The sequence below is a fragment of the Ktedonobacter sp. SOSP1-85 genome (assembly GCF_016587415.1).
Taxonomy (GTDB): domain Bacteria; phylum Chloroflexota; class Ktedonobacteria; order Ktedonobacterales; family Ktedonobacteraceae; genus Ktedonobacter.
Genome location: NZ_BNJI01000003.1, coordinates 1,780,348 through 1,895,690, shown reverse-complemented (window position 1 = coordinate 1,895,690; position 115,343 = coordinate 1,780,348). Strand labels below are relative to the sequence as shown.

Annotated in this window: 101 protein-coding genes, 5 pseudogenes and 1 riboswitch (2 of these 107 only partly in view); of the genes and pseudogenes, 46 read left to right on the top strand and 60 right to left on the bottom strand. The window is 53.6% G+C overall.

Annotated elements, in window-relative coordinates; translation table 11 throughout:
• A protein-coding gene (locus KTE_RS46225) for a homogentisate 1,2-dioxygenase (RefSeq protein ID WP_201394220.1) crosses the window boundary here: on the top strand, positions 1 to 354 show its final stretch. 804 nt of this gene lie to the left of the window's left edge; the window shows 354 of its 1,158 coding nt (coding positions 805–1,158); its start codon lies off the left edge, out of view; the stop codon is at positions 352 to 354.
• 113 nt (positions 355 to 467) lie between these two features.
• On the opposite strand, the gene KTE_RS46220 is transcribed toward KTE_RS46225, so the two are convergent.
• Positions 468 to 851 (bottom strand): hypothetical protein, encoded by a 384-nt coding sequence (locus KTE_RS46220; RefSeq protein WP_201394219.1) that lies wholly within the window; start codon positions 849 to 851, stop codon positions 468 to 470.
• A gap of 232 nt (positions 852 to 1,083) precedes the next feature.
• Here KTE_RS46220 and KTE_RS46215 point away from each other — a divergent pair, with 232 nt between their 5' ends.
• Entirely contained in the window at positions 1,084 to 2,670 is a 1,587-nt protein-coding gene (locus KTE_RS46215) for a trehalase family glycosidase (RefSeq protein WP_201394218.1), read from the top strand.
• A 152-nt stretch (positions 2,671 to 2,822) separates the two neighbouring features.
• Here KTE_RS46215 and KTE_RS46210 read toward each other — a convergent pair whose 3' ends face one another.
• From KTE_RS46210 to KTE_RS46200, 3 genes are all read right to left on the bottom strand, one after another.
• Positions 2,823 to 3,212, bottom strand: coding sequence for a response regulator (locus tag KTE_RS46210; protein WP_201394217.1), 390 nt, complete (start codon positions 3,210 to 3,212; stop codon positions 2,823 to 2,825).
• Between the two features lie 144 nt (positions 3,213 to 3,356).
• Positions 3,357 to 4,004 (bottom strand): DUF4291 domain-containing protein, encoded by a 648-nt coding sequence (locus KTE_RS46205; protein ID WP_201394215.1) that lies wholly within the window; start codon positions 4,002 to 4,004, stop codon positions 3,357 to 3,359.
• A gap of 151 nt (positions 4,005 to 4,155) precedes the next feature.
• Complete coding sequence (locus tag KTE_RS46200; protein WP_201394213.1) at positions 4,156 to 4,728, bottom strand: hypothetical protein; 573 nt, start codon at positions 4,726 to 4,728, stop codon at positions 4,156 to 4,158.
• A 341-nt stretch (positions 4,729 to 5,069) separates the two neighbouring features.
• Between KTE_RS46200 and KTE_RS46195 the strand changes: the two genes are divergently transcribed.
• Positions 5,070 to 5,942 (top strand): cytochrome c oxidase assembly protein, encoded by an 873-nt coding sequence (locus KTE_RS46195; RefSeq protein WP_201394211.1) that lies wholly within the window; start codon positions 5,070 to 5,072, stop codon positions 5,940 to 5,942.
• 72 nt (positions 5,943 to 6,014) lie between these two features.
• Here the strand turns inward: KTE_RS46195 and KTE_RS46190 are convergent, their stop codons facing one another.
• From KTE_RS46190 to KTE_RS46180, 3 genes are all read right to left on the bottom strand, one after another.
• A complete protein-coding gene (locus KTE_RS46190; RefSeq protein WP_201393322.1) occupies positions 6,015 to 6,911 on the bottom strand; it encodes a carbohydrate ABC transporter permease in 897 nt (298 codons plus the stop codon).
• 61 nt (positions 6,912 to 6,972) lie between these two features.
• Positions 6,973 to 7,941 carry a carbohydrate ABC transporter permease gene (locus tag KTE_RS46185; protein ID WP_201394209.1) on the bottom strand — a complete coding sequence of 323 codons (969 nt, stop codon included), beginning with the start codon at positions 7,939 to 7,941 and terminating at the stop codon, positions 6,973 to 6,975.
• 273 nt (positions 7,942 to 8,214) lie between these two features.
• Positions 8,215 to 9,510: an ABC transporter substrate-binding protein gene (locus KTE_RS46180; RefSeq protein ID WP_201394207.1), complete on the bottom strand. Its 1,296-nt coding sequence runs from the start codon at positions 9,508 to 9,510 to the stop codon at positions 8,215 to 8,217.
• A gap of 605 nt (positions 9,511 to 10,115) precedes the next feature.
• On the opposite strand from KTE_RS46180, the gene KTE_RS46175 reads away from it, so the two are divergent.
• The 6 genes from KTE_RS46175 (at position 10,116) to KTE_RS46150 (ending at position 16,155) form a co-directional block, all read left to right on the top strand.
• Complete coding sequence (locus tag KTE_RS46175) at positions 10,116 to 10,397, top strand: hypothetical protein (RefSeq protein WP_201394205.1); 282 nt, start codon at positions 10,116 to 10,118, stop codon at positions 10,395 to 10,397.
• The gene (locus KTE_RS46170) at positions 10,382 to 11,332 is read left to right on the top strand and encodes an ROK family protein (protein WP_201394203.1); all 951 of its coding nucleotides are present in this window, start codon (positions 10,382 to 10,384) and stop codon (positions 11,330 to 11,332) included. The genes KTE_RS46175 and KTE_RS46170 overlap by 16 nt, the downstream gene beginning before the upstream one ends.
• Before the next feature lie 174 nt (positions 11,333 to 11,506).
• Positions 11,507 to 12,610 carry an extracellular solute-binding protein gene (locus KTE_RS46165; protein ID WP_201394201.1) on the top strand — a complete coding sequence of 368 codons (1,104 nt, stop codon included), beginning with the start codon at positions 11,507 to 11,509 and terminating at the stop codon, positions 12,608 to 12,610.
• A complete protein-coding gene (locus KTE_RS46160; protein ID WP_201394199.1) occupies positions 12,580 to 14,472 on the top strand; it encodes an iron ABC transporter permease in 1,893 nt (630 codons plus the stop codon). The genes KTE_RS46165 and KTE_RS46160 overlap by 31 nt, the downstream gene beginning before the upstream one ends.
• Complete coding sequence (locus tag KTE_RS46155; RefSeq protein WP_201394197.1) at positions 14,414 to 15,511, top strand: ABC transporter ATP-binding protein; 1,098 nt, start codon at positions 14,414 to 14,416, stop codon at positions 15,509 to 15,511. Before KTE_RS46160 ends, KTE_RS46155 begins: the two co-directional genes overlap by 59 nt.
• A gap of 296 nt (positions 15,512 to 15,807) precedes the next feature.
• The gene (locus tag KTE_RS46150; protein ID WP_007920962.1) at positions 15,808 to 16,155 is read left to right on the top strand and encodes a hypothetical protein; all 348 of its coding nucleotides are present in this window, start codon (positions 15,808 to 15,810) and stop codon (positions 16,153 to 16,155) included.
• A 248-nt stretch (positions 16,156 to 16,403) separates the two neighbouring features.
• Here the strand turns inward: KTE_RS46150 and KTE_RS46145 are convergent, their stop codons facing one another.
• The 4 genes and pseudogenes from KTE_RS46145 to KTE_RS46130 all read right to left on the bottom strand — a co-directional run.
• Positions 16,404 to 16,838, bottom strand: a complete 435-nt coding sequence (locus KTE_RS46145; RefSeq protein WP_201394195.1) for a VOC family protein — start codon at positions 16,836 to 16,838, stop codon at positions 16,404 to 16,406.
• Between the two features lie 140 nt (positions 16,839 to 16,978).
• The gene (locus tag KTE_RS46140; RefSeq protein ID WP_201394193.1) at positions 16,979 to 17,911 is read right to left on the bottom strand and encodes an AraC family transcriptional regulator; all 933 of its coding nucleotides are present in this window, start codon (positions 17,909 to 17,911) and stop codon (positions 16,979 to 16,981) included.
• A gap of 172 nt (positions 17,912 to 18,083) precedes the next feature.
• Positions 18,084 to 18,308, bottom strand: coding sequence for a GH36 C-terminal domain-containing protein (locus KTE_RS48640; RefSeq protein ID WP_236601068.1), 225 nt, complete (start codon positions 18,306 to 18,308; stop codon positions 18,084 to 18,086).
• A gap of 144 nt (positions 18,309 to 18,452) precedes the next feature.
• Positions 18,453 to 20,302, bottom strand: a pseudogene (locus tag KTE_RS46130) (alpha-galactosidase); the annotation flags it as partial.
• 273 nt (positions 20,303 to 20,575) lie between these two features.
• On the opposite strand from KTE_RS46130, the gene KTE_RS46125 reads away from it, so the two are divergent.
• Together KTE_RS46125 and KTE_RS46120 are read left to right on the top strand one after the other, a co-directional pair.
• Entirely contained in the window at positions 20,576 to 21,481 is a 906-nt protein-coding gene (locus tag KTE_RS46125; RefSeq protein ID WP_236601032.1) for an aldo/keto reductase, read from the top strand.
• A 217-nt stretch (positions 21,482 to 21,698) separates the two neighbouring features.
• The gene (locus tag KTE_RS46120) at positions 21,699 to 22,583 is read left to right on the top strand and encodes a nucleoside hydrolase (protein WP_201394186.1); all 885 of its coding nucleotides are present in this window, start codon (positions 21,699 to 21,701) and stop codon (positions 22,581 to 22,583) included.
• A 33-nt stretch (positions 22,584 to 22,616) separates the two neighbouring features.
• On the opposite strand, the gene KTE_RS50380 is transcribed toward KTE_RS46120, so the two are convergent.
• The gene (locus KTE_RS50380; protein ID WP_374226892.1) at positions 22,617 to 23,141 is read right to left on the bottom strand and encodes a zinc ribbon domain-containing protein; all 525 of its coding nucleotides are present in this window, start codon (positions 23,139 to 23,141) and stop codon (positions 22,617 to 22,619) included.
• Between the two features lie 745 nt (positions 23,142 to 23,886).
• Complete coding sequence (locus KTE_RS46110) at positions 23,887 to 24,975, bottom strand: hypothetical protein (RefSeq protein ID WP_201394181.1); 1,089 nt, start codon at positions 24,973 to 24,975, stop codon at positions 23,887 to 23,889.
• A 605-nt stretch (positions 24,976 to 25,580) separates the two neighbouring features.
• Here KTE_RS46110 and KTE_RS46105 point away from each other — a divergent pair.
• Positions 25,581 to 26,372, top strand: coding sequence for an alpha/beta fold hydrolase (locus KTE_RS46105; protein WP_201394180.1), 792 nt, complete (start codon positions 25,581 to 25,583; stop codon positions 26,370 to 26,372).
• A 143-nt stretch (positions 26,373 to 26,515) separates the two neighbouring features.
• On the opposite strand, the gene KTE_RS46100 is transcribed toward KTE_RS46105, so the two are convergent.
• The 3 genes from KTE_RS46100 to KTE_RS46090 all read right to left on the bottom strand — a co-directional run bounded on the left by KTE_RS46100 (position 26,516) and on the right by KTE_RS46090 (position 30,332).
• Positions 26,516 to 26,926 carry a PQQ-binding-like beta-propeller repeat protein gene (locus KTE_RS46100; RefSeq protein WP_374226878.1) on the bottom strand — a complete coding sequence of 137 codons (411 nt, stop codon included), beginning with the start codon at positions 26,924 to 26,926 and terminating at the stop codon, positions 26,516 to 26,518.
• A complete protein-coding gene (locus tag KTE_RS46095; RefSeq protein ID WP_201394178.1) occupies positions 26,830 to 28,992 on the bottom strand; it encodes a serine/threonine-protein kinase in 2,163 nt (720 codons plus the stop codon). The genes KTE_RS46100 and KTE_RS46095 overlap by 97 nt, the downstream gene beginning before the upstream one ends.
• Positions 28,993 to 29,747: 755 nt before the next feature.
• Complete coding sequence (locus tag KTE_RS46090) at positions 29,748 to 30,332, bottom strand: TetR/AcrR family transcriptional regulator (protein ID WP_201394177.1); 585 nt, start codon at positions 30,330 to 30,332, stop codon at positions 29,748 to 29,750.
• Between the two features lie 175 nt (positions 30,333 to 30,507).
• Between KTE_RS46090 and KTE_RS46085 the strand changes: the two genes are divergently transcribed.
• From KTE_RS46085 to KTE_RS48625, 5 genes and pseudogenes are all read left to right on the top strand, one after another.
• Positions 30,508 to 31,188: a class I SAM-dependent methyltransferase gene (locus KTE_RS46085; protein ID WP_201394176.1), complete on the top strand. Its 681-nt coding sequence runs from the start codon at positions 30,508 to 30,510 to the stop codon at positions 31,186 to 31,188.
• 45 nt (positions 31,189 to 31,233) lie between these two features.
• Complete coding sequence (locus tag KTE_RS46080) at positions 31,234 to 31,452, top strand: hypothetical protein (protein ID WP_201394174.1); 219 nt, start codon at positions 31,234 to 31,236, stop codon at positions 31,450 to 31,452.
• Positions 31,453 to 31,454: 2 nt separating this feature from the next.
• Positions 31,455 to 32,183 carry a DUF5372 family protein gene (locus KTE_RS46075; RefSeq protein ID WP_201394173.1) on the top strand — a complete coding sequence of 243 codons (729 nt, stop codon included), beginning with the start codon at positions 31,455 to 31,457 and terminating at the stop codon, positions 32,181 to 32,183.
• 2 nt (positions 32,184 to 32,185) lie between these two features.
• Positions 32,186 to 34,300 carry a recombinase family protein gene (locus KTE_RS46070; RefSeq protein WP_201394171.1) on the top strand — a complete coding sequence of 705 codons (2,115 nt, stop codon included), beginning with the start codon at positions 32,186 to 32,188 and terminating at the stop codon, positions 34,298 to 34,300.
• 351 nt (positions 34,301 to 34,651) lie between these two features.
• Positions 34,652 to 34,978 (top strand): annotated as a pseudogene (locus KTE_RS48625) (reverse transcriptase domain-containing protein); the annotation flags it as partial.
• Positions 34,979 to 35,473: 495 nt separating this feature from the next.
• Here the strand turns inward: KTE_RS48625 and KTE_RS50375 are convergent.
• Positions 35,474 to 36,616: pseudogene (locus tag KTE_RS50375) on the bottom strand (recombinase family protein); the annotation flags it as partial.
• Entirely contained in the window at positions 36,609 to 36,812 is a 204-nt protein-coding gene (locus KTE_RS46060) for a hypothetical protein (RefSeq protein WP_201387584.1), read from the bottom strand. The gene KTE_RS46060 and the pseudogene KTE_RS50375, both read right to left, overlap by 8 nt.
• A gap of 67 nt (positions 36,813 to 36,879) precedes the next feature.
• Here KTE_RS46060 and KTE_RS46055 point away from each other — a divergent pair, with 67 nt between their 5' ends.
• The gene (locus KTE_RS46055; protein WP_201394167.1) at positions 36,880 to 37,977 is read left to right on the top strand and encodes a group II intron maturase-specific domain-containing protein; all 1,098 of its coding nucleotides are present in this window, start codon (positions 36,880 to 36,882) and stop codon (positions 37,975 to 37,977) included.
• A 20-nt stretch (positions 37,978 to 37,997) separates the two neighbouring features.
• On the opposite strand, the gene KTE_RS49200 is transcribed toward KTE_RS46055, so the two are convergent.
• Entirely contained in the window at positions 37,998 to 38,132 is a 135-nt protein-coding gene (locus KTE_RS49200) for a hypothetical protein (protein WP_255553080.1), read from the bottom strand.
• A gap of 328 nt (positions 38,133 to 38,460) precedes the next feature.
• Between KTE_RS49200 and KTE_RS46050 the strand changes: the two genes are divergently transcribed.
• On the top strand, positions 38,461 to 38,736 hold the full coding sequence (locus KTE_RS46050; RefSeq protein WP_201394158.1) for a hypothetical protein: 276 nt from the start codon (positions 38,461 to 38,463) through the stop codon (positions 38,734 to 38,736).
• A gap of 36 nt (positions 38,737 to 38,772) precedes the next feature.
• Here KTE_RS46050 and KTE_RS46045 read toward each other — a convergent pair whose 3' ends face one another.
• From KTE_RS46045 to KTE_RS46005, 9 genes and pseudogenes are all read right to left on the bottom strand, one after another.
• A complete protein-coding gene (locus tag KTE_RS46045; protein WP_201394156.1) occupies positions 38,773 to 39,426 on the bottom strand; it encodes a response regulator transcription factor in 654 nt (217 codons plus the stop codon).
• A gap of 28 nt (positions 39,427 to 39,454) precedes the next feature.
• On the bottom strand, positions 39,455 to 41,017 hold the full coding sequence (locus KTE_RS46040) for a sensor histidine kinase (protein ID WP_201394154.1): 1,563 nt from the start codon (positions 41,015 to 41,017) through the stop codon (positions 39,455 to 39,457).
• 128 nt (positions 41,018 to 41,145) lie between these two features.
• Positions 41,146 to 42,540 carry a multicopper oxidase family protein gene (locus tag KTE_RS46035; RefSeq protein WP_201394151.1) on the bottom strand — a complete coding sequence of 465 codons (1,395 nt, stop codon included), beginning with the start codon at positions 42,538 to 42,540 and terminating at the stop codon, positions 41,146 to 41,148.
• Between the two features lie 713 nt (positions 42,541 to 43,253).
• Positions 43,254 to 44,633: an MFS transporter gene (locus tag KTE_RS46030; protein ID WP_201394149.1), complete on the bottom strand. Its 1,380-nt coding sequence runs from the start codon at positions 44,631 to 44,633 to the stop codon at positions 43,254 to 43,256.
• A gap of 47 nt (positions 44,634 to 44,680) precedes the next feature.
• Positions 44,681 to 45,664, bottom strand: a complete 984-nt coding sequence (locus KTE_RS46025; protein ID WP_201394147.1) for an aldo/keto reductase — start codon at positions 45,662 to 45,664, stop codon at positions 44,681 to 44,683.
• 25 nt (positions 45,665 to 45,689) lie between these two features.
• A complete protein-coding gene (locus tag KTE_RS46020; protein WP_201394145.1) occupies positions 45,690 to 46,073 on the bottom strand; it encodes a DUF2255 family protein in 384 nt (127 codons plus the stop codon).
• A gap of 51 nt (positions 46,074 to 46,124) precedes the next feature.
• Positions 46,125 to 46,319, bottom strand: a complete 195-nt coding sequence (locus KTE_RS46015) for a hypothetical protein (protein ID WP_201394144.1) — start codon at positions 46,317 to 46,319, stop codon at positions 46,125 to 46,127.
• A 177-nt stretch (positions 46,320 to 46,496) separates the two neighbouring features.
• Entirely contained in the window at positions 46,497 to 46,892 is a 396-nt protein-coding gene (locus KTE_RS46010; protein ID WP_201394142.1) for a cupin domain-containing protein, read from the bottom strand.
• 257 nt (positions 46,893 to 47,149) lie between these two features.
• A pseudogene (locus KTE_RS46005) lies at positions 47,150 to 47,902 on the bottom strand (hypothetical protein); the annotation flags it as partial.
• 511 nt (positions 47,903 to 48,413) lie between these two features.
• Here KTE_RS46005 and KTE_RS46000 point away from each other — a divergent pair.
• A complete protein-coding gene (locus KTE_RS46000; RefSeq protein WP_201394139.1) occupies positions 48,414 to 49,394 on the top strand; it encodes a CHAP domain-containing protein in 981 nt (326 codons plus the stop codon).
• Positions 49,395 to 49,444: 50 nt separating this feature from the next.
• On the opposite strand, the gene KTE_RS45995 is transcribed toward KTE_RS46000, so the two are convergent.
• Positions 49,445 to 50,065 carry a TetR/AcrR family transcriptional regulator gene (locus KTE_RS45995; RefSeq protein ID WP_201394138.1) on the bottom strand — a complete coding sequence of 207 codons (621 nt, stop codon included), beginning with the start codon at positions 50,063 to 50,065 and terminating at the stop codon, positions 49,445 to 49,447.
• A 255-nt stretch (positions 50,066 to 50,320) separates the two neighbouring features.
• Here KTE_RS45995 and KTE_RS45990 point away from each other — a divergent pair, with 255 nt between their 5' ends.
• Complete coding sequence (locus tag KTE_RS45990; RefSeq protein ID WP_201394137.1) at positions 50,321 to 51,685, top strand: cytochrome P450; 1,365 nt, start codon at positions 50,321 to 50,323, stop codon at positions 51,683 to 51,685.
• Here KTE_RS45990 and KTE_RS45985 read toward each other — a convergent pair.
• The 5 genes from KTE_RS45985 to KTE_RS45965 form a co-directional block, all read right to left on the bottom strand.
• Positions 51,673 to 52,002 carry a DUF1622 domain-containing protein gene (locus KTE_RS45985; protein WP_201393296.1) on the bottom strand — a complete coding sequence of 110 codons (330 nt, stop codon included), beginning with the start codon at positions 52,000 to 52,002 and terminating at the stop codon, positions 51,673 to 51,675. The two genes, KTE_RS45990 and KTE_RS45985, sit on opposite strands and share 13 nt — an antisense overlap.
• Positions 51,999 to 52,430 (bottom strand): DUF1622 domain-containing protein, encoded by a 432-nt coding sequence (locus KTE_RS45980; protein ID WP_201394136.1) that lies wholly within the window; start codon positions 52,428 to 52,430, stop codon positions 51,999 to 52,001. Before KTE_RS45980 ends, KTE_RS45985 begins: the two co-directional genes overlap by 4 nt.
• Before the next feature lie 340 nt (positions 52,431 to 52,770).
• The gene (gene melA, locus KTE_RS45975; RefSeq protein ID WP_236601030.1) at positions 52,771 to 54,087 is read right to left on the bottom strand and encodes an alpha-galactosidase; all 1,317 of its coding nucleotides are present in this window, start codon (positions 54,085 to 54,087) and stop codon (positions 52,771 to 52,773) included.
• 125 nt (positions 54,088 to 54,212) lie between these two features.
• The gene (locus KTE_RS45970) at positions 54,213 to 55,250 is read right to left on the bottom strand and encodes a LacI family DNA-binding transcriptional regulator (protein ID WP_201394134.1); all 1,038 of its coding nucleotides are present in this window, start codon (positions 55,248 to 55,250) and stop codon (positions 54,213 to 54,215) included.
• A gap of 148 nt (positions 55,251 to 55,398) precedes the next feature.
• Positions 55,399 to 56,307 (bottom strand): LLM class F420-dependent oxidoreductase, encoded by a 909-nt coding sequence (locus KTE_RS45965; RefSeq protein ID WP_201394132.1) that lies wholly within the window; start codon positions 56,305 to 56,307, stop codon positions 55,399 to 55,401.
• Positions 56,308 to 56,714: 407 nt separating this feature from the next.
• Here KTE_RS45965 and KTE_RS45960 point away from each other — a divergent pair, with 407 nt between their 5' ends.
• From KTE_RS45960 to KTE_RS45935, 6 genes are all read left to right on the top strand, one after another.
• A complete protein-coding gene (locus tag KTE_RS45960; protein WP_201394131.1) occupies positions 56,715 to 57,944 on the top strand; it encodes an NAD(P)/FAD-dependent oxidoreductase in 1,230 nt (409 codons plus the stop codon).
• 44 nt (positions 57,945 to 57,988) lie between these two features.
• Positions 57,989 to 59,212 carry a macrolide family glycosyltransferase gene (locus KTE_RS45955; RefSeq protein WP_201394129.1) on the top strand — a complete coding sequence of 408 codons (1,224 nt, stop codon included), beginning with the start codon at positions 57,989 to 57,991 and terminating at the stop codon, positions 59,210 to 59,212.
• A gap of 135 nt (positions 59,213 to 59,347) precedes the next feature.
• Positions 59,348 to 60,160, top strand: coding sequence for an ABC transporter ATP-binding protein (locus KTE_RS45950; protein ID WP_236601029.1), 813 nt, complete (start codon positions 59,348 to 59,350; stop codon positions 60,158 to 60,160).
• Positions 60,161 to 60,181: 21 nt separating this feature from the next.
• The gene (locus tag KTE_RS45945; protein ID WP_201394127.1) at positions 60,182 to 61,444 is read left to right on the top strand and encodes an ABC transporter permease; all 1,263 of its coding nucleotides are present in this window, start codon (positions 60,182 to 60,184) and stop codon (positions 61,442 to 61,444) included.
• Positions 61,445 to 61,642: 198 nt separating this feature from the next.
• Entirely contained in the window at positions 61,643 to 62,305 is a 663-nt protein-coding gene (locus KTE_RS45940) for a response regulator transcription factor (protein WP_201394125.1), read from the top strand.
• 54 nt (positions 62,306 to 62,359) lie between these two features.
• Positions 62,360 to 63,655 carry a sensor histidine kinase gene (locus KTE_RS45935; protein WP_201394123.1) on the top strand — a complete coding sequence of 432 codons (1,296 nt, stop codon included), beginning with the start codon at positions 62,360 to 62,362 and terminating at the stop codon, positions 63,653 to 63,655.
• Between the two features lie 131 nt (positions 63,656 to 63,786).
• Here KTE_RS45935 and KTE_RS45930 read toward each other — a convergent pair whose 3' ends face one another.
• Positions 63,787 to 65,541: an ABC transporter substrate-binding protein gene (locus tag KTE_RS45930; RefSeq protein ID WP_201394121.1), complete on the bottom strand. Its 1,755-nt coding sequence runs from the start codon at positions 65,539 to 65,541 to the stop codon at positions 63,787 to 63,789.
• Positions 65,542 to 66,157: 616 nt separating this feature from the next.
• Here KTE_RS45930 and KTE_RS45925 point away from each other — a divergent pair.
• Positions 66,158 to 67,321, top strand: coding sequence for an aminotransferase class V-fold PLP-dependent enzyme (locus tag KTE_RS45925; RefSeq protein WP_201394119.1), 1,164 nt, complete (start codon positions 66,158 to 66,160; stop codon positions 67,319 to 67,321).
• 93 nt (positions 67,322 to 67,414) lie between these two features.
• Here the strand turns inward: KTE_RS45925 and KTE_RS45920 are convergent, their stop codons facing one another.
• The 3 genes from KTE_RS45920 to KTE_RS45910 all read right to left on the bottom strand — a co-directional run bounded on the left by KTE_RS45920 (position 67,415) and on the right by KTE_RS45910 (position 71,633).
• Positions 67,415 to 68,923: a glycine hydroxymethyltransferase gene (locus KTE_RS45920; protein WP_201394117.1), complete on the bottom strand. Its 1,509-nt coding sequence runs from the start codon at positions 68,921 to 68,923 to the stop codon at positions 67,415 to 67,417.
• Positions 68,924 to 68,964: 41 nt separating this feature from the next.
• Positions 68,965 to 69,053: riboswitch (ZMP/ZTP riboswitch) on the bottom strand.
• Positions 69,054 to 69,129: 76 nt separating this feature from the next.
• Positions 69,130 to 70,932: a PAS domain-containing sensor histidine kinase gene (locus KTE_RS45915; RefSeq protein ID WP_201394115.1), complete on the bottom strand. Its 1,803-nt coding sequence runs from the start codon at positions 70,930 to 70,932 to the stop codon at positions 69,130 to 69,132.
• Positions 70,933 to 71,009: 77 nt separating this feature from the next.
• Positions 71,010 to 71,633 carry a TetR/AcrR family transcriptional regulator gene (locus tag KTE_RS45910; protein ID WP_201394113.1) on the bottom strand — a complete coding sequence of 208 codons (624 nt, stop codon included), beginning with the start codon at positions 71,631 to 71,633 and terminating at the stop codon, positions 71,010 to 71,012.
• Positions 71,634 to 71,750: 117 nt separating this feature from the next.
• On the opposite strand from KTE_RS45910, the gene KTE_RS45905 reads away from it, so the two are divergent.
• On the top strand, positions 71,751 to 72,638 hold the full coding sequence (locus KTE_RS45905) for a TIGR03621 family F420-dependent LLM class oxidoreductase (RefSeq protein ID WP_201394111.1): 888 nt from the start codon (positions 71,751 to 71,753) through the stop codon (positions 72,636 to 72,638).
• 77 nt (positions 72,639 to 72,715) lie between these two features.
• Here the strand turns inward: KTE_RS45905 and KTE_RS45900 are convergent, their stop codons facing one another.
• The 10 genes and pseudogenes from KTE_RS45900 to KTE_RS45855 form a co-directional block, all read right to left on the bottom strand.
• Positions 72,716 to 73,297: a hypothetical protein gene (locus KTE_RS45900; protein ID WP_201394109.1), complete on the bottom strand. Its 582-nt coding sequence runs from the start codon at positions 73,295 to 73,297 to the stop codon at positions 72,716 to 72,718.
• Positions 73,298 to 73,438: 141 nt separating this feature from the next.
• The gene (locus tag KTE_RS45895; RefSeq protein ID WP_201394107.1) at positions 73,439 to 74,143 is read right to left on the bottom strand and encodes an HPP family protein; all 705 of its coding nucleotides are present in this window, start codon (positions 74,141 to 74,143) and stop codon (positions 73,439 to 73,441) included.
• Between the two features lie 69 nt (positions 74,144 to 74,212).
• Positions 74,213 to 74,539: a hypothetical protein gene (locus KTE_RS45890; protein ID WP_201394104.1), complete on the bottom strand. Its 327-nt coding sequence runs from the start codon at positions 74,537 to 74,539 to the stop codon at positions 74,213 to 74,215.
• A complete protein-coding gene (locus KTE_RS45885) occupies positions 74,536 to 75,135 on the bottom strand; it encodes a ubiquinol-cytochrome c reductase iron-sulfur subunit (protein ID WP_201394102.1) in 600 nt (199 codons plus the stop codon). Before KTE_RS45885 ends, KTE_RS45890 begins: the two co-directional genes overlap by 4 nt.
• A 292-nt stretch (positions 75,136 to 75,427) precedes the next feature.
• Positions 75,428 to 75,940: pseudogene (locus KTE_RS50370) on the bottom strand (4Fe-4S dicluster domain-containing protein); the annotation flags it as partial.
• A 22-nt stretch (positions 75,941 to 75,962) separates the two neighbouring features.
• Positions 75,963 to 78,257 (bottom strand): molybdopterin oxidoreductase family protein, encoded by a 2,295-nt coding sequence (locus KTE_RS45875; protein WP_201394094.1) that lies wholly within the window; start codon positions 78,255 to 78,257, stop codon positions 75,963 to 75,965.
• Between the two features lie 46 nt (positions 78,258 to 78,303).
• Positions 78,304 to 79,473: a hypothetical protein gene (locus KTE_RS45870; RefSeq protein WP_201394092.1), complete on the bottom strand. Its 1,170-nt coding sequence runs from the start codon at positions 79,471 to 79,473 to the stop codon at positions 78,304 to 78,306.
• Positions 79,474 to 79,760: 287 nt separating this feature from the next.
• A complete protein-coding gene (locus tag KTE_RS45865) occupies positions 79,761 to 81,134 on the bottom strand; it encodes a cytochrome P450 (protein WP_201394090.1) in 1,374 nt (457 codons plus the stop codon).
• 112 nt (positions 81,135 to 81,246) lie between these two features.
• Positions 81,247 to 81,792, bottom strand: coding sequence for a histidine phosphatase family protein (locus KTE_RS45860; protein WP_201394088.1), 546 nt, complete (start codon positions 81,790 to 81,792; stop codon positions 81,247 to 81,249).
• Between the two features lie 97 nt (positions 81,793 to 81,889).
• Positions 81,890 to 82,585, bottom strand: coding sequence for a hemolysin III family protein (locus KTE_RS45855; RefSeq protein ID WP_201394086.1), 696 nt, complete (start codon positions 82,583 to 82,585; stop codon positions 81,890 to 81,892).
• A gap of 337 nt (positions 82,586 to 82,922) precedes the next feature.
• Here KTE_RS45855 and KTE_RS45850 point away from each other — a divergent pair, with 337 nt between their 5' ends.
• A complete protein-coding gene (locus tag KTE_RS45850; RefSeq protein WP_201394084.1) occupies positions 82,923 to 84,848 on the top strand; it encodes an alpha-amylase family glycosyl hydrolase in 1,926 nt (641 codons plus the stop codon).
• A gap of 221 nt (positions 84,849 to 85,069) precedes the next feature.
• Here the strand turns inward: KTE_RS45850 and KTE_RS45845 are convergent, their stop codons facing one another.
• Positions 85,070 to 85,612: a hypothetical protein gene (locus KTE_RS45845; RefSeq protein ID WP_201394083.1), complete on the bottom strand. Its 543-nt coding sequence runs from the start codon at positions 85,610 to 85,612 to the stop codon at positions 85,070 to 85,072.
• 289 nt (positions 85,613 to 85,901) lie between these two features.
• Here KTE_RS45845 and KTE_RS45840 point away from each other — a divergent pair, with 289 nt between their 5' ends.
• On the top strand, positions 85,902 to 86,630 hold the full coding sequence (locus KTE_RS45840; RefSeq protein WP_201394081.1) for a bacteriorhodopsin: 729 nt from the start codon (positions 85,902 to 85,904) through the stop codon (positions 86,628 to 86,630).
• A 111-nt stretch (positions 86,631 to 86,741) separates the two neighbouring features.
• Here KTE_RS45840 and KTE_RS45835 read toward each other — a convergent pair whose 3' ends face one another.
• Entirely contained in the window at positions 86,742 to 87,470 is a 729-nt protein-coding gene (locus KTE_RS45835) for an SDR family oxidoreductase (RefSeq protein ID WP_201394072.1), read from the bottom strand.
• 150 nt (positions 87,471 to 87,620) lie between these two features.
• On the opposite strand from KTE_RS45835, the gene KTE_RS45830 reads away from it, so the two are divergent.
• Entirely contained in the window at positions 87,621 to 88,490 is an 870-nt protein-coding gene (locus tag KTE_RS45830) for a helix-turn-helix transcriptional regulator (protein ID WP_201394070.1), read from the top strand.
• Between the two features lie 25 nt (positions 88,491 to 88,515).
• Here the strand turns inward: KTE_RS45830 and KTE_RS45825 are convergent, their stop codons facing one another.
• The 4 genes from KTE_RS45825 to KTE_RS45810 form a co-directional block, all read right to left on the bottom strand.
• Positions 88,516 to 89,358 (bottom strand): 1-acyl-sn-glycerol-3-phosphate acyltransferase, encoded by an 843-nt coding sequence (locus tag KTE_RS45825; protein WP_201394068.1) that lies wholly within the window; start codon positions 89,356 to 89,358, stop codon positions 88,516 to 88,518.
• Positions 89,355 to 90,440, bottom strand: a complete 1,086-nt coding sequence (locus KTE_RS45820; protein WP_201394066.1) for a glycosyltransferase family 2 protein — start codon at positions 90,438 to 90,440, stop codon at positions 89,355 to 89,357. Before KTE_RS45820 ends, KTE_RS45825 begins: the two co-directional genes overlap by 4 nt.
• Before the next feature lie 118 nt (positions 90,441 to 90,558).
• Entirely contained in the window at positions 90,559 to 91,614 is a 1,056-nt protein-coding gene (locus KTE_RS45815) for an NAD(P)/FAD-dependent oxidoreductase (protein ID WP_201394064.1), read from the bottom strand.
• A 111-nt stretch (positions 91,615 to 91,725) separates the two neighbouring features.
• Complete coding sequence (locus KTE_RS45810) at positions 91,726 to 92,244, bottom strand: DUF1269 domain-containing protein (RefSeq protein ID WP_201394062.1); 519 nt, start codon at positions 92,242 to 92,244, stop codon at positions 91,726 to 91,728.
• A 239-nt stretch (positions 92,245 to 92,483) separates the two neighbouring features.
• Here KTE_RS45810 and KTE_RS45805 point away from each other — a divergent pair, with 239 nt between their 5' ends.
• Positions 92,484 to 93,602, top strand: a complete 1,119-nt coding sequence (locus KTE_RS45805) for an AI-2E family transporter (RefSeq protein WP_201394060.1) — start codon at positions 92,484 to 92,486, stop codon at positions 93,600 to 93,602.
• A gap of 8 nt (positions 93,603 to 93,610) precedes the next feature.
• On the opposite strand, the gene KTE_RS45800 is transcribed toward KTE_RS45805, so the two are convergent.
• Positions 93,611 to 93,820 carry a hypothetical protein gene (locus tag KTE_RS45800; protein ID WP_201394058.1) on the bottom strand — a complete coding sequence of 70 codons (210 nt, stop codon included), beginning with the start codon at positions 93,818 to 93,820 and terminating at the stop codon, positions 93,611 to 93,613.
• Between the two features lie 537 nt (positions 93,821 to 94,357).
• Here KTE_RS45800 and KTE_RS45795 point away from each other — a divergent pair.
• Entirely contained in the window at positions 94,358 to 95,227 is an 870-nt protein-coding gene (locus KTE_RS45795; RefSeq protein WP_201394056.1) for a GNAT family N-acetyltransferase, read from the top strand.
• A 124-nt stretch (positions 95,228 to 95,351) separates the two neighbouring features.
• A complete protein-coding gene (locus KTE_RS45790; RefSeq protein ID WP_201394054.1) occupies positions 95,352 to 95,915 on the top strand; it encodes a GNAT family N-acetyltransferase in 564 nt (187 codons plus the stop codon).
• On the opposite strand, the gene KTE_RS45785 is transcribed toward KTE_RS45790, so the two are convergent.
• Positions 95,912 to 96,421: a MaoC family dehydratase gene (locus KTE_RS45785; RefSeq protein ID WP_201394052.1), complete on the bottom strand. Its 510-nt coding sequence runs from the start codon at positions 96,419 to 96,421 to the stop codon at positions 95,912 to 95,914. The genes KTE_RS45790 and KTE_RS45785 overlap by 4 nt on opposite strands.
• A 124-nt stretch (positions 96,422 to 96,545) precedes the next feature.
• Positions 96,546 to 98,420: a threonine--tRNA ligase gene (gene thrS, locus KTE_RS45780; RefSeq protein WP_201394050.1), complete on the bottom strand. Its 1,875-nt coding sequence runs from the start codon at positions 98,418 to 98,420 to the stop codon at positions 96,546 to 96,548.
• Between the two features lie 667 nt (positions 98,421 to 99,087).
• Between thrS and KTE_RS45775 the strand changes: the two genes are divergently transcribed.
• The 5 genes from KTE_RS45775 to KTE_RS45755 all read left to right on the top strand — a co-directional run bounded on the left by KTE_RS45775 (position 99,088) and on the right by KTE_RS45755 (position 103,054).
• Positions 99,088 to 99,585 (top strand): DUF4395 domain-containing protein, encoded by a 498-nt coding sequence (locus tag KTE_RS45775; RefSeq protein WP_201394049.1) that lies wholly within the window; start codon positions 99,088 to 99,090, stop codon positions 99,583 to 99,585.
• A 6-nt stretch (positions 99,586 to 99,591) separates the two neighbouring features.
• Positions 99,592 to 100,044: a thioredoxin family protein gene (locus KTE_RS45770; RefSeq protein ID WP_201394048.1), complete on the top strand. Its 453-nt coding sequence runs from the start codon at positions 99,592 to 99,594 to the stop codon at positions 100,042 to 100,044.
• Between the two features lie 279 nt (positions 100,045 to 100,323).
• Positions 100,324 to 100,791 (top strand): FMN-binding protein, encoded by a 468-nt coding sequence (locus KTE_RS45765; protein ID WP_201394047.1) that lies wholly within the window; start codon positions 100,324 to 100,326, stop codon positions 100,789 to 100,791.
• Positions 100,792 to 100,793: 2 nt separating this feature from the next.
• The gene (locus KTE_RS45760; RefSeq protein ID WP_201394046.1) at positions 100,794 to 101,537 is read left to right on the top strand and encodes an FAD:protein FMN transferase; all 744 of its coding nucleotides are present in this window, start codon (positions 100,794 to 100,796) and stop codon (positions 101,535 to 101,537) included.
• Positions 101,534 to 103,054 carry an FAD-dependent oxidoreductase gene (locus tag KTE_RS45755; RefSeq protein ID WP_201394045.1) on the top strand — a complete coding sequence of 507 codons (1,521 nt, stop codon included), beginning with the start codon at positions 101,534 to 101,536 and terminating at the stop codon, positions 103,052 to 103,054. The genes KTE_RS45760 and KTE_RS45755 overlap by 4 nt, the downstream gene beginning before the upstream one ends.
• Before the next feature lie 80 nt (positions 103,055 to 103,134).
• Here KTE_RS45755 and ilvA read toward each other — a convergent pair whose 3' ends face one another.
• Entirely contained in the window at positions 103,135 to 104,484 is a 1,350-nt protein-coding gene (gene ilvA / locus KTE_RS45750; protein ID WP_201394044.1) for a threonine ammonia-lyase, read from the bottom strand.
• A gap of 871 nt (positions 104,485 to 105,355) precedes the next feature.
• Between ilvA and KTE_RS45745 the strand changes: the two genes are divergently transcribed.
• From KTE_RS45745 to KTE_RS45720, 6 genes are all read left to right on the top strand, one after another.
• Entirely contained in the window at positions 105,356 to 105,634 is a 279-nt protein-coding gene (locus KTE_RS45745; protein ID WP_201393206.1) for a MoaD/ThiS family protein, read from the top strand.
• Between the two features lie 40 nt (positions 105,635 to 105,674).
• Positions 105,675 to 106,781: a sialidase family protein gene (locus KTE_RS45740; RefSeq protein WP_201394043.1), complete on the top strand. Its 1,107-nt coding sequence runs from the start codon at positions 105,675 to 105,677 to the stop codon at positions 106,779 to 106,781.
• A 415-nt stretch (positions 106,782 to 107,196) separates the two neighbouring features.
• Entirely contained in the window at positions 107,197 to 107,700 is a 504-nt protein-coding gene (locus KTE_RS45735; RefSeq protein ID WP_201394041.1) for a MarR family winged helix-turn-helix transcriptional regulator, read from the top strand.
• Positions 107,697 to 109,424 (top strand): ABC transporter ATP-binding protein, encoded by a 1,728-nt coding sequence (locus KTE_RS45730; RefSeq protein WP_201394039.1) that lies wholly within the window; start codon positions 107,697 to 107,699, stop codon positions 109,422 to 109,424. The genes KTE_RS45735 and KTE_RS45730 overlap by 4 nt, the downstream gene beginning before the upstream one ends.
• Positions 109,421 to 111,307 carry an ABC transporter ATP-binding protein gene (locus KTE_RS45725; protein ID WP_236601027.1) on the top strand — a complete coding sequence of 629 codons (1,887 nt, stop codon included), beginning with the start codon at positions 109,421 to 109,423 and terminating at the stop codon, positions 111,305 to 111,307. Before KTE_RS45730 ends, KTE_RS45725 begins: the two co-directional genes overlap by 4 nt.
• Positions 111,308 to 111,456: 149 nt before the next feature.
• Positions 111,457 to 113,592, top strand: a complete 2,136-nt coding sequence (locus KTE_RS45720) for a pectinesterase family protein (RefSeq protein ID WP_201394038.1) — start codon at positions 111,457 to 111,459, stop codon at positions 113,590 to 113,592.
• A 72-nt stretch (positions 113,593 to 113,664) separates the two neighbouring features.
• Here KTE_RS45720 and KTE_RS45715 read toward each other — a convergent pair whose 3' ends face one another.
• A complete protein-coding gene (locus KTE_RS45715) occupies positions 113,665 to 114,744 on the bottom strand; it encodes an acyl-CoA desaturase (protein ID WP_201394037.1) in 1,080 nt (359 codons plus the stop codon).
• A gap of 247 nt (positions 114,745 to 114,991) precedes the next feature.
• Positions 114,992 to 115,343, bottom strand: partial view of a response regulator transcription factor gene (locus KTE_RS45710; RefSeq protein ID WP_201394036.1) — the 3' portion only. 347 nt of this gene lie beyond the right edge of the window; the window shows 352 of its 699 coding nt (coding positions 348–699); the start codon falls outside the window, past its right edge; the stop codon is at positions 114,992 to 114,994.

Here is a 115,343-nt window from a genome sequence, read left to right as displayed (position 1 = left end):
GTGCATCAGACCTTCCAGGGGCCAAACTTTGTGGTCTGCTCGTTTGTGCCACGCAAGCTCGATTACCACCCGCTCTCCATTCCCGTGCCCTACAACCATAGCAACATCGATAGCGACGAGATGCTCTACTATGTAAACGGCAACTTTGGCAGCCGGCGTGGCATCGAACGCTCTTCGATCTCACTGCACCCACGTGGCATCCCACACGGACCACATCCGGGAGCCGTCGAGAAGAGCCTGGGCGTCGAACGCACCGACGAGTTGGCAGTAATGGTTGATACCTTCAACCCTCTCAAATACACCTCTTCCGCCCATACTATCGATGACAGCAGCTATCCCTATAGCTGGCAGTAACAAGGATAAGATGATGTGAGGCGCAGCGGCAGCCTGTAGCTGCCGCTGCGCCTCACATCATCTTATCCAGGCGAGCACCGCAGATGGGAGAAGTCACGCCAACGACACATTGACTATACAATTGCCTTGCGTTGAAAGACTGGCTTCACCGAGCGATCCAGAAAGATATAGCCTAGCGTAATCGCGCTCATCAAAATGCCAAAGAGAGGACCAAGCAAGTGTAACCCTTTATATTCAGGCTGCGTTACCAGGAAGAGTTCATATACAATCTCCACGGTCTCATATCCAGCAGTAAACCAGAAGGCCCAGAATTGCAGAGTCCAGAGACCATATACGACCACAAACCCAAGCAACGCCCCCACGATCAAAGCGATAAAATCACGTGAACCAGCAGCAGTAAAAAAGAGCAAACCAAGGCAACTTAGCGCACCACCAAGCTCGAATATGGCCATGGTGGTAATACCCGAGGGGCGTTTATAGTGAGTCAGTTTCATCAAGACCTCGTACCTTTAGCGAGAGGGCAGTTTCCTCCCCAACCTCCACAGAACGACATATATATCTCTACAATTTATACGCCTTTCTCCTGGCTACGTCAAAACAGGCAGTACTATTTATCGGAATATCCTCACACACAATACATACGTAACCTCTGCATTGATATCTCCCTGTTTCACCAAGCTTTATCTTAGGAATGTGCACATATCTGAAGAATTAAGAGAGGAGCAGAGCATGCAAAGCCATAGGCGACATCCATTCCTGGCACGCCTCTGTCTGCTCGTGCTCTTGCTTTATCTACTTCCACTCTCCCCAGCCTTCTCACGCTCAACCCGCCTCGCCGATGGTGGCAATCCCTATCACTATACGCTGGAGCAACTCCAGGCGGCGCTCCCTCAGCCCATACTGGATAAGCACCCCCAATGGATCACTATGTACTGGGGTGCCTGGCAAATCCTTACCAAGCATATCCTGGCGGGAACCCCCGAAAATGGCTTTGTGAGCTACTATATGGACCCGGCCTTCAATGGCGACATTTTCCTGTGGGACACCGTCTTCATGAGTATGTTCGCACGCTATGGACGCGACCTCTTTCCCGTCACCGCCTCCTTCGATAACTTCTACCACAAACAGGATGCCGATGGCTTTATCGCCCGCCAGTTTAAGGGTACCAGCGGACTGCCCTATCAGGGGAAAAACGATCCCAACTCAATCAATCCACCCATTCTCTCCTGGGGCGAGTGGGAATACTACCAGCTCAGCGGAGACAGCAGCCGCCTCAAGACTGTCCTGCCCAGGCTGATAAAGTTCTATACCTGGGTCAAGACGCATCGCACCAATAGCGACGGCCTCTACTGGAACACAGGCGTGGGCAGCGGCATGGATAATTCTCCTGAGCATACCGTCTGCGACACCTGTTTTGAGCCTGGCCAGGACTGGATCGATATGTCCGCGCAACAGGCCCTCAACGCCCTCTCTATCTCGCGTATCGCCCAGGCGGTTGGCAACACCCAGCTTGCCAGCCAGTTTCAGCAGGAGTACGCCCACTTAAAGAATCTCATCAATCAGCGCATGTGGAGCAAGCAGGATGGCATGTACTATCCCATCAAGGATGGCCAACAACGCCCGGTGAAGACCATTGGCTCATTCTGGCCTCTGCTGGCGCAACTCGCCGACACCAACCAGGTCTCCCGGCTCATTAAAGAGCATCTGCTTAACCCAAACGAGTTCTATCGTGAGCACCCCTTTGCCTCGCTGGCCGCGACCGATCCTCACTATAACGCGGCGACAGGAAACTACTGGAATGGAGGAGTATGGGCGCCAACAAACTATATGGTCGAGCGGGGGCTAAAGCTCTATGGTGAGGAAGATACCGCCTACCAGGCTGCACTACAAGACATAGACAACATCTACCGGGTCTACCAGCGCACTGGTACCCTCTGGGAGAACTACGCGCCCGACTCGGCCTCACAGGGGATTCCTGCTCGCCCCAACTTTGTCGGCTGGTCCGGCAACTTCGCGATCAGCGAACTGCTTGAAGACATCATCGGCCTGCGCGTCGACGCCCCCGCCCATACCCTCAACTGGCGACTGAACCTGACCGAGCGCAATGGTATCACCAACCTGCACTTTGGCCAGAATGTGGTATCACTCGTGGCAGAACAGCGCCAAAACGCCAGCGATACGCCCCACCTGACCGTTCAGGCGCTACAACCCTTCACACTCAACCTCTCGCTCCCAGGAGGGAAGACATTTGCACATACCTTCACCTCTGGAAAATGGCGCTGGACACCAGATTCAAAGGAGCTTAAAGATAGCTGACTATTAGTTGGCGCCTTACATTAGATATGAGATATGCAGCAAGGCAATAGCTGACAGGAAAAATAGGGTGCATAAATATGGGAGGAGGGACAGTCTGCCCCTCCTCCCATATTTATGCACCCTATCTCGTAGGCACCATAGGCACGCTACCCTTAAAGCAGCTCTTGCAAGAGATAAAGAAACTCATCGAGCTCGATTGGTTTCTTCATGCGCAGGAGCTTTTTGTGCTGTACAGAGATAGCCATGAGATCCGGCATGGCGCTGATCAGGATGACAGGTGTATCATCGTAGCTCTCCATAGAGCGAATGACCTGGTAAAGTGTATAGCCGTCCATATCAGGGAGGCGATAATCGCAGACAAACAGATCTAGCTGCGTGCGCTTAATGTGATTTAAGGCATCTTTTCCGGTGGTCGCGAGTGTAGCAGTATGTGGCGTCTCCTGCTTAATGGCCTCCGTCAAAAACAGGCCAATTTCTGTATCATCTTCCACAACCAGAATATTTTTTGCGGCTTTACCGGGCTGTTCTGCATAGTTAAACATGGGCTAGTCCTCTTCTGATGTAGGATAAATCAGGTTATGCTAATCTCACGCGCCTTCTCCGTAAATCGTCTCAAACCTACACCAGAAGTCCTCCATATTAACCTTTTTCGATTTAAAGCTTCTTATGCAAGGAATTATTATCTATTACATTGTCATTCCCAGTCTCGCAGCTACATGGGAATCTGCGGCTGGATAGACCCGTTCAGCGGGCATAATCAACTGATCAAGGGTTCCTGACTCGACATAGCGATGTTGCTCACGCACAAATTGCGAGATATCTTCGATATCAAGAATCCACTCACGAGCATACTGTACCAGGACTGGCCCGCGTAAACCCAGTTGAATGGCCCGGCGTTCAAGCTTCGCGCCCCTGGGATCATGATCAGGGTCCCATTGCAAGCGTACATGTGAGGTCTCCAGGGCCTGCTTCCAGGCCTCATGATTTCCATATAACGCTTCCTTATAGGTCGAATGTACCGCCTGTACCAGGATTTCGTCAAAGGCAGCGCGCTTAAGGCGCACCGCCAGCACGACTTCCTGGTGCTCCTTCTGCGCCCAACCGCTCCGGTACATCATCCATAGAAAATTGGGCTTCACCCAGCTCATGCGCTCCAGCGAGAATCCTCCGCCAAAATAGCCGCGCCTGGCGGCAAAGCGCCCGATGGCTGGCCTGTATGCCTGGTACACTACGACTGATGTCTCGTCATACTGCGCAAGAATGTGCTTGCCCTGCTGAGGCCATACTTTAAGCTGATCTTCGTAACGCTCGGTGAGGAGATGGGTTTCGCTCATAAATTGCTCTCCATAAGTATATATTCGCATCAAATATGTTTAATATTTTAATACACTATGAGGAAAAGCGCATCCACATGCACAAAAAAATGTCACGAGAGGAACCTCTCGTGACACAGCTGGCGGAAAGTCAAACATGGTAAGAGAATTTTTATGCTTTGTTTTGCCCCAGGTCAACGGTCGCGACAAACCACTTGCCGCCAATCCCCTGGCCATTGGTCTGTCCCGCAGCCGAATCGCCGCTATATGTATACAAAGGGTGCCCATTATAGACAACTTGCTTACCGCCGTTAGCATCCAGAGTAGCCAGTTGCCCTGGTAGCTTGCTACTCGTCTGAGGCGTGTCAGAACCTGAATAGAGGAGTGGCGGCCAGCTCTGCGCGCAGCCATCCGTGCAGGCAACCTTCGATGCTGTGTCAGGCGTGAAATAGTAGAGCGTCATGCCCTTCGCGTCTGTCAGGATGGTTGTGGCCTTGCTCTCAATCGTGGCTGAGGCCGTCTTGATCACGACACCGCTTGTTCCGCCACTATTCCCTCCATTACCATTGCCATTGCCATACCCATCCCCTCCAGTCGTAGGCGTGGGAGTCACAGCGTTCGATTGAGGAGTAGTAGTATACGCGTTAGAACCGTTATCGCCGTTGGCTGTGCCACCACATGCCGCCAGGAAGAGTAGCAACACAAACACCATACTATAGAGAAGAGTATGTCTTCGTAAGCTCATAAAATGTATCCTCCAAAAAACACAGGTCTTTAAGCCTTGAATGCAGGGGCTGTCGATATATAGAAGCGAATCACTTCACATTGAATGAATACATCAGCTTCCTGAATTACACCTGAAAGGGGAGTGATAATATGGTCAGGGGTGGTCAAGTTGACAGAAGTGCTCTATGATATAAGCAGAAATTTTCAGCGACAAAGGGAGAAGGCTAGAGCCGTGTGTAGACACGTGCTTTAGCAGCGTTGGGCCACGCACGGTGAACCATGATATGTAGACGCGTGCTTTAGCAGCGTCGCTCAACCACTCTCCCCAGCTCCGTTGCAACTATAGAGGACATAGACAAGATGCTTGAACACATGCGGGAAATGGGCCTGGATTTCTCTAAGCCCTGGTACATTCAATGGACATGGGACCCCATCTTCCTGGTCTTCCTCCTGGTCATTATCGGTCTCTACCTGTACGCCATCGGTCCCTATCGGACAATGGTCCATCCCCAGGCGCAACTCAAGCGCGGCCAGACCATTGCCTTTCTCCTAGGTGTCTTCGTGCTCTTCGTGGCACTAATTTCGCCTCTCGATACCTTTGCGATGGTCTCCTTCACGGGTCATATGACGCAACACCTGCTGGTATCACTCATCGTCTCGCCCCTCCTCGTGGTCGGTATCCCCGAGTGGCTGGCACAGGCGATCTTAAAAGGCAAGTTTGCGCAGACGACCTGGAAATGGCTTACATTCCCGTTTATCGCGCCTGTGCTCTTCAACGCTAACATCTGGCTCTGGCATGCACCGCCCATTCTCAATGCCATGATGTCCAACCATAACCTGCACGCACTGGCCCAGGTCTGCTACCTGGTTACCGGCATTATCTTCTGGTGGCCGCTCTTTGGCGCCAGAGTCGAGCGTGCCTATGAGCTCAATCTGCTGGAGAAGATGCTCTACATCCTGCTCAGTGATATGCCCATGGTGGTCATTGGCGCTGGCCTGACCTTTATGCAGCCGCTTTACGACGTCTACAAGCGCAATCTGATCGGCCTCTCTCCCGTCACAGACCAGCAACTGGGCGGCTCTATCATGTGGATTCCTGGCGCCATTTTCATGATCGTGATGGCCAGCATCCTCTTCCTGCGCTGGATGCTCCAACTAGAGGCCAGGCAGAAAGAGACCGACGCGGCGCTCGCCCTCGCCCTGGAACAAGGCATGGAAGACGAAGAGGAATAGATACCGCTTAATCACAATTGTAAAGAGGCTGGATCCTTGGGGACCCGGCCTCTTTACAATTGTGATTATAATCTACCCCTTCAGGCCACTTTGTCTGTAACCCTCAACGATGTAACGCTGGAGCACGAAGAAGACGATCACCAGGGGCAGAATCGCAATGGCCGCACCGATAAACAACTCATGCAGATTGAGTACCTGCGCATTCAGGAAGTTCGAGAGCACGACCTGCACGGTATAGGCTGTAGGGTCCTGACCAATCACCAGGGGCCAGAGGAAGGAGTTCCAGCTGGCAATAAAGGTAATCACGCTTAAGGCCGCAATGATGCCATAGGAGTTAGGCACCACAATACGCCAGAAGACGCCCCAATACCCCAAGCCATCCACACGACCCGCCTCCTCCAATTCATGCGGAAAACTCAGGAAGAACTGGCGGAACAGGAAGGCCGTAAAGCCGCTAAAGACGCCGGGCACCACCAGGCCCTGCAAGGTGCTGACCCAGTTGAGATACGATACGACAACGTATACTTCAACGAAGATGACCGCGAAAGGAATCATCAGCGTGAGCAGGACAGCGTAGAGAATCGCGTTTGACCAGCGATAGGGGATACGCGCCAGGCCATAGCCAGCCAGGGCGGAAATCAGAATCTGCCCCGCCGTCTGCAAGATAGCAATCGAGGCCGAGTTTTCCAGCCCGCTGATGAAAGGCACATCAGGATCACTGAACAACTCTTGAATATTCTCGAAATGAAGGGCGGAGGGAAAGAAAGTCCAGTGGGGCGAGGTAATTTCAAGATCCGTCGCCAGGCCATTTCTTACAATCAGATAGAACGGCAACAGGAAGATGAGCGCCAGGATCACAAGCGCCGCATAGCGTATGATGGTCCAGATGACTTTACCAGGAGAAACACTCGTTCTCTGGCGTGCGCCAACGGATGGAGATTGTACGGTCTCTGAGGTGGATGCTGCCATACCCTTTTCCTTTATTCTCTGCTAGGATTACTACTGCTGATGAGAAATTTCAGTTGCGCACTTAATCACGTGTGCCAAAGCCCAGTAAACGTCCCTGGATCAGGCTAAAGATGATGATAATCAGCGTGAGGATAATGCCGCCCGCGCTACCGGTACCGTAGTTTTGCCCGGTCAAAGCCACATTATAGAGGTAGACCAGCGGAGGACGCGCCAGAATCGAGTTTCCACCCGTCATAATGTTGAAAAACTCATCAAAGGCCTGGAAAGCGGCGATCACGTTGAGCAAAAGCACGGAGATAGAGGCATTACGTAGTAAAGGGAAGGTGATGGACCAGAAGGACTGCCAGCCTTTCTTCGCACCATCGACATACGCCGCCTCGTAAAGCTCGCGCGGAATGTCCTGCAACCCGGCAATAAAAATGATCATGTAAATGCCGATTTGCAGCCAGAGACGCACGGTCGTCAGCACCAACCAGTACCAGGGGGGATTCGGACTGGAGATCCAGAGAATAATATCGAGGCCAAAGGCATGACGAATAGCGTTCGCCAGGCCGTAGGTCGAGCCATTAAAGATGCTCATCTTCCAGATAATCGAGGCCAGGACATAAGAGCAGGCCGTGGGCAAGAAGAAGACTGAGCGGAAGAAGCTCTGGGCAAATTTTATACTATTGACCAGGAGCGCCAGGCCAAGCGAGCAGGCAAAGGTCGTTGGCACAATGAAAAAGGCGAAAATGGTAAAGACCAGCAGGGCATGCGTAAAGTCAGGATCCGTGAGCATCGTAATGTAGTTTTGTAAGCCCACAAATTTGGTCGGGGTAATGGTCGCGCGCGCATCGGCGAAGCTGAGGATAACGCCCCAGATAATGGGAATATAGAAAAAGATTATCAGCCCAAGAATCAAAGGGCCAACAAAGCTCCAAAAGACCAGTGTCGTCCGGCGTGAGTGTCGTCGTATGCGCTTCTGGGCACTCAGTTCCATCTCACGCACGGGCTGCGCCTCGGGGACCGAAGAAGTAGTAAGAGACTTCATAAGTTCATCCTTCCATAAGCAGAGCTTTCCAATTCTTGGAAGCATGGGGAGGCTCCACTTTCTCAGGAGAGCCTTCGCGCCTGCGGCGCTCAAGGGTAAGGGGTGTGCGCGGAAAATGGCAAAGCCATTTTCCGCGCACACCCCTTACCCCGAAGGCTCGCTACGCGAGCCGAGGCAAGAGCCGGAAGAGATTTGGAAGACCCCGCTTCCATAAGGGCCTGGAATTGACAAGTTGAATTAACCAGTTAGAGAGGACTTTCCAGGACCTTAGAACTAGCTGAGCTCTTTCTGCAACTCGCTGTTGCACTTCTCAGCCGCGGCATCCAGGGTCGCCTTGGCGTTCTGGCCAGTCTTGACGATCTGGCTGACCGCGTTCTGCAAGGCTGTATCCATAGCAGCGTTCCAGAGAGGGGAGACCGCGTGTCCATACTTATTCAGGATGTCCACGGCGTCCGCGGCCTGGCCTTGCGTCAGTTTATCAGTCTGGGCGGAGGTGCTAATGCGCGGAGGCACATGGAAACCATAGCCCACATTCCAGTCCTTCTGGATCGTGCTATTGGTAACCCATAGCCACTTCACATAGGCTTTGGCCGCGTCAAGATTCTTGCTCTTGGCGCTGACCATCTGCGCCCAGCCACCATTGATGGTCGCGGGCTGGCTCTGAGCGTCAAGCGCGGGGAAGGGGAAAACGCCAAAGTCATCGCCAACGGCGCTCTTCTTGATAAGCGGCATCGCCCAGAGGCCACACCACTGCATCGCTACCTGGCCCTGCTGGAAGGTCGAGGAGTCCCACCAGAAGGTAGGCGCATCCGGCAAAATACCACCAGAGGTACTCAGCTCATGCAATTTCTGATAGGCTGCGGCCATACGATCCGTATTAAACGCAATTTTATTATCCGAAGAGAGGTAATCGCCGCCAGAGGCCCAACCAGCAATGAGATAGAGCGCGTTTACGCCTCCATCGGGACCAACATAAATACCCTTGCGATCCGACGTTGTCAGCTTTTTGGCCGCGGCAATCAGATCATCTATCGTTTTAGGAATGTCCAGGCCAGCCTGCTGGAACATACTCTTGCGATAGTAGACAAAGGTGGGGTCATTGATCATCTTGATGCCGTAGACCTTGCCATTGACAGTAAAGGGCGCCAGCGAGGCAGGCTTGAAGTCGCTCTTAACATCGGCAATGATATCGTCCAGTGGGGCCAGCAAACCAGCTTTGACCTGGTCGAGAGAGAGAGATGAGTTCTCAAATACATCGGGGGGATTAGAACCGAGCAAAGCCGAACGCACCTTGTCCGGATATTCATTGCCCGTGCCAGGCAGCCAGCTCACCGACACCTTTGCCTTGTCATATTGCTTGGCATATTTGAGGACGGCATCGTGAGTGCCAGGCTCTCCATACTGGTGATACCACTGCGTCAAGGCAGGAAGATCGCTGCTACCGCCACCGCTACCACTGCCACCGGTACCGGCGCAGGCCGCTAGCAGGGAGCCGCCCAGCATCATAGAACCAGAATATTGCAGGAATCGACGGCGAGAGATGTCCGCGGGGACACGCATGTGAGACATAGGTTAAGCTCCTTGTAACTATTTCAGTACGACAATGTAACCGAAAGCTATTCCCTCAACCTTGCAAATACTGAAGAAATAACCAACAAGCTTATAAGTATTCCGTGCTCTCACATAAATAAACAAATGCACATATACTTATACACACCTGGTAGAAAGAAGATGTGCATTATTGTTCGGTAAGAACAACAGGCAGATCACGTACCTTTCTACTAATCATATGATTAATAGCACACGTGAAATGCTATGTGAGAGATGGAGAGAAAGTATTGCCTTTTCACAAAACTTTGTAGCGCTGCGCTACATTGAACAGCTAGAACTTAAAAGGTTTATCATTTTCGATGCAAGCCGTCGAAAAATACTCGTATTCCTGGCAGAAAAACTGTGGTCGCATACTGACGTCTATCAGGCAATCCTGATACTGCTGCCTGTATTCCAAATCGGCTATAATTAAGCTATAATGTTCTGGCCAGGAAGTATAACCACCACCTTCTATTGACGCATCTCAATTCTTAATTCCCACTTGTAAGATTAATAATAGCATTTTCTTCTGACTTTTGTCAATGAATGATAATAGTTTTTTGCAGGAAAAGAGGTGCAGGGAAATGCAACTACAACCTATCGGACGTAAAAAGATTCGTGCGATCAATCAAAACATGCTGCTTAATCTTATTCGCATGCATGCGCCCATCTCGCGCACACAGTTGCAAAAAATCTCTGGCTTAAGCCAGGGGACGGTGGTAAGCTTAATTACACAACTCATTGAGCGCGAGCTAGTCATCGAAACGGGTATGGCTGCCTCAACGGGTGGTAGAAAAGCAGGCCTGCTAGAACTCTCTCCCCAGGGGGCTATGCCATTGGCATTCACCTTATGGAGCACCATATAATTGCTGCTCTCCTGGATCTACAGGGAGAGATCCATACCATTGAGACTATTCCTCTGCACCTGCGCGATCACGGAGAAGAGGCGGTCGCCCTGATCGCCTCATGCGTAGAGCAATTTATCGCAAAGAGTGGTGTTCCCCGGCAAAAAATTATTGGTCTGGGCTGTGGAGTTTCGGGTCCCGTGAATCGTCTGACGGGCATAAGCGTCGATAGCTGGATTCTCAATTGGCATCAAATTTCTATCCGTCAACCTCTGTCAGAACGCCTGGGCATGCCCATATTTGTTGAAAACTCGATGAACTGCCTGGCAAGCTACGAAAAGCTCTATGGACAAGGAGAAACATGTAGTGACTTCCTCGTTATCTCCTTGGGGCGAGGACTGGGGCTAGCGACCGTCCTGAATCATGGTATTTACAGGGGCACAAAAGGCATCGGGGCCGAATTTGGTCATATTCCTCTCTTCAACAATGGCCGCCTTTGTGAATGCGGCAACCAGGGCTGCCTGGAAGCATATGTGGCGGACTACGGCATTGTCGGAACCTACCGCGAACTGGGAGGAAGCATCGAACCTCTCCAGCGTGAACAGGTGGACGAGCGTATCATCGATATCCTCTACGAGCGTGCACAAAATGGTGATGCCGCAGCCATTCTTGCCTTCCATCGTACTGGCAGATTTCTCGGGCTGGGAATCGCCTCACTCGTCAATCTCTATAATCCCGCCTGCATCATGATAGACGGGGGAGCCGGCCATCGTATCGAGCTCATGCGCGACACAATGCACACCACTCTGGAGAAACATATTTTCTCTCAGCTAGGACAGGACCTAACTATGCTCATCGATACAGATACAAACATGGACAACTGGGCGCGTGGCGCGGGCTGCCTCGTCTTGCAAGATTTCTTTGCACCTACGCTTTTTAACGAGCGAGCTTTGTAACAAGTGTAGCTTGTAACAAGTGTGCTAATGTAACAAATATTACAATTCATTAACACTTTGATTAACTTCGATTAACTTTGTGCTTTTACAATGTGTAACGTGAGAGATCTGCTCCACCCTTTCGCTGCTCTACTGCGAAGTTTTCCTTACCTATCTAAGGAGTTACACATCATAATGGGTATACACCTTGCATTGCGCCGATACACACGCAAACCGCGTTTAAATGTATTATTTCTTCTTGCTTGTGTAGCGTGTTTGCTTGTCGCCTGTGGGGGGACCTCCTCCAACGCAGCCTCCAATAACACTCAAAATGCTGCAAGCTGTGATAAGCAAACTGGCTTCACCCTCTACTCAGCTATCGGCTATGACTCGGATGCCGCCAAAGCCTTCCAGAAACAGACGGGCATTCATGTCAAACTGGTCGATGATAGCACTGGCAATCTCCTGGCTAAGATCTCGGCTGAGCGCAATAATCCTCAGTGGGATGTGGCATGGTTCGATGGCAATGTCACGATGCAGACCCTCGATGACCAGGGCTACTTACTAAAATGGAACTCACCCAATATTAACAACTATACCACGCAGGGCATGAGTAACGTTCCCAGCGATCACGCCTACTATCCTACAGGCCTTACCGCGGCTGGTGCCATCGTGTATAACACCAAGCATATCCCAGCCGCCGGACTTCCTAAGGATTGGCAGGATCTAACCAAACCCGAGTATAAAAACCTGCTCGCCGAAAACGATCCTGCGTTCTCTGGGCCCGCATATCCCTTTATCTCGGGTGTCTCTCAGGTAATGGGGGGCGAGGATCAGGGTAAGCAATTCTTCCAACAGCTCAAAGCCAATGGTGACAAGATCTTCCAGACCAATGATCCAACCTTGAATAGCGTCGAGACGGGCGCGCGCGAGTTCGCGATTGTACAGGATAGCGCCTACTATGCCGCCAAGAAGGCTGGACAACCCCTGGGCATTATCTACCCCACCTCCGGCGTCACCTCGCTACCCAGCGAGATTGGTATTGCCGCAAACAGCCGGCACAGCGCCTGTGCCCAGCAGTTTGTCAATTGGATCATCTCGTCCGCCGGTCAGACCGTAGCAATCAACCATGATCCTACGGATGGCGATACGTACTTCGTTGAGATCATTAAGGGGGTCACTCCTATCGTCTCTCGCCAGACAGATGGCATCAACTTTGTCACCCTGGACGTTCCCAAGTGGGCTAGTGTGGAGAATGAGCTAAAACAATGGTTCCACGACAACATCGTTCGACAGTAACAGATCAGGCGGCAATGGAGGCTGTAGCAGATGCTACAGCCTCCAGGCCCTTACCTTTTTGGCGTATCCTACTACGTAGAGGCGGCCAGCTCCTTATAATAGCACTTCCGCTGCTACTTCTACTGCTCTTTGTGCTCTATCCTCTGGCGGCCATCATCCTCCAGAGCATCTTTCCTCACATCTATGATCCGCTCCCCAACCTGGAGTTTAGCCTGGAAGCGCTTACGAAAGTCTTCTCTAACTCAGAGAATTACCTGGCTTTCTTCAATTCGCTCTGGATAGGCCTGGTGACTGCACTCATCGCCTGTGCTTTAGGCACGATGCTGGCATTTCTCGCGCGGCGTACGGACCTACCTCTTTGCCGGAGCATGGATACCCTGGTCTGGATCGTCTTCTTTACGCCCTCGTTCTTGCTTGGCGAGGCCTGGTCGCTGATCTTCATTCGCGGCGGCATACCCGATCAATACTTCCACTTCCCAGCGCCATTGATCAATGGTTTCTTCTCGCCTGCCGGGGTGATCTTCATTCTCAGCCTGAAGAGCTTTCCCTATGTCTACCTTTCGGTGACAGCAGCTCTGCACTGGCTAGGTTCAGAGTTTGAGGATGCGGCTCGTATCGTAGGCGCGCGCAGCTGGCGCGCATGGCTCTCTATCAATATGCCTCTCCTTCTGCCCGCTATCCTGGCGGCAGGGTTGATCGTCTTTGCCGAGGCTCTCTCTGACTTTGGCACAGCGGCCACCATCGCCCAGAATTCAAATGTGATCCTTGTCACCTACCAGATCTATACATCGATCAACACATCTCCCGTTGATTTCGAGCTGGCGGCCTCACTCTCGCTCTTCTTGTTTATCGCGATTGGCCTGGCGCTACTACTTCAGTCAGCCATATTGCGCACACGTTCTTTCCAGGTTATCAGTGGCAAAAATAAGCCTGCCCACACGCTCGCGCTGGGTGTCTGGAAATGGCCGGCGACCATCTTCTGCATCGCCGTTTTCGTAGTCGCATTGCTAATCCCGTTAAGCATGTGCCTGGTATTATCATTACTGCATGCCTTTGGGCAAGGTCTGACAGCCAACAACTGGACCCTGGATAACTATACGACAGTCCTGGCAAATGGGTCCGACGACCTGGATGCCTTGCTGCGTACACTCTGGCTCGCCCTGACAAACGCCTCGGTCACGGCCCTGGTGGGTCTACCACTGGCCTTCATTATTAAGCGCACACAGATACCCGGGCGCCGAGTACTTAGTCTTGTAACGCTGCTCATGATTGCAGTGCCGGGCATTATCCTTGCCTGCGGCTATATCTTTGCCTGGAACGCTCCATACCTGGAGTATATTGGCATCGGTGGCGCGACAGGCATCCAGTTCTATGGCACGGTCTGGGTCCTGCTAGCGGCCTACGTTGGGGGTAGTCTACCCTATGCCACGCGTTTAGGCTCGGGCGCGCTGGATCAAATCGGACAAACAATGCTCGAAACGGCGCGTGTCCAGGGGGCAAGCCTCCCTCAACTGCTGATGCGCATCGTTGGGCCCCTCCTGCGCTCAAGCCTGGTCTCCATCTGGTTACTTGTCTTTACCGGCACCATGTTTGAGCTAGCCGCCTCCGAGCTTCTTTATCCACCCGGACAGCCAACGATGCCTGTACGCATCATTGCCCTCTTCGATACCTTTAAGCTAGGTCCCGGCATGGCGCTGGCGATGCTCAATATCGGCCTCGTTACCCTGGCCCTCGTCGTCATACGTTTCCTTCCCTGGCTCGCTCGCCAGGCGATGCAAGCACAAGTGCGGAGAAAACCCATTTATGTACCTGAAGATCAAACAACTGAGCAAGAGCTACGGATCACGACCAGTCGTATCTAATGTGGATATGACGATGGAAGAGGGAGAGATCCTCTCCCTCCTGGGGCCATCTGGCTGTGGTAAGACCACGATTCTTAGAATGCTTGCGGGTCTCATCACACCCACGAGTGGCTCTATCGAGGTAGGTGGTCGCGTCTTCTATGATGGGTCACGTGAACTGCCCGTCGAGGAGCGCGACCTGGGCATGGTCTTTCAAGATTATGCACTTTGGCCTCATATGACCGTATTCAATAATGTTGCCTTTGGCCTGCAACTACGGCGTAAGCCACGCTCTTACATCAAAAAACGCGTTGAGGAGCTATTAGAGCTGGTGAATCTGTCGGGCATGGGAAAGCGTTACCCGTATCAGCTCTCGGGAGGTCAACAACAGCGAGTATCGGTGGCGCGCGCTCTAGCAACAGCCCCGCGCCTGCTCCTCCTCGACGAGCCACTTTCGAGCCTGGATACATCCCTGCGCGAGACCATGGGGGCGGAACTCGTTCAGCTCTTCAAGCAACTCAAGATTACCGCCATCAATGTCACACACGATCAAAACGAGGCCATGACCATGTCGGATCGTATTGTTGTGCTACGTGATGGTCAGATTCAGCAGGTTGGCACACCTACCAATCTCTACCTACAGCCTACCAATAAGTTTGTAGCCTCATTTATGGGTCCAGTGAATACCCTTCAAGGACAGCTTGTGCAGCAGGCGGAAAGTAGCTTACATGTCCAACTCGACAACCACTATTTTGACAATCTCACACTGCTTGGCTCGCCTCACCAGGCCAGCCATGATCTACGCGTTGATCAGCAGGTCCATCTCATCTGCCGCCCGGCCAATATCTTGCTGCATCCAGAAGTTCCTCACGGCGAGCATCCTAACATCTTCGCTGGCACCGTTACCTATTCATCCTTTGTTGGGGGACGCTGGCGAACGCTGGTAGAGGTAGGAAATGGGGAGAAACAGCATATCCAGGCCTTCGCCGCATCACAGTACCAACCCCAGGCCAATGTGTGGGTGGAGCTCCCTCCAGAACACTGCCTAGTTGTACCATAAAGGGCCAGCAAAGACATTCTTGCGCGACCTCGATTTCTGTCGCATTTCATGCTACACTGCTATAGTAGGATGATTAAACATCCAGAGCGAGCTTACTCAGAGCGAGCTTATAAATCACATAGCGCATGTTTTGTGGCAAATGGTGGATTTGATAATAGCACAACACCTATGCTAGAGAGGATATGCCCTCCCCATACACACTCCCCATAGAAGACCAATGTCCCGATATTCTTCATTCAGATAGGCTGGCCTTCCATGATACTACCTGGATGCGGAAAGGAAAGAGAGGCAACGTCATGACTTGGACTGTACAGGCTATTGAACGAGCGCAGAGAACTGTTCAGGCAACCGAAGTCCTTCGCCAACATGCGGCAACCATTGCCAATGTCTGTAGCGAGACAGAGGGAAATCAGATTATCGTAGCAATGGTCGAGGTGGATGGCTCCTTCGCTGGCACACAGGTTATTCCCCGCGCTGAACTACAAAATCAACTTGAAATTCTTGAGATACAGGAACACAAGTGGGTGCTTGCGCTCTCCCCCAGTTCTTCCATTCATGACATTGAACGGCGCTGTGCTGATATCGGTTACTTCGCCAATCGCAGGCGCTCCGCCATCCAGCGTCGCCTGGATCAACAGCACTAGCACTCACTCCTGCACAATTGCAGCACAGCTAATAGTCATAACAGGAGAGAACTATCTCGGGTGAGATAGTTCTCTCTTGTGACCTCTGCTTACCAGGTTATCTCCTTATGCCATGATATGGCTTATTCTTAAACCTACCTCACCAATGCATATCTCCATGTTCGCCGGCTTTGGTGAAGAGGCCTGCGTTGCCGAACTAGCCGCCAGGGGAGGCGAAGAACTGCTGGTCCATTCCGCTGGGATGATCCTCAACCTTCTTTCGACGTCCCGTTTGCGGCCAGGTCGCCGGAGAGCAGGATGGTGTTTCCGTCGGGGTCAGCGATCAGCGCAAAGTACATCCCGAAGGAGGTCTTGTAGGGTGTACGGAGGCCCTGGTAGCCAAAACCGGTAAGTTCGGCGTACTTTGTATCCACCGCTTCCTGTGTCTCCAGGTAGAATTCCAGAACGGAGCGGTAGCTATCGGCTGCTTCCAGGTGTCCTTGCTCATCCCCGCTGACAAACCCAGGGTCCCAACGAGAAGGATTAGAGTCCAGGAAGAAGGTCAGCCCGCTCCCCATCTTAACTTCAACATGCGTCTGTTTTTCGCTCCCCTCGGGAATGGCCAGACCAAGCCGCCGATAAAATTCCAGTGCTTTGCCCATATCCTGGGTGATCAGGCCGAGCATGTAGAGTTCAAGTGCCATGATGCGTATTCCTTTCGCTTCATATGAATGACATGAGAGTTCATCTCGCTTTGTCATCAACTTCGTGCTTCTATGATAGAGCGAAAGGAAGAAGGGAATCTTGCCTATTCTTGCGCATCCTGGTACAAATATGCGCGGATTTACTCCTGCTGCCGAAAGCCTCGTGGAGTGAGGCCGAGATAACGCTTGAAGATCCGGGTCAAATGGCTCTGGTTGGCGAATCCACTCTCTAATGCAATGTGCGCAAGGGGGTCATCAGTCTTTTTGAGCAGGTGTTGTGCTCGCTCAACCCGCTGGCGTAGCACAAATTGGTGTGGACTCTCCCCCATGGTCTGCCGGAATAAGCGGGCAAAATGGTAGGAGCTGAAGCCAGCCTGTTGGGCCAGGGCCTCCAGCGTGAGATCCTGGCTAAGGTGAGCCTGAATGAAGTCGGTCACACGTTGCACTTGCTGGCGTGTCAGCCCCTGTGACCTCTCTTGTATGTGTATTGGCGCACATGTATAATACTGCAAAAGGTGTACTGCGAGCATCTGGGCCGCGGTTTGGGCATAGAGTTTTCCCGCAGGGGCCGGATGCTCCAGCTCTCGCCACAGCGCAAACCCAATCTGTGTCAGCAAGGGATCCTGGAAGCCTGAGCGCCCAATCAGCGTCAGGCGGGCGGGATCATAGTCAGCCACCTCCTTCACAGTTCGCGCAAACAGATCTTTACTCAAATGGAGATGGAGAGTCTGCGTTGGTTCGGAGGTCAGGCCGTTCCAGCGCAACTCGCTGGACACGCTCCCATCAGGAGCCAGCATCAGATCTTCCGCACGCATGACCCCTCCCTTCCAGGAGCCATTCACAGGGCGACGCTCCATATACATCGCCCCGCCAGCGAACAGCACCAGGGGAATATGGGGCATGTCAGGGTCAGACTCAATAAACCCCTCAAACTGCATTGGCTCATGATATGCACGCGCGACCAGTCCATCCCAACCCATCTCCTCGCTAGAGAGAAAAAGTATTGGAGGAGTCGGCTCATCCGAATGTGCTGGTAGAGATGTGCGCCGAGAAACCGCAAACTTTTCAGCCAAAGTAGTCCCTCACTTCTTTTACTCCATACACATTAAGTTAAGAGTTTCCCCGTCCATGCAAGAGTGGATTATGCGAGAAGGCCGCGGTCCATACAGGTGCGAAAGGTAGGTGCTTCTGAAGGGCGCACCTACCTTTCGCACCTGCATGGGTGTGGGAATTAAGCAACTACTCTCAGGCTTCGGCGCGTATATGGAGGAGGCAGCTCGCGTATGAACCGCGACGCAGTGGCAGCTCCAGTCCTCGCCCCATGAGCGCGGCCCCCGAGAGGACGATCTCTGGTGCAGAGGCATTGCCCAACTCTCGCACGCGATACTGCGTCGCTGGCTGTAGGCCCTGTAAGCGCAGGAAAGGGAGTGGCTCCCAGAAAGGGTTGCTGCGCCGGAAGGCAAAGAGCACCGCTTCACTGCCGTCGGGCGCGACACTTGTGACCGCCGCAAGATCGCCTTTGCTGGCCGTCGGCGAAAGGAGCCAGTACTGATCGCCATCCTGTACCAGGTGGCGAATCGATTTGTAGACGGCGATCCAGCGGGCAGCTTCCGCGAGGTCCTCATCGCTCCAATGCAGCAGGTGACCACCGACCCCAAGCGCACCCATCATGGCGACATGAAAACGGTACTGTACGGGGATCTCATTTACCATGCGGTCATGCGGCATATCAGTCACCCAGGCCCCCATCACGCGACCAGGCAGAATATGCGAGATGCCTTCTTGAATAAAGAGGCGTGCGTCAGGATGTGTATTATCGCTCGTCCAGACCTGGTCTGTACGCCGGAGCACGCCCAGGTCGGCCCGGCCCCCCCCGAGGAACAGGACTCGATACTCAGCTCTGGATGGCGAGCCCGTAAGGCATCCAGAATAGCATAAACGCCCTGTGTATGGCGCACCCATATCTCACGCGCGTCCCCGCCTTGCGCGACGTATTCAGGCCAGCCCGGCTCCGCAAGGGGACGATTCATATCCCACTTGATAAAATCTATCGCATTTTCGGTGAACAATTGATCCAGCACCGTGAGCAGGTACGCCTGTACATCCTGGCGGCCCATATTCAAGACTAACTGGTTGCGCGCCTCGCTGCGTGGGCGCTGCGGGAAATGATAGATCCAATCTGGGTGTGAGCGATACAGGTCGCTATCAGCGTTCACCATCTCCGGCTCTACCCACAAGCCAAACTGCATGCCCAATGCCTTCACGCGCTCGATAAGCGGACGCAGGCCATGGGGAAACTTCTGCGGATCGACGCGCCAATCGCCCAGGCCAGCTCGATCATGCACACGCCCTGGGAACCAGCCATCATCGACGACGAAGAGCTCCACACCCAGCCCTGCGGCACGTTCGGCCAGCAAGCGTTGCCCCTCTTCAGTCACATCGAAGGTTGTGGCCTCCCAGGAGTTATACAATACGGGACGCGGCTGGCTAGCCTGCTTTTGCGGCAGAACCTGCTCGCGAACATAGCGATGCAGGCGGCGGCGTACTCCATTCATGCCATCAAGCGTAAAGCCCGCTACAAAATCGGGCGTGGTAAAACTTGTTTGCGCGGCCAGTGTCCAGGCAAAATCATGCTCGTGAATGCCACCCCCAATCGCGGTGGCCCCAGTGATCGTTGTTGCTATGCGCAAGGCCCAGTTACCACTCCAGGCCAGCGTGCCAAAGTAGACCTCTCCTTGCTGCTCATTGGCCTGGGTATCCAGCGCGAACCAGGGATAGGCATGCGAGCCCGTTACCCCTTTACGCGACTCCAGCAGCGTTGTACCAGTCACAACCTGCTGCTGCTGGAGGCGGCTCTCGCCAGCCCAATGTCCCCCTAATGTGGTCAGCCGACGTGGCACGACCTGGCGTGGCAGATGCCAGACCGCGGAGAATACGCGCTCAAGCACAATAGGGTCCACGCCCTGATTAGTAAAGCACACGGAACGAATGATGACATCGTTCGCGACATCTACCTGGTACAGCAGAGCAACCTGCAAAGGATAGACCGCATCCTGTAAGAGAATGCGCAATGCAGGCAAACCGTCTTGCTCACCAATCTCGGCATCATGAAAGCGAAGGTCGGCATCGCGTGTCTGGTCGGCGAAGGTGATCTTCGCGGCCAGTTCGCCAAGGCGTAGCCCACCAAACGCGGGATATTCTTCGGGCGCGAGCGCCAGGCTGACATCCTGCGATGATCTGTCAGGCGGCATAGATGCTGCGGGGATATCGGAGAAGAAGGCGAGGCGCGCCCCCCAGTAGAGATTGAGTACATACTCCTCCTCTGTAACCCCCAGAGCGTATGTACTATTCTCCGTCACCAGCAGCCAGCTCCGCTGTGTTGGATGCTGGTGAATACCGGTCGTTAAAATATCTGAAGCGCCAGGTGTCTTCTGGTGCCATGATGTGGCTGATTGCTCTAGCATGCTATATCGTCTTCCTCATTTGTTTTTTTATCGAACCAGATGCCGGTGGTTAGCGAATGGAATAAGGCCTGGGACCTCAGTATATCACGGATATTGGCATGCTGTGACGCTTGACGAGCTTCCCATCAATACAAGGCCCATACTTTAGTGAGACATTATGTTTCTATAAAGCGTGTAATCACCGGTAGATCGCTAGGATCGCGAAGGATTGCGCCAATCATACATGCCTGCGCTTACGGCAGGTCCATCTTGAAAAATGAAAGAATACGAGCTATGAGTAGTAATGCAGCTGCCAGCGGGCAGTTTACCATTGGTGGGGACCTTACTGTCAACCGCCTGGGATATGGCGCCATGCGTATCACAGGGGAAGGCATCTGGGGCGAACCCGCTGATCGTGAGGAGGCCCTGCGCACACTGAAACGGATTCCTGAGCTGGGCATAAACTTTATCGATACGGCAGATAGCTACGGCCCCGAGGTCAGCGAGAACCTGATTCATGAGGCACTCTATCCTTATAAAGGTCTCGTTATCGCGACCAAAGGCGGCCTAACCCGGCATGGACCGGATATCTGGCTCCCGCTTGGGCGTCCCGAATATCTGCGCCAGTGTGTGCTGATGAGCATGAGACGCCTGGGTATCGAGCGCATCGATCTATGGCAACTCCACCGGATCGATCCCAAGGTCCCACGCGATGAGCAGTTCGATGTGATCAAACAGATGCAGCAAGAAGGTCTGATCCGACATGCGGGTCTTAGTGAGGTCAATACGGAGGAGATCCAGGCAGCTCAGAAATTCTTCCAGGTCGTCACCGTACAGAACCTATATAACCTGGTAAACCGTCAGAGCGAAGAGGTCCTTGATTACTGCACACGCAACAATATCGGCTTTATCCCCTGGTTCCCCCTGGCATCGGGCAACCTGGCACAGGCTGGCTCACAGCTTGACGAGATCGCCCACAAGCACAATACCACACCCAGTGGAATCGCGCTCGCATGGATCCTCAAGCGCAGCCCTGTAACGTTGCCTATTCCCGGTACCAGCCAGGTGAAGCACCTGGAGGAGAACGTGGCCGCGACGAGCGTCACTCTTAGCGACGATGAGTTCAAGGCGCTCGACGAGCAAGGGAAGCGCGAGTGGCAAAATCAGGCGCAAAATCAGGCACAAAATCAGGCAGGATAGAGATGAACCTGGTTCTACCACATCCGCCATTCAGCGCCTGGCTGCCAAGCAACAGCTAGAAAGGACGTGGTAGAACCTTCTCTATTTATCTAAACATCAATGTAAAGAAGGATTGCAGAGACTCACTTGGCAAAAGGCTGAGCATGGCTTACAATAGCTTGTGTCCTCTCTATACCAGGACACATACTATTCACAGCGAGGAGGCCTTCGCGCCGCAATGACTTCACAGGCTTCTACAAGCATAAAAATTCTGCTTGATACCGATATTGGCAGCGACATTGATGATGCTGTCTGCCTGGCCTATCTACTGGCTCAGCCCAGGTGCGATCTCCTGGGCATCACTACCGTGACTGGTGAGGCAGAGAAGCGCGCGAAGATGGCAAGCGCCCTCTGCACCATTGCGGGCCAGGATATTCCCATCTATCCTGGCGTGGAACAACCCCTCCTCACCCCCATTCAACAACCGCTGTCCCCGCAGGCAGCCGCGCTCGACCGCTGGGCACATGCGCACGACTTCCCTCAGGGTGAGGCGATCACCTTTATGGAGCAAACCATCCGCTCTCATCCGGGCGAGGTTGTTCTGCTCGGCATTGGCCCAATGACCAATATCGCTCTGCTCTTTGCGACCTATCCCGATATCCCTCAACTCCTCAAGGGCCTGGTGCTGATGTGCGGACAGTTCGCTCCTTCTGGACGCGAATGGAACGCCCTCAATGATCCCTACGCGGCTGAAATCGTCTATCGCGCAGCTGTGCCCATCCACCGCTCTATTGGCCTGGATGTGACGATGCAGGTCCGTATGGCGGCCTCGGAGTTCCACCAGCGCTGCACGCATCCCCTGCTACGCCCGGTCCTGGATTTCGCGGAGGTCTGGTTTGAGCGCGCCGATATGGTGACCTTCCACGATCCCCTGGCGGCGGCGACAATTTTTGAGAACGCGCTCTGCACCTTCTCACCTGGCAATGTCTCGGTCGAGATCAAGGATGAGGGCAAAAGCGGGCAGACCTACTGGCAACCAGGCGGCGTTCGCGCACGCCACGAGGTAGCCCTCTCAGTCAATGCCGAACGCTTTCTTGAACACTACTTCCACGTCTTTCAGTGACGACTCCGCTTGGGTTAAAAACCCAGCAGCTTCTCAGGATGCTTGCGCATCCTGAAGGCTCCGTCCGAGCCAGCGACATTTGATGTTGATGGCGGCATTGTGGTCCTGGTCGAGTTCGCAGCCACACTCGCACGAGTGCCAACGCTCCGAGAGTTCCTTCTTGACCACAGTTCCGCAACCGCTGCATATTTGGCTGGTGTACTTCGGATCAACTTTTAGGACCTGCACAGTACCAGCATTTTCAGCTTTGTACTCGCATAAGATAATAACCCACTCTGCTTCTAATCTCTGGAAGGGGTATTCGGCCTTACCCTTGCTCACCGTTATCTCCAGCCTGTCAACCGGAATAGCGGGGTCCAAGCTGAGAGTGTTGATTAAGGCTTTGACAAGGTCGTCGTCGTTGCGTGTGGCAGTCTCGGGCAGGCGGACCTCAAGTTCGTTGTTAACATCCTTGACGCCACGAACGCGGCGCGCGGCGTCCTCGGCTGCAATCTTTTGCGCATACGAATCGACCCAGCCTTTGAGGCTGACAACTCCATCTTGCACAATGACCTGGATGTTGTCTGGCTAGATGCACTGATCCCACTTCAGTTCTTCCCTGCCTTCTGCCCAGATTTCTTCATCACTACGAATACGAATCGCCACGTTGGCTGTCTCCTTTCCATTCTTTACTGTTTCAACATAACGTAGCAAGGAGTCTCCTGGCTTCTAGCCGTGGGGAAGCCGTCACAATGGGTCGGGGACGACATCCAGAGCACCCTGACACTTCCCTCGATTATACACAAGAGCGTGATACAACTCTTTTAAATCATCAGTCATAGGATGAATATTTTGTAGATCCGCAGGCAAGTCAGCAAGAGCCAGGGGAATGTTCTCCTTGTTAAGGCGTATAACAAGGTTTATGGCTTCAGCTACATTGCCACTCATCACTAGTCGAACGTTTTCATCACCTATTCCAGATTGTCCTTCTGCTCCTGAAAAATTTACACCTAGCGCGTAAACAGCGTATAAAACAGGATGAATATTTTTTTAACGCTGGGTACTTCACAATAATAAATTCTAATAGTTTGCTACAATAGAAGTAAAGAACGATGCTCTTCTGAAAGGGTTCTTTCCCCAGCCTCTCTTGGTCTCTCCCACGAGGATTGAACATCATACACTCGTCATCAGGATTGGTCAGCTAGAACGAGGATAGACATTGGAGACGCTGACCAGATACTGGTGTCTCTGGGAGAAGAGCACTCCTTGGGAGGAAAAATGAGCGTGTATGCACGCTCGTTTTCCCCCTCAAATCAGCGCAGCGTTAAAACCGTGCGGGAATAGCGATCACCTTCATCGTGAGGTTGGCATACTCCCAGGAACCCGCGCGAGGCATCCAGAGTTCGCGAATCTCTCCATCATCGCCAACATAGGCGACTTGCTTGGATTCGCCCGCGGACCAGGCATAGCCATCCATGGTGGTAATCGGCGTGATCGGCGCATTGGTTTTCGTGGTCAGATCTGTATACTGCCAGCTTCCACTCGCGGCAACGGCGAGTTCGTGAACGTGCCCATCTTGACCAACATAGGCTATTTGCTTTGACTGTCCTTGCGGCCAGGCATATCCCGTGATGACATTCGTTGCCAGCGGGGCCTGGATCATCGTATGCAAATCGGTGTCGGTCCACAGTTTCCCAATCGATTGATAGAGTTCATGAATATGCCCATCCTCGCTGACAAAGGCGACTTGTTTGCATTGGCCTTCAGGCCATTCGAAGCCAACCTTCACCTCCACCGCACGTGGAGCGTTGGTCTGGGCGCTTAGATCGGTGTGTCGCCACATGCCCCAACTACCCTGACACAGCTCATGAATATGCCCGTCCTGGCCGACATAGGCTATCTGCTGGCAATGGCCCACTGCCCACTCATAGCCAACCATTCTATGGCTTCCGGGTAAGGGAGCAGCGGTCAGATCTGTCAGGTCGACATGTCGCCATGCTTTTCCTGCTTCCAGATACAATTCGTGAATGTGGGTATCATCGCCCACAAATACGATGTGCTTGGAATGACCCTCTGCCCAACTATAGCCTGCGGACACTTGGATGGCTGGAGGAGCGCCTGTGATCAAGCTGAGGTTGGTATGCTGCCAGGATCCACCCACACTCACCCGGAGTTCGTGAATATGGTTGCCAGGTCCAAGGTAGGCGACCTGCTTGGTTCCCTCTTCAGGCCAGGCAAAACCAACGAAGAAGCGGCTCTTGGCGATAGGAGCACCTGCCTGGAGCATCAGGTCGGCATGCTGCCAGTCCCCCCCAGCCCCCACATAAAACTCGTGGATATGGTGGTCCTGACTCATATACGCAACTTGCTTGGTCCCTGCTTGGGGCCAGTCATATCCTATCAATGCTTTCATTGTCTGTTCCTCTTTCATGAAGATGAATGGTCTTAAGGCAGTTGGAGATGCATGTCTCGGCACCTTATTCGCTCCCTGTGGCTTCTTGTGAAGGCGCACCAGTGAACAAGGAAGAAGGCATGAACGCCCATCTTCTTCTGGGCAACTCCCGTTGCGTGAGAGAAAGCCGTGTGAGCAAGGCGCTTACGCAGTTTGGCGTCTGCGAGCGCTGGCTTTTAGAGAAGGCTGTGGCACCGAGAACCAACGTCGCCATATGAGGAGTGTCTTGCATATGCCAAGGGTGCATCGCACTGCCAGATGTAGTATACAGACCCTCTTCATCTACAGATTGAAGAAAGCCTGTTATACGTGCTTACTTCGCTCGCTGGTCAAACCATTGAGGGGCCAGCAAGGTCACGCCTCTGGGCAGTGAGAACAAGAGCTTGCCACGGAGAGGAAAGGCTTCGCTGAAATTATGGTGTTTACCTCTAAATGGGTTAAGAGGGATACCTTCCCAAGTTCTGTGTAAAAGAGCAAAATCGAAGAAGTTTTTCTGATTCCTGGATTTATACTGTTTCTACTTGCAACTTACAAGCGGATAATGTGTTCACGAGAGGAAACCACCATTGAGAACAGTCATTTCAAAAGACGATACCCTAATTGCGTTCGACCGGTTGGGTGAGGGATCGCCGATTATCTTGGTGAGCTCCGCCTTCAACGATCGATCGGCAGGCGCGCCTCTGGCTCAGTTGCTGGCATCGCACTTCACCGTGTTCACCTACGATCGCCGGGGGCGAGGTGACAGTGGGGATAAGGCACCGTATGCAGTCGACCGCGAGATCGAGGATCTTGAAGCCCTCATCGTCGAAGCGGGGGGATCAGCGTCGGTGTTTGGATATTCCTCCGGTGCGGCCCTTTCTCTAAAGGCGGCAGCTCGCGGAGTCGCCATCACGAAGCTAGCGTTGTATGAGCCCCCGTTGATCGTTGATGAGAGTCGACCTCGGCCACCAGAGGATCTCGCGGCACAACTCGCCGAGCTGATAGCGGCGGGTCGTCGAGGTGAAGCGGTCGAGCTCTTCCAGACGAAAGGGGTGGGCATGCCTGTCGAAGTCGTTGCTCAGTTGCGACATGCCCCATTCCGGCCCGCGCTTGAGGCTATGGCGCACACCCTCGTTTACGAAATGACCATCCTAAGAGATATCCAGTTGGGGAAACCATTGCCAACCGAATTGGTGTCCTCCGTCGTGATCCCCACGCTCGTGGTGGACGGTGGGCAGAGCCCTGCATGGATGCACAAAGGCGCAGAAACGCTGGTAGACTCCCTGCCTAAAGGGCAACACCGCCGCCTCAAGGATCAGACACACGATATCGTCCCGCAGATCCTCGCTCCCGTGTTGGAGGAGTTCTTCGTCGACTGATATGGCATCTAGATCTATCTTAACCATCTCCTGTAGTATCATCTCAAATATCCTTCTTTGAAAAGGCTGGCCTTTACACAACACTCAGCATGGCCTCGACGACCGGGCTTGTCCTTCAAAAAACAAGCTTGGGTGGGGAGTCGTTACAGGTGAAAGGCGTAGAGCTTGTGATCACCAGAGCCAACATAGACCACGCCGTTAGCCACTGTTGGCGAGGAGGTGATCCAACCGCCAGTTGGATCGGAAGACCAGAGGGGGGAGCACATGCTCGTGCCGCAGCCACTCGCTTTGTAAGCGTAGAGTTTGTGATCATCAGAGCCTACATAGACGACGTCATTGGCCACTATCGGTGAGGAGGTGATCCAGTTGCCAGTTGGGCTGGAGGACCAGAGGGGGAGGCAGAGGCTGCTACCGCATCCTGCAGCATTGTAGGCGTAGAGTTTGTGGTCATGAGAACTCACGTAGACGACGCCGTTGGCCACCGCTGGCGAGGAATAGATAAAGTCTCCAGTTGGGCTGGAGGACCAGAGGGGGAGCAAGTGCTCGTGCCACATCCCTCTGCATGGTAGGCGTAGAGTTTGTGATCATGAGAACTCACGTAGACGACGCCGTTGGCCACTGCTGGCGAGGAATTGATGATATCTCCAGTGGGATTGGAGGACCAGAGCGGGGAACAGGTATGTATGCCACTGCCACACCCATCAGCTCTGTAAGCGTAAAGCCTGTGATCATTCGAGCCGACATAGACCACGCCATTGGCTACTGCTGGCGAGGAGTAGATGATGCCACCAGTGGGATCGGAGGACCAGAGTGGGGAACAGGTGTTTGTGCCACACCCATCAGCCCTGTAAGCATAAAGTTTGTGATCATTCGAGCCGACATAGACCACGCCATTGATCACTACTGGCGAGGATTCAATCGCTTGGCCGGTGGGGGCAGAGGACCAGAGCGGGGAACAGATGCTTGCGCCACACCCATTGGCCTTGTAGGCATAGAGCCTGTGATCATCAGAACCGACATAGACAATACCATTGGCTATTGCTGGCGAGGAGTTGATGATGCCGCCGGTAGGGTTGGAGGCCCAGAGTGGGAAGCACATGCTCGTGCCGCAGCCACTCGCTTTGTAAGCGTAGAGTTTATGATCATCAGAGCCGACATAGACCACGCCATTGAGCACCGCTGGCGACGAGCCAATGAAACTGCCAGTTGGGCTGGAAGTCCATGCACTCTTGAGACCGGGCACCGTAGTCGCGTTTAAGATATGTTCAAACGGATTATTGCGGGTACGCTGAGCGTCGAAGCCAAACATACTCCTGTCGGTGGTGGCTGGTTGAGTGTACGCGGTAGCGGTCACTGTGGTGAAAGCGTTCACGGTTGCCGTTCCTCTGTGTGCTGTCACCGTGGCATTCGCATTATACGTGGAGATCTGCATTGTCATCGTCGATAGGCCAATACTGCCAAGAAGAACAAGGACGGCCAGACCAAGAAGGAAGAGAACAAGCGGTCGAACCCTCTGTTTCCCATGAGGTGATGGCACAGCATGAGCGATGCTGGAGGAAACGGCAGACGGTGGGAGAGCTGGAGCACCTGCTGCTTCGGTCAGTTCAGAGGTGGGCGGAGGTGATGCGAGTGGTGTGGAAACAGGAGAGAGAAGCTTCTTGGGAAAGACGGGGCCACTTTCCAGAGGTGCGACGACCTCAACCGATTCCGCTGTTGGTGTCGGTACCGCTGCTCCCGGAAGCGGGAACGTGTTGAGCGAGGATGGGAGCGGCACAAGACGGGGGGATCTCTCCTGTCTCTCGCTGGCTTGCTGAAGGGCGTTCGCAAAGGCCACCACGCTGGCAAAGCGTTGGCGAGGCTCCTTCGCGAGCGCAGTTAGCACAACCTGTTCCACTTCGGTGGAGAGCGTTGGCACCTGTTCACGTAAAGGAGCAGGCGATGCCATTTGTTGTTGCATTGCGATCTCAGCAGCTGTCCCTTTGAAGGGGCGGTTGCCGGTGAGCCACTCGTAGACAACGATGGCAAGGGCATATTGGTCGCTGGCCGGGCACGGGTTGCCCTGAAGTTGTTCGGGAGCCATATATGGCAGCGTGCCACTGATGCCTTCGTGTGCGTTCAGCGAGCGGGAACTGTGTGCGACGGCGGCAATGCCAAAGTCGCTGAGCAGCACCTCGTCGTGAGCCCCCAGTAGCATATTTTCCGGCTTCACATCTCGATGGATGAGATGCTGCTCGTGGGCATACTGCAATGCGGAAGCGAGCGGTGCAATGTAGGAGAGCATGGTAAAGAGAGATACCGGTGTTCCTTTAGGGTGTTTGTCGCGTAGGGTGCCGTGAGAGGCGTAATCCATCACAAGATAAGGGATCTCGTCACGATCAATGCCAAAATCAAGCAATTGAATGATATGGGGATGGCGCAGCCGGAAGGTGCGGGCCTCGTTAATAAATTCCTTGAATTCGTTGCTCCCTGCCAGAGGGGTATGAAGCACCTTGACCGCAGCTTGAGTATGAATATGTTTGTGCTCTCCAAGATAGACATCGCCAAAGCCGCCACCCCCCAGCCTACGCAACAAGTGATACTCTCCAATGTGTTGGCCGACACGATTGGGACGATCCGCCATTGTACACCTCTTTTTGTGGCAGAAAGACACTCCATCTACGCTCACGGCTCTATTCTAGAGCACGCATATATTACATGTCAAGTTTGCATGGTCACATTTTGATGGTATTGCCGATAGCAGGGTGGGAGGGATGTTCACGGAGCAGCGTTCCTTCACCAGGAAGAGGTTTTTGGTTCTCCGTTCTGTCCTGTGCTCACCTCATGCTCGAGAAAAAGAGATTCAAGCCAACTGGTTTCTGCCAGGAATCTCCACAAAGCACTGGCAAAATTTCCGTCTCGCTGTGTGGTAGATGACGGAGAGCCAATTAGGTAGGTATAAGGGTCATTCGTATTTCAAAAGCCTCTCATGCATTGCGCCTTGTCAACGCGTTGCCTTTGGGCAAGGGGGCTAGTGGCGAGGGAAGTGTTCACCCTCGCTTGGTTCTCTCTTTGGAGCTTCAGAAGGTGCAATACACAGCTTGGGATGATGCTTGCTCGTCTGCTCCACGGCAGCGTTTAATCGTTGTTGTATGGTCTCGCCTGAGAGACAAATGAACATCCCGTGTTGAACGAAATAGTAAATAAGGTGAAATCTGCAACGATTTTGATGGTCTTCCCACGAGACGCGCAACGAGATGAAAGCCAGTTGCCTGTCAGGTCTCACATTACTACCTGTTCCTGTACATCTAGGAGGGGGCTAGTCTCTTGTGTCCTTCCTCGTGCTTCGCCCGGTTTGAACATTGATCTGTGTTCTTGATAAAAGAAGCAAGAGTCGGCCTATTCGCTCTTGTTCTCGACGGGGGCCCACCTGCCGGGCAGAGTAAGTTGCTGAAAGAACTCGTCCATTTGTTCCACCGAATACGGCATATCCTCGGCGAGCCACCATTTGAGCAGCGTCAGGAACGTCGTGGCCAGGTAGTGCGCCACCAGTGGGGCTGGCACCCCCTTGTCTTCCGGTGCGCTGGTGGCGCCGGTCAGAGTGTGTTCAATCGTCTGACTCATGGTCCTTTCCACCACCTTCCAGAGGGTTTCCCCTGATCGACTCCTGATGAGTCCTTGAAGCTGGGGGATGTTTTGCTGGACATGCTGAAACAGCTCCAGGCTCGGTACCACCTCCTGCTTCCCACTTCTGCTCAGGAGTTGCTGGAGGAGCTGTTCAAACAACTCTTTGAGCAGCGAAGCTTGAACATCGTCTTTATCAAAATAATGAGCATAAAAAGTTGAGCTGCCAATATTCGCCCGCTCCAGAATGTCACGTACAGTGATCTCCTCATAGCGTTTTTCCTGTAACAGTTCCGCGAGTGCTGATCTGACCAGTTGGCGCGTCCGTCGGGAACGGCGATCCTGTTTCTCTTGCTTCACACAACTCCCCCTTTTTCCTGGACACTTTTGAACAAGTGCGCGGTAGTGCGTTGTTTGTTTCGATTGCTTCTAGTCAACAAAGAGATTTTCCCTTGTAATAGAGCATAGAGATATCCTCCATTACAGGAGACTCTCTATTACAGAATAGTCTGTTTTTTTGAAAGGAGCAAGTGCTATGTCTCTACAGAAGCCCCAACTGGGTGGAGCCTCTTTTCACAACTCGCCTGGGATCGTCATTGCTTTCCCTGCCTGGTGGTATGACCTGCTCGTGCGGTGGGTGGTCATGAGCGGGAAAGAGCACACGTTTCGACAGATGGCCGCGGATGTGGCGCAACTTCAGCCTGGCGAAACCGTACTGGATGTCGGGTGTGGAACTGGCACGCAGGCGCTGGTTGCCAAAAAGCGTGTCGGAGAGTTGGGACAGGTATGTGGTATCGATCCATCGCTGTCGTTGCTTGCTGGTGCTCGCCGCAAAGCAACGCGTGCTGGTCTCTCCATCGATTTTCAGCCGGGAGGAATCGAGCAAATCCCCTTTCCCGACCAGGTGTTCGACGTCGTGCTCTCGACCTTTGTGATGCACCATGTGCCGGACAACCTCAAGCACCAGGGGCTGACTGAAATTGCCCGCGTCCTCAAACCAGGAGGGCGTCTGCTGATGATCGATTTCAAGCATTCGGAGGAACACCAGAACCGATCTGAACCGTTTGGCGAGGGAGAGATCGGTCTTCAAGATCTGCCTGCACTTTTGAAGCAAGCGGGTTTCTCCCAGAGAGAAACTGGGGAGATTCCGTTTCGCATCAGAAGTGTGTCATCAGCACACAAGCACTACGGTTTTGTGAAAGCAAGAAGGAGCTAGGGGTGCTTCTTGTCAGAGAACGAAGTGAGGAAAAGGAGTCTTGCATTGCGACAGTATCAGAACGCACGCCAAACACAGGGAACCAGCGGTGGCCCCAATGGATCACTTATTGAGTTACGCCAGGTCAGTAAAGCCTACCAGACACCATCTGGCTCATTCACCGCACTGCGTGAAACCAACCTCCATGTTTGGGAAAATGAGTTTGTCGCTATCGTCGGCAAGTCTGGCAGTGGCAAGTCAACATACGTGTGCGGATGGGCCTGACGGTGAACATCACCACTCGCCCATCTGTATGTTCAACCCCGCTCGGCGCGCCCGACAGGAGTTCGCCCCTGACACGTAGGGTCGGAGTGCTGCTGTTCACGGCGCTCAAGCGAACGACGTTCGTCTTTGGGGCGATGAGCAGAGAAGGAACCGATCTCTGCCTTGTTAACGAGGATCGACGAGAAGAAGTATGGTGCATCCTACAGTACCAATCCAGACCTCATCCGAGTCTGTTTCTTCGACCCCTTCCTGGTTCGGAGAATCACACCCAACAAGAAACCCCACTATTAGATCGAGTCTGTGGTGAGGTCACGGTCACCGACCCGGCTCATCCCCTCTATGGGCAAACCCTCCCGCAGCTCCCCATGCGGGTCAAGCATCATCCGCTCCAGGTGATGGTGCTGCTGTCAAGCGGGCGGCGGCATCTGGTGCCACGAGCGGCAACCAATCTCGAACGCTCAGAGGGGGCAGCCTCGCCTGCTGCTCCCTTGCCTGCCATCTCAGTTCGGACTATTCTTCCTCTAGCACGCCTGGTGCAGCAACTCAAGCAGGCCAAGGAGGAAAGCCATGCCGAGCAAACAGCGTCAACCAACCATCCAACAGAGTCCTGTGTCCCCAGGTCCCACGACGATCTTTCAGCGGCTTCCCCAGAGCCATCAACAGCAACTGGCGCACCTGGTCGCCGACCTCATTCGGCGCGTGCGCGCAGCCGCGCAAGAGAGGGAGGGTGACCATGAATGCTGAGTTGCTCTCTCTCATACCAACCACCGAACAGCGGGCCAAGATGGCCTATGTCTACATTCGCCAATCCTCGCTCATGCAAGTCACGCGTCACGCTGAGAGTACCGAACTCCAGTACTCGTTGGTGGAGCGAGCTGTCCAATTGGGATGGCCTCGTGAACGCGTGGAAGTCATTGATGAGGATCTGGGCAAATCTGGAGCCGACGCCTTTGCGCGTGGCGGCTTCCAGTACCTACTCGCCGAGATTAGTCTGGCTCGCGCTGGCCTGGTCCTCAGCTACGATGCCTCCCGCCTGGCCCGCAACAATCGCGATTGGTATCAACTGTTGGAAGTCTGTTCGATCTTCGGGACCCTCATCGCCGACGGCGAACGTCTTTACGATCCTCGGCTCTACCATGACCGTCTTCTGTTAGGCTTGACTGGCATGCTCAGTGAGGCTGAGCTCCACCAACTCAAACAGCGCATGCAAGCGGGAGCACGACACAAAGCCGAGCGGGGAGAACTGCGCCAGGGGCTACCCGTGGGATTGGCTCGTGGGCCTGCCAGAGAAGTCATCTTGAATCCGGACGAAGAAGTGCAGGCGCGCATCCGGCTGGTCTTTGAGAAATTTCGTGAAATCCGCTCGGCAGGGGGCGTGATGCGGTACCTGCGGGCAGTGCACTTACCGTTGCCAGCTTGCCCCAGGGTCGGCCCAGATCCCTACGAGGTGGTCTGGCAACCAGCACGCACCTCAGGCATCCTCGATATTCTCCACAATCCAGCCTACGCCGGAGCCTATGTCTATGGGCGCAAGCTCTTTGACCCGGCACGTCGCACTCCAGCGCATCCGAGTGGAGGGCGAATTCTGCAGCCCATTGACAAATGGGAGATTTGTTTACACAATAGATATCCAGCGTATATTTCGTGGGAAGAATTTCTGGCGAATCAGGACCAATTACGCGCGAATAGTTTGCGCTATCGAGAGGAGCGGCCTGGCGTGGCACGCAAAGGGCAAGCGTTACTGCAAGGGATCGTCCGCTGTGGGCGGGGCGGAGCCTTATTCCACTTGCACTATTCTGGTCAGCAGGGCGAATGGCCCGAGTATCGGTGTAGCGCCGACCAGAGCCAGTTTGGCGGAACAGATTGCCAACGTGTGCGTGCGCAGGCTCTGGACCGGCAAGTCGAAGAGCGGTTCCTGGAAGCGCTGCGGCCAGATCGCCTCACGCTCGCCCTAGCGGCCCTAGCGCAATTGGAGCAGGAAGAGCAAGCTGAAAGCAAGCAGTGGGAACTCCGTCTGGAGCGCGCCCGCTACCAGGCCAAGCGAGCCGAGCGTCAGTATCAGGCCGTGGAGCCGGAAAACCGGTTGGTAGCTCGTTCGCTGGAGAAGCAGTGGGAAGAGCAACTCCGTGCCGTGGAAGCGGCGGAAAAAGAATACCACGCCTGGAAATCCCGTCGCTTTGGCACCCTCACGCAGGCGGATCGCGAGGCCATTGTGGCCCTGGGCAGCGATTTACCCGCCCTCTGGCAAGCGGAGACCACCACCAATGAGGAGCGTAAACAGATGCTGCGCCTGGTGATTCGAGAAGTCATCGTCGATAGCAGACGGGTTGAAGGCCAGGTCTGGGTTCAAATCAACTGGCAAACGGGGGCTCAGGAGCAGTTCTGGTACCAACGCCGGGTGAACAGTTATGCCGTGTTTACTGGTACCCAGGCGCTTGAGCAACGTGTGCGCGAGCTCAATGCCGCCGGGCTGATGGATGCTCAGATTGCGGAGACGTTGGAGCGGGAGGGATATCAGACCCCTGGGCTCATTCACCCTATTACCAGCAAGATCGTCTGTCACTTGCGCGCGAAGTGGAAGATCCCGACAGTGAAGCTGAACCACAATCAACATAACCCTGCCAAGTGGGAAGATGGCACATACTCCGTAGAAGGTGCTGCAGCAAAGCTGGGTGTGGGTCAGGACACGATTTTCAATTGGTTGAAAACGGGCAGACTCAAAGGCGAGCATCTGGGTAGAAGCATGCCCTGGAAAATTTATTTGACGGAAGATGATGAAAGACGACTGAACGCCTGGCTGAGATGTCAAGGCCGACGTACCAGACAATCAAAAAGGGAGGCATCATGACGTATTCGAGGAAGTTGTGTTGATGGCGGCGTATCGACGCCGTGCACGATGTTCTGATAAACATCGCTGAACGTGTGCATTTTGCGCGGCGGCGCTTCGGGCGCTATGAGGGTGCGACATGAAGCCGTTTCAATGTCCGTCTCAACGACGAGAATCGTGACGAGACCTGCTGTTTCACCAGCAGTATCCTACCAGGACATGCGGTCGCGGTAACGCGGCGGTGTGAAGCTCCTGGGACAATGTAGCCACAGCCGAAAGGCTGCCATCGCGCATCGCGAGAGGACGATGGGACTGCGAGCATCAACGCGGTTAGGAGCTAGAATTGAGTGGTATGGACAGCGTATGCTGTGCAGGGCGATGCAGGCACTTTACCTGCTGGCTCTGGACCCGGTTGCAGAAGCCACAGCTGATCCTCACTCCTACGGTTTCCGTCGAGAACGATCAACGGCAGATGCGATGAAAAGGTGTTTCCTGCAAAAGAGCAGGAAACACTCGCCGCAATGGGTGCTAGAAGGTGACATAAAAGGCTGTTTCGACGCCATTTCGCATGAATGGCTCCTTCGCCATATTCCTATGGAAAAGACCATACTCAAGAAATGGCTCAAAGCAGGATTCATGGAAAAACACGTTCTCTATCCAACAGAATCGGGAACACCGCAGGGAGGTATCTGCACTCCTCCCGCAATAGTGCAAACATGGCGAGTGGTGGTCCGAGGGAGAAGGAGGAGTCTGAGGTCCAACGCGAAAGATCACGTGGACCTGCTCCTCATCAATCTCCACCCGTTTGACAAGCGTTCGAATAAGCTCCCGACGTGTTAGCCAATCAGCGTCATGCAGTCCCTCTCTCACCTTCGCAGCAAAGGTTTCCAGCCGTCCAAGGATGAGCCGAAGCTCCTGCTCCAGGCTGGCCTCATCTTGGATCTGTCGAATATGCTCTTGCACCTGCGCGAGCCGTTCTCGCATCCGTTTGATCCGCGGTTCAAACTCTGCCTTCTCGATGGTGCCCTCCGCATAACTGTCAATCAAGCGAGCAATCCCCTGCCGCAGCCTTCCCTGACTTGCCAGGAACCCTCTCAGTTCTGGGGATGGCTCCTGCTCCGAAGTCTGCAGCCGCTGCCGATACTCCTGCTCTAAGCGCGTTGGATCCTCTAGCAAGGCACACACCTCATTCCAGACGGCCTCTTCGAGCAGATCCGTCCGGACTTGCTTGTTCCAGCAGAGCCGGACGCCGCCGAAGCGATAGGCATCGGCTCCAATGCAGCGGTAGTAGGCATAGGCCCGTGGATGACCTTTTCTGGCACTGGGACTGATCGCTTTGCCATAGAAAGCATACCCACACTGACCGCAGACCAGCAAGCCCTGCAGCAGATAGCGTGCGCCTCGTTTCCCGAGACGTGCCCGCTGTTGATTTTCGCCCAGTTGTTCTTGCACAGCCTCGAAGAGTGCTTCATCAACGAGGGCTGGAACAGGAATGCTCATCCAGTCTTCGCGAGGGACATCCTGGGTGGAAACGGCTCGCCGCGGCTGCAGAGGACGTCCTCGTTGCGCACGGAGTCGTGGCCGCAGTGGTTCCAAGCGCGTTTTGCCGAAGGCGGCTACCCCTTTGTACGCCGGGTTGTGCAGCATATCGCGGACCGTGGCCCGATCCCAGACCGTTTTGCCCGTTCGGGTGCGCTCTTTGGCCGCTGTGAGCCGCCGGCAGACCTCCCCGATGGAGCAGCGATCGCGTCCCACCCAGGTGAAGACCTGACGAACCACGCGGGCCTCCTCCAGGAGGATGTCAAAGCGTGCCTCTCCCGCCCCATCGTGTTTGCTGACATAGCGATAGCCGTAAGGAGCCCCACTCAAGACACTCACGGTTCCCACGTGCGCTGCATGCCGTTTCCCCCGACGGCTGCGTTCCATGATTTTCGCGCGTTCATATTCGGAAATCATGCCCTGGACTTGCAGTAAGAGCTGATCTTCAGGCGTTTGCCCCACTTCTCGATTGAGAAAGACCACCTCGACGCCGGCGCGCAACAATTCTTCAAGCAGAAGGACTTGATGAGCGTAGTTGCGGGCGAGCCGATCAGGACAATGAACAAAGATACGGTCGAGACCTCCCGCAGCCGCCACATCACGCAGTCGCTCTAACGCGGGGCGAATGAGCGTCGCTCCGCTGTAGCCATCGTCGATGAACTCATGCTCAGGAGGAAGTGGCAGACCTAACTCGGCCACGCGAGCGCGCAGTTCGCGCACCTGGCTCTCAATCGTCTTGGCATCACTCTGTTGTTCTGAAGAGACACGGGCGTAGATGCCCACTTGCACTTCATCCATGACAGCTTCCTTTCTCCGACACTCGTCGGCTCTGGAAAACCTGTTCAGTGATGGCTCGCTGAGCAGGAAGGTGCCGTCGAACGAGAGGCACAAGACAGCGATAGGCGTGGTGCAGAACAGTGTGCTCAAGGCGGTTTGGCTCAAACATGACCTGCACCTCCAATACGATGGCAGTTTTGTGAGATCGCTTGGTCATGGCACCCTCCTTGATCTCGCGTCTGTACACCTTCAGCCCAACGCCCACTCCCATGCAGTGGGGCTCCGTGAAAACCATCTCCATAGCTCGCCTGAAGGTGGTTACGCGGGATCGCTACTTGATACACGAACCCCAGAACCAGTTTTGCAACATTGGGGGTGGCGTGTGTTCACCTGTACTCGCGAATATGACGCTAGACGGCCTGGAACGGGTGTTGAGAGAGGTTATCCGACCAACGACCAGGAAAGGCAGTAAGGCGCTCGTTCATCTGGTACGGTACGCAGATGATTTTCTGATCTCAGGCAGCTCGAAAGAGGTGCTTGAGCAGGAAGTCAAACCGGCGGTGGAACGGTTCTTGCGTGAACGTGGCCTCACTCTTTCACAGGAAAAGACCGTGATCACGCATATTGAGAACGGGTTCGATTTTCTCGGACAAAATGTACGCAAGTACGACGGGAAGCTGCTCATCAAGCCATCAAAGGAAAGCGTGCTGGGTCTCCTAGAGAAAGTTCGAACGCTCGTGAAGGCGAACAAGCAAACCCCTGCCGGAAAACTCATTGTCCAATTAAACCCAATCATTCGGGGATGGGCCTTGTATCACCGGCACATGGCGAGCAAGAGAACCTTTGCGTACGTGGATCATGCGATCTTCGAACTCCTGTGGCAATGGGCAAAGAGAAGGCACCCAAAGAAAGGACGGCGATGGGTGAAAGAGAAATACTTTCATACCGTTGGTCAACGGCAATGGGTGTTCTCAGGCGAGATTGAGGGAAGAAAAGGGGAGACCCTGACCGTTCACCTCATCAACGCAGCAGACACACGCATCCGGCGACACCGCCTGATTCAAGGGGAAGCAAACCCGTACGATCCAGCCTATGAAGCATACTTCGATGAACGAATGGGACTCAAGTGGCTCCAAAGCTGGCTCAAGCGAAGAAAGCTCATCACTCTCTGGAACGAGCAAGAAGGAAAATGTCCGATCTGCGACCAGAAAATCACGAAAGAGAGTGGCTGGCATGTCCATCACATTCTCTACCGGGTTTATGGCGGTACAGATCAGCTCTCCAACTTGCTTCTCCTCCATCCCAACTGTCATAGACAGGTGCATCACCAGCAGTTAGACGTAACGAAGCCGGGTATGGAAACGTGCCTTGAGGAGGCTTGAGCCGGATGACACCGAAAGGGTCACGTCTGGTTCTTAGGGGGCTGGTGGGCAGTAATGCCCACCCAGCTACCCAACTGGTCGATTTTCTCGCGGTCCTCTTCGGGTAGGTCATCAGCGGCGAGCGCACGTTGGAGACGTTCTATGAGCGCTGACAACCTTTTGCTACTCCGTTCATGACTCTCGTCCGAAGAGAGCGTCTCCCCCATCGCTCGACGCTTCGTCGCTTTCTAGCGGCGCTGAACCAAGCGGTAGTTGAGGCATTGCACACGGTGTTTCTCGCGCGACCTGGTCGCCCAACCGCTTGAGAAAGAGGAGAGAACAGGAGGATTGTGGGACCGGCGAGAAAACCAGTGGGTAGTATTCGATGTGGATGGCACGAGCCAAAGAGCTCTCGCTGGCCGATCGAGGGTATCACCTGCATGTCTACGAGACGTTGCTGTGGCATGGGCAGGTGGAGCAGGCAAAGGGCTAGGAGCCTGGGGAATGGGGCTGCCTGCTGAAGCGCTCAAAGCTCTCAAGCAGGTCATCACGTACCTGGAAAACCAACGTGACTGGATAGGATCGTATGAACAATGGCGTGCGCAAGGCTATCCAATCGGGAGCGGGATGATCGAGCGAACCGTGGCACTGATCAATCGTCGTATGAAGAAGCGAGGCATGCGCTGGAGACGTGCCAATGCCACTGCGGTCGTTGCCTTGCGGGCCGATCTGCTCAATGACGACTGGATTACACCTCAACCATTACGAGCTTTTCCTTGAGCCAAACCCTGGGTTTTGGTCAGAACCGACTGCCACTCAGTTTCCCCTCATCAGTCCTTGTTGCCAAGCAAAAACTGCTGCCTGGGTTCGATCCTGCATCTGCAACTTGCTCAAAATGTTACTGACATGCCTCTTGACGGTTTTTTCACTCAGCACTAAGGTTTCTGCAATGACCGTATTGGAATGCCCGCTGGCAATCAGGCGCAGAACTTCCAGTTCGCGCTCGGTCAAATCCATCAAATCAAGAGGCGTCTGCCGTTTTGCTTCACGCACTTCTTGAATGACACGTGTTGCTACGCGAGCATGGAGCACCGATTCCCCCCTGGCGGCTTTCCTGATGATCTCTGCTAGGTCGCCTGAGCGAATATCCTTCAAAGTATATGAGATAGCCCCGGCACGTAGTGCGGGGAAAATATTCTCATCTTCGTAAAACGACGTAAGTACAATCACCTGGGTTCCCGGACTGATCTGCTTCACCGCTCGGGTGGCTTCAATCCCATCCATACCAGGCATCACCAGGTCCATCAGCACCACATCGGGAAGGGATTGTTGCACACAGCGAAGCGCCTCTTCCCCCGAATCGGCTTCCCCGATAATCAGTAGATCCTCCTGTAATTCGACAAACGCTCGGACGCCCTGACGAACCACGCTGTGATCATCCACGATGAGAATAGTGATCGGCTCTCCCATAGACTTCTTCCTTTTCTCGTATTGCTCCTCAATGTACCAGGGCTTGACTGTTTCTGCATCGCACCGTGATGCGTGTGCCCTTTCCCACCTCGCTGTGGATGGTAAGCGTCCCGCCCAGAGCCTCCATCCGCTCTTTCATGGAGTCAAGGCCGATCCCCCAACGTTCTCTCTTTGTCGGGTCAAAGCCGCATCCGTTATCCACCAGTGAAAGCATCACCTGTTTCTGTTCGTCCTCCAGGCGTATCTGAACAGTGCTGGCCTGGCTGTGGCGGGCAACGTTGGCAAGGGCTTCTTGCGCCACACGCCACAACGTCTCCTCAAGAGCCTGAGAACGCACACCGGTCTCTGCTATCTGTACCTCAGTCCGAATAGCGTTCTGACGACTCCACATTTCCAGATAGTCCCGAAGAGCAACGCCAAGCCCCTTGTTCCTGAGCAGAGAGGGACGCAGTTCCTGGATCAGCGTCGTGAGGTCCTGCTGGGCCTGGTATGCCAGCATATCTATCTCTTTGAGGTACTGGTGAACCTGCTCATGCCTGTGCTCAGGCAACGAGAGCGCTGCTCCAATTTGCATGGACACCGCAAACAGGTGTTGCTTCACGCTATCGTGCAAGTCTCGTGCGATCCGCGCGCGCTCCTCCAGGCGTGCAGTATGTTGGGTCAGAGCCTGCCCTTGTGCGATGCTTTCGACCAAGCGCTCGGCCATCCAATTAAACTGCAACTCCAACTGCCCAACCTCATCATTACTCGTGAGAGCGACTCGCTGGCTATACTCTCCATCGGCGAAGCGTGTGGTTGCCACCACTAGATGACGCAGACGCTGTATCAGTTGACGGGTCGTCATCATGCCAAAGAAGAGACCAATCGGGACCGTGATCACGAGCAACCCGAGACCACTGGTGAACCACCCGCCAAGAAAACGAAGGAGAAAATGCTCAACCGCGATGTCTGGGGGAAACTGGACATAGATGGCCCCGATTGGCCGCCTGTCCCTGCTCCAGACGGTCGCAGCGGCAGACCGCACGCGCCCTTGTGAAGTTACCTCGACCATCGTCCCTGATCTGCCCGCCAGTGCGTCAGCACTGAGCCTGGACTGCGGCGATGGCAAATGGGTAAGCGGGGTTGCAACTGGGATATGCGCCGGATACGAACTGGCAAGTACACGACCTGTTGGCCCAATCAGCAGCGCAAACTTGACTTGCTGAGGATCAGAGGAGGCCGCCTCAATAGAAGGAACACGATCCTTCCAGAGATCCGATGCTTGCTCCTGGTCCCCAATCAGAGAAGCAGGTTGACCAGGCAGAAACGTGCTGTGAGGATTGAGTTGCACGCCTCCCCCTTGAATAGATGCTGCCATTGCATAGAACTGAGCCATTCGTCTGGCCTTTGAAAGATTTTCCTGATCATCGAAGGGACCATAGACCCGTAGCCAGAAAACGACGAGTCCAGCCAGCAGTTCCAGCAGGAGTACTGCCGAGACGGATATCATGATATATGACAGGGTCATGCGCAGAGATAATCCTGACCATTTCCCCGGTGTCCGTTTGCCTTTCTCGTCGTGTTGCTCGACTCGCGGGTCTTTGTTCTTCATGCGTCCTCCTCTATCTTTGATTGGCTCACGGTCTTTTCTTCAGCATAGTATACAATCTGTGGATGAGGATTGAGAGATCTGAGAAGCTTCCCTTTGAAAGGGAGCCTGTAAGCAGGTACTTTCCATCGCTACTCAGGCATATTCCCCGAATCGCTCCCCATAGAGAACGGAGTAGAAATGTTAGGATAGGCAATCATCATACTCATCCCGTGTGCGGCGTGATTGAGATTATGGCAATGATCCATCCACAGGCCAGGATTATCCGCACGGAAGGCCACCTCATAGGACTCGTGAGGTTGAACCAGGATGGTATCGAGGTGGACTGGACTGCCCGTCAGGGGATGCCCATTGCGCGACAAAACGGTGAAGGTATGCCCATGAATATGGATCGGATGGGGATCGCCGCTCTCATCCACGATGCGGATTTTGATGAGCTGACCAGAGCTGACGGTAATCGGCGAGATATGTGGCATGGTCTGACCGTTGATGGTGTAGGTCATCAAAAATTGCCCGTTAAAAAAGCCTAGCTGCCGTCCCAGCACCATCTGTGTCTGCTGATCAAAGTGAGATTGCGGCGTGATCTCATCAACGCGTGGTTCCCCATAGCGCGAGAAGTCGAACCAGTTCAACGGCAGTGATGCAGGCGACGCAGGTGAACTCGCACCGTCTGGCCCAATCAACGCCGCTGGAGCTTGCAACACTTCTCCCTGTTCATCCGTGACCACCAGACGAACCATCCCGTCTTTTGGCATCTGAAAGTGCACATCAAAGCGCTGCCCTCCACCAATCGGCAGGAGGATCTTCTGCAACGGTTGCGGCTTGTTGAGATCATGTCCGTCCAGAGCGCTCACGGTAAAGGGGACCCCCACGAGTGTGATCCCTAGGGGATGATTCCTCGTATTGAGCAGGCGCAGGCGCACCCACTCCCCAGCTTGAGCAGAGACACGAGAGACCTGTTGAGTGGTATTGATCGTGATCCCGCCACCCAGGCTTTCCCAATCATGCAAGATGATCTGGGCATCAACATCATCACGTTCTGTCGGTTGGGCTGGATCGACGATCAACATTCCAAAGAGGCCGCGTGCAACCTGCTCATCACTTTGCTCATGGGAATGGTACCAGTAGGTACCAGGATCGGTGGCAAGAAAACGATAGGTATAAGATTGGCCCGGCTTGACGGCGTTCTGGGTAATGCCTGCAACTCCGTCGGCGACGTTGGGCACCCTCACGCCATGCCAGTGGATAGTCACTCCTTCCGGCAAGGTATTCACGAGTTTGACTACCACCAGATCTCCTTGCCGCACCCGCAAGGTTGGTCCCGGTGCCGTCCCATTATAGGTCCAGGCATCTACTGTTTTCCCCGCGCCAATATTCAGTTTGACCACCCTGGTCGTTAACGTGAACTGTTTGACAGATGGCGCGGTTTGTGGAGCCTGTAAGCTGGTCACGGGCGTACTCTGTCCACAGGACATAGAAGTGTCGGCGTGATCCATCGGCATCGTCATCGTGCATGCACTGCCCATATTCATGCTCCCAGGGAGCCGAGAACTCCAGAGTCCCCATCCAATGAAGCTTCCCGCAACAAGCAGAAGACCAAGTAGCGTCAGCAGAGATACTCTGACCCACCTTTTGATCCTGGGGACTTTTATCCTTCTCTTTTCATTTGATTTTGTCATATTTTCCTCTTGCATCGAATATGTATTCCTTTTTGTCTCTTCCAGAGAGAAGAAGCACTGTCCATGCAAGCATACCTGGGCAGAAACAGGTTGAGATCCATCCAGAGATGTAGCTCTTTGAGACCAGGGTTGCATTTCTAGACCTCATGATGCGGGACGGAGAAAGAGGGCGGATATGCACGATGCTTCTCTGCGTTCCTTCCCCTCGTCCGCCACGCATGTAGAGAGCAAGAGAGTCACCTTATTGCTCTGGTCCATTCAGGCTATTTTCCTATTCCGACTTTCTGTTCCAACCATGAGCGAACCTCAAGTCAGATTCGGCCAGCGGCTTTTGCTACTGGGCAATAGACTGCGTAGTCAACCCTCTTGAGTGACTATACATTTATTTTGTGAGACGCTCTTGCTCTGCTTCGCGCATTAGGGCCTCCTGTTGCTGATGCGCTAATGCTTGCATGACGAAAGAATGCATATCCTCTTTCTGCACGTGCCTCCCCAATGCTTCTTTCATTAGTCACATGGTCCTCCTGGATTTCCCAACAGGTTCACAATTGGGGTGTCTCCTATCGTCTTCTGACGAAGACCCATGCACAGACCAATCCGAGGAGGAGAACCCCTCCGGCGACTACAAAGGCGAGATGCATGCCTGAGAGGAACGTCTGCTGATTCCCCACAAGCGTTCCAAGGATCGCGACTCCGATAACCCCATCCACCTGCCGGCTCACATTGAGCATGCCCGATGCGATGCCTGATTGAGCTTTTGGAGCATGCGACATCACCGCCTCGGTCATGGCCGGTAAGACCAGGACAAGTCCGAATCCCAAGACGGCAGTGATACACGCCAGCAACAGGTAGTTAGTGTGTATCTCAACCAGCATAAACCCAAAACAGGCCAAAGTGCTGAGGAGCAGCCCAATGACCATCACACGTTTGGTCCCGATGCGAGCCATAAGCATGCCGGAGAGAGAGGTTGCGAGCAGGGCACTGCCAAAGGAAGGAAGCAGTGCCAATCCTGTGAGCGATGGCGTATAGTGTTGCACCTCTTGCAAGAACAGACTGATGACAAAAATGAAGCTTGTAAAAGTAAAGGTCTGGCACAGGGCGACCACATTGGTCGCAGAGAACGTCCTTTCTTGAAACAGGTTCAAGGGAAGCATCGGATGGCTGGTGGTCTTTTCTCTCCAAAGGAATATGAGGAAAAAGAGGGCACTTCCAGTATATGCTGCAAGAATCAGCGGAGACCCGTTTCCCAGGCTGTTTCCTTCAATCAATGCAAATGTCAATAGTCCCAATGCGAGAATACTTGCCACTTGCCCCGGAAGGTCCAGGTTGCGTCCTGCTTGCGGCGACGAAGGAGCAATAGAACGGAGGGTGAGCAAAAAGCCGAGGATGCCGATAGGCAGATTGATCAGAAAGATGCTGCGCCACCCAAACGCATTGACCAAAAAACCTCCAAGCAGAGGACCTGAAAGCGCTCCGATGCTGGCCACAGCGGCCCAGATGCCAATGGCTTGCACCCGTTTGTGTGCCTCAGTATAGATGGTATTTAAGAGGGCGAGCGAATTGGGGACAAGCAGGGCTGCCCCAAGCCCCTGGATGGCGCGGGCAATCTGCAAGACGAGCAGGGTTGGTGCCAGGCTACACAGCGTTGATGCCAGTGTGAAGAGGGCAAAACCGACCAAAAAAATCGTTCTGCTTCCTCTTCGGTCGCCAAGCGCTCCGCCAGTCAGCAGCAAACTGGCGAAGACGAGGGCATAGCCATCCACAATCCATTGCAGCCCGGTCACATTCGCGCTCAGGTGCTCTTTGATATCAACCAATGCTACATTGACAATGGTCACATCGAGAATCGTCATGAAGTAGCCAAGACAGAGAGCCAGCAGTGGCATCATGGTTTGTATTCTTGTTTGTTGAGTTGTCTGTTGAGATGAGGTCGTGATCATGTCCTTCTCTTTCACTGAAAGCGGGTCAATGCTTCCTCCCTTCCCGTTTATTGATGACCGACAATGGGATGCGGCACATACGGCTCTTCCAGGTATGCGACCTCTTCCCGGGTCAGATGGACGTCCAGCGCTCCGACGGCATCTTCCAGATGCGTAATTTTCGTTGCCCCGACGATAGGAGCAGTCACCGGTTGCTTCTGTAACAGCCAGGCCAGCGCGATTTGAACGCGCGGCACGCCATGCTTTCCCGCGATTTCCGCAACCCGTTTCACGACCCGTTGATCGGTCTCGGCGGTCGCATCGTACTTGCTCTTTGCGATCTGATCGGTTTCGACGCGAAGCGTGTTTTCCGAAGAACGGTCACGTGTTAATCTTCCGGATGCGAGTGGGCTATAGGGGATCACGCCAATCTTTTCCTCGCGGCAAAGCGGCAGCATCTCACGTTCCTCTTCGCGATAGATGAGGTTCAGGTGGTCCTGCATTGTGACGAAGCGGGTCCATCCATGCTTCTCGGCAACGTGCAGCGCCTTCTGGAACTGCCACGCGAACATGGCGGAGGCGCCGATGTAGCGAGCCTTTCCGGCCCTCACCACGTCGTGCAGCGCCTCCATCGTCTCCTCGATGGGAGTCTGGTAATCCCAGCGATGAATCTGGTAGAGATCCACATAATCCGTTCCCAACCGTTGCAAACTGTGGTCGATCTCGCTCAGAATCGCTTTGCGCGATAGCCCGGCGCCATTGGGTCCGTCATGCATCTTGCCGTGTACTTTGGTCGCGATGACGACCTCATCCCGATTCGCGAAATCCTTCAATGCCCGCCCGAGGATCTCCTCACTTTTCCCAATGGAATAGACGTTGGCAGTATCGAAGAAATTGATCCCCAACTCAAGGGCTTTCTTGATGATGGGCCGACTGTTTTCTTCATCAAGCACCCATTTGTGCACCCACCGTTCCGCATCCCCAAACCCCATGCAACCGAGGCAGATGCGAGACACATCCATTCCAGTGTTTCCTAACTTCGTATATTCCAAGCAATCTTCCTCTCTTCCCTCTTCTTTACGCCGATGGCACCAGCTTCAGCGTGGTCGCACGCGCTTGAGAGGCAATCATCGGGTCAACATAGGTTCTACTGTATCGCTGATACTTTGATCGATAGGCAGCGTCTATCTCGTGATTGAGCGCCTCATCGGAGCTTACATCTACAAACGTCACATCCTTCGTCACCCCGCCAGCCTCCATGTGTCCTTCGTGTCGTAGCTGTGCCTGCCGGAACCAGGCCGTTTCAGGGCCACGGTATCCTCTCACGTACAGCTCATCACCCACGCGAACGACCCAGATGGTGACAGGCGGGCGTGGCGTGCCATCCTTCTTGAAAGTCGCGAGCTGCAGTTCCTCTGCCGCTCCAATTCGTTCAAGGTCGTTCCGTGCCCAATCAGTCATTGTAGAACCTCCTTCGCATGAAAATTCATGGTTTCTTCCTCTCTTCCACCCTTACTCGCTAGCGAATGTATCGGGATCCGGACCCAGGCGTACGCCCTTATCGAGCGCCACCCATACGCTCTTTTCTGTTTGATCATTTAGCAGCAGGTATACCCCTAAACCAAATTGTGGCATGCTTACGCCATTATTCAATGTTACTACTGGAATATCTAGCATATGCGGTATTTCTTCTCCTATTCTCTTCATATTTGCCTGCTTCTTTAAAAATTGCTGCTTTCATACTTCCTCTATCTTATTCTCGCCAATGCTTAATAACATTGCTGCGAACTTTCATATAAGCTTCTTCTGACATCTGGCCATCCTGTTTTACTCTCAACAGTTAGCCAACTTCGCATCCAGGACAACCGCGATCTTCTTACATGCTTAGCCCTGGTACTGCTTGTCGCTGACGTGTTCCATCCAATCGACAGTCTTGCCGTCAAGCCGTTCCTGAATGGCGATATGCGTCATTGCAGTAGTTGGCGCGGCCCCGTGCCAGTGTTTCTCCCCCGGCTCAAACCAGATCACGTCGCCCGGCCGAATTTCTTCGATCGGACCACCCCTGCGTTGTGCGCGGCCATTGCCAGCAGTCACGACTAAGGTCTGGCCCAGCGGGTGAGTATGCCATGCTGTCCGAGCGCCAGGTTCGAAGGTGACACTGGCACCAGCCACGCGGGCCGGATCAGGGGCTGTGAAGAGGGGGTCAATGCGGACTGTGCCAGTAAAATACTCGGCCGGCCCTCGGCCGGAAGGTTGTGAGCCACTTCGTTTGATATCCATTTTCTCAATTCCTCCATCTTGAATCTTTTTTATTCATAAGCCTCACGCTCCCACCCCTTGCAGTTTTCTGTGACATGAGAGTCGATAAGAGCTGGATCAAACACTACGTCAGGGCACCTTATCTCTTCTTGAAGAAAAGTCCAGCTTATGAGCCCCGGAGAGAGAGGCTCGTCCTTTCTCTGATGGTTATTATAGACAGCCTGGAACCCGGAGTGGTAGAATAATTCTCGAAAATGATTGCCTGATTCTACAAATTTTTAGATAGGTAAGGCAGAAACGCAGAACGTCCCTGTCCTGTTCCGCGTGCAATGATATACAGCATATCTGGTCCAGGGATAACACTTAAAAGAAACGCAGCTATGAACCAGTGCCATCACACACTCCTGCCGCGCATAGCCCTCAGATGCCACCACCCCAAAGAGATCATGTTGAAAGATTTTTTGAGAACTGAACTCCACTACATACACCCCGGCCCGCTTATATCGATACCCAGGAACGTAGATTGTTCCCAGAAGCGCCTGCGCCAGGTCTAGCACATCCGGAGTGTATGCGCTCGCATACGGGAGCTTAGCCGACGCCTCCTTTGCATAGGGCTGTGCACGCGTTTTCCAGGGATTGGTCTGGATAAACACACTAACCCGCCCCACACGCGACCCTTGTCGCCTCACCTTCTCCATCACCGCCACCGCGTACGTCGATACAGCCTCTTCCAACTCCCCGTCTGGGACATGGCTCACATCGAGCCAACATTCATCTATCGAATACACCTCTTGCGCCACTCCAAACCGCGCTAAAACAGCCATAATCCGGTCCGAAAGGTCCTGATAGAGGGCATAGCACGCCGAAAATAGAGCCACGTTATGCCGCTCGATCACGTCCTGGATCTGAAAAAGCGGCACGCCCATACCAATATTCAAGGCCTTCGCCGCACGGTTCCGAGCAAGCACGCATGAATCATTGTTTGAGAGGACCACCACGGGGCACCCACGGATCGTCCCATCAAACAATTCCTGACACGACGCTTAGAAATTATCGACATCGATGAGCGCTAAAATACGCCGCCTCGCCGCGACACCCGCGAGAGCCTCCCGCGCAGCGACTCCCTCGCTCGCAGGTTTCTGACTACGAACGTGATCACTCCCCTCTTTAGCCTACTCTTCGGGTCAAAGCTTATGTATATCGCTCTAATCGCCTCGGCGATTTTTTCCTGAGTATAGTCCTCGAGTCTCATATTGAGGAATAGCTTTCCCAACGCTAAGGGAGTGAGGTCAACGCGATGGATATTTTAATAGCAGCGCACTCCACCAACACCATCATCCTATTGCTGAAGATGCCCCTTGTGCAGTACATATTCTTCCCTCTAACAGCCTGATCTTCCTATTCTATTATATAGAACTTGACCAATATAAGGATTCTCAAGTACATTGGGGTATAAGGATACAGTGCGCTGATCTCATATATCTACATTGACCAACTCCAAATTATTTGCAAAAAATTTCATGAAATTAAAGGACTTATGGCATGCCGATGATGGATCTCAACCCAAACAAGCCGGGAGGCCAGGGCCACACACCTCTCCCAGAGAGTATGGGCCAATTCCCTTCAGAATCCGCCAGCTTCTCTCATAATCCTATTTCTGAGCATGGAATGTTCCCAAATGCAACAGGTACCGGGACCAATCCTCAACGCTTCAATCCCGTCACTGACCCAGGGGTAAACTCGTTATTTCCTTCGCCTGAGCAGCCCAAAGCCACCCGTCAACTGGTGCCAGCATACAGAGAGGCTAATGCCAGTGGCAACAAAATGACGGTCCAGCGCGAGCCTGTGGTCATCAAGCCAGCTGGGATTAAGAGTGGGATTACCCGTCCACCCCAGGGACGCAGAATGGTCATTCAGATCGCGGTGGCCTCGCTCCTGCTCGTCATTCTGGCTGGAACGTTGCTCGCCACCATTCCCCTGGGGTTCGCCAATGGAAAGACTGGCCTCACCACCATTCTCTCGAGTAGCGGCCTCTACGATACGAAAAACGATAATTCCACGCTCTTAGCACAGCAGGCCGCGACCGCGACCGCGGTGACGCAGGATGGCTTTGATGCCGGCAATCAGTCCTATGTCGGTGTCAACCCTGGGCCCGCCCTCGGTGGCTCGGGCAATCGTTTCTTCCAGGGACAGTGTACCTACTGGGCGGCCTATCGCTTCCACCAGCTGCATGGCATATGGGTACCCTGGCTTGGCAATGCCTGGGAATGGCTGGGACAGGCCCAGAGCTACGGCTGGAAAGTCTCTGCGCAACCAACAGTGGGCGCAATCGTTGTGCTCCAACCAGGTGTACAGGGCGCGGGCGGCTACGGACACGTAGCCATCGTTGAATCGATTAACTCCAATGGAACGGTCCATACCAGCAACTATAACTGGTATATGGGTGGAGGTGGCTTTGGCGTGCTCTCCTACTGGGACTTCTCCTATCCCGGCTATCCCGGCATCGCCTTTATTACTAACTAACCATTATCTCCTAAAAAGAGGTGTAGGAGCTCGGCTCTCACCTCTTTTTTTTATGCATGGACCAGGGGCATCAAATAGGCCAGGAGCACCGCCTTCAACTCCTCAAGCAGGCGCACACGCTCCTCCCCTTCAACTGCCATAGCCAGGGCCATCAAGGCCTGGAAAATAGCGACGCAGACATGGGCGCAACGCAGGCGCTGCTCCTCATCCAATTGAGGTGCGCGCACCGCGAGCAGGGCCACAATACGCTCAATGACCTCCTGGCGCAGCTCCTGAGTCGCCTGCTCAACGTCAGAGAAAGACTGCGATCCAAAGAAGAGCGGGCGAAAACCAGCGTGCGCCTCCCGCAACTTCGCCAGACCCTGAATCAGGTGATCGAGAAAACTTGCGAGTGGTAGCTTATCTGCATCCACCGAGAGCCTTTGTGCGAAGAAGGCCCGCAACTCCTCGACATAACGCGCCACAATCGCGCGCAAGATGGCCTCTTTATTGGGAAAAAACTGGTAGAGCGAGCCAATTGAGGTCTGCGCCCGCGCGGCTATCAGGTTCGTCGTCGCATCCCCATACCCTTTCTCTGAAAATACCTGTTCCGCCGCGTCCAGCAACTTATCGATTCGGCGCTGCCCCCGCGCCTGCTGGGGCATACGACGCAGAGAGAGTTCCTTAGCCACGTGAGACCCTACCTTCTATTAACAGTATGCCGACGCTGCTAAAGCACGCGCCTATATACCGTCCATTATATGTAGACGCGTGCTTTAGCGGCGTCGGCCCCCATACAACTCCTAAATACCTCTTGACAACGTGAGTAAATGCTCATATTCTTAAGAGAGAAGAAGTGAGCTTCTACTCATATTTTAGCGCTCCTATTGTAGACCAGGTATGGGTAGCTTGTCTACGTTATAGGCAAGGAGAAGAGGACTATTCTTATGCAGCAGTTCAATGCGCTTCCAGGCCCCAGGGGGCTTCCTCTCGTGGGCAATGCCCCTCAGCTTCAACGCAATCCACTCGCTTTTATGCGCTCTACACGTGCGCAGTATGGGCACCTTGTGCGCCTCTCCCTGGCTGGCACACCTGTCGTCTGCGCCTATGCGCCAGAGCATGTGCTCTACTGCCTGACAGAACATCCACGCGACTTTACTTCGCTCCAAAGCCAGCAACGCAGCAATATGCGCGAGGTCCTGGGCGAGGGCTTGCTGACGACTGAGGGCGAGATCCATCGCCAGCAGCGTCGCCTGGTCCAGCCAGCCTTTCATCGCCAGCGCATCGATCAATATGCCGATGTGATGGTGCGCTATACCGAGCAGATGCTTGAGACCTGGCAACCGGGACAGGAGCTTGAGCTGGCCTCCGCCATGCAGCACCTGACCCTGCGTATCATCGTGCACACCCTTTTCAGCGTTGAAGAGCTCTCCCAGGCCAATCAGCTCAGCGAGGCCTTTACGGCGGTTATTGGGCGTCCGCCTCAGGGTCTGGGCAGGCCACGCGTGCTCTCACGCTTCTCAGCCCAGACACGCGACTTCAATCGCGGCAAGAAGACATTGGACGACTTTGTGTACGGGCTTATTCAGCAGCGGCGCGCAACGGGTGGCGATAGGGGAGACATCCTCGATATGCTGCTCACTGCCCAGGAGGAGGGCCAGGGCATGAGCGATTCCCAGGTCCATGACCAGGTAATGACACTGGTGGCCGCAGGCCATGAGACGACCCAGAATAGCCTCTGCTGGACATTCTATCTCCTGGCTCAACACCCGGAGATTCGCCAGAAGCTCCTGCTTGAACTCCACACGGTGCTCGCTGGACACGCCCCAACAGTTGCCGACCTGGCACGCCTCCCCTACCTGGAATGGGTCATGAACGAGTCCTGGCGCGTGCTACCGCCCGTCTGGCGCATGGGACGACGCGCCATCCGCGACTTCACGCTCGGAGACTACCACCTGCCTGCAGGGACTATCGTCCTCCTGAGCCAGTGGGTCACCCATAACGACGCGGAGATCTGGCACGATCCCCAGGAGTTTCGGCCCGAGCGCTGGGACCCTATCCAGGGCGAGAAGGTGCCACGTGGCGCCTACTTCCCCTTCGGCCTGGGACCACGCATCTGTATCGGTATGCCCTTCGCGCAGATGGAGACCAAACTCTTGCTGGCCGCGATCCTGCAACGCTACACGCCCGAACCTGTGCCAGACCACCCCATCGAACTGCTGCCGCGCGTCACCCTCCGCCCAAAGCATGGTATGCGCGTGACGCTCAATCCGACCAGTATCCAGGAGCAGATGGTAAATTACAGATTATGAGGTTGCAGGTACTGTTGCAGATGGCTGCGCTCCCACGCGAACCAGCGTTTGAGCACTGTCCGTAGCGCAAAAATTGCTGCGAACATGGCTATCTGTCTCCATGACCGTAGCTCAATAGTTTTGAGCAGCGTTCCAGCCAGCTTAAAACTTAAGCCAGTAATGATGCCATCGGCCACTATCAGCCGCGCTACGGTCACCTGCCCGGTCTTGAAGAGAACCACAAGACTCTTGAGCAGATACGCGATGATGAGCAAAGCACCAATAAATTCAATCATAGCTGCCCAGAGGCTAAACGTTACAAGATGGGTCAGGTTCATTGGGGCTTTCTCACCTCCGTTTGGAGCGGCACTGGCGGCTGTATATGAGTTGGCGGGCGGTGCCCCGGTGCTTGCGGATAACGTTGCGCCGCTCGATCTATTTCCTGCTGCAAGAAGTAGTTCAGGAGCGTACGTATCGTCGCGATGGCGGCGAGCTGACCAATTTCGGTCCAGGAAGGGGCAATGGCTGTACGCAGAATATCAGCACCCAATTCAAACTCCAGCGCCAGCGCCAGCCAGCGGCCCAATCCCAGGCGAATATACTCTGTGTATGGCTCCTGAGCTCCTATCTGCTGGCCTGGTTTGTGTAAAACCAGGCGCAGGGCATGAAAGGTGGCTTGTAGAGCGGCAAAGGCAACAAGAAGACCAGCGATGGCCTCAACGCCTGAAGCAAGGTACCCCGTCCAGATTTTAAACAGTTCTTCCATACACAAACACTACATTCTCAATAAGCAAGATAGCCCAGACCTGCCTGCTACGCGCCTGGACTCCGTTTAGCCAAAGCCAGGAAACCAGAGCTGACTCTTAGATATTTAATGTGCGATCACCAGGTCGCTATGACTTACACGATAACGGAAGACCCAGTAGTTCCAGATATGATAGGCCAGGATAAAGGGGAGCAGCCCCAGGGCAATTCAGCTCATCAGCGTCAAGGTATGGAGGCTGGAAGGTCAATTCCAGAAAGAAGAAAGGCTCATTGCCAATATAAGAAGGCGTGTGGCCGGTTCGCGATGCGAACCGGCCACACGCCTTTTTTTTACATCTCATCTACTTCTCGAAGGGCTGAAGGTACTCTCTCTCTGCCTCCCACATCTCATCAAAGAGCTCGCTCAACTCAGCAGGCGAGCAGACAGCCGCGCTCAGTGGATCGAGCATCAGCGCATAGCGGGCCGCCTCCTTGTTCTTGCTGAGCAGGGCCTCACACATTAAGGAGTGAATAGCCATGTGGCTACGGTTCAGAGCCGCAAGCTGCTCTGGCAGTGCACCAAAGTGGGTGGGCTGGACGCCATTGCGGTCGACGAGACACGCGACCTCAACACTGCCATCCGGCAGGTTATCGATGAGGCCCGTATTGCGCACGTTTCCATAGATCACCTGGGGGCGGTTCAATGTCACGCCCTCAATGATGTATGAGCCATATTCATGGCTGCGACGGAAAGGTAGCTCGACGCTACCATCAAGCATCTTCTGAATGCTTTCATCGTTCTTACGCCGCCACTCTGGCCAGTTGTTGGCATAGAAGCCGGTCTCGCCTAGATAGCCCGCGCGGGCATAGCGCTCAATCAGCTCTGGTCGCTTGCGGAAGTAGGGCACATACTCAGAGAAATGACCGCTGCTCTCCGTGACAAAGGCGCCAAAGTAGCGTGTCATCTCGAAGCGCACGGGGTCCTTCTCATAAATCTCGCTCTGCTGAATGCGCTCCAGCAGCAGTGGATAAGCATCCTTCCCCTGGTAACGCAGCTCGGTAAACCAGGCATTATGGTTGATGCCCGCACACTTCCACTCCAAGTCCTCATATGGCACGTCCAGATAGTTCGCGAGCTGTTTGGAGCTTCCCTGCACACTATGGCAGAGGCCCACTGTACGCATCGAGGTGCCTTTGAGAGCCGCATAGGTCAGGATCGACATTGGATTGGTATAGTTCAATATCCAGGCCTCAGGACACAGCTCTTCCGCGTCATGCAGAATATCCAACCAGGCGGGACCGGTGCGCAACGCTTTGAAGATGCCGCCAGGTCCGATGGTATCGCCGATGCACTGGTTGATCCCATACTTCATGGGAATATCGAAGTCATGGCGTACATTCGCCAGGCCTGCCACTTCAATTGTATTGACGATAAAATGGCTGCCGGGCAGCATTTCGCGCCGCTCGGTAGAGCTCTGCACACGCCAGTGCTTGCCACTATGTGCCACCAGTTTCTCTGCGATATTGTGAGCCAGTTGCAAGCGCGTAGCATCGATATCAACCAGCGCAATCACACCCTCATCCAGTCCCTCAATATGAAGAACATCTGTTATCAACTGGCGCGCAAAAACGGCACTGCCCGCGCCAATAAAAGTAATCTTTGGTGAACGTATAGGCATAATTATTGCCATCTCCTTCCTTGGGAAAGCGTAGTGAACATTCATTGTCCCCACCTGGTACAAGAGCGGCCTCCCCACTCCGTTAAAGCGCACACGTGTGCGCAAATCACTAAAAAAAAGAGAGCCTAGACCGACGGGGCCGGACCCATCGATTGGCGCGCAATGAGCTGGGTTGGCAGGATGAGCGGAGCAAGATGCTGCTCGCCCTGGATCAGGCGCAACAGCAATTGAATCGCACCGCGCCCCATCGCGACGCGGTCCTGGCGCACCGTCGTCAAGCCAGGATCAGTGTAGGACGCAAGCTCCAGGTCATCAAAACCGCTCAGGGAGACGTCTTCTGGCACATGCAAGCCCCGCTCACGCAGCGCTCGCAAGATCCCGATGGCCATTAGATCACTCCCCGCGATTATCGCGGTAAAGTCACGCCGCTCAGAGAGCAGCTGTGCTGCCGCTTCGTAGGCTTGCTGCATGTTCCAGCCCGACTGGCGTACCAGGCCAGGATCGAGGCTGTGGCCCGCTGAGGCAAGAGCCTGTTGCGCGCCAAAGAGGCGCTCCATACCAAACATATTGCTTGACGGACCAACAAAGAAGGCCATACGTTTATGGCCCAACGCAAGCAAGTGTTCTGTCACCTGGCGCGCTCCACTGACATGATCACCCTTTACATAGGTCGCGCCTGGTCCCTGGCCCACAGCATCGATAAACACCGTTGGGATGCGAGCTTGAACCAGGGCCGGGATACGCGGGTCCGTGGAGCTAAGCGCTAGCATAACTGCGCCCGCAACCTGCCGTGTTTGCAGCGCACGCACATAGCTCTCCGGAGTACGCCCCAGCGGACGCGAGGGCTGAAGCAGGTCATAACCTGCGTTCGCCGCTTCCTCTTCGATATGTTTCAGTACATCGAGGTAGAAGTAGTGCTTGGTTTCGCCCAGGCGCGAGAACGAAAGCCCTTCTTCTACGTGAAACAGACCTAACGCAATCGTACGTGAGCGCTGGCGCACCATACTCTGCGCCACCACGTTTGGTTCGTAGCCCAACGAGGCCGCAGCCTCTAACACGCGCTGGCGCACCTCTTCACTGATACGACCCGACCCACTGAGCACGCGTGAGACCGTTGTTCGCGATACACCAGCCAGGCGCGCGACCTCCTCACTGGTCACCATGCTCAACTCCTTCTGCTAATTGCGCACACGTGTGCATAGATATATAGCAATTATGCGCTTTGAGAAGCTTGCTTGTCAAGGGATAAAAAGAGGGTAGGCATGGGAAAATGGGCTCAAGTCCATTTTCCCATGCCTACCCTCTTTTTATCTAGCGGCCTGCGACCTGAATCTTGTCGACAACGGGAACGATATCGTTCGCCAGGATCTCGAAGGCTTCGGGCTCATGAACATTACCCAGGCTGAAAATGGCGTGGTCAATGCCCAACTCGGCCAGTTTGCCAAATTGGTCGATGGCGGCCTGTGGACTCAATGTGCCATCGCGTCCATCTTTAGTGAGCACCATCTGGTCGAGCGTTGTCTTCTCAATCTGCTCATAGGGGCGATTGAGGTTGGCACAATGCTCGCGCAGCACATTCAGCTTATGCTTGAGCGCCTCATCCCCCATACGCGCGAAGAAATTGCAGGCATCGCCGTATTGGGCGATCATGCGCAGGGTCTTCTTCTCGCCGGTTCCGCCAATCAAAATGGGTGGATGTGGCTTCTGCACTGACTGCGGTGAGTTCAGCGGACGCGTAAGTTGATTATATTTGCCTTCAAATGGCCTTTGATCACCCGCCCACATCTGGTGCGCGATCTGTAGCGTCTCTTCCAGGCGCTCAAAACGCTCCTTTAACGGTGGGAAGGGAACGCCCAATCCCAGGTGCTCCTCTTCATTCCAGGCCGCGCCAATACCTAAATAGGCTCGTCCCTGAGAGAGGACATCCAGGGTCGTCGCAGTCTTCACCAGAATGCCGGGATACCTGTAGGTGACACCAGTCACCATCGTTCCAAGCTTGATCCGCTTGGTGCGTCCAGCCGCGAAGGCCAGGGCGCTCCAGCCTTCCAGCATTTCGTTCTCTGCCGGGCCAACGAAACCAATCTGGAAAAAGTGGTCCATAACCCAGAAACTATAAAGACCCGCCGCGTCAGCGCGCTCCGCGATCTGACCAAAGGTCGTACCAAGCTCATTCTGCCCATTGGGCCATGTAAAATTAGGAACCTGTAAACCCAGGCGCATGTTATCTTCTCCTTAGTTTTATGTGTAACACTCTAGATTCTTCATAGTGAGAAATCTAAAGCACCTGCGGCGCTCTGCGCGATTGAAGAGGTATACGCTGCCTGCTGTGTTCGTAGCAGGCAGCGTATACCTCCTCAGCCAGACAAGATACCCAGGCAGGCTACACACTCTCAGCACATAGCCATATGAATTACCATAATATAACTATAATCGGTGCGCAGGCAAAACACACTGGCAAAATCAACAGCATTAAACTGGGAAAAATAGGCTGTCTACATACCTGTCTATTTCTACAGGCAAGCTCTCTCGTCTACTATAATGAAACGCCTAACGTAATGTATACATAGGAGGACACTTAGCGCTTTGTTATAAGCTCATGCCTGGAAGAAAGGTTGCAGGAGTGGGAAATGGTGTACGATGCAATCATTGTTGGCGCTCGCTGCGCGGGATCATCTCTGGCCCTTCTGCTAGCACGCAAAGGGTATCGCGTCTTGCTGCTCGATAAAGCCAGTTTTCCTAGCGACACCCTTTCCAGCCACTTTATTCATCCACGTGGACTCGTCTATCTTCAACATTGGGGAGTTTTGGATACACTACTTGCTACTGGTTGTCCTCAAGTACATGGGATCTCTCTCGACACGGGGCGCTTCACCCTCTCTTCGACGGTTCTGCCTCTAGAGGGCATTAACTTTGGCCTTGCTCCTCGTAGATACATTCTTGACACATTGTTAGCCCAAAAGGCGTTTGAGGCAGGTGCTGAGCTACGAGAGGCATTTAGAGTTCAGGACGTGACGAGAAATGGAACCCATATCACCGGCATAAAGGGTCGCACAACAACAGGCACACCTGTGACCGAGAAGGCCAGGCTTGTCATCGGTGCCGACGGGCTACACTCCCTGATTGCGCGCGTGGTTGAGGCACCAATCTATCATAGATATCCAGCATTAACATGTATCTATTATGCTTACTGGAGTGGGGTAAAGGCCGATGCCACCTCTCTCCACTCGCGCCCGCAGTGCGTATTTTTGTCCTTTCCCACACATGATGGGCTTGCGCTCATAAGTGTCACCTGGCCACGTCGCCATTTCCCCAAAGTGCGTGCCTCGATTGAGAGCCACTTTCTTGAAGCACTTGCGCTTGCTCCAGCTTTTGCGGCCTGCGTCCATCAAGGGAAACAAGAACAACGCTTTATGGGTACTGGCAACACGGCCAACTTCTTTAGAAAGCCCTATGGCCCGGGCTGGGCTTTATTGGGAGATGCTGCCTATCATAAAGATCCACTTCTTGGGCATGGCATAGCCGATGCCTTCGCGGACGCGGAACGGCTGGCCCAGGCCATTGAGAGCAGTTATACAGGTCAACAACCTCTAGAAGAGGCTTTAGCTGAGTATGAGCAGCAACGCAACAGGGAGGCCCTTCCCCTCTATGAGCTAACCGTTCAACTTGCAACCTTGAATCTCACACCCGAGATACAACAGGTACAGGAGGCACTACAGGGAAATCCTGAAGCAACTCAACTCTTCTTCGCGGTACTAGAAGGCACTATTCCTGCTGCAACCTTCTTCGCGCCCGAACACATCCAGGCTATTCTTACCGGGACACAAACGAATTTGAGCAGGCCTGAAGTAGTCAGCTAGCGTCAAAGCAAGCATACCAGTGTCCTCACGGGAGGAAATGAAAAATGGCAACCGTAGTATTTTTAAGTTTGCCTGCGCAGGGACATATCAATCCTACTCTTCCACTCGTTACTGAACTGGTCCGTCATGGCGAACAGGTCATCTACTATACAAGTGATGAATTTCAAGCAGCAATTGAGCAGACTGGAGCGACATACCGTTCTTATGGCAAAACTTTTCCACTCGACCTGGTACACAATCAGTACAAGTTTGAACATCATCCCTTGCTAGCAGTTGAAACGCTTTTGGAGACAAGTCTCTGGGTGCTGGCGCACTTGCAAGCGGAGATACAAGCATCTTGCCCAGATTACCTCATTTATGACGCATGCTGCCTCTGGGGCAACTTCCTGGCACAACTTTTACATCTACCAGCCATCTCCTCGCTTTCAACCATGGCGGCCAATCAACGTATCCTGAACGAAATACTCGCTTCCATTCATGAGAACGTCACGCAGGCGCCGTCCAGAGAATATGAATATCTTCAGCGATGCCTGATTCTACTCACTATCCTATGCGAACGCTATCACCTCAAGCCTCCTCAAGACATTTTTGCCATATTCCACAATTATGGAGATCTGACCCTTGTCTATACCTCCAGAGCATTTCAACTCGACGCAGACTCCTTCGACGAAGGCCACTTTAAATTCGTTGGGCCCCTCATTACATCACGCTCTCAGGCTCCCCTATTCCCTTTCACCAGGCTAAGCAGGCAGCCACTCATCTATATTTCGCTAGGCACTATGTACAGTGACCGTGCCGCCTTCTTTCACACGTGCCTCGAGGCTTTAGCTGAGAGCCCCTGGCAAATAGTCATGGCCACTGGTCATAACCTTGATCCTGCCTCATTAGAACCACTGCCTTCTAATATCATTGTGGAGAAATTTGTGCCACAACTCGATGTACTCCTACGGAGTGCGCTATTTATTACTCACGGTGGCATGAACAGTATTAGCGAGGCATTGTATTATCATGTGCCGATGGTGGTTATACCCCAAAGTATGGACCAGCCATGGAACGCGGCACGTGTCGCTGAACTAGGAGCCGGCACGATACTTACCAATGCCCAGGTCACACCCGAAAGCTTACACCACAACGTCGAAGAAATTCTAACTAATCCCGGCTTCACGAGAGCAGCCACATCTATAGGAGAATCGCTTCGCCAGGCAGGAGGCGTGCAAAGAGCCATAACTGAGATTCTGGCCTTTAAACGTGCAAGAAACATTCTCTAACAAACTTTTGAGACCATGACTTTCGACATACTCCGAAATGTGTCTTTCCATCCTTCCTCTTGGATACCACATAAGACTATACTTTTCTCGATCTCGACAATACACAAACCTTCAATGTGCAAGGAGCACTCATATATGGAAGAAACACTCAAACCGTCACGAGAGACCTGGACTGGGAACGCATCACAAAGTGGTATAGAGGTTGAGGCACAGCATCTAGACAAAACCTTTGGCAAGCAGCACGCGGTCAAAGATGTCTCGTTCACCATCGACAAAGGTGAAATCTTCGGCCTATTGGGTCCCAACGGAGCAGGCAAAAGCACCACCATCAATATGCTCTGCGGCTACCTCGAGCCGACATCTGGCGAGGTTCTTATCGACGGCCGCGCTATTACCAAAGAGACACGGAAGGTAAAGCGTATGCTTGGTGTCGTGCCTCAAGAGATAGCTCTCTATAAAGACCTCACAGCCTTAGAGAATCTGCATTTCTTCGGCGAGATTTACGGTCTTTCCTCACAACAATGCCGACAGCGCGCCGATGATTTGCTGCGCTTCGTCGGACTCTATGAGAGGCGCAAAGACCCGGTAAAGACCTTCTCCGGCGGCATGCAACGCCGAATCAATATCGCCATCTCGCTCATGCACACACCGGCCTTCTTGATGCTGGATGAACCAACCGTGGGCGTTGACCCCCAATCTCGGGAACACATCTTCGCCCTCATTGAACGCCTGCGCGACCAGGGAACAACTATTCTCTATACCACCCACTATATGGAAGAGGCCGAGCGGCTCTGTAACCGCATCGCCATTATGGATGAAGGCCAGATCATCGCCCTGGGCACACTAGAAGAACTCCTGGCCTTGCGCCAGCAGAACCGCGAGATACAGCGGCCCCATGGACTCCAGGAATTGTTCATCCAGCTCACAGGAAAAACTCTGCGCGACTAAACATTATGGAAGAGGGAAAGCATGAAAACGCTCTGGTCCATTGCCAAAAAAGACCTCTTACAGGTCATGAAAGATAAAGGCTCTCTGGTGCTCCTGCTCCTGGTCCCCCTGGTCCTCATCACGGCGGTTGGGCTTGCATTTGGCAATCTCTATGGTAATAGCTCTACCCAGACTACGATTAGAGTAGCAGTAAGCAACCAGGAGACTACCTCTGACGCCTATCTTGGTAAAACGATTACAAACGCGCTCAAAATCAATACATCTCAACTCCAGATCACTGTCAATGAATATCACACTTCAGCTCAAGTTATTGACCAGGTCAAGGCCTCAAGTGATGCGGCAGATGTTGGTATCGTCATTCCAACCGGGGCGAGCCAGGCCTTGCCGAGCACCACACCTCAGCATATCGATGCTACAAAGCAAGTCCAATTCTATACTCTGCCCAACAACAACGATGCGCGTATTACGCTCGTACGTAACATCGTCAATGAGGTTGTACAGGCTCAACTCACAGGAAATGCAGCTGTAAGCCAGGTCTACACAGTATGCAATCAGCCTGGCAACCACTGCACACCGGGCACTATTCATCCCACGAGCATCGCCGCAACGGTTGTCCAGGCAAACCAAGGAAGCGACCAGGCTGTTCAAACACTCTCCGCGGGTGAAGCCATCAAAGTGAGCGCATTCGATCAGTTGGTACCTGGATATGCCGTCTTCTTCGCGCTCTTTGGCCTCAATGCTGTGGCGGCAACCATCTTGCAGGAGAAAGAGGATGGCACCTTCCGCCGCCTGCTGGTCGCTCCAATTCAGAAGTATGCCCTGCTGGGCGGCAAGTTGTTGGCACAGTTTCTCCTGACCCTGGCCCAGCTCGTGGTGCTCTTTGCGATTGGCTACGTTGTATTCAAAATGCATATTGGCTCCTGGCCTTCGGTCATCCTCTTACTAATCAGTACCAGTTTCGCGATGACGGGCCTGGGAACACTGCTCGTATCACTGGTACGTACCCGCCGCCAGATTAACCCGATTGTCAGCCTGGTAACTCTGGTAACCTCCGCGATTGGCGGTGCCTGGTGGCCCCTCTTCATCGAACCCAGATGGATGCAGCAAATCGCCAAGCTCGGCATTACGGCCTGGGCCATGGAGGGGCTGAACGGGACCATGATTTTCGGTAAAGGCTTTATGGACATCCTTCCAGATATTCTGGGTCTGCTCGCCTATGGCGCGATCTGCTTTATTATCGCTTTGCGCTTCTTCCGCTTCCAGGAGAAGGCCGCAAGCGCTTAGGGCAGAAGGTTTCGCGCCTACGGCGCTCATAAGGTAGTGGGTGTGTACGTGGGAAAATGGCGTTGCCATTTTCCCACGTACACACCCACTACCTCGAAGGCAAACTTGTAAGCCGAGGCAGGATCATTTGACAGAACCTGGGTTTGCGCCATAATAAAGGAAAAACCACAACATCGGATTGCCGGGAGGAGAGCAGGCATGACTGAGACGATTCGAATCTTGCTTTGTGAAGACCAGACGCTTATGCGCCAGGGCCTACGCACTATTCTTGAGCTAGAGCCTGGCATGCAGGTCGTCGGCGAGGCTGGTGATGGCGAAGAGGCTATCAGGCAATATGCGTCGCTACGTCAGCAGGATAAGGGGCCTGGCGTGGTCTTGATGGATATTGAGATGCCGCGCATGAATGGGGTCCAGGCAACCGCCGCCATCATCCAGAGCGATCCCCAGGCGCACATCATCATCCTGACAACCTTTGACTACGAGGACTATGTCTTCGATGCCGTCAAAGCCGGGGCCATGGGCTACCTCCTCAAGGATGTTCCCGCCAACGAACTGATGTCAACGATTCGCCAGGTATACGCAGGTATGCCCTCGATTCAGCCCAAGATTGCCAGCAAGCTCCTCGTTGAGTTCGGGCGCAAAGAGCGGAATCCTCGCCCGGTACAAGAAGAGGCGCTGAGTCCACGCGAGATAGAGATCCTTAAACTCCTGGCTGAGGGGGCCAGCAACCGCAAGATCGCGGAGCAACTTGTCCTGGCCGAGGGGACCGTCAAAAATCATGTCTCGAATATCCTGAGCAAGCTCCACACCAGGAACCGCACCCAGGCCGCTCACCTTGCACGCGAACGCAAATTGCTCTAACTCTGTTAAAACATCACAAAGGGATGAGACATACACATGCAGAGGAGAACATCGTTGAGCATTGATATAGCTAGAGATGACGCGCGTTTTCAACGAAACTTCAGCCGCGTGCTGATTGGTTTTGCTATCTTCACATTTTTCTTCCTCACCACACTCACCTATACTATTTTGAAGACCACGCCAGTCTACATGCACGATTGGCGTGGCATAACCTGCATCCTACTCATGATACTCGCTTTCTCGCTTTACATCTTTCCAATTCTGGCGTCACTCAGTATACTTCCATTCGATTGGGATTGGCCACCACCTTTATCGTATACTGTGCTCATTTGGGGGAGCTTTTATCTCGTTGTATTTCTACTCACCCGGATCGATCAAAGCTTTTTTCTGAGCTTATATATTCTTTTTGGGCTAAGCTTCAGCCTGTTTACGTCGCGACGCTTGTTTCTCGCCATTGGTATTATGGCTCTCACGAGCTTTACGTATGAGGGATTGCTCACTTGGCCGCTCAAGCAAATTGCGCTCTTCAGCATCACAAGCCAGTGTTTGGCTTTCTTTAGCGTCACAGGCTTTAGCATCCTCATTCAAAACCTTATCGCCGAACGCTTTGAACGTAATCATCTTTTTCAACAACTGCAACTTGCAAATACTGACTTAGAGGAGGCGCATCGCCAGTTAGCGCAGTCAGTAGAGCAGGAACAGGAGCTAGCTATCCTGCGCGAGCGCACACGGCTGGCACGCGAGATGCATGATACGCTGGGCCATGCCCTCGTGCTTATCACAGTCAAGCTGGAGGCGGCCCAACGGCTCCGCGAGCGTGATCCCGAGCGCTGCGACCAGGAATTAGAGTCCACCAAAGAGATCACACGTGAGAGCATGACCGCGCTGCGAGCCTCCATCGCGAACCTGCGCACGCCTGCCTTACAGCATAAGGGCATCAAGCAGCCACTCATCCGCTCACTCGATGAACTGGGGCAACGCGCTGGCCTGGATGTTAGCCATACACTTCAGGGAGAGCTTGAGAATTTGGCAGATCCATTGAAAGAGACGCTCTGGAAGGTAAGCCAGGAGGCATTCGCCAATATTGAGAAGCACGCCCACGCACAGCACGTGACGCTCTCCCTCAGACAAGAAGAAGGGAACCTCATCTTGACCATCCAGGATGACGGCATCGGGCTACCAACGGCCTCTTGCCAGCATCAAGAGGATGGTAGTCTGGCATGCCACAGTCCAGAAGGCCACTATGGCCTACGGGGCATGCTCGAACGCGTCGAGGGCATCGGAGGCCACCTCTCACTCCGCTCTGGCGAGAAACAGGGCACAACCATTGAAGTCACGCTCCCATTTTAATTAACGGCGCTGCTAAAGCACGCGCCGCCCCCGCAGCGTCGCCTCCAGCGTCGGTCCACAAAAAGAGGCATCCCGGATGGTATATCCGGGATGCCTCTTTGCCTGCCCTCTGTGAGGGCTAGGGTTCCGACTTACTTGTACGAATTGGTGTTGGCACAAGAAGAATCGGTGGTCTTGTAGATGTTCGCCCAGTCATCTGGTGGGGTCATGTTCTGCGCGTTGTCTACCCAACCCTTCACGCAGGGCTTGAGCACATAGCTGACCGCTGACTGGTAGGTCGGCGCCCAGGCAACATCATTGATGAGCTTCTGCTCAATCTGGTTGTACTGTGCCATGCGGCTGGTCTGGTCGACGATGGTATTGGCTTTGACCATCGCGTCCTGGTTGGCCTGCTGCGCCACAGCGGTTTTGTTGCTGCCCAGGCCATAGTTGACCTGGTTGTTGCTTGATCCCTTACCAAAGAGCAAGTCGGTCCAGTCCTGGGGATCGGGATAGTCAGCAACCCAGCCCGCGCTCCAGATCTGGAGGCCTTTGGCGCTGCCAACGGTCTGCACCTCATCGTCGAGAAGCTTGTTAAAGTCCTCGTCGTTGATGGTGACATTGACGCCCAGGGCATCTTTCCACTGCTGCTGCACATACTGGAACTCGTTCTTGGCGGCGGCTGAACCGCTGGTGGCAACCGTCAGAGAGACCTGCGGGAAGTTAGCGGTGGTATAACCCTCTTCCTGCATACCTTCCTGGAAGAGCTGCTTGGCCAGGGTTTTATCGCCTTTGGTGCTTGACACACCGGCAGGGCCAGTTAGATTCTGGTTATAACCAGGCATGCCCTGAGGAACGATATGATTGGTTGGCGCCACGCGATCTTTGTAGATGCTATGGGCAAGCGTATCGCGGTCGATAGAGAGCGCGAAGGCCTGGCGGATCTTGATGTTATTGAAGGGTTTGGCCAGGTAGTTCATGCCATAGTAGTAGATGGCCAGGATAGGCGACTGGTGGTACTGCTGGTTAGGCATGGCGCGTGCCTCATCCAGGTTGGGTCCGGGAACGCCCGAGAGATCGACCTGGTTGGACTTATACGCCTTGTAGACCGTCTGGGCATCTTTATAGAAGGGGAAGACAACCTTCTTCAGCTGCGGCTTGGCATTATAATAGTTCTCATTAGGTACAAAGCTGATCTGCTGACCGCTGATATGCTTCTCCAGCTTGAAGGGGCCAGAGGCGCCACCTTCACTCAGGTGATTAGTCCATTTCTGATCGCCATATTTCTCGACGAAGCTCTTCTCCACAACGTAGGAGGTTGGATAAGTCAGCGCATCCAGGAAATACTGAGCCTTCTGGTTGGTCACGATCTTCACGGTCGTGGGATCGGGAGCAAAGAGACTATCGCCGATCAGGGTAGGCACCTTGCCAGCAAAGCGCTTATCCGAATCTTTGACCAGGGCCAGATACGAGGGCGCAACCGTCGACTTCAGCTCAGGCTTGAGCGCGCGGTCAATGCTATAGACCACGTCGTCAGCAGTGATGGGGTTGCCATCGCTAAATTTAGTGCCCTGGCGCAGCTTGAAGGTCCAGGTCACGCCATCGGAGGCAACGGAATAGGACTCAGCCAGCTGAGGCTTGACCTTGAGGTTATCGTCCAACTGGACAAGGCCCGTGAACATCATCTGAATAGCTTGTGCAGATGCAGTATCAGTAGAGAGACCCGGGTCCAGGGTTGCGACATCAGATATGCCTCTTAGTGGATAGACAAAGATCTGTTTATCATCAGAGAGTTTAGTGCCTGCACTCGAACTACCTGTACTACCGCCACAGGCAGAGATGAGCACCGCAAGCAAAACAAACAAAGCGGGTAGGAAGCGGCCAGCCACTCGCTTGCGAGAAAACATAAGTCATTACTCCTTGTTTTAGAAACGCGAAAAACCTTTGCTCACTTATATTTTATAAATAGAAGCAGAACAAAAAACTATAAAGCACAATGAGCAATTATGCTCGATGGTAGGTGTCATAGTTTGATAGCGTCGGAGCTAAGAAGACTATGCTTATGTCTATCTTCGATGAATTGACAGCAAGCATCAATCAACAGGTGTAGATATCTCGAAGAAATTTGCTCTGACAGATTCTATAGTTTGATAAGCGATAGAAATAGAGCACCTTCTTGTGACTTCTGTATTATATTACGTAGTCTCAATAAAAAATCTCACAGCAATTTGCTGTATTTTAAAAAAACTCGCAAATTCTTGTAAATTCACTCAACAGTAATGTAAAAATAAAGCATGCCTGATCGTTATCTTTCTTAATTAAATCGACTAAACGTACTCATTCTTCAGGAAAGCCTTCTCGCCTGCGGCGCACATCACCCCTTACCCTCATAAGGGAGTGGAAAATTAGTGTGAGTGGCGGTATGATGAAGGAAGTAACCTCGCTTAAAGACGCAATGTGCAAGAGAGAGCGCCGCAGGCGCGAGGTATCACAAAAATCCCAGGCGAAAGGAACCCTTTATTTATGAGCGTTAAGCAACTTCTTCTCCCGGTGGCGGCTGAACACTTTCAGGTGCGACCCGACATTACCTTCTTGAACCATGGCAGCTTTGGCGCATGCCCTCGCCCCGTCTTCGCGACCTATCAACAGTGGCAAAGCGCTTTGGAGGCAGATCCCGTTGAGTTTCTGGGTCGGCGCATAGATGATCTGTTGCGCGAAGCCCGCCTACCCCTGGCTACTTACCTGGGAACACAGGCTGATCATCTGGTCTTTGTGCCCAATACAACGGCAGGCGTCAATATCGTCGCGCGCTCGCTTCAGCTTGGACCTGGAGATGAGGTGCTGGCTACCGATCACGAGTATGGAGCTTCAGACCGTACCTGGCGCTTTCTCTGCACCCAGAGAGGAATGAGTTATATCAATCAGCCAATCCCCCTCCCGCTCGAGAGCGAAGAGGAGATGGTTGAGCAGTTCTGGCAGGGAGTAACACCTCGTACAAAGGTGATCTTCATCAGCCACATCACCTCGCCCACGGCGCTGATCTTCCCCGTGGCAAAGATCTGTCAGCGCGCCCGTGAGGCCGGTATCCTTACCGTCATCGATGGAGCACACGCGCCAGGACAGATTTCCCTGAACCTCGAAGAGATCGGCGCGGACTTCTACATTGGCAACTGTCATAAATGGCTCTGCGCGCCCAAGGGGTCCGCGTTCCTCTATGCCTCACCCGAGCACCAATCCCTCCTGCAGCCTCTAATCGTCAGCTGGGGCTATGAAAGCCTGAAACCTGGCATCTCAAGCTTTCAGGATTATTTTGGCTGGGTTGGCACGGATGATCCTGCGGCCTTCCTTAGCGTTCCCGCCGCCATCGCCTTTCAGCAAGAGCACAACTGGGACGCCGTACGCGCCGCCTGTCATGAGCTAGCGGCCTCGGCGCGCCAGGAGATTGCTTCGCTGCTTGGCACCCAGCTTATCTGTTCTGAGAACTGGTTGGGTCAGATGTGTACCATCCAGGTGCCCGATGGCGATCCCCTGGCACTACAACGCACCCTGCGCGAGACATGGCACATCGAGATGCCCGTCGTCGTCTGGAATAACCATCGTTATATTCGCCTCTCCATCCAGGGCTACAACAGCCCCGCCGATGTCGAGCGCCTCCTGACTGCCCTCCACGCCATTTTTGTACAGTAAATTGAAAAAGGGACGACGCTACTAAAGTACGCGTCTACATAGGATATGTATATGTAGACGCGTACTTTAGTAGCGTCGAACCATGCAAAGCGCTTAAGCGAGTAGGGTGGTATCCAGTTCGGGATAGAGGGGATACTGTGAGAGCAGATCATCGACGCGCTTGCGCGCCGCGGCCTGCACACTCTCATCCAGGACGTACTTGGCGAGGCTGGTCTTGCCACTGGCGGTCACACTGGGCTTGGTGTGTGACAGCACGTATTTGATAATGCTCGCGATCTCGCGCATCTCTGAACCCCCCATGCCCAGCGTAGTCAGGGCTGGCGTACCTAGACGCAAACCACTGGTATACCAGGGGCCGTTGACGTCAAAGGGTAACGAGTTGCGATTGAGCGTGATTTGGCAATCCCGGAGCGCCGCCTCAGCCTGGCGGCCTGTGAGACCAAAACTCTGCGCCACATTAAGGAGCAGCAGGTGATTGTCGGTGCCACCGGTAGGTACCTGGAGGCCCTCATCGATGCATGCCTGGGCCAGGGCCTGGGAGTTCTCGACAATGGCATGCGCATAAGTCTCAAACTCTGGCTTGCTTGCCTCGCGGAAGGCGACTGCCTTGGCGGCCAGTACATGCGGGAGCGGACCGCCCAGAATCGCGGGACAACCCTTGTCAACCCACTCGGCGAACTCTTGCTTACACAGCACCAGGCCACCACGCGGGCCACGCAAGGTCTTATGCGTGGTACTGGTCACAACATGCGCGTAGGGAATGGGATTGTACTCGCAGGTAAAGACCTTGCCCGCCACCAGGCCCGCGAAGTGTGCCATGTCTACCATCAGGATCGCGCCCACCTCGTCGGCCATCTCACGCATCTTGGCGAAATTCAACTTGCGTGGATAAGCGCTGTAGCCTGCCAGCAGGATCAGTGGACGCACCTCGTGTAGCTGCTCGCGCAACTGGTCCAGGTCAATCAGGCCGCTCTCTTGATCGACGGTGTAAGAATAGACATCGAAGAGCGTGCTGGAGACGTTATGCCGGTAGCCATGCGTCAGGTGCCCTCCGGAGTAGTAATCGAGCGCGAGCAGGCGCTGATTCTGCACGGTAGCTCGCACCTTATTCCAGTCATCACGGGAGGCTGTGGAGATATTCTCGATATTCAGGCTTTCAAGCAAAGGCTTCTGGGCTTTGCTTGAGAGGATGGCCAGGAAGGCCACCAGGTTGGCATCGGCACCCGAATGAGGCTGGACATAGGCATGCTCCGCACCAAAAAGCGAACACGCCAGTTCTACCGCCTCGGCCTCAATGGCGTCGACATTATCACAGCCAGCATAGAAACGATGGTAAGGATGCCCTTCAGCATACTTATCGGTCAAGAGGTTGCCCATAGCAAACTGCGTCGCCAGGGAGCTATAGTTCTCGCTAGCGATTAACTTCAGGTTCTGGCGCTGGTCCTGTAGCTCCTTTATGATGGATGCTGCGATGGTCGGCGAGACACTGTTGACCTGGTCGAGCGAGGCATAAAAAGCCGCGGCGGCTGAGTTGGGGATAGCTCCATTGAGCGCTTGCAGGTAGCGGACAAGAAACGTGGTGGGCGTTGCATTGATCGTCATAAATAGGTGCTCCTCCCTTTGCTATCAAAACATAACATAGGTGAAGCAGCCCAGGCGAGCGACTGTCTACTGCTTATTCCCAGGCTCCCTTGTGGTTCTTCCACTCTTATCGCCAGTTACCAGGGAACAGGAGATACTCTCCGTGCCTAACTATACCAGTCTGCATCATCTGCGTCAAGAATTTCTCGAAAAACGACCATACCCTCTTAAAGCGTGGCTAATGGTAGGGTGAACCAGAAGATCGAACCCTCTCCTGGCTGGCTATCAACTCCTACCTGTCCCTCATGACTCTCAATGATCTCTCGGCAGATAAAGAGGCCCAGGCCCAGGCCTGTGCCAGAGCCATACTGCACCTCGACGCCAGGCACACGATAGAAACGTTTCCAAACCTGCGCCTGCGCCTCTGAGGCAAGACCCTGCCCATGATCACGTACAGATACTCTCGCGCATGTCTCCTCTTTGGCTAGCGTTACAAACACAGGCTGATGAGCCTCTGAGTACTTAAGCGCATTGGTCAGATAGTTGAGCAGCACCTGGCCAATACGATCAGCATCAGCCTCAACGAGTAGTGTATCCTCATCTGGAAGCGTAAGCTGTATACTCCGATCAGGTGCGGCCTGTCTCGAATCTGCAACAGCATTGCGAACTATTTCCACCAGGTTACAGGGTTTCCTTACAACAATTAACTTCCTGGCCTGTATACGTGAGGCATCCAATAGTTCACTAATCATTCGCTCCTGCACCTGCGAGCGTTGGAGCGCATAATCAAGCGGGATCTGGATACGTTCAAGCGGGGTCTGGAGTTCTCGGGAGTCTTCCTGCTGTCTGAACTTCTTCAAGCGCCGCAGTGCCAGTTCCACATTGCCTTTAATCGTGGTCAGCGGCGTTCTTAGCTCATGGCTGGCAATAGAGATAAACTCATCGTAGTGCTTATTCAGCTCTTGTAGTGCCTGTTTTTTGGCGTTCTCTGTCGCACACGACTCTAGCAAACGCACCTGTGCGATCACCAGGGCCGTTAATTTAGCTACGGCCTTGGCCAGGGCGATCTCTTCCTCTGTGTAGGCACACTCAACGCAGGGAAATTCCTCTTCCATCTTTGCGATGATAAAAAGACCTATCAATTGTCCATGAAGCACCATGGGCGCCAGCAAGCGATAGCGAGCACCAAAACTTGAGTGCGGTTTAACATAAGGCTGCTTTTGCAGGTCAAGCAAAACAACTTCGTTGGCATGCAAGCGTGCAATTTTTTCAGTGCTAATATAATCGGCAAGAGGCGCCTGCTCAGTTTCCAACTGTAAGCGTTGCGTCTGCTCAAACGTCAAATTGCCTGTACCTAGTAGATGCTGTCGCGCATCAGGGCCAGACAAAGCAAAGACATCTACATACCTGCAATCCACAACCTGGGCAATGACATCAGCCAGAGCCTGGCCTGCAACAAGGACAGGTGAAATTCCCTCAGCCATCTCTTCACATGTGTGCTCTTCCTGCCCTGGGATGGCTGCTAACCTCTCGACCAGTGTCAATAATGAGGTAAATGCCTGCAGTGTATGGCACTCCTTCTGATGCTTTTCACTTATATCGTGAAAAAGCATATACCCGCCTATTAAATTCCCCTGTTGATTATAGAGTGGCGCACTGGTAAGGTGAACGTGAATCTCCCCTTTAGTCCGTGTTTGGATCGCGATATCGCCCTGCTGGGCGGCCAGGAACGGTTCATTTTTGAAGGCACCAGTTAGTTTATCCTGGTCTACAACAGGAAGGTGACACTCTGCCTCTTGCATTTTTAATTCGTCGATAAACTGCTGATAGGTCTTTCCCAGCACCATTTCTGCTTGCACTCCAAAGAGCTGTAATGCGGCGACATTGGCATGTACGATTACACCTTGCAGTGTGTAGATCAGAACACCTTCATTCAAGGATACGAATACCGCATTAAACAATGTATTGAGTTCCGCCTGTTCATGGCTGCTTATCAAGTCAATCACCTTCACATTCTTTGTGCCAAGCACTTTGGCCTCTTTGAAGGAAGCAAGCTTTCCAGAAAAAGTATCCCCCTTTATGGTATGCACCTATAAAAAACTGTGCTCTACATTGCCTTGCCAGATGCTAACGCAGCACGCGCCAAGCGCTGTATCGCAGGTACAACCTCCTCTATAGGGCGCGCTGGCCCGGCCAGAGTGTCAAAACACTCAAAACTAAGCAATGTGTAGAGCATATTGACGATATCCTCGTGGGTCTGAAGAGCAGGAGGGCTCTGCTGCTCTTCAAAACGCTGGACGAGTACATGCAAACCCTTGCGTCGCCGCTCGTCGCGCGCCCGGATAACTTGTTCAAATTCTGGGTCGAGTGCGGCCAATCCTCGCAACCTGCGCGTCACCAGGCGATCCGCCTGCCAGAAACGAGCAAAAACGGCAATATATGTATCCAGGGCATCGAAGGGGTCCGCCTGGCGAAAGGCAGAGGCTAATTGCTCCATGCCACCAGAGGTCGCAAGCGAGTCACAAAGCGCTTCAAGCAGGCCCGTTTTAGAGCCAAACTGATGATAGACTGTCATCCTGGCGACGTCTGCCTGGCGCGCAACGGCGTCAATGGAGAAACCAGATATGCCTTCATCTGACATCAGTAGCTCACGCGCAGCGGTGAGAATACGGTTTCGCGTCTGTTCAGTTGCAGCCTGTCTCTGACCAAGACGATAAGGGCGCGGACTCATAGTTGCCTTGACACCTCTCATATTTTTATTGTATAGTCTGCCTATCTAAATTAATTAAGCAGTTTGTCTATATAATATTCTTCGCGCAAGAGAGAGTAAAGAGAGGAGTGTATCAGCATGCCACGTCCATTTCGTTTCGGTGTCGTTGCTGCATATGCGCAATCGCATCGTGCCTGGATTGAAACTGCCCGCAAGGTTGAGACATTGGGATATGCCACGTTGCTCATACCAGACCGCGCCAATATTGGCAGTCTCGCGCCCCTCACGGCCCTGGCCACGGCCGCTGAGGCCACCATATCTCTGCATGTGGGGAGCTATGTCTTCTCCAATGAATATCGCCATCCCGTTATCCTCGCCCGAGAGGCGGCAACACTCGCCCTCCTCTCTGATAGCCGCTTTGAGTTGGGGCTGGGAGCTGGCGTCGGAGAAGCCGAGGCCCGGCAACTAGGCATAGATTTTCCCAAGGCAGGCACACGGGTCGCGCGCCTTGAAGAGACGCTTCAGATTACCAGGCGCCTCTTTGCAGAAGAGGTCGTCAATTTTACAGGCAAGCACTATACCCTGCGTGACGTTAAGGGCTTTACCGGCCCCTTGCAGCAGGGACGGCCACCCCTTCTCGTCGCGGGAGCAGGCGAACGCATGCTCAAACTGGCCGCCAGGGAGGCCGATATCATCGCCATTGGATCCAAATTTACTGGGCGTGGACCAGGCCCATCTGATGCGACCCTGGAGCAAAAATTGGCCTGGATTCGCGAGGCCGCGGGAGAGCGTTTCTCCGAGCTTGAGTTGAGCCAAACCATCTATCATATGCAGATTAGCGATAGTATCAGCGAGCTTGCTCCATTGGCTGGAGGACCACCCATACCTAAACAGGCGTTTACGACAGAACAGGCTGTCGCACATCTCCTTGAGCAGCGCGAGCGCTTTGGCTTCTCGTATCTCCAGGTCTACGAAGGTCAGATGGAGAACTTCGCGCCCGTCATGGCCCTCCTCGCCGGAAAATAATGGTGTATAGGGTGGTATGTGCTGGCAACCGCAGGTTGCCAGCACATACCACCCTATACCATGACCAGAAGTAAAACCTATGCCTCGGCTGGTTGTACTGTCTCGGTCATGGTCGAGCGCTTTTTCAAAGTGAGTATACATCCTGCGCTCATACCCAGGAGGACACTCCCAACCATCACCAGCCAGGTCGCGAGTAGACCTGGCTTGAGCACCATCAGGTAGATACTACCTACAGCCATAGCATTCATGCCCAGAACCGAGGACCAGAGGATAGGGTCCTGTATCCTCCGTCGCAGGCTGATGGGTACAGGCCCCTCCGGCAGGGCCAGGGCCTCACGATGCAGAATCTTCAGTCGGCGCGTATTAATCAGCGGCCCCAGGCCAGCCAGGATCAGCAATCCCGCCAACGAGGCATTGATCCAGGCTGTAGACCAGCCCCAGATCGTAAAGGTCATATGCATCCCCGCGCCCAGCGTGAGCACAAAAGAGAGGGCAAAGATGCGTAGGAGAACGGTGTGCATTCCACACCACATGCGTACCTGTCCAACGGTTCGCGAGCGCAGAATACCAATCATACTTGCTAATTGCAGGCTCATCGCGATAAATAGGCCAGTTACCCCCAGAATATGCGCAAACAAAGCATATGAATATGTGGCCATCAGTACGGTATACTCCTTCTCTAGAAGCAGTTTTTTGGCAGGGAGAGCGTACACAAAAACCCTACCCTCTCTTTAGCATAGCTAATGCACCTATAGCCGCATAGAAATGCTGAGATCACACATCAAAGTATCGGCCAGGGATTATGATTCACCGGGAGTATGGCTGACCTTGTTTGCGTCCACATGCCTGGGAGGCGGAGTCGCCCGCCAGGCTGGGTAGGGGAGGCCTGCCAGACGATTGATGACAAAGGCCTGGACTGTAAGCAGGATGACGGCTCCCATCAGTAAGACAAGCTGCCAGGGCTTCGTCAAAATCCCCAGGGAGACAATCAGCGTCGTCGCCCCAGCGGGTGGGTGGGCCGCGTTACAGAGCACCATGAAGCCCGCCGTCAGGCCAAGCGAGAGGGCAGCGGCGATCACACGTGGCCACGTCACCCCCGTCGCCAGGGCTGGACCCGCGGAGACCAGGCCGGTAATCAGCAGGCTAAAGTAGCCAGCCAGCGTTCCAATCAAATGTCCAATGATCGTATTGCGAGGAGAGGCGCTTGCCGCAGTCGGTGTATAGAAGAAGAGAAAGGCTGTGGGGCCAAGTGAGGGAAAAATAAAGGGAGAGCCTGTAAGTACCGCCAGGGCTGCCATCAGGCCAATGCTGGCACACCCATTCACAAAACTAAAGAGCGCGAGCACAGCACGGTTCGAATGGTGCTGCAAGAGTACAGGGAGACGCACACGTGTAAGCAAGCCCGCGACGATATCCGCCATCTCATGGCCCGCTAGCGGCCTGGGATGCAGGGGAAAGACCGGCCGCTCCTGAGAGCGTTTCTGCTCGTTTGTCTTATGTGGCATAACATCTCCCGTGCGCTTCACGCTATTGTCTGATGGCAAAATCCTGCCTGCCGCTTAGCAGGAGGTGCTTTATGGCTCTTCGATACGACGGCGCGGCCAGAAAACGACGATCAGAGCCAGCGCGAAACCCAGCACACTCGCCAGGGCCAGCCAGGCCAGGCTCGCAACGCGGCCAGAGAGCAATTCATATAATGCATCAGTCACAAGCCAGAGCTGGGCAATGACAATGATAGCAACGATAAAAACCTGACCCTGCACTATGGCGATACGCCCCTGTAAGCCAGAATAGTTAGGTCCCGGCACCCATCCGCGCGCGCCTCGTGGTGGACGCTTGACCTGGGGATCATCTGGATTTGCGATCCTGCGCGGAATATCTCGTGTATCGCGCCTACTCATCTTGTCACCTGCCTGACCGCGTAAATAATCCCGTTTTCTATGGCGAGCTGGATAAAGGGGAGCGGGCGCGTTGGAGGACCGGCGAGCACATTGCCAGTCACCGCGTCAAAACGGCCCTCGTGACATGGGCAATGCAGGGTTCCATCTCCTTTATAGAGCACGGCACACGAGAGATGGGTGCAGACATCGCTATAGGCCACCAACCCTTTACCTGGCAGGTTGATCAGGATACCTTGCTCATACTGGTCAGGGAAATTGAAAACCTTCCATTGGTGCTCTTTCAGCTCACCAACCTTCGCGATTGCTACATGCTGAACACCCGGGCCTGACGGGAGATTTCCCAGGATAGCAAGCGCGCCCGTGGCAAGGCAAAGCGCACCCGAGCCCGCCAGGAGAAAACGCAGTGTATCGCGCCGCGTCACAATTTCATCCTCATCCCAGGGATAGGGAAACTCCTGGCGCCATTCTTCCTGCTCTTGATGAGGCTGCGGTTGCGGCTCGCTATTCGCCTCGCGCACAATGTCAGGATTCAATGCTGGCGCGGTAATATTGCTCACCTTGCCCTTTTTCTCGGTTGGATCAATTTTTCGCACCATACACTTAGTCTCCCCCTGATGATGCTTGCTTTCCATCAACGCCTGGCGTTACGGGAGCACGCTCAGGCTGCGGATGAGTGGATAGCTCCGGCTCAAGCGGCTGGCGAGGTGTCCAGGGCTGCGCGGGGACGGCCCGCTCCGGAATACCCGCTGTCTCGGCTGGCATCCAGGACTCGGCGTTATTCTGCGCCGTTGGCGCGGGCAGGTTCGCCGATTTGCCAAAGTCAGCGGTCTCTACAAGCGCCAGAATATCCAGCTCCTGATCCTGCTCCGTCATAGTGACATAGTTGCGCGTCCGCACACGCTGATTGCCAAAGAAGAATGTGTTGATTGGTTTGGCCCCCTGTTGCGCTCGCCCCGCCGTGACCCACTCCTCATAGGTGCCATAGAAAATAGCCTGCGTCGGGCAGACCGTTGCGCACATCGGCCCCTTCCCCTGACTGGTCCGATCATAACAGAGATTACATTTCTGCATGTAGTGGCCCGCGATATTAAATTTGGGGACGCCAAAGGGGCAGGCATAGCCACAGTTCTCACAATAAATGCAGCGCGTCTCGTCAGCCGACTGCACAACCCCATCGGGGCTCACCAGGATGGCCTGGGCCGGACACACCTGAGCACAAGGCGCCAGCGGGTCTTCACAGTGCATACATAGCGTGGGTGAGGAGGCTACCGTGTTGTGCCGCTCCAGAAAATCTATGTAGATCATGCTCTCGCCCTTGTGCGTATCGCACTCACGGCAGGCCGCGACACATGAACGGCAACCGATGCAGCGTGAAGGATCAAGGAAGATTCTTTTGACCATTTCGGGCATGGCTCTCTCCTTATTAGCGCAGTGTCGGGGTCGGTCGTACTTGTGCTATGGGCAGTTCTTGACGGCGCTTGCGAGCCGCGACAAGGGCCTCGACATCCACATTGCGTGCCCAGGCGGGTTTCTCCGCGGCCCGTGTCGCGCTGGCCGCGCATACTTTGTATTCAGGGATTTTCATCATCGGCTCTAGAACCGGGTTGGTGAGCTGATTCACGGCCTCTGTATGCCCATAGTGGTAAGGGATAAACAGCGTATCTGGGCGAATTGAACGTATTACCAGCGCGGGGGCCGTCATCTCGCCCCGCCTGGTACGTACCGTTACCCAGTCCCCGTCTCCTATCTCCAGGCGCTGCGCCGTCTGCTCATGCATCTCTACCCAGGGGAAGGGGGCTTGCTCCTTTAAGAAGGGGGTCCGCCGCGTCTGGTTGCCGGAGAGATAGTGATAGATCACGCGTCCAGTGGTGAGCACCAGGGGATACTCAGCGTCCGGCTCTTCGGCAGGTGGGATGTAGGGAATGGGATGCAGGCGCGCCTTGCCATCGGGGAAGCCAAAACGCTTCTCGTAGAGGCGGGGCGTCCCCGAATGCTCCTCTGTAGGGCATGGCCAGAATACTCCATTCTGTTCCTCAATCTTTTCATAGGTAATACCCCAGTAATCGGACTTCGCGCCTTTTGTGCAGAGGCGATACTCGTCGAAGATCTGGCGCGGGGACGTAAAGTTGAAGTACTGGCCCTTCCCCAGGCGCTGCGCCAGTTCACAGACAATCTCCCAATCTCGCTTGGCCTCGCCAGGAGGCTCAACCGCCTTATTGTATTTGATAACACGCCCCTCCAGGCTCGTGATCGTCCCCTCGTCCTCAGCCCACACGGTACCAGGCAACACAATATCCGCCAGCTCCGCTGTCTCCGAGAGGAAGAAATCAGCCACCACAAACAGGTCCAGCCCACGCAGGGCCCGTTCAACGGTATGCTGGTCGGGTAGAGAAACCATGGGATTGGTACAGACCATAAAGCAGGCACGAATCTCCTGGCGCAGCATGGCCGGAATCATCAGGGTCGCGGGATAGCCAGCGTGGGGGAGTTCCTTTTCATCGATGCCCCAGACTGAACTGATGTATTCGCGGTCCTCAGGTTTCTCGATATCGCGGCAACCGGGAAGCTGCGTCGCCTTCTGCCCGACTTCGCGGCCCCCCTGGCCATTCCCCTGGCCAGTCAGGGTGCCGCAGCCCGCGCCGGGACGCCCAAAGTTCCCCGTGGCCAGGGCCAGGTTCATGGCCGCGACACCATTATCGACGCCTTTGCTCTGATGCTCCAGGCCACGCGCGGTATAGGTCAGCGCAGCTTGCGCGCGACCATAGAGACGCGCCGCCTCGATGATGGCCTCAGGTTTCAGGCCACACACCCGCGCTACGCCCTCGGGTGGATACTGCTCAACCAGAGCCTTTGTCTCCTCCCAACCAACCGTACGTTCACGTAGAAACTTCTCATCGACCAGGCCCTCTTTGAGAATGACATGCAGCATACCATTGAGCAGGGCAGAATCCGTGCCTGAGCGCAGGGGGAGATAGATATCAGCAGTGCGCGCAATGGGTGTCTGGCGTGGATCGGCAACGATAAGCTTACAGCCTCGATCTCGTGCCTGCCAGAGATAACTGGTAATGATGGGGAAACACTCCCCCACGTTGGCCCCAATCACGAAAATGCAATCGGCGTGCAACATATCACTGATAGGATTGGCGGCACGATCAATACCGAGTGAGCGCTCATTGGCGCCTGTGGCCGAGGACATACACAGGCGGCCATTATAATCGCAATGGCGCGTGCCAAGCGCCACACGGGCAAACTTGCCCATGATATAGCACTTCTCGTTGGTCATGGAGGACCCGCTAAAGACTGAGACGCAATCTCTGCCATGCTCGGCCTGCAAGGCTTGAAAGCGCCGGGTAATAGTATCTAGCGCTTCATCCCAGCTTGCTGGCTCCAGGGGGCTATTTTTGCCATGGCGACGCATCAAGGGCCTGGTTAAGCGATCAGGATGGTGAATTGTCTGATAGGCTGTCGAGCCTTTGGGGCAAAGCATCCCGTGATTTAGGGGGAAATCTTCGCGTGGCTCCACACCAACAACCCGCCCTCGAGCAACCTTGAGATACATACCACATTGGACGCCACAATAGCAGCAATGCGTGGGCACATAGCGATCAATAACCTCGTCTGAACGCCAGTGGTTCGGCGCATGGTCTCCGGTGTGGAAATCAAAGGTTTCGGGTTGATTCCTGCGCAAATGGCGAAAAATATTCTTGTCAACGCTCATATGCTTCCCTCATTTCAAGACCCTCTCTGGCAAGCAGAATCAGCCATTACAAAAAGCGGTTCCCCTCATGGCCCAACGCCGCGAGATTGGCCTGCGCGCGCAGGACGCGTTTGCAGGTGGGGCAGAGATCCTGCCACCAGAGCGTATCCGTGGCCTGCTCCTCTACTGCCGGTGCATCTGGATGAGTCGCTTGCTTCTCGGGGCTGTCCACACGCAGGGTATAGTTCTCACCAACCTCATATAGCGTCTTCTTTAAGTCCTGCACAAAGCGCACCGGGGCAAATTCTTCCTGGCAGCGCGCGCACTTCTGCATCGCCGTCCCTTCGCCTGTACGCCAGTACAGCTCGATCCCAACCGTAGCCGGGCGCTCAATAAGGTGGAAAAATTTGCCAAACGGGAGCGAGATCAGCCAGAGCACCACAACTGCTTCATGGACCAGGGAGATATACCAATAATATGCGCCTCCCAGCCAGGTACTATCAGCGGTAAGCGCCAGGCCAGTCACGGCGATAGCCAGCAGCAAGGCCAGGGGCATAATATCGAAGCGGAAGCGCTGCACTGCGATCAAGGCCAGATCATGGAAGCGGCGATGAAAGGCTAGCACCAGGCCGACTAGCAAGATCAGCGCCGTAATATCCAGCGCATGAAAAATTAAAAAGGCCAGGAACGTATCGGCCGGTAAGGAGAAGAAAGGAAAACCAAAGACCCAGATCTGATAGAGGCCAGAGGCGGTCTGGGTAAAACGCAGCCAGCCAAAGGTCAAAGGGAAGGTAATCGCGCAGGAGAGGATGACTCCCCAGAAGATACACTGGTGTGTCAGCCAGCGATATAGGCCACGCCTACGAATAAATTGCTGCGCGAACAAGTCGAACAGGGCGCCTGGAATCAGCATCGTATAGCGCCGAAAATTGGCATAGGAGAGAAATAATTCCCAGCTACGCTTCCAGTAGCGTCCCGTCGGTGGGCGAAATAGCCAGAACGAATATTTATACGTCACTGCCGCGACCGCGAAAATAGTTGCCACAGCATAACCAATGAGCGCGGCATCAAACCAGTGGAAGCCTCGCGAGCCAAACGCGATAAGAAGCCCCAGGACGACAGCCGCCGACACACCAAAGCAGACCGAACGCATCCGCAGGCTGATCGTCTTGCGTCGTCGCCGAAGATCCACGGATTTCCGCACTGGCCCAGGAGAAGGGATGGAGGTCTGAGCCATACAAGCATATCCTTTCGCCCAAAGAGAGAGCTACTCTCATATGTAGCAAACAGAACAATATACATCGCTTACCGATACAATATTGACACGCATGATATCTCCTTCAGGGTGACAATATGCCCCCAAAGTCATGCTTCTCGCCTGGGCGAACAGGCACCAAATGATCCCACCATGTAGGGTCCACAAGCTAGCTTGGACTGGAGGCCCGCAGGCCGATACCCAGTCATCAGAGTCATTACTGCGCTCGCAATCCATGCCAGCAGGGACCCTACAGTTCGCAGTCGACCCTACACATGGCGGCGTACCACCATTTGCACATGCCTATCTGGTCGCAAGGTAAGCGACTTGCCTGGATCAGGCGTAATCTGTTGTCCTGGCACCAGTTCGAAGGTGACGTGTTGGGCGAGGGTTGAAAGAAGGAGTTGTCCCTCCATCATGGCAAAGTAGTTGCCAATACAAATGCGCGGGCCCGCGCCAAAGGGGAGATAAGCATAGCGCGGAAGCTGTTTCTCGCGCTCAGGTGTGAAGCGCTCAGGATCAAACTCAAAGGGACGTGGAAAGTAGTCGGGACGATTATGCATGACATAGGGCGTGATGAGAACCACATCACCCTTATGCACCTGATAGCCATCAATCACGATATTCTTCAGCGCGGCACGCCCCATAGCATACGCCGGTGGATACATACGCAACGTTTCTTTGAAGACTTGCTGGCTGTATGGCAACTTTGTGAGATCCGCATAGGTGGCTGCTCGTCCTCCCAACGCATTCCGCGCCTCCTCCTGAAGCTTGCGGTATTGCTCAGGATGCTGGGCCAGCAGGTACCACGCCCAGGTCAGGGCCACAGCGGTCGTCTCATGCCCCGCGCCAAAAAGCGTCAGGCACTCGTCGATCAACTGCTCATTATCCATGGGCTTGCCCTCGTCGTCACGCGCCCGCAACAGGATCGAGAGAAAGTCGTTGCCCTCCTCCGCGCTGGCACGCCGCTCCTCAATCATCTGTTGAATACGGCTTCGCAGCAGCGCAATCGCCTGGTGCGCCCGCTTATTCTGTGGTGTCGGCCAGTTATATGGAGTTGGAAGCAGGCGCGCCAGGCGGTGACCTACAAAATTGAGGGTCGTCGCCATCGCCGCACCAAGCTCATCGGTCTCTGTAAACACATCCACATTGAAGAGCACTTTCCCAATAATGCTCATGGTGATGGTGGTCATCTCTTCGTCAATATTGATCCGTGCGCCATCCTGCCAGCGCTGCTGTACCTGCTCGCCATAGTACACCATATTATCGGCATAGCTAGCGATGTGGCGTGGCTGGAAGGGCGGTGCCATAATCTTACGCTGGCGACGGTGGAAATCACCCTCGCTGGTAAAAATACCATTACCAATCACCGGGCGAAAGACATTATGAATGGATTCGCCCTTATCGAAGTCGTAGGCATGCTCCACCAGGATACTATGCACATGCTCAGCGGAGAAAAAGGCTGGCAAGGCGAAGGGCCCCATATGGAAGCCACTCACCGGGCCCTGCTCACGCCACATACGCATAAACAGATTCAGGCGATCCCGCTGATACTTGAAGAGGCTTCCCACGACGGGCGATTCTTTAATATAGGGAATAGGCTTTACGGTAGTTTTCTCTTGCGTTTCCAGTTCTGTGACCATGGTCTCTCAACCTCACTTCCTGGGTATATATCTATCACTTCTTCCCAGGATGTTCATATCATTCATACAATTTTTTCTACCTCTATTTAATCACAGAACAGACGCATGTGCTTTAGCAAGGATTAATTTCAAAGCGCCAGATTGGTATGTCTCGCCATTCCCAGGGTGTATTCACAATCTCCTCCAGGGTGGAGGTACCGCACCAATAGCGAATCCCATACATGGTCGCCCGGTGGCCAATTACAACAATTGTTTTCCCGTCATACTCACGCGCTACATCCTGGAGAAAGGTGCCCACGCGTTGGGCAACCATAGAGGCGCTCTCGCCACCTGGGAAAGGCTCTGTGATGCGCCGTGGGAACTCCCCCTCCACCTGCTCCCTGGGATACTGCGTCATCTCGCCATAATCAAACTCGCGCAGGCGTGCATCTGGTGTCACAGGCAAGCCACGCTCGCCAAAGAGAAGCTTTGCCGTCACAACCGCGCGTTGTAGATCGGAACAAAAAACAGCGTCGATCTTCTCACTCGCATAGTGCTTTCTCAGTTCCGCAGCCTGCTGCCTCCCCAATGCAGAGAGCGGCACGTCCGCGTGTCCCGAGGCCCGTCCCGCCTCATTGTCCACGCTCGTCGAATGAGGTGAATAAAAGAGCGTCAACATTTATGCTTCCTTCCTTGCCTTTTACAACTCTTTTGTATGCACGTTATAGCACAAATTGTCGAGTCCATGCGGGGCTTTCTTCTTTAGCGGAGATTTTTTACTGGCGCGGGAAAGGGAGCGCCCATTTCCAGACGCAGAAGACAAAGATTGCGCTTCCCAGGATGACAAACAGGTGGAAGATCTCGTGGAAGCCAAAGACACGTGGGAAGGGATTGGGCCAGCGCAGAGCATAGACAATCGCACCCAGCGTGTAGGAGACCCCGCCAAGAATCATGGTTACCACAAACGTCCAGGAGAGCGCGCTTAGAAAGGCGGGAAAGGCCAGGAGCGCGACCCAGCCCATGATAATATAGAGCACGGTCCCAATCCAGCGTGGCAGGCGCAGAGTATAGGGCACTACCGTAAAGGCCAGACCCAGAAACGCGAGCGTCCAGATCGTCACAAGCAGGGCGATACGTATCCAGCCGCTGAGAATATTGAAGCAGAGTGGAGTATAGGTGCCCGCGATCAGGACAAAGATATTGGAGTGATCGATAGCACGAAGCACATGGCGTGTACCAGGCTTCCAGGTTCCGATATGATAAAAGGCGCTTACGGTGTACAATTCCATCATACTCAAACCAAAGACGAGCAGCGAAATGAGGCGTGGCACATCCGAACGGCTGAGCCAGCAAAAGAGAAACGTTAAGACAAGGGCGGCAAAGGCTGCCAGCGCGTGTGACCAGCCTCGCAACAACGGTTTGATGACCTTTTGCACCTCTTGCTCCAACGACGGTACTTGTTCCTGAACCATGTTATTAGCACATCCTTATGTTCTATCTTCTACGTATGTAACCAGATATACAAGCTGTTGGTTTGCCCCCTCGCGCCTGCGGCGCTCGTTCGGTTATGTGGTGTAGTGTGCCCTGGCAGCCTGCGACTGCCAGGGCACACCACATAACCACTTGTCTTATTAGAGCAACTTCTCATGGTGAGAGTTTCACGAGAGCGCGCAAGAGGAATAGGAGACCTGCACAAACACGCGGTTCTGGGTTGACATTCCCACGTTTCTTGTATATAGTTTGACTGTCAATTGTTGGATGGTCAACAAATACAAGTTGTTAAATATAGATCTCAAGGAACACAGTGTTATGCCTGATCTGACCGAGCAAGTAACGAATGAAACGCTGCCAATGCCGGCGGTAACAGAAATGACCGATAATATTACCTCCGCCCCCGGAGATTTACCTGTCCCTGAGATTGAAGCTCGCATTCTCGCTCAGCAGAACCAGTTTCGCCATGACAATATTCTCATTCCTTCTGCTCCCCAGGCGGGTCAAGCTGTGGAGATCTGGGCAACGAGTGGTGAAAATCATCCCTTGGAGCGTAGCGTCCTCTTCTACACCACAGATGGAAGTCTGCCAGATACCTCCTCAATGACCTTGCCACTGGAAAAGGCGCGCGTCGATTGGGAGACGCAGGCTGGCTACCTCACGCGCTGGCGGGCCATTCTTCCCGCGCAAGCTGCACACACCATTGTCCGCTACCGCATTGGCGGCTGGTATCACCATTCATGCCAGGAAGAGCCAGATGTCTGGGCACAAGATGGGCAGGGGCACTGGTACCGCCAGCGGGGTCCACGAGCCGTCACTACCTTCGCCTATACCGTTGAGTCGGAGGCGCCTCATTTTCCACAATGGACCCAGGATGGCATTATTTATCAGATCTTTATGGATCGTTTTCGCACCAGCGAACCAGGTGGCGCCTTCCCGCATAATCCTGATCTCCAGACGCTGCATGGTGGAACGCTGCAGGGTGTCATCGACGCTCTGCCCTATCTAGCGGATCTAGGCGTCACCTGTATCTGGCTCTCACCAATTCACCAGGCCGAGACCTATCATCGTTATGATGGTATAGATTTTAATACCGTCGATCCCAGGCTGGGGACAAATGAGGATGTCAAAGAGCTGACGCAACGCGCCCATGCTCAGGGGATGCGTGTTATCCTGGATTTTGTTCCCAGCCATGTCTCCTGGCATCATCCCGCCTTCCTTGAGGCTCAGCAGAATCAAGATGCGGAATCAGCCGACTGGTTTACCTTCTACGCCTGGCCTGACAACTATCGTAGCTTCCTCGACATGGTTCCCTCGCTTCCCTCTTTTTGCACTGATAGTCGGGGTGCTCGCCGCTATATTTTTGAGAGTGCCGTCACATGGTTAAAGGACTACGGAATAGACGGTTTTCGCCTCGATCACGCGATTGGGCATAGCATGGATTTCTGGACCGAGTTCCGCCAGGTCACACGCATGGTCGCACCTGAATCTATCACGGTAGGCGAGGTGACAGATACGCCAGATAGCATGGCTCGCTTCCATGGTAAACTGGATGGGCTGCTCGATTTCCCCCTGGCCTCTGCCTTGCGCCACACCTTTGGGATCAAAGATTGGAGTGTCCAGAAGCTCGATACATTCCTCTATAGCTATGAGCAATTTATGACACAGGCGCCAGAGCGTGTGAGCTTCCTGGATAACCATGACATGAACCGCTTCCTCTTTGTAGCCAACCAGGATATCCAACGCCTCAAAATGGCGGCTCTCTGCCAGTTTACCCTGACCGCAACACCTGTCATCTACTATGGAACTGAGGTTGGTATGTCTCATTCCGTAGACATTGGAGCGATGGCTGGTGGTGATGCCCTCGTTCGTCAGGATATGCCCTGGGCTACAGAACAATGGAACCAGGATCTGCTCTCCTTCTATCGCTCACTTATTCAGATAAGGAAGGCCTTCCCAGTTCTGCGGCAGGGAAAACGTCGTGCCATGCACCTGGATGTAGCGCAGAAAACCTATGCCTATGCCCAAACATCGAGCAATATAGATGCGTTGATCTATGGCGATATCCTGGTGACCTTCAACCTGAGTAATACACAACAGACCTTGCTTCTTCCCAAGCCTGGCAAGGCTCGCGAATATACATGCCTCCTGGCAACGCACGGACAGGCAAACACACGCCTCACTGAACAAGGCATCGAGATTGCCCTGCCACCACAGAGCGGAGCGGTTTTCACAATATTGTAGGATCCAGGCTAGCTTGGACTCGTCCAGCCCGCAGGTCAATACTTTAGGTACGGGAAGGTCGCTTCGCTCGGAGTCCAGGCCAACCTGGACCCTACATGTCATTACAACTCATTTACTACTTCTCCGAAAACCCTGAGCGCGAAGCGCTCGACACGCCAGTGAAGGCTTGCCGTGCCACCTTTAGGTGGTCCCCGAATGGGGATGGGTTTCGGAATAAGATCTTAGTATGTTGGAGGTTTGACGGCGACGTGCCCGGTCAATACCGCTACCTGGTTAACATGGAGCAGTAGAGTAGGGTCCATTGCCCCACTTATCTGTAAGACTGCGCCCTGATGGATATCTTTGAGGCTGCCTAACGCGATGGGCGTCGATGTGGGAAGCCATTGCATGCGAATAATTTGCCCTGTGCGCATGTAGGAGAGATCGTTCTGGCGTATAAGTAGGGTCGCATAGATAAAATAGTCAAAATTATCGTACTTTGGCCTGCGGTCGATGACCTGAGTCTTCGTCACCTCGCAATAGATTTTGACAGGCATATCAGGAGTGACGCTGGCGGTAGGAGTAGGCGTCGTCTTCATCTGGGTTGGTGTGGCGGTCGGCGTAACAAAGGTTGCCAGGGGACCCATCTGGGTTGTACCATCAATGAGTGCTTGCTGCGTGCGATTCCAGGGTACATACAGTACCCAGGCAAGCAGCGCAACCATCCCAATCAGGATGCAGATACTCACTAGCGGTTGCCACCACCTATGTTGCGGACTTTTCAAAATATTTTATTTCCTCTCAATACCTCTGGCAAGTAGATTTCGTCTCCCCATATATTCGCCCTTTGACTACTCTCTCTGGTGCCGGAATATAGCACAGCCAGGGCGAAAATGCAACCAGGTTGAGTGAAGAGACAGTGTTGTGCAGCTTTTTTGTCGCTTTATAATGCAAGTGATCACCGCTTTCGAGCTAGCCAGACTCATCATAGGTATCTAGAGTCGCGTATATGCGCTTCATAAGTACATCGTTTTGTACAATACGTAACGCGTCTATGCGCAAAGGAGAAGATCTATGAATTCTGCTACAGTGACCGTCTTATGGGTCACGTCGCTCCTCATGATCCTTTGTACACTCGTCTTTACCTACCGCTCATTTCGCGCGCGTACCGAAATCAAACACTTTTACTACCTCACCGCTCTCATCACATTGATCGCTGCCACCTTATATATGACCATGGCCAGCGGTTATGGTGGCATCGGACTGAATGGGAAGGTCATCCTCTTTGGCCGCTACATTGACTGGGTAATTACGACGCCGCTCCTGCTCATGAACCTGGCCTTGATTGCCTTACCACGTAATTTCCCCAGTCGGCTTGCTGTCATCGGCACCATGATTGCTGCCGATGTATATATGATTGTTTCAGGACTGGGTGCCTCGCTTATTCGCAGCAACTTCCGCTGGGCGTTCTTTGCTGTAAGTTGTGCGGGCTTCCTGGCCGTACTCTACTTTATTGTAGTCAAACTTACTCCAGAAGCAAATGTACGCAGCGGGCCCGTGCAACGCCACTATAGCACACTGGCGATCATGCTCATCGCGCTTTGGGTCTGTTACCCCATCGTCTGGATCCTGGGTACCGAGGGCTTCGGCGTCATCTCTCTCTTGCCTGAGGTCATTCTCTACGCGATTCTCGACATCCTGGCCAAGGGTGCCTTCGGCTTCGTACTTCTGAGCAAACCTGGCGTCCTCCTCGAAGCAGAACGCGAGACTGCTCCTATCAACAGCGTAGCCGCGCAGTGGTAACAAACATATTGTGCGCAGGCGCTACGCGCCATAGAAAAGAGAGAGGACTTTGCCCTCTCTCTTTTCTATGGCGCGTAGCACCTGCGGTGCCCAAAGATATGCGAAGAAACTTCACACCAAACGATGACCGCCGTCTACAGGCAAAACAGTCGCAGTTGTAAACTCGTTCTCCATCAGGAAGATGGCTGCATGACCGATGTCCGAGGGGCGGCCAATACGGCCCGCTGGCAGACGCTGCGCCATCTGCTCAAAATTGGCTGATTTGTTGGCTGCCAGGGCCGATGTCTCCCAGATCGGTGTATCGATCCAGCCGGGGGAGATGGTGTTGACACGTACTGGTGCCAGGCCAATGGCCAGGGCATAGGTAAACGAGAAGAGACCACCATTGACTGCTGCCACAAGTGCGGCTGTTGCCATTGGGCGCTCAGCAGCGATTCCAGCCGTAAAGGTAATCGAGCCGTGCCCGTTGATCTGCCGCGAGGCATATTTCGAGAGCAGTAGCGCCGCGATAAGCTTCGCATCGATAGTCTTGCGCGCAGCCTCCAGGTCAAAGTCGCGAATTGGCTGGTAAGCGAGATGAGAGGCAGCCGAGACAAAAAGATGATCGAAGCTCCCGGCAATCTCAAACAGGTGGCGCACCTCGTCTTCACGCGTGACATCGGCCGAGATCGACTTTACACGCTCTCCGCCCGCCAGGTTCTCAGTAGCCTGGGCCAGTCGCTCCGAAGAACGTCCCACAATGACTACTTTAGCCCCTTTCGCCAGGGCAGCCTGAGCGACGCCAAATCCCATGCCAGAACTCCCCCCCACCACAATGATTGTATTTCCGCTGATATCCATATTGTTGTCTCCTTGATATATCGTCCTGGGCCAGTAAAACCTCGTCCTCAACCCAGCGAAAGTGTATAATGAAAAGTATTCTTGAACCAGACGAGCGTTTATCATAGGAGTGGGACTCCTATGGAACATCAATAGCTAAAGGGAGCAGTCATGGCAAGCCAGCAGGAGCAATTACGCGTACAGGAACTCGGAGATTTTTTGCGCACCAGAAGGGGACGGATTGCCCCTGAATCGGTTGGCTTGCCACGTGGGGAGAGGCGGAGGACGCCCGGATTGAGACGCGCAGAAGTGGCGCAACTGGCGGGCGTAAGCGTGGATTGGTATACCTGGCTGGAACAGGGACGCCCAATCAGCGTTTCAATTCAGGTGCTCGAAAGTCTGGTTCAAGCCCTCCAACTGGATACTAACGAGCGCGAGCATCTCTTCTTCCTGGCTCATCAGCAGCCACCTCCAGAAGGAACTTCACTGCGCGAGACGGTCAGCGCGACCTTGCAGCATTTTCTTGATCATCTTGACCTCAGCCCAGCCTTCGCTATCGGACCACGCTGGGATATTGTTGCCTGGAATGATGCCGCGCGCGTCGTGTTGTATGATTTTCCTCATATGACGCCACGCGAGCGCAACATTCTCTGGCTCACCTTTGCCTCTGCCTCTCATCGCCAACGAATAATAGATTGGGACAAGCACGCACGCCGTATTCTAGCACAATTTCGGACGAGCTATGGACGTTTTCCCGGTGATCCATGGATGACGGAGTTAATTGCCGATTTGCAAACCATCAGCCCCGAATTTCGCGCGTGGTGGTCCAATCACGAGGTGCTACGTGGGCCAGAGGGTCAAAAGGTGCTCAAACACCCCCAGGCAGGTATCCTGGCCTTTGAGCATCTCATGTTTCAGATGTACGATGAGCCAGATTTGAAGGTGGTTGTGTATACGCCCATCAAAGAAGGGGAGACAGGGGAGAAAATTCGTCAGCTACTGGTGCAAGGATACGGTCCCATGGAAACGGTGCGCCCCTAAACCAGTAGCAAGACTGGTCCTCTTTTTAGTGGGAAAGCTCCTGTACACGCTCCTCAATCGCGCTTGCAAGGGCGGTGGCGCCTTCATAGTCCTGCCGGTAGAGCGGCGTACCCAGGCGCAGTGTCACCTGCCAGCGCCGCTTGCCAGGCGTATAGCAAAAACCTGTAGGGACAATGGCAACCCGCGTCTGCTTGTCCCGCTCTGCCAGTTCCACCAGGCGCACAAAGCCCGCCCGGAAGGGGAGAAAAGCGGCGCCACAATCTTTAGGATTAGGATCAGGATCGACATTTGGGTAGGCCTCGGGGAAGATTACCAGTCCCTCTCCATGGCGCAGGAGCAGCATCGCGTCCTTGACCGCGTTTCTCAGATATTTCTTCGCCTCGTCAACTCGGAAAGTACTCTCTCCTTCCTGACCATCTGTGGTTAAGAAGAGTCGTTCGGTACGTAAGACCGTTGGCCAGGCGAGGATGGTACATGCCCACTCCATGAGCACGCGTTGCCAGCGCGTGCGTATCCAATCCAGCGCCACAAAAATATGCATGAGCCTGGGGATGCAGCGCAAGAGGATGCAGCCATCATACAGGTGATGATAGTGCCTGGCTGCGATCAGGAGTGACCCCTTCTCTGGAAGGTTCTCAAGCCCCTCCACCGTTATCCTGGTTCCTGCGGTGGTGATAAGCCAGCAACCAATCTGAAGCACACACTGCGACACAGCCCGAATGACACGCACAATAAATGGGGATCGGTCAGGGGCGTGCCCGCTCTGTTTCTCTTTCTCAGAACGTTGACGCACAAGCATAACAGGGGTCAGGCCAAGCACAACTCCTAACGCGGGAGACGCGGTTATTGAGTGCCACAATGAACTCATATCGAACCTCTGCGTATGACGGTACGACCACGCCAGGTATGCTTACGCCTCAAAGCCATCCTGCCCAGTTGCATGGCTACCGGCAGGTCACACAACGGCGAGAACCAGTATGACCATGGGCGCCTGGGATAGGCACGCGCCGTTCCCACCAGGACTCCCAGGCGCATCGCTACCAGGACTCCATTTACCGTTAGTATACGCCAATCGCGCGTGCGGAGGAAGAGGAGGAGGAAAAGCAAGAATGGGAGAGGTAGAGCCTGCACCAGGAGAATCTCCAACCAGCCAAGAGCTGTCTGCATTCCTGAGAAATGATCGTGCAGGGGTAGCGAGCGCGTCCAATTCTGCCAGGCCTCACGCCAGTTCGCATACATCTTTACTGATACGAGGTCGTCTGCTTCATAGAAGCCAACGTGATACCTATCGCGGACCAGCATCCGCGCCATAGTAACATCTTCACTGACCGAGAAACGGGTGCTGGCAAATCCTCCATAGCAGGCCAACGCTGTGCGTCTGAAGAGAAAGCACTGGCCGTTAGCCTGAACGTCTTGTATGCGTTGAAATTCTCTCCCGGGGACGCCAAAACGATAGACCAGCGTTGTAAGCAGAGCGGGATGTACAAAGCCTTCGCCAATGCTTCCCAATTCCTGTTGCGTCGCCACGCTCAGCCCATCAAGCTGGGCTGACCTGGCATGCTCCAGTAACGTTGAGGTAAGTAGCGGCTTTGTGCGGACATCCGCATCTATGATTAATATCCAGTTGGCTGTAGGAGCGACAGCTTTCCAGCCTGTTTGCAGCCCCCAGACCTTGCCGTTCCAATCCTCGGGAATGGGACTGGCATCCATAAGGCGGATACGCGTGTCGCGCCGGGCATAGGCAGTCACAAGTTGTTGTGTGCCATCAGTCGAACCTCCATCGACAACCAGGATCTCGCAGACCTCGCTTCCCTGCGCCATTAGCCCTTCCAGGCAAGGTGCCAGGCGTGTATATTCATTCAGGACAGGCACAATAACGGCTATCTGTTCTCCGGCTGCCTGCACTGTCTCCCGCGCCTGGAGACGTTTCCCGCCGCCTCTCTTTGCCATACGCCATACCACACGAGCCGCAAAAAATAGTTGTACACACGTTATCAGTTGAAGGGGATATTCTTTGCCCAACGTTGGTTTCCTATATTTCTCATGACGCCGCTACTGGCGTACGCGGCTACTGTTGATCTGGCAGAGTAGTCGCGTACGCCAGTAACGAGGCAACCTGTATTCCGTGTTCGAGCGCGCGATGGACGCGACCACCGACGAAGCCATCACCGCAGAAAGCCAGTCCGGCTGGCAGGGTAAGCGTGTGCAACTGCTCGCTATCGGCCTTCTGGTCAGGCAGGGCATAGCGCCAGCGCTGGACATCGCTAAAGATGGGGGTTGCTAACCCCTCTTCCTGCACCAGTTGCACTACCATGTCTGCGCCCTCTCGCACAAGCTCCGAGTCTTCTCTCTCCCATTGCGCACGGCTATAATCAGGGGCCATCTGGGCAATAAGGAGTCCCGCACCCGAGGGAACGCGCTCTGGCGCTTTCTCGTGTTCCCAGGCCAGCCAGGAGATGGGGTGGGCCTTGTCGATATTGACCAGGGCATAATATGGACGGCGTTGTGGCGTAGGACGATATCCAAGCATAATGGAGAGCAATGGCCGGTAGGTTGCCACACTCAACTGGGTGTCTATCGCCTCCTGTAAGCCAGGCTCTAATTGGCTTCTCTGGAGTAATTCTCGGGCCTGGGGAAGGGGAAACGTTATGAGCAGCCTGGAGAAAGGGCCTTGCTCTACTCCATGTTCAGATGTGAGCCACCAGCCTTGAGGAGTCTGTCGGACATGATCGATACGTGTTTCCAGATGAATGTCGAGTCCCCTGGCCATCTGTTTGGCCAACGTGGTCAGACCGCTGCGATAGGTCCACTTCTCCTCGGCGTTTTGCTCGGCGTCGCCCTCCTGGATCTCTCCCTGGCCATTGAAGACCCAGACAGGTTTCTCGATATCGATAAGATCAGGGGTACGAAAGCGCCCCGTAATCCAGGAGATCGAGGCAGGCGCTCCCCGCTTGATATACTGTGCGCCATGATCGTAGATAAAGCCCTCGCGGCTGCGTGTCGCGGCACGCCCACCCATGTCCTGGCTCTTCTCAAAGAGCGTCACCTGCCAACCCGCATCTTGCAAGATATGGGCTGCCGCCAGCCCGCTACATCCCGCCCCCAAAATGGCAATCGATGTCATAACCTGCTCCCTTCGACGAAATATGTATATGCAGCTCTATTGTACCGCACGGTCAGGTGCAACAAGAAGCGCGAGGTCAATAGCCTCGCGCTTCTTGTTGCACCTGACTCTTTACTGAGCGAGGGCTGAGCCGAGCATTTCGCGCAGTTGGGCCTCGTCCTGGCTTGAAAGTGAGGTCTGGATGACCTGGAACTGGATATCTTTAATCTGAGGTATGATCTTGTCCATGACCGCCTCGCGTGTAAGCAGGAAGAGTGCGGCCTCTCCAGGTTGAATCGCGTTGGCGACCTGCTTAATAAAATTATCGTCAATGCCGATATCGGTCATTTTGCCGGAGAGGGCACCCACCCCGGCTCCTATCGCCATACCAGCCAATGGATTAAGAAAGAGCATACCAACCAGCAGTCCCCAGAAGGCGCCTCCCATCGCTCCCGCGCCCACCAGGTTGTGCGCCTGGCGGATCTTGGGACGCCCATCGGCTCTGCGCGTGACCAGAGCGGCATCATCACATTTAATTAACTTCTGGGCCTGTAGTTGGGTTATGACATCAAGCATACGCTGGGCAGTTGCTTCATCAATAAACTTGAGCACGAAAAGATTTTCCTTGGAACCTCCTGCTGGGGCTTGCATAGCGCTTTATCTCCTTGTGTGTCGCTTTTTAAGGTAGAGGATATTCCCTCTACCTTCTCCACTATAATGAGCATCTCCCCATATGCCATCACATATTAGGAGTATTTCTCCTGCCCCTTTGGAGTGATCTCTTCAACACAGGTAGGGAGCCTGTTTGGTAAGGCAGTACAATAGAAGTATCCCAACGTAAACGTTTACCATAAAGGCTGGAGCTTTCCTCAGTAAGGAGCGATTCCGCAATGCCTATGCGTGTTTCTTCAGAGAGCGAGGCAACAACTATCGATCTCTGGCGCAAACGATTCTTCGTTTCAGTGACGCTCTTAACCTGGCTGGTTATAGTTGGTATTCTTGCGCGCTTTATTGGCCTTATCGCGGGTCCCATCATCTTGCTCACGCTTGCGGGGCTTATCGCCTATATCATTCATCCCCTGGTGAAAATCCTGGAGCGTGTGTTGCCCCGACCCCTGGCGATTGCCGTGGTCTTTCTGGCACTGCTGCTACTCCTGGTTTCTCTCCTGTATTTTGTGATACTCGCAGCCATCCAGCAGCTCGCCTCCCTTATAACTTCGTTACAGACATTTGTGCAGCATCCCACCTTTCAGAAGCAGCTCCAGCCGATCTTTCACTTTCTGACCCAGATCGGCTCCTCTCCACAGCAATTAGTAAGCGCGCTCCAGCAGGTTGCGGGCTATCTACAGGGCGCCGTCTTTAATATTCTTCCCTTTATCAGCAACCTGTTCGCGATCATCATCAACGCCATTATCTTAACCTCATTCTGTCTGTACTTCTTAATCGATGGATCACGGGCTGTACACTGGTTCAGGCAAAACACGCCGCAGCGCTTCAAAGCAAAGATAAACTTCTTTATCGATACGCTTGAACGCTCGTTTGGAGGCTATGTCCGAGGGCAGATCATATTGGCCCTCATTATTACGTTGATTACTGCGGTTGGGGCCTCGTTTATTGGTGTCCCCTTTATCATCCTGTTGTCAATCATCGTCTTTGTCTTTGAGTTTGTACCCATTATTGGGGCGTACATTTCGGGTACGATTGGCGTGCTTTTTGCCCTCGCGAACGGCTGGCATACGGCACTGATCATGGCGATCTTTGTGACAATTATCAACGGTGTCCTAGAGGGACAAATCCTGGCTCCTCGTATCCTGGGACATGCTATCGGCCTGCACCCTATCATCTCTATCTTTGCCTTGCTCATAGGTAGCAGCCTCTTCGGAATTATCGGCGCGGTTCTGGCGGCACCCGTAGCCGGTCTCTGCCAGGCTCTGGTCCAGGCCTATTGGACAAACTGGCGCGCCACCCATCCCGAAGAATTTTCTCCTGAAACCCCAAAGGAGACTTAAATGAGAGGCTACTTTCTCTCTGCCTCTATACGTGCAATCTCGACGTGTGCTCGCTGTACCTCACGCACGATGAAGTATGTTGCCGTAGCCCAGGCTATTGATGCGACCACTGATGCCAGGGGAACCGTAAGCGCCAGCAGTTCGCCCACACTATATCTTTGCTGATCCTGAATATATGTCTCTCTTGAGGATTTGCTATCAACACTGCTATTTTTCATGCTCACTTGCTCTCTTCCTCGATATTATCTTGTTCAGAGCGGCTTCTCGCCTAAACTGATCACGCCTGGCGTCTCCAAGCACAACCTTATCCTACCTGATCGGTATCAGGTCTGGCAAGATCTCCTTTGAGACAAGCTTACAAGCCAAAATCTGCTACAATTTTGTTGTAAAAAGCCCGGCAATATGCTATTATGAGCAAGCTCAAGGCGTTTTCAGATAAAAGAAAGGGGCACAATTCATGAAAAACACATTCTGCTATACGAGGTTGTGCAACCTTTCCGCGACAAGAGCCTAAGTAATACCCACCTGACAGACATTCCTAATATTCGTTTATCCACATCTGATAACCCGGCATGTCTCATCACCTTTGTTCCTCGCGGAAGCACTTCTATAAAAGGCATTCAGCTATGCAGCTTTAGCCTTATTTAGCACATCCTCTCTACACAAACCTTCTTCCTGACATTCTCCGGGTCGCTGCATGCCCAAAAATACTTGAAAGTAAAAGATCAGCTTTTGAGAAGAGGAAACATACTTTTATGACACAGCACCAAGCACAAGATGTAATTAAAGCTGAGATCACTCCAGCAGATCATGCCGACGTTAAGGCTTTGCTGGATCTCTGTGCTCAGCATGATGGCCTGCCTTTGGCAGTCAATGTAGATAACCTGACGCATGAGCCTGGCAATGGCTTTCTCTACTACAGAGGAGGGCAGCTTATTGGGGTCGCTTTTCTCTTTGGCGAGTGGACCATTGAGGTTATTGGCGCGATCCATCCTGCATATCGTCGCCAGGGTGTAGGGCGGCGCCTGTTAGACGCGATCAAAAACTACTGTCGAGAGCAGGCCAAAGAAGAATTGACCATTATTGGCGTGGGTGGATGGGAGGCTGGCAAGGCCTTTATTCATGCTGCTGGAGGAACCTATATCCTTTCAGAGTACCATATGGAACTGGCTACTACTGACATTAAGCGATCAGCGGTGTGGCGTGATGACCTCACCCTGCGCCAGGCGACTCCTGCTCAAGCCGCGCAGGTAAGTGGGATTTCCATTCAGGCCTTTGGCGATACCGAAGAGGAGGTCGCTCCGTGGGTGGCAAAAGCTATTCTTAAACCCGCGCGCCGTTTCTTTCTAGTTACCCTAGACTCCGGTGAGGCGGTAGGCTGCATCAGCACAGTCGCAGAGGGAGATGGACAGGTAGATATTACCGCCTTCGGTATCCTTCCATCGTTCCAGGGAAAGGGCCTGGGGCGCCAGGTTCTCACTATGACGGTCGAGATGCTACTGGCTGAAGGCTGGCAACGTATCGGCCTCGATGTGGAAACAGAGAATAGCCATGCCCTTAGCCTCTATCAATCCTGCGGCTTTCAGCAGACACGCGTTGACCACTACTACCAACTGCAGCTATGATTTTAATCAACAAATTTTCCATCTCTTATGTATCTAGTTTCTGGCTGCCTCTAAGTTCTTTAGGCTATAGGAAGTTTCCTCCTATGATCAAGCTCAAGTTTACTAATTGAAAGGATTCTATCTAATGTCTTCTCAGCCCACACTACATATCGCTGTAGATAGCGATATCCAACTTCGCCTGCTCGAGCTTCATCATGCGCAGGTCTACAATGATCTGACCAATCGCAACAGAGAGGCTCTGGCAGTCTGGATGCCCTGGGCAGCATATGAAAATTCTCTTGAGCAGACGCAGAGCTTTCTCCAGTACAAATTGCGCCAGTTTGCTGATGGCAAAGGCGCTCAATTCGGTCTCTGGTATCAGGATCAGCTTGTAGGTGCGCTGGGACTCAATGATCTTGATAGAGAGGATAGCAAGGTCGAGATCGGGTATTGGGTCGATACCTCTATGCAGGGCAAGGGACTTGTGACCAGGGCCAGCCGTGCTCTTATTGCCTATGCCTTCCATGAGTATGCCTTAAACAAGGTCGAGATTCACTGCGCGACTGCTAATAAGCGCAGTCGCGCCGTTGCGGAACGCCTGGGATTTCTCCACGAAGGCACAATTCGTCAGGCCCAGCGACTAGGTGACCACTTCGTTGATATGGCTATTTATGGCATGCTAGCAAGCGATTGGAGAGAGGAGCGCTAAACATCTCCACTTTCGGGCGCCAGGCGCGGTATCTCCGGTGCCCGCCCACGTTTGTAGACCATCAGGGTGCGCTTAAAGGTAATTACAACCTTACCATCCTGATTATAGCCCGTGGTCTTTACGGCGATAATCCCAACATCCGGACGTGAGCGCGATTCACGCTTCTCCAGCACCTCTGACTGTGAGTAGATGGTATCGCCCTCAAATACAGGATGTGGCAGGCGAACTTCATCCCAGCCCAGGTTGGCAAAGACGTTCTGCGAGATATCCGTCACGCTCTGGCCTGTCACAAGTGCCAGGGTAAAAGTCGAATCAACAAGCGGCTTGCCAAATGTTGTCTGTGCCGCGTAGTAGTGATCAAAGTGAATAGGAGCCGTGTTCTGAGTCAGCAAGGAGAACCACATGTTGTCCGTCGTGGTCACGGTTCTTCCAAGCGGATGCTGGTAGATATCGCCTATCTCAAAGTCCTCAAAAAAGCGACCACGCCAGCCTTCTTTTGTTGCCATGAGTAAGTCCTTTCTCAAAAGAGTCTTCGAGTCTGCGGCGCTCAGGAAGTAAAGGGTGTATGCATGGAAAACGGCTTTGCTGTTTTCCATGCATACACCCTTTACTGGTTGGCAACCTGGCGAGCTACTCGCGTGGGAGATCGTTGCGCGTGAGAATTTCCTGCTTGATACGCTCGGCAATAGCGCTTACCGAGAGCGTGCCCAGGTTGACGCCGCTACGATGGCGTACGTTGACCTCGCCGTTCTCGGCCTCTTTATCACCAAGAACGAGCATGTACGGGACCTTCTGCAGCTGCGCGTTGCGGATCTTCTTCTGCATGGATTCACGCGCCTCGTCAACCTCTACGCGAATCGACTCGCGCGCTGAGGAGAGACGCACATCCAGCAGGGACTGTTTCACCTGGTAGGCGTAGTCGAGATGGCGATCCGCGATGGGAATGATCATGGCCTGCACTGGTGAGAGCCACGTGGGGAAGGCACCCGCGTAATGCTCGATCAAGACCGACATAAAGCGCTCAACGGAACCCAGCACGGCGCGGTGCAACATGACTGGGCGCGCGGCATGACCATCAGGTCCCATGTACTCCAGGTTGAAGCGCTCAGGCAGGTTAAAGTCGAGCTGAATCGTCGCGAGCTGCCACGTGCGCTCAAGGGCATCCAGGGCCGTGAAGTCGATCTTAGGACCATAGAACGCAGCCTCGCCCACTTCTTCTACCCATTCGATGCCCTTCATGCGCAGGACGGCGCGCAACTGCTCCTGGGCGCTATTCCAGAGTTCGGGCGTGCCCAGGTATTTCTCAGGATGCTCCTCGTCCCAGAGCGAGAGGCGCACCGCGAGCGTCATACCAAAAGGTTTGTAGAAGTTCTCGATGATCGAGTAGATGCGCAGCACCTCTTCCTGCACCTGGTCAGGCGTACAGAAGACATGTGCGTCGTCCTGCGTGATCGCGCGTACACGCGAGAGACCATGCAACGTTCCCGGCAACTCGTCGCGATAGACCGTCGTGACCTCGCTCAGGCGAATGGGCAGCTCGCGGTAGCTGCGCATGCGGCTGGCATAGATCTGCGTATGGTGCGGGCAGTTCATGGGCTTCATGCAGAAGTCTTCGCCACTCTTGCCGCTCACACGGAAGATGTCCTCCTGGAATTTCTCCCAGTGCCCCGACGTCTTGTAGAGGTCGTTCTTCGTGATGTGCGGGATATGCACACGCTGGTAACCCAGGGGTTCCTGCAAGGACTGCACAAACTCTTCCAGCAGGTCGCGCACCAGCGTTCCTTTGGGCGTAAAGAGGGGCAGGCCGCCACCCACCAGGTCAGAGAACGTAAACAGATCTAGCTCCTGACCCAGTCTGCGATGATCGCGCTTCTTCGACTCTTCGAGCAGCCAGAGGTAGTGATCCAGTTCCTCTTTCGTATTGAAGGCCGTGCCATAGAGTCGCTGGAGCTGCGGATTATTCTCATTGCCACGCCAGTATGCGCCCGCAATGCTCATGAGCTTAAAGACGCCGATGTGCGTCGTATCCTCGACATGCGGTCCACGGCAGAGATCCAGGAAGTGGCCCGTCTGATAGAAGGAGACGACCGTGCTTCCCTCCTGGCCCTCGCTCAAGCCTATGGCCTCGGCGTCGCCCGTTTCCTGCACAACCGCCGTGCTACCGCGCTCTTTGAGTAAATTCAAGAGTTCTACTTTGTAGGGCTGATTGCGTTTGCTCATCTCTTCGATGGCTTCATCGATGCCAACCTCGATACGGTCATAGCCCAGCTTTTTATTCTTGAGCTCGCGCATCTTCTGTTCGATGCGTCCCAGGTCCTTGGGCGTCAAAGCCTCGGGAAGCTCGATATCGTAGTAGAAACCATTCTTAATTGCGGGACCCACGCCAAATTTGGCCTCGGGCCAGAGCAACTGGACGGCGGCGGCCATCAAGTGCGCCGTTGAGTGGCGCATACGATCCAGGTCCTGCTGCGCCTGTTCTTTCTCTGCTGCAAGAGACGTGCTCATTCTCTATTCCTCTATCTTTGTTGTGTTTATTGTATGCCAATGAATGCGTTACTTATTGCAATCGTCAACTCTCTGCTTTTATATACCAGCGCGAGAGGACTATCAAAAACGTGTGGCTATAGATAAGTCCCACTGCCGACGGTGAGTCGGCAGTTTCGATCCTCCTGCTGCTGAGAGCCCTGTCTCATAGCGCGTTCCTTCCAACAAAAAAACTCTTTCTCCCTCAATACAGGGACGAAAGAGTCACTCTTCCGTGGTTCCACCCACGTTCACTGGTTCGCTATACAATCTTTCAAATGGAACCAGCCTTAAAGCCCGCTAACGGGGGCCTCCCGCTCTTCACTTTACAGGAAGAGATGGCTTCTTGAGTGGTATCCATCGTGTGCGCATAGGACAAATTACAGCCAGGATTGTCCCTCTCTGAAAACGCGGGAAGACGATGACATTGTCTCAAGCAGTGCCTGCCTTACGGCTACGATTATACCATAGTCGCGAGAAAATGCAAGAGTACGCAGGCGCCCTTAAGCTTGACATTCTTCCTTACAAAACTCTATAATACAGCACAATACTTTATATTGTTGATCTATTTAGTATACATTTTTCACCGCCTACATATATAGGCTCATACGGCTTCGTCGAAGCCGTTTTCCTTCTGGAGGATGCGTTCATGGCTACTCTTCCTTCGGCGCCAACATCCACAAGCGCTCCACGTGTTGACACCAATTTTGGCAAATTTTCTCAGGGCAGCACAGTGCTTCTTACGGCTCTAGCCTTCCTCTTTAATCTTCCTGTGCTAGTGCTGATTGCAACCATCATCATGGCCTGGAGTGCGGTCTCGCCCTCTACCAGCCCTTATCGCCTGCTCTACCAGGGAGTAGTTATACCGCTGGGCCTGCTCAAGCCGCGTGTCGTCGAGGATGATCCTGCCCCCCATCGTTTTGCTCAGGGCATCGGTGCGGTGTTCCTCTTGCTCTCAAGTAGCTTTCTCTTCTTAACGCACCTGAGTCTGCTTGGCTGGATTTTCGATTTGATCGTCCTGGTCCTGGCTGGCATTAATCTAACGGTCGGCTTCTGTATGGGATGCTTCGTCTATTATCACCTGGGCCGCTGGGGTATCCTCCCTCGCGTGCGCTATGAAGGTAGCTTCCACTGGCGAGGGGTATAGAGAAATATGTCTGACATTACACTACGCCTGGTTATCCTCTTGCTTGTAGGCATCGGTGCCTGGCTCCTGGTCTGGGTAGGTAAACGCTTTGTAGCGGCACAACGGGAGAGAGCACTGCATGCTGCACCTCTCCTTCCGCAAACACCGGTCGGTGAAAAGAGCATGACCCCTGTCCGTATTCTGGCCTTTAGTAGCCCTGATTGCCACCAGTGCCATCAACTCCAAGCTCCAGCGCTCCAGCGTCTCCTGGCAGCACGGGGAGAACAGGTCTCGGTGGTAGAAGTAGACGCCACCAGCGAGCATGAGCTTACCCAAACCTATCATGTACTGACCGTCCCCAGTACCGTCGTTCTAGACGCAAGCGGAAAAGCTTACGCCGTTAATTATGGTTTTACGCCTACACCACGCCTGCTCAAGCAAGTTGACGATCTTCTGGCTATAGGAATATCTATTGCCTGATCACCTCTATGCTAACCAGGATGAGAGCAGGCTCGCTTGTATAATAGTAATAAGCACACCTCTCTCATCCTATTCTACATACACCTCTTCGCATTTATGCCTCGCCAGAACGCCAGCCCCAGTCTTGAGGGATTTTTTACAAATCTCTACCGCTTTTTTCATACTTTTACGATACTATAGTCTCGGCGACTTGAAGCTATACTATTATCATCAGCATTCTCATAATATCCATGCTTCTCTATATGAATTTACAATTTCGCTGGAAGGAAGCGGCAGACAATGAAGAAGCTTACGATTGCGGTCTTTATTATCGGGATCTTTATTTTGTACAGTTTCACGTATAACCAGGCGATAGCTCTGTTACCCAATCAGACAAGATATTCGATAGGTGTGGCTGGAAATGATAGCCCTTCCTCCACCGGGACGACACCTGCATCTACCACCACAAGCACAAATGGTGCGCAGTATAAAGATGGCTCTTTTACAGGTGATGTTGAAGACGCGCACTGGGGCAATATCCAGGTCAAGGCCATCATTCAAAATGGCAAGATTACGGATGTGCAGTTTCTCCAATTTCCCAATGAGCGGAATCGCTCTGTGATCATCAATAACTATGCCGATCCCATTCTTACTAACGAGGCCATCCAGGCCCAGAACGCCAATGTTGACATCGTCAGCGGAGCAACTGATTCCAGCGAGGCGTTTATGCAATCGCTCACAACGGCCCTCTCTCAGGCGAAAGCATAACTATGGAAGAAACACGTCTGATTATGGGCATGCCCATTACTATCGCCATACTAGATGCAAGTGCCACACAGGCTGACCTGAATACAGTGTTCACCTACTTTGTGGCCGTAGATAACATCTTTAGCACCTATAAGCCTGAGAGCGAGATCTCTAAGATTAACCGGGGCGAGCTTCTTCTGACACACGCTAGCGAGGAGATGCGCGAGATTTTCGCTTTAAGCGCACAGACAAAAAAAGAGACCAGTGGCTACTTCGATATTCAGCATAACGGAGCGTATGATCCCTCTGGCATTGTCAAAGGCTGGGCAATTCGTAATGCCGCCGATATGCTTAAAACTTGGGGCTTTCAGAATTTCTATATCGATGCTGGTGGCGATATTCAAGTAGCTGGAAAGAAAAATGGGCAACCATGGCGCGTCGGAATTCGCAATCCCTTCAATCGGTATGAGCATGTCAAAGTACTGGTCCTCACAAACCAGGGAATCGCGACCTCAGGAACCGCCATTCGCGGACAACACATTTATAATCCGCACAATGCCGATGAGCCACTGTCAGATATCGTTAGTATGACTGTTATTGGACCAGATGTGTATGAGGCTGATCGCTTCGCGACCGCGGCATTTGCCATGGGTAGGAAGGGCATCCAGTTTATTGAGAAATTGGCAGGTTTTGAAGGCTATATGATTGATGCACACAAGCGAGCAACGCTTACGAGCGGCCTTGAAAGGTATGTACTCCACCAATGATGAATAAAATAGATTACTACTTAGATCGCATAACCATGTATCGCCTGGTGCTGTATGTCCTACTGGGCTTTATTGGCCTGGCAATCATTCTGGCCTATATCAAGGTTCTGCCATTCTCTCCCCTGGCGCTACTTGCCTCAACCGCGTTCTTGCTCGTCATCTGCTGGGCAATGAGTGTCATTATGGAGCGCTTCTTTAATGTTCCAGCAAATATCGAATCCTCTGCGATCACGGCGCTTATTCTGGCTATCATCATTGATCCCGCTCAGTCACCAACTGCCTATGCGTTCCTTGGCTGGGCAGCAATTATAGCGATATGCTCAAAATATATCCTGGCTATACGCAAAAACCATCTCTTCAATCCCGCCTCCATCGCGGTTGTGATCACATCGCTGGTGCTCGGACAGTCCGCTAGCTGGTGGGTCGGCACAGCCAGTATGACGCCATTGGTGCTCATAGGTGGGCTACTATTAGCTCGCAAGCTACGCCAGGTAGATATGGTCGTGAGCTTTTGTGCCACTGTAATCGTAAGTACTCTGGCTATTACCCTAGTCCAGAGGCAGTTGGTCTTTGTAGAACTCAGCCACTTGCTGCTGCAATCACCGCTCTTTTTCTTCGCCTGTATCATGCTCACCGAACCGCTGACCGCGCCTCCAACAAAGCAATTGCGAAGGCTCTATGCTGTGCTTACCGGCATCCTCTTTATCCCTCAGATTCACATCGGCCCCATTTATTCAACACCCGAACTGGCACTCGTCCTGGGCAACATCTTCTCTTACCTGGTTAGCCCCAAACAGAAAGTCATTTTACGCATAAAGAAAAAACTTAAGCTCGCACCGAACACGATTGATTTTGTCTTCAAGCCTTCGCAAAAGCTTGTCTTTCTCCCCGGACAATACATGGAGTTCACGCTCGCGCATCCTCACGCCGACAGCCGAGGCAATCGCCGCTACTTTACCCTGGCTTCATCTCCCACCGAGGGTGAGGTTCACCTGGGCGTGCGCTTTTATGAGCAGGGAAGCAGCTTCAAACAGGCGATGGCAAGCATAGATGGAAGCGCAAAGCTGATCGGCGCCCAGGTGGCCGGCGATTTTACCCTGCCACCACAGCCCCAGCAGAAACTTGTTTTTATCGCGGGTGGCATCGGCATCACGCCTTTTCGAAGTATGCTAAAGTACCTGCTTGATACACAACAGGGGCGCGATATTATCCTGTTTTATATCAACAAGAGAGCAGACGAAATTGTCTACAAGGATGTCCTAAGCGCAGCTACAGCAAAGCTGGGTGTCAAAACCTTCTACACATTGACCGATGTTACTGCTGTTCCACCCAACTGGCCGGGATTAGTTGGCAGAATCAATGAAGAGACCCTGGCGAGAGCGGTCCCTGATTTTCAAGAGCGCCTCTTCTATCTGTCTGGGCCACCCGATATGGTGAGAGCGCAGGAGCACATCCTGAAAAATATGCAGGTTAAAAGCGGTCACATCAAAAAGGATTTCTTTCCCGGCCTCGTATAGTTGCTTTGTGAGAAGCAGAGAACCCGTTCACGTTATAGCGTGAACGGGTTCTCTGCTTCTCGCAACATTGAAGGATTATTTTAGCTATTTGGCAGAGCTACCGGCTGAATAGCCTGGGCCTCTTCTACGGCGAAGCCCGCGGCGCGCAAGACCTGCAATAGCTCTTCGCACTGGGCGCGGTTCCTCGTCTCCAACGTGATCATCGCCTCATGCTGCATAAAAGGCAACTGGGCGGAGACATGCTGGTAATGGACATCGATGATATTGACGCGCATGGCCGCGATAATGTTCAGCATGCGCGCCAGTTCTCCCGGCCGATCAGGGAAACTGGCGCGTAGGGCAAAATGGCGGTTGGCATTGATGAGTCCATGTTCAGCGAAACGTCCCAGCAGATTAGTGTCGATATTTCCTCCCGTCAAGGGAATGAGCACTTCTTTGTCTGGCAGTTGCAGCGTACCGCTCATAAGGGCCGCAACGGCGGAGGCGCCCGCGCCCTCTACCAGAATCTTGTGCTTCTCCATCAGAAACAGGGCAGCATGAATAATCTGCTCATCTGTAACCAGCACAACATCATCCACAAGGTGCTGGATGATGGGGAAGGTCACTTTGCCAGGCTGCTTGATAGCAATACCATCGGCAATGGTCGCCAGGGCGGGCAGGGTTATCAGCTTGCCCGCACGAATTGAGGCGCGCATGCTGGCAGCGCCATCAGCTTCAACGCCGATAATCTTGATCGAGGGCTTCATGGCGCGCGCCGCGATGGCGATACCAGCGATCAGGCCACCACCCCCAATGGGAACGACGATGGCATCCGCGCTGGGCACCTCGTTCAGCATCTCCAGACCCAGTGTACCCTGGCCCGTAACCACGTCGATGTCGTCAAAGGCGGGTATATAGGTAGGGCCGGTCGCGCCAAGCTCTTTCTGCATCTCCACACAGTGCTGGACGGCGTCATCATAGGTCGCTCCAGCCAGGACAACCTTCGCGCCATAACTCTGGGTCGCCGTGACCTTGGTTAGTGAGGCATTCTCGGGGACGACAATCGTGCAAGGAATACCGTATGAGGCGGCGGCGATAGCCACTCCCTGCGCGTGGTTTCCCGCCGAGGCCGTGATCACACCCGCCTTGCGCTGCTCCTCCGAGAGTCGCGACATCTTATATGTCGCGCCACGAACCTTAAATGATCCACCACGCTGCATCTGTTCAAATTTCAGGTGTATCTTCGCACCAGTCAGGGCGCTTAAGTCCCGCGAATAGACCAGGGGAGTGTGCTCGATAAGGGGGAAGAGATACTGGTTCGCCTGCCAGATATCGGCGAAGGCGACAGGCGCCCGATAGGCTTCACGCGTTTCTTCAGAGACTGGCGCTATTTGGGCATTGAGAGATAAAGCATTTGTATCTTTCGATGTTGAGTTTTCCGTAGCAGACATAGATGTTGATAACTCCTCCATGGAGATTATACTTGTGGAGAGCGTGATGGGTAGAATCTTTTCTTCCAGGCTTCCTCTCGCTCTTCCTTGAGGACGAGATAGACAATGAAGAGGCCTATACGCTCTTACGAGGCCTGGCTGCCTCTTCCTCTGATGTATTCTAGCAGTATTGGACCTTCTACGCCAGAATTTAGTGACTATACTTTTCCAGGATTTACTTCGTATTTATCTAAAACAAATATATGCAGAACACGTGAATGGTATACTCTCGTACATCATCACACAATTATCATCAATGGCGAGTATATTTCAAGAGATACGTGAGAGGTAAGCTTTTGCCTTATCATTTGGTATTGCCAACTTGGTGAGGCCATTCTCAAAAAATGAGCAAGATAGGAGAAGTTTTTTTGTTGGTAAGAGGTGATACTTATTATGGACATCTTTAGTGGTGAACTACCACTGAGCTGAAGACGCAGTGGCTTCTTCGGAAGTCACTGAAGACTTGGTTCAGTAACTTCTTCGGAAGTCTGAGTTCACCAGACTCAGCCCCAGAAATGGGAGCTCCGTTCGATAGGTCATGACACCTGCGGTTGACGCATCAGACCGCTGCTCTGTCGCTGAGAGTTAAGTAGGCTTGAGGTAAGGGCCGGTGCTCTCGGCGTAAAAAGCCTTTTGAACCTTGTCGAGATGAAGCCGGATTCCCTTCGTGGTCAGAGCGAAGGGATACGCACCACCTGCCTTCGGGCAGAGCTTTTTGAGTCAATGGATCGTCTTTTGTTCAAAAGAACAGGGGGCGGTCCGGCGATTCATCCACCAGGCTGAAGACCTCGTGGTTTTCTTGCCACGCGCCTATAAAGAGAGGTGAGCAGATATGTCTTCCGTCACAGTCATCTTCCCATCTGTGCTTCGTGCAAAAATCAACAACCATTCCTCCATAACGGTTATAGGTCACACGATTCGCGAAGTCATCGAAGCGCTGGAGCAGCGTGCTCCCGGGATGCAGTTCAACCTCTGTTATGAAACAGGTGAGCTACGCCCCTATGTCAATATCTTTCTGGAAAAAGAAAATATTCGCTTCTTACAAGGTCTTGATACACCGGTACCCGCTGGAGCACGTATCCGCATTTTACAATCGGTAGCGGGTGGTTAATACGAACATTCAAACAACCTTTCTCAAAAAGGAGCTATTCATGACGCATCATCATAAGTACCCCGCAGGGACTGTTATTGTCGGACTGGGCACGAAGTGTGGATTATTTCTGCTGACCTCCCAGGATCGCGTGACGTGGAATATTGAAGCAACCTCCCTGAGCAAAGGGCGCATCTTTTCGGCTATCTTCGATCAACGTAACGGTTGTCGTCTCTTTGCCGCCGAGAATGGCGATTTTTTCGGCTCGTTCATACGTTACAGTGATGATTTTGGCCAGAGCTGGCAAGAGCCCAGGCAAGGTATCCAGTTTCCACCTCAGAGCGATTTGAAACTACAGAATATCTGGACTATTGTACCCGGTCGTGCATCGGAGCCTGATGTGGTCTATGCTGGCGTAGATCCAGCCAGCCTTTGGATGAGTACTGATCGAGGTGAAACCTGGGAACCCAATCCCGCTCTCTTGTCTCATCCCAGCCGCTCACAATGGGGACCTGGTGCTGGCGGGCTCTGCCTGCATACCATTATTGCCGACCCCACACGGCCCTCGCGCATGTGGATAGGTATCTCCGCTGTTGGCTGCATGCGCACAGATGACGGTGGAAGAAGCTGGGTCTTCGCAAATAAAAATACGCGTGCCGGTTTCCTTCCCGACCCTTATCCTGAGTTTGGGCAATGCATTCACCGCCTGGTCCAGCATCCTACCCAACCAGATGTCCTCTATCAGCAGAATCACTGTGGTATCTATAAAAGCCTTAATGCTGGGGAAGATTGGATCGATATCCAGCACAACTTGCCATCGGAGTTTGGCTTCCCTATTGCCCTTGATCCACACCATCCCGAAACCCTCTTCGTCGTTGTGGAAGATCCCCAGGGCCGACATAACAGCGGAACACATTTCACTGTGTATCGCACAGAGAATGCTGGAGAGCAGTGGACTCCTCAGACCCATGGTTTGCCTGAGGGGCAAGGTGTGCGAATGGGAGTCCTGCGACATGCCCTCTGCACTGACAGCCTGAATCCCTGTGGTGTCTATGCTGGCACCAAAACGGGTCAGTTGTTTGCCAGCAATGACCGTGGAGACAACTGGCAGTTGATCGCTGATTTTCTGCCCCCCATCTACTCTGTTACAGCCACAGTCTTGCTATAACAAGAGAAGTCATCCTTATCCTGCTACTCATCCCATAGGCAGAAATGGGATTGCCCCGGCTTTAACGGAGTGTGAGAAGAAATAATGGAGGTGCATGCAATCATTGCCTCCCCTCCTGAGCTTATCGAGGCTATCAAACATCAGGCACGTAGAATTCTAACCTGTTACGAATAAATTAAGAGTGGTATTGCGTGCTGCCTGCTGTGGACGCATGTCCGCAGCAGGCAACACGCAACCTTACCCCCTAAGCACCGCAAGTGCGAAGATACAAAGAGAGAAGGCACGCCTCCTATAGTCTGCCTTCGGCTATGCACGTATTGACAATACGATATATCTATATTAAACTAATAGATAGGTTTCCTAATAAATTAGTTTCCAATCTTTTAGCAGCACCTTCAAAGGCGGATAACCTCTTATGGATTCAGACACCAATGCGACAGCAAGGAAGCTCGCGCAGTCACTGATGCAGTTCAACAAGACCTTTATGCAATTCCACCGTAGCGAACTGCATCAAAACTTTACCGGGTGCAAACCCAGCGAGGTGGGAGTGTTATTCGCGATCCGGCATGGAGTGCAGGGCAATGGTCGCCCAATTAAGGTCTCAGAGATCAGTAAGCATATGCATGTGACCTCTCCAACGATCACGCAATTGCTGAATAGCCTCGAAGCCAATGGCCTGGTTGAACGCCATACCGACCCGACAGATAGGCGTGCCGTAGGTATCGCGTTAACAGAACATGGAGAACAACTTGCGCATAAGGCCGAAAATGTCTTGTTCGAGACTTTTCAAAACCTGAGCGAGTACCTGGGAGATCAACAGAGTAATCAACTTGCGGACTTATTAATAAAAGCATTCCAATACTTTAATGAGAGGGACACTAATGGTTACTTCTTTCCATGGAAGGGAGAAGAGGCATGATTAAATTGCTACGGTTTATGAAACCGTTTAGATTGGCCATCGTTCTCATCCTGATCCTTGCTTTTGCTCAATCTATGGCTAACCTGTATCTACCAACTCTTATGGCGGATATCGTGGACAATGGTATCGCCAAGGGCGATACAGACTACATCTGGCGCATCGGCGGCTTGATGCTACTGATCACCCTTGGTGGAACAATCTGTGCTATTATTGGCAGCTTCTTCTCCTCCAGGGTCGCGACCGGCTATGGAAAAATCGTTCGCAGCAACATTTTTACGCGCGCGGCCAAGTTCTCGCTACATGAGTTCAGTACCGTCAGCACGGCGTCGCTGATTACACGCACCACCAACGATACAACCCAGGTGCAGCAGGTTTACGTCATGATCCTGGGTATGATGGTGACGGCTCCGATGATGGCCATCGGTGGCGTTATCCTGGCCCTACAACAGGATGCGGGCCTTTCCTGGATTCTCCTGGTCGTGATTCCGATTCTGGTTGGAACCATTCTCCTGATCATGACGCGGGCCATTCCGCTCTTCCAGATGGTGCAGAAGAAGTTGGATAAAATCAACCTGGTCGTTGATGAGGGGCTGACCGGCGTGCGCGTCATTCGCGCCTTTGACCGTGTGAAGTACGAGGAGAAGCGCTTCGATGATGCCAACCTTGACCTGATGGACGTCTCGATCAGGGTCAACCGGATCATGGCCTTCTTGATGCCTGTCATGATGCTGGTGCTAAACGTCTCCAGCGTGGCTATTCTCTGGTTCGGCGCCATTCGTATCGATAATGGGCAGATGCAGGTCGGCGCGCTTATCGCCTTCTTGCAGTATGCGATGCAGATTCTCTTCGCCATGCTGATGGTCTCGATGATGTTCGTCATGGTGCCACGCGCCGCGGCCTCGGCTGACCGCATCAATGAGGTCCTGGCTATCGAGCCGGAGATCAACGATGCCGAGCAGGTGCGCCTGGCGAACGAGCAGAAGGGCTACGTCGAGTTCCAGGATGTGACCTTCAGCTATCCTGGCGCGGAAGAGCCTGCGCTCTCTCGCATCTCCTTTAGCGCAAAGCCCGGCCAGGTCACGGCGATTATTGGCGGTACCGGCTCTGGTAAGTCAACCCTGGTCAACCTGGTTCCGCGCTTCTACGATATTGATAGCGGTAACCTGCTTGTCGATGGTGTCGATGTGCGTGAGATGCCCCAGGAACACCTGCGCGAGAAGATCGGCTTTGTGCCACAGAAGGCCATCCTCTTCTCCGGTACCATTAACGAGAATATTCGCTTTGGCAAGCGCGACGCCACGGATGAAGAGATTCGTCACGCCGCCCAGGTCGCCCAGGCCAGCGACTTTATTGGCGAGATGAAGGACGGCTTTGCTTCAGCCATCGCCCAGGGTGGTACCAACGTCTCTGGTGGCCAGAAGCAGCGTCTCTCAATCGCCCGCGCCCTGGTCCGTCGACCCGAGATCTACATCTTTGATGACAGCTTCTCAGCCCTGGACTTCAAGACCGATGCCCGGCTGCGCGCCGCGCTCAAGCAGGAGACCCAGGAGTCAACGGTCATCATCGTGGCCCAGCGCGTCAGCACCGTCATGGACGCCGATCAGATCATCGTCCTGGATGAGGGTCACATGGTTGGTATTGGAACCCATAAAGAGCTGATGGAGAGCTCTGAGGTCTATCGCGAAATCGTCACTTCCCAGCTCGCTCTGGAGGAAATAGCATGAGCCAGGTACGCAACGGACAGCGCCCCGGTGGAGGCATGGGTGGCGGCCCAATGGGGGCCATGGGCCGACCGGTAGAGAAACCTAAGGACTTTAAAAAGACATTTAACCGCCTGCTCGGTTACTTCGCACCCTATAAAATCCGCTTACTGGTGATCCTGGGCGCAGCCATCATCGGTACGGTCTTCAATATTGTCGGACCAAAAATTCTGGGTCTGGCCACAACCAAGCTCTTTGATGGCCTGATCGCGAAATACCAGGCATTTCTAAGGCATCAGCCTGCTCCTGGCATTGACTTCACCTATATCGCGCAGGTGCTCTTGCTGCTGCTCGGTCTCTATGTGGTCAGCGCCATCTTTACCTATATTCAGCAGTACATCATGGCCACTGTCGCGCAGAAGACCGTCTATAACCTGCGCCGCGATGTGGAAGAGAAGCTCTCACGCCTGCCCTTGAAATTCTTTGATGGTCGTACGCATGGCGAGATTCTCAGCCGCGCCGTCAACGACATGGATAATATCAGCACAACGCTCCAGCAGAGTGTGACGCAGGTCATCACCTCTTCAGTTACCCTGGTAGGTGTCATTATTCTGATGTTCTCCATTAGCTGGCTGCTGAGCCTGATTGTCCTGGTCACGCTTCCCTTGAGCCTGCTCGTGACAGTGGGTATCGCCAAGCGCTCGCAAACATACTTCCGCAATCAACAGCGCTCGCTGGGGCACCTCAACGGTCACGTCGAGGAGATGTATTCAGGCCATAAAATCGTCAAGGCCTTTGGTTACGAGAACGAGTCTCTGAACCAGTTCACCAAGCTGAACGAAGAGCTCTACGAGGCTGGCTGGAAGGCGCAGTTTATGTCAGGCATGATCATGCCTCTCATGCGCTCGATTGGCAACCTCGGTTACGCCTTTGTAGCCGTGATTGGCGGCATTATGGTCACACAGAAGGGTATCACCATCGGTGACGTCCAGGCCTTTATCCAGTATGCCCAGCAGTTTACCATGCCTATCACCCAGCTGGCGAACTTCGCCAACGTGATTCAGTCCACTATGGCCTCAGCCGAACGCATCTTTGAGCTTCTGGATGAGCCAGAGGAAATTCCTGAAGCCGTGCCTGCCGCGACTATCGAAGAGCGCCAGGGCGCGGTCGAGTTCCAGCATGTACGCTTCGGCTACAAAGAGGACGCGATCCTGATGGAGGACATGAATATCCATGTCGAACCCGGACAGATGATCGCCATCGTTGGCCCCACGGGCGCAGGCAAGACGACCCTCGTCAACCTGCTGATGCGCTTCTACGAGGTCAACGGCGGCAGCATCCTGGTCGATGGCGTGGATATCACGCAGCTGAAGCGCGGCGACCTGCGTCGTACCTTCGGTATGGTGCTCCAGGATACCTGGCTCTTCAACGGTACCATTCGCGACAATATTGCCTATGGACACGAGGGAGCCACGGAGGAAGAGATCGTGCGCTCGGCCAAAGCGGCCTACGCCGACCACTTTATCCGCACCCTGCCCGAGGGCTATAGCACGATCCTTAATGAAGAGGCCAGCAACATCTCGCAGGGTCAGAAGCAGTTGCTTACCATCGCACGCGCCTTCCTGGCTGATCCCGAGATCCTGATCCTGGACGAGGCCACCAGTAGCGTCGACACTCGTACCGAGATCCAGATTCAGCGAGCCATGGCAGAGCTGATGAAGGGCCGCACCAGCTTCGTCATCGCGCACCGTCTCTCTACGATTCGCGATGCCGACCTGATCCTGGTCATGAATCACGGCACGATCATTGAGCAGGGCACCCATGAGGAACTGCTGGCGAAGAAAGGCTTCTACGCCGATCTCCACAACAGCCAGTTCAGCCAGGTACCTATCAGCGAAGCAGTGTAGTTTGAAACAGAAAAGAGGGAGCGGAGGGCAGGCTTGCCCTCCGCTCCCTCTTTTCTGTTTGTCATGTTGTATATTTGAGGCGGCACCCATTTCTTCGTTCTACCTTAAGAAAGAAGAACGCATCTTAGAAAGAGACGAGAACGTTTGTCATGCAATCCTCAACCCGGTTCTGTGATAGCTGTGGCGCGATCAATCGCGCCGACGCGCGCTTCTGCTACGCCTGCGGGCAACCTCAACTCACCTATGCCAGCACCGCTACTGGCCTGCTCACCACTTCACACACACTGAAACAACGCTATAGTATTCTGGACAAAATAGGCCAGGGAGGCTTCGGCGCGGTGTACAAGGTTGAGGATATGCTCTTTCAAAACGCGTTGAGGGCGGTCAAGGAAATGGGCATGCGCGGGCTAAGTCCCCAGGAGACGCAGGAAGCCATTGCCGCCTTCAAAAACGAGGCCGTGCTCCTCGCTAACCTGTCCCATCCTAACTTGCCTCACATCTATGACCACTTTGAGGAGCATGGGCGCTGGTACCTCGTCATGGACTACGTCGAGGGCGAGACGCTTGAGAAACGCCTGGAGCAGGCACCCGGTGGCAAGCTCTCCATAGAACAAGTGCTGGAGATTGGTCTTCAGCTCTGTAGCGTCTTGAACTATTTACACAATCACCAGCCTCCCATTATCTTTCGTGACTTAAAGCCCGACAATGTTATGCTTGGCGACGATAATCGCCTCTGCTTGATCGACTTTGGCATCGCGCGCTTCTTTAAACCTGGACAGGCCAAAGACACGGTAAGCCTGGGGACACCAGGCTATGCCTCGCCCGAACAGTATGGGCGCATGCAGACCTCCGCCGCCTCCGATATCTATAGCCTGGGCGCGACACTCCACCACCTCATCTCAGGCATCAATCCAGGGTTGACGCCCTTCCTCTTCCAACCACTTGAACTTGACCAGGCCACCTCCGGCAATACAGCACTTGAAGCTCTAATCATGTCTATGGTCGAGCTAAAAGTCGAGAAAAGGCCAACCAGCACGGAGAGCATCAGAGAGGAACTACAACACATTCAGCAGATACGCCAGAATCAACAAGCTTCCTACAAGAGGCTTGCAAGACGCATACCACCTCCTCCACCAGCCAGCATAGAGCCCACCATCCCCCTGGAGCCACAACAGATTATCGTTGTCGCGCAGGAAGGTGACGGACAATATACAACCATTGGCGAGGCCCTACAACACGCAAAACCCAATGCCTTTATTCTCGTACGCCCGGGTATGTATCAAGAAAGCTTACGGCTCGACAAAGAGGTTACTATCATTGGCAATGGACCAAAGGAGGACATTATCCTTGAAAGCAGCGAGAGTCATACAATTGAGATGCAAACCAGCCAGACCACCATACGTGGCCTGACCATCCGTTGCCTGGCCAATGCATCGAATCAAATCTATCACGCGCTGGCCATTCTGCAAGGGCAACTTCTGATTGAAGACTGCGATCTTACCTCTCATGCGGGCACCTGTGTCACGATCCAGGGAGAGAATACCAATCCTACGCTGCGCTACTGTACTCTGCATGACAGCTCTGGACATGGCATACTCGTCTCAAAAGATGCATGGGGAACATTCGAACATTGTGATATCTTCGCCAGTAGCCAAGCGGCCGTGTGTATCGCCAGGGGCGGCAATCCCATGTTCCGCCACTGCACCCTGCACGATAACCAACAAGAGGGCGTCATCATTGAGGAGGGTGGGCAGGGAACCTTTGAGGACTGCACGATCTATAATAATGGTGCCTCGGGAGCGATAGTTAGCGCACAGAGCAACCCCCTCCTGCTCCGCTGCCAGATACACCATAATCAGCGCCATGGCATCACTATCCAGGACAGAGGACAGGGATCTTTCCAGGAATGCGCCATTCATGCAAACGGAGCCGACAACGTTCTGATAGCCTCTGAAAGCACCCCCTATTTCTACCATTGCACCATATTCGAAAGCAGCCAGAGCGGCGTTCTCATCAAGGATCAAGGCCTGGGAACGCTCGAATATTGCGACATCTACCGCAATCAGCTTGCCAATATCAGCATCACGACTGGCGGGAATCCGCGTATCGCACACTGCACAATCCACGAGGGTAAACGCAGCGGTATCGCTATCTCTGCCAGTGGGAAGGGCCACATCGAGCAATGCACCTTTAGCGGAAACGCCGAGAAGGCCCTGGCAATTACGCCAGCCAGCCAGGTAATACTCAAAGCCAATTACATAGAAGATACCAAAAGTGCCTCTTGAGCGAGCACGCCAGCATAAGAGAGAGGATACTCACGGTGAGTATCCTCTCTCTTATGCTGCTATCTTCTTTACTCAGGCTCGCCGCAATGGCGCACCAATCAGGTGTAAGTGTTGTAGAATCTCTTTGAAGGACTGAGTGACATTGGTTTCATGATAGGGGATAGAGCGCTCCTGGCAGAAGGCTTTCACGATCCCCTGTGCTTCCTTCAACTTATTGCGCGGCATGGCAGGGAACAGGTGATGCTCAATCTGATAATTTAAGCCACCATACACAAAATCGGTCAGCGGGTGCGCATGGATATTGCGCGAGGTCATTATCTGGCGCTGCAAGAAGCTGACTTTACTCTCTTTCTCAAGCACAGGCATGCCCTTATGGTTGGGAGCGAAAATCGATCCCAGGTAAAATCCGGTGGCAGCCTGGTGAATAGCAATGAAGAGGATACCCGCCCAGAATGGTACATGCGAGAAGACAAATGCGAAGTAGAGAACGTAGTGGGCAACCAGAAGAAGCCACTCGAGGCCCTTGTACCTGGCCTTCTGATGCAACAGAAACGCAATGCTATTATATTGCAGACCCCCCGCGACCGTCATCAAGGCTGGAAAGAAGAGCAAGGCCTGGTGTTTGACCAGAAATCGTCTAAACTTGCCCATCTGCTGCACATCTTCCATGCCTGTAAATTCAAGAAAAGGGATTTCAATATCTGGATCCATATCCACTTGATTGGGATGGCTATGGTGCTTATTATGCTTATCAAGCCACCAGCTATAACTCATGCCGATCAAGAGGTTTCCTCCCACCAGGCCCAGAAGATCATGTTTCCATGAACGAGCAAACATCTGGCGGTGGCCTGCCTCATGGCTTACTAAGCCAACCTGAGCAAAAACAAAGGCCATGTAGACCGCGTCAAGAAGTTGTAACCAGAGCACATTAACGAGCAGGAAAAACACAATGCCAATGAGAAGTAGCCCCAGAAGAAGGGCAACTCTATATGTATAGTAGGCGGGCTGCTTTTCCAGAAGCCCCCTCTGCTTTATCAGATGTTTAAGCTCGGCATACTCATTACCGGCTTCCTTTGGCGTAGGGCGCTTGACAGGGGACGGCTTGAAGTCATCGTTTGATAACACCATCGTGGTGGATCGTTTCGCTGTCATAAAATGCGTTTCCTTACGGAGAAGTATACGTTCTCCTTATTTCTTTTACCTGCGCCTCAGTGACGCATGGGATATAAGAGTGAGGTCAGGTGGGAATTGTTTCAGAGTGGTACTTTGTCTTCTAGCAGTACTAGCGAAAGGGTCCATCACTACCAGACGAGGAGTATCTTTCTCACTATGTGTTATCGACAAGGATTGAACCCTGCTTTAAGCGTCTTTCATAGGTCCTCCCCAAAAAACGCCTGCCCTAGCTGGTCATATAGTACCCAATACCTGGCTCGGTCATGATATGCGTTGGGCGAGAGGGATTGGCCTCCAATTTGCGCCGCAGGCGTCCAATATAGACACGCAAATATTCGGACTCGCTGCGATACTCTACTCCCCACACCCGGCGTAATAGTGCCTCATGGGTAAAGATTTTTCCTGGATGTAAGGCCAGTTCCTGGAGCAGATGAAACTCGGTTGGCGAGAGCTTGACAGGATCGCCGTCGCGCCAGACCTGCTTCTGCTCAAAGTCGATCTCCAGGCCACCAAAGCGCTTCACACCAGCCGAGACTGGCACTTCATCAAACGCCCAGTGGCTTCGTCTGAGCACAGCC

Bases quoted from the DNA above. Each gene is read 5' to 3' on its own strand.
- KTE_RS46215 (WP_201394218.1), top strand. From the start codon at position 1,084: ATGCAAAGCCATAGGCGACATCCATTCCTGGCACGCCTCTGTCTGCTC.
- KTE_RS46210 (WP_201394217.1), bottom strand. From the start codon at position 3,212: ATGTTTAACTATGCAGAACAGCCCGGTAAAGCCGCAAAAAATATTCTG.
- KTE_RS46205 (WP_201394215.1), bottom strand. From the start codon at position 4,004: ATGAGCGAAACCCATCTCCTCACCGAGCGTTACGAAGATCAGCTTAAA.
- KTE_RS46200 (WP_201394213.1), bottom strand. From the start codon at position 4,728: ATGAGCTTACGAAGACATACTCTTCTCTATAGTATGGTGTTTGTGTTG.
- KTE_RS46195 (WP_201394211.1), top strand. From the start codon at position 5,070: ATGCTTGAACACATGCGGGAAATGGGCCTGGATTTCTCTAAGCCCTGG.
- KTE_RS46190 (WP_201393322.1), bottom strand. From the start codon at position 6,911: ATGGCAGCATCCACCTCAGAGACCGTACAATCTCCATCCGTTGGCGCA.
- KTE_RS46185 (WP_201394209.1), bottom strand. From the start codon at position 7,941: ATGAAGTCTCTTACTACTTCTTCGGTCCCCGAGGCGCAGCCCGTGCGT.
- KTE_RS46180 (WP_201394207.1), bottom strand. From the start codon at position 9,510: ATGTCTCACATGCGTGTCCCCGCGGACATCTCTCGCCGTCGATTCCTG.
- KTE_RS46175 (WP_201394205.1), top strand. From the start codon at position 10,116: ATGCAACTACAACCTATCGGACGTAAAAAGATTCGTGCGATCAATCAA.
- KTE_RS46170 (WP_201394203.1), top strand. From the start codon at position 10,382: ATGGAGCACCATATAATTGCTGCTCTCCTGGATCTACAGGGAGAGATC.
- KTE_RS46165 (WP_201394201.1), top strand. From the start codon at position 11,507: ATGGGTATACACCTTGCATTGCGCCGATACACACGCAAACCGCGTTTA.
- KTE_RS46160 (WP_201394199.1), top strand. From the start codon at position 12,580: ATGGTTCCACGACAACATCGTTCGACAGTAACAGATCAGGCGGCAATG.
- KTE_RS46155 (WP_201394197.1), top strand. From the start codon at position 14,414: ATGTACCTGAAGATCAAACAACTGAGCAAGAGCTACGGATCACGACCA.
- KTE_RS46150 (WP_007920962.1), top strand. From the start codon at position 15,808: ATGACTTGGACTGTACAGGCTATTGAACGAGCGCAGAGAACTGTTCAG.
- KTE_RS46145 (WP_201394195.1), bottom strand. From the start codon at position 16,838: ATGGCACTTGAACTCTACATGCTCGGCCTGATCACCCAGGATATGGGC.
- KTE_RS46125 (WP_236601032.1), top strand. From the start codon at position 20,576: ATGAGTAGTAATGCAGCTGCCAGCGGGCAGTTTACCATTGGTGGGGAC.
- KTE_RS46120 (WP_201394186.1), top strand. From the start codon at position 21,699: ATGACTTCACAGGCTTCTACAAGCATAAAAATTCTGCTTGATACCGAT.
- KTE_RS46110 (WP_201394181.1), bottom strand. From the start codon at position 24,975: ATGAAAGCATTGATAGGATATGACTGGCCCCAAGCAGGGACCAAGCAA.
- KTE_RS46100 (WP_374226878.1), bottom strand. From the start codon at position 26,926: ATGTGGCACGAGCACTTGCTCCCCCTCTGGTCCTCCAGCCCAACTGGA.
- KTE_RS46095 (WP_201394178.1), bottom strand. From the start codon at position 28,992: ATGGCGGATCGTCCCAATCGTGTCGGCCAACACATTGGAGAGTATCAC.
- KTE_RS46085 (WP_201394176.1), top strand. From the start codon at position 30,508: ATGTCTCTACAGAAGCCCCAACTGGGTGGAGCCTCTTTTCACAACTCG.
- KTE_RS46070 (WP_201394171.1), top strand. From the start codon at position 32,186: ATGAATGCTGAGTTGCTCTCTCTCATACCAACCACCGAACAGCGGGCC.
- KTE_RS46060 (WP_201387584.1), bottom strand. From the start codon at position 36,812: ATGACCAAGCGATCTCACAAAACTGCCATCGTATTGGAGGTGCAGGTC.
- KTE_RS46050 (WP_201394158.1), top strand. From the start codon at position 38,461: ATGGGGCTGCCTGCTGAAGCGCTCAAAGCTCTCAAGCAGGTCATCACG.
- KTE_RS46045 (WP_201394156.1), bottom strand. From the start codon at position 39,426: ATGGGAGAGCCGATCACTATTCTCATCGTGGATGATCACAGCGTGGTT.
- KTE_RS46040 (WP_201394154.1), bottom strand. From the start codon at position 41,017: ATGAAGAACAAAGACCCGCGAGTCGAGCAACACGACGAGAAAGGCAAA.
- KTE_RS46035 (WP_201394151.1), bottom strand. From the start codon at position 42,540: ATGGGCAGTGCATGCACGATGACGATGCCGATGGATCACGCCGACACT.
- KTE_RS46030 (WP_201394149.1), bottom strand. From the start codon at position 44,633: ATGATCACGACCTCATCTCAACAGACAACTCAACAAACAAGAATACAA.
- KTE_RS46020 (WP_201394145.1), bottom strand. From the start codon at position 46,073: ATGACTGATTGGGCACGGAACGACCTTGAACGAATTGGAGCGGCAGAG.
- KTE_RS46015 (WP_201394144.1), bottom strand. From the start codon at position 46,319: ATGAAGAGAATAGGAGAAGAAATACCGCATATGCTAGATATTCCAGTA.
- KTE_RS46010 (WP_201394142.1), bottom strand. From the start codon at position 46,892: ATGGATATCAAACGAAGTGGCTCACAACCTTCCGGCCGAGGGCCGGCC.
- KTE_RS46000 (WP_201394139.1), top strand. From the start codon at position 48,414: ATGCCGATGATGGATCTCAACCCAAACAAGCCGGGAGGCCAGGGCCAC.
- KTE_RS45990 (WP_201394137.1), top strand. From the start codon at position 50,321: ATGCAGCAGTTCAATGCGCTTCCAGGCCCCAGGGGGCTTCCTCTCGTG.
- KTE_RS45985 (WP_201393296.1), bottom strand. From the start codon at position 52,002: ATGAACCTGACCCATCTTGTAACGTTTAGCCTCTGGGCAGCTATGATT.
- KTE_RS45980 (WP_201394136.1), bottom strand. From the start codon at position 52,430: ATGGAAGAACTGTTTAAAATCTGGACGGGGTACCTTGCTTCAGGCGTT.
- melA (WP_236601030.1), bottom strand. From the start codon at position 54,087: ATGCCTATACGTTCACCAAAGATTACTTTTATTGGCGCGGGCAGTGCC.
- KTE_RS45970 (WP_201394134.1), bottom strand. From the start codon at position 55,250: ATGGTGACCAGTGAGGAGGTCGCGCGCCTGGCTGGTGTATCGCGAACA.
- KTE_RS45965 (WP_201394132.1), bottom strand. From the start codon at position 56,307: ATGCGCCTGGGTTTACAGGTTCCTAATTTTACATGGCCCAATGGGCAG.
- KTE_RS45960 (WP_201394131.1), top strand. From the start codon at position 56,715: ATGGTGTACGATGCAATCATTGTTGGCGCTCGCTGCGCGGGATCATCT.
- KTE_RS45955 (WP_201394129.1), top strand. From the start codon at position 57,989: ATGGCAACCGTAGTATTTTTAAGTTTGCCTGCGCAGGGACATATCAAT.
- KTE_RS45950 (WP_236601029.1), top strand. From the start codon at position 59,348: ATGGAAGAAACACTCAAACCGTCACGAGAGACCTGGACTGGGAACGCA.
- KTE_RS45945 (WP_201394127.1), top strand. From the start codon at position 60,182: ATGAAAACGCTCTGGTCCATTGCCAAAAAAGACCTCTTACAGGTCATG.
- KTE_RS45940 (WP_201394125.1), top strand. From the start codon at position 61,643: ATGACTGAGACGATTCGAATCTTGCTTTGTGAAGACCAGACGCTTATG.
- KTE_RS45930 (WP_201394121.1), bottom strand. From the start codon at position 65,541: ATGTTTTCTCGCAAGCGAGTGGCTGGCCGCTTCCTACCCGCTTTGTTT.
- KTE_RS45925 (WP_201394119.1), top strand. From the start codon at position 66,158: ATGAGCGTTAAGCAACTTCTTCTCCCGGTGGCGGCTGAACACTTTCAG.
- KTE_RS45920 (WP_201394117.1), bottom strand. From the start codon at position 68,923: ATGACGATCAATGCAACGCCCACCACGTTTCTTGTCCGCTACCTGCAA.
- KTE_RS45910 (WP_201394113.1), bottom strand. From the start codon at position 71,633: ATGAGTCCGCGCCCTTATCGTCTTGGTCAGAGACAGGCTGCAACTGAA.
- KTE_RS45905 (WP_201394111.1), top strand. From the start codon at position 71,751: ATGCCACGTCCATTTCGTTTCGGTGTCGTTGCTGCATATGCGCAATCG.
- KTE_RS45900 (WP_201394109.1), bottom strand. From the start codon at position 73,297: ATGGCCACATATTCATATGCTTTGTTTGCGCATATTCTGGGGGTAACT.
- KTE_RS45895 (WP_201394107.1), bottom strand. From the start codon at position 74,143: ATGCCACATAAGACAAACGAGCAGAAACGCTCTCAGGAGCGGCCGGTC.
- KTE_RS45890 (WP_201394104.1), bottom strand. From the start codon at position 74,539: ATGAGTAGGCGCGATACACGAGATATTCCGCGCAGGATCGCAAATCCA.
- KTE_RS45885 (WP_201394102.1), bottom strand. From the start codon at position 75,135: ATGGTGCGAAAAATTGATCCAACCGAGAAAAAGGGCAAGGTGAGCAAT.
- KTE_RS45875 (WP_201394094.1), bottom strand. From the start codon at position 78,257: ATGAGCGTTGACAAGAATATTTTTCGCCATTTGCGCAGGAATCAACCC.
- KTE_RS45870 (WP_201394092.1), bottom strand. From the start codon at position 79,473: ATGGCTCAGACCTCCATCCCTTCTCCTGGGCCAGTGCGGAAATCCGTG.
- KTE_RS45865 (WP_201394090.1), bottom strand. From the start codon at position 81,134: ATGGTCACAGAACTGGAAACGCAAGAGAAAACTACCGTAAAGCCTATT.
- KTE_RS45860 (WP_201394088.1), bottom strand. From the start codon at position 81,792: ATGTTGACGCTCTTTTATTCACCTCATTCGACGAGCGTGGACAATGAG.
- KTE_RS45855 (WP_201394086.1), bottom strand. From the start codon at position 82,585: ATGGTTCAGGAACAAGTACCGTCGTTGGAGCAAGAGGTGCAAAAGGTC.
- KTE_RS45850 (WP_201394084.1), top strand. From the start codon at position 82,923: ATGCCTGATCTGACCGAGCAAGTAACGAATGAAACGCTGCCAATGCCG.
- KTE_RS45840 (WP_201394081.1), top strand. From the start codon at position 85,902: ATGAATTCTGCTACAGTGACCGTCTTATGGGTCACGTCGCTCCTCATG.
- KTE_RS45835 (WP_201394072.1), bottom strand. From the start codon at position 87,470: ATGGATATCAGCGGAAATACAATCATTGTGGTGGGGGGGAGTTCTGGC.
- KTE_RS45830 (WP_201394070.1), top strand. From the start codon at position 87,621: ATGGCAAGCCAGCAGGAGCAATTACGCGTACAGGAACTCGGAGATTTT.
- KTE_RS45825 (WP_201394068.1), bottom strand. From the start codon at position 89,358: ATGAGTTCATTGTGGCACTCAATAACCGCGTCTCCCGCGTTAGGAGTT.
- KTE_RS45820 (WP_201394066.1), bottom strand. From the start codon at position 90,440: ATGGCAAAGAGAGGCGGCGGGAAACGTCTCCAGGCGCGGGAGACAGTG.
- KTE_RS45815 (WP_201394064.1), bottom strand. From the start codon at position 91,614: ATGACATCGATTGCCATTTTGGGGGCGGGATGTAGCGGGCTGGCGGCA.
- KTE_RS45810 (WP_201394062.1), bottom strand. From the start codon at position 92,244: ATGCAAGCCCCAGCAGGAGGTTCCAAGGAAAATCTTTTCGTGCTCAAG.
- KTE_RS45805 (WP_201394060.1), top strand. From the start codon at position 92,484: ATGCCTATGCGTGTTTCTTCAGAGAGCGAGGCAACAACTATCGATCTC.
- KTE_RS45800 (WP_201394058.1), bottom strand. From the start codon at position 93,820: ATGAAAAATAGCAGTGTTGATAGCAAATCCTCAAGAGAGACATATATT.
- KTE_RS45795 (WP_201394056.1), top strand. From the start codon at position 94,358: ATGACACAGCACCAAGCACAAGATGTAATTAAAGCTGAGATCACTCCA.
- KTE_RS45790 (WP_201394054.1), top strand. From the start codon at position 95,352: ATGTCTTCTCAGCCCACACTACATATCGCTGTAGATAGCGATATCCAA.
- KTE_RS45785 (WP_201394052.1), bottom strand. From the start codon at position 96,421: ATGGCAACAAAAGAAGGCTGGCGTGGTCGCTTTTTTGAGGACTTTGAG.
- thrS (WP_201394050.1), bottom strand. From the start codon at position 98,420: ATGAGCACGTCTCTTGCAGCAGAGAAAGAACAGGCGCAGCAGGACCTG.
- KTE_RS45775 (WP_201394049.1), top strand. From the start codon at position 99,088: ATGGCTACTCTTCCTTCGGCGCCAACATCCACAAGCGCTCCACGTGTT.
- KTE_RS45770 (WP_201394048.1), top strand. From the start codon at position 99,592: ATGTCTGACATTACACTACGCCTGGTTATCCTCTTGCTTGTAGGCATC.
- KTE_RS45765 (WP_201394047.1), top strand. From the start codon at position 100,324: ATGAAGAAGCTTACGATTGCGGTCTTTATTATCGGGATCTTTATTTTG.
- KTE_RS45760 (WP_201394046.1), top strand. From the start codon at position 100,794: ATGGAAGAAACACGTCTGATTATGGGCATGCCCATTACTATCGCCATA.
- KTE_RS45755 (WP_201394045.1), top strand. From the start codon at position 101,534: ATGATGAATAAAATAGATTACTACTTAGATCGCATAACCATGTATCGC.
- ilvA (WP_201394044.1), bottom strand. From the start codon at position 104,484: ATGTCTGCTACGGAAAACTCAACATCGAAAGATACAAATGCTTTATCT.
- KTE_RS45745 (WP_201393206.1), top strand. From the start codon at position 105,356: ATGTCTTCCGTCACAGTCATCTTCCCATCTGTGCTTCGTGCAAAAATC.
- KTE_RS45740 (WP_201394043.1), top strand. From the start codon at position 105,675: ATGACGCATCATCATAAGTACCCCGCAGGGACTGTTATTGTCGGACTG.
- KTE_RS45735 (WP_201394041.1), top strand. From the start codon at position 107,197: ATGGATTCAGACACCAATGCGACAGCAAGGAAGCTCGCGCAGTCACTG.
- KTE_RS45730 (WP_201394039.1), top strand. From the start codon at position 107,697: ATGATTAAATTGCTACGGTTTATGAAACCGTTTAGATTGGCCATCGTT.
- KTE_RS45725 (WP_236601027.1), top strand. From the start codon at position 109,421: ATGAGCCAGGTACGCAACGGACAGCGCCCCGGTGGAGGCATGGGTGGC.
- KTE_RS45720 (WP_201394038.1), top strand. From the start codon at position 111,457: ATGCAATCCTCAACCCGGTTCTGTGATAGCTGTGGCGCGATCAATCGC.
- KTE_RS45715 (WP_201394037.1), bottom strand. From the start codon at position 114,744: ATGACAGCGAAACGATCCACCACGATGGTGTTATCAAACGATGACTTC.